This window comes from Adlercreutzia shanghongiae, assembly GCF_035830635.1.
GTDB classification, from domain to species: Bacteria; Actinomycetota; Coriobacteriia; order Coriobacteriales; family Eggerthellaceae; genus Adlercreutzia; species Adlercreutzia shanghongiae.
Window position 1 is genome coordinate 1 of record NZ_JAYMFI010000013.1, and the last position, 115,343, is coordinate 115,343.

54 protein-coding genes and 1 tRNA gene (1 of these 55 running past the window's edge) are annotated in these 115,343 nt (G+C 63.6%); 43 read left to right on the forward strand and 12 right to left on the reverse strand.

The features are described 5' to 3' along the window. The first annotated feature begins 248 nt into the window (after positions 1 to 248). The 11 genes from VJ923_RS07370 to VJ923_RS07420 all read left to right on the forward strand — a co-directional run bounded on the left by VJ923_RS07370 (position 249) and on the right by VJ923_RS07420 (position 10,675). The gene (locus VJ923_RS07370; protein ID WP_326440102.1) at positions 249 to 770 is read left to right on the forward strand and encodes an AHH domain-containing protein; all 522 of its coding nucleotides are present in this window, start codon (positions 249 to 251) and stop codon (positions 768 to 770) included. 19 nt (positions 771 to 789) lie between these two features. Then, positions 790 to 1,368 (forward strand): imm11 family protein, encoded by a 579-nt coding sequence (locus VJ923_RS07375; RefSeq protein ID WP_326440104.1) that lies wholly within the window; start codon positions 790 to 792, stop codon positions 1,366 to 1,368. A gap of 42 nt (positions 1,369 to 1,410) precedes the next feature. Then, positions 1,411 to 2,295, forward strand: a complete 885-nt coding sequence (locus VJ923_RS07380; RefSeq protein WP_326440106.1) for a YwqG family protein — start codon at positions 1,411 to 1,413, stop codon at positions 2,293 to 2,295. A gap of 324 nt (positions 2,296 to 2,619) precedes the next feature. Next, positions 2,620 to 3,069, forward strand: a complete 450-nt coding sequence (locus VJ923_RS07385; RefSeq protein WP_326440108.1) for a hypothetical protein — start codon at positions 2,620 to 2,622, stop codon at positions 3,067 to 3,069. 38 nt (positions 3,070 to 3,107) lie between these two features. Then, positions 3,108 to 3,614, forward strand: coding sequence for a hypothetical protein (locus tag VJ923_RS07390; RefSeq protein WP_326440110.1), 507 nt, complete (start codon positions 3,108 to 3,110; stop codon positions 3,612 to 3,614). Then, the gene (locus tag VJ923_RS07395; RefSeq protein ID WP_326440112.1) at positions 3,575 to 4,888 is read left to right on the forward strand and encodes an RHS repeat-associated core domain-containing protein; all 1,314 of its coding nucleotides are present in this window, start codon (positions 3,575 to 3,577) and stop codon (positions 4,886 to 4,888) included. Before VJ923_RS07390 ends, VJ923_RS07395 begins: the two co-directional genes overlap by 40 nt. A gap of 11 nt (positions 4,889 to 4,899) precedes the next feature. Then, entirely contained in the window at positions 4,900 to 5,550 is a 651-nt protein-coding gene (locus VJ923_RS07400) for a hypothetical protein (RefSeq protein WP_326440114.1), read from the forward strand. Positions 5,551 to 5,835: 285 nt separating this feature from the next. Continuing rightward, positions 5,836 to 7,560 carry a dGTP triphosphohydrolase gene (dgt, locus tag VJ923_RS07405; RefSeq protein WP_326440116.1) on the forward strand — a complete coding sequence of 575 codons (1,725 nt, stop codon included), beginning with the start codon at positions 5,836 to 5,838 and terminating at the stop codon, positions 7,558 to 7,560. Between the two features lie 185 nt (positions 7,561 to 7,745). Continuing rightward, entirely contained in the window at positions 7,746 to 9,122 is a 1,377-nt protein-coding gene (locus tag VJ923_RS07410; RefSeq protein WP_326440118.1) for a hypothetical protein, read from the forward strand. A gap of 220 nt (positions 9,123 to 9,342) precedes the next feature. Next, positions 9,343 to 9,576: a helix-turn-helix domain-containing protein gene (locus VJ923_RS07415; RefSeq protein WP_326440231.1), complete on the forward strand. Its 234-nt coding sequence runs from the start codon at positions 9,343 to 9,345 to the stop codon at positions 9,574 to 9,576. Positions 9,577 to 9,736: 160 nt separating this feature from the next. Further along, positions 9,737 to 10,675 (forward strand): Rpn family recombination-promoting nuclease/putative transposase, encoded by a 939-nt coding sequence (locus tag VJ923_RS07420; protein WP_326440120.1) that lies wholly within the window; start codon positions 9,737 to 9,739, stop codon positions 10,673 to 10,675. Positions 10,676 to 10,721: 46 nt separating this feature from the next. Here VJ923_RS07420 and VJ923_RS07425 read toward each other — a convergent pair whose 3' ends face one another. Then, positions 10,722 to 10,949: a helix-turn-helix domain-containing protein gene (locus tag VJ923_RS07425; RefSeq protein ID WP_326440122.1), complete on the reverse strand. Its 228-nt coding sequence runs from the start codon at positions 10,947 to 10,949 to the stop codon at positions 10,722 to 10,724. A gap of 220 nt (positions 10,950 to 11,169) precedes the next feature. On the opposite strand from VJ923_RS07425, the gene pyrH reads away from it, so the two are divergent. The 5 genes from pyrH (at position 11,170) to dxr (ending at position 15,871) form a co-directional block, all read left to right on the forward strand. Then, positions 11,170 to 11,886: a UMP kinase gene (gene pyrH, locus VJ923_RS07430; RefSeq protein WP_326440124.1), complete on the forward strand. Its 717-nt coding sequence runs from the start codon at positions 11,170 to 11,172 to the stop codon at positions 11,884 to 11,886. Positions 11,887 to 11,995: 109 nt separating this feature from the next. Next, positions 11,996 to 12,559: a ribosome recycling factor gene (gene frr, locus VJ923_RS07435; protein WP_326440126.1), complete on the forward strand. Its 564-nt coding sequence runs from the start codon at positions 11,996 to 11,998 to the stop codon at positions 12,557 to 12,559. A gap of 24 nt (positions 12,560 to 12,583) precedes the next feature. After that, positions 12,584 to 13,363: an isoprenyl transferase gene (locus VJ923_RS07440; protein ID WP_326440128.1), complete on the forward strand. Its 780-nt coding sequence runs from the start codon at positions 12,584 to 12,586 to the stop codon at positions 13,361 to 13,363. A 366-nt stretch (positions 13,364 to 13,729) separates the two neighbouring features. Next, positions 13,730 to 14,560, forward strand: a complete 831-nt coding sequence (locus VJ923_RS07445; RefSeq protein ID WP_394355968.1) for a phosphatidate cytidylyltransferase — start codon at positions 13,730 to 13,732, stop codon at positions 14,558 to 14,560. Between the two features lie 51 nt (positions 14,561 to 14,611). Beyond that, positions 14,612 to 15,871, forward strand: a complete 1,260-nt coding sequence (dxr, locus tag VJ923_RS07450; RefSeq protein ID WP_326440132.1) for a 1-deoxy-D-xylulose-5-phosphate reductoisomerase — start codon at positions 14,612 to 14,614, stop codon at positions 15,869 to 15,871. Positions 15,872 to 15,950: 79 nt separating this feature from the next. Here dxr and VJ923_RS07455 read toward each other — a convergent pair whose 3' ends face one another. After that, positions 15,951 to 19,754: a VaFE repeat-containing surface-anchored protein gene (locus tag VJ923_RS07455; protein WP_326440134.1), complete on the reverse strand. Its 3,804-nt coding sequence runs from the start codon at positions 19,752 to 19,754 to the stop codon at positions 15,951 to 15,953. Between the two features lie 442 nt (positions 19,755 to 20,196). Between VJ923_RS07455 and VJ923_RS07460 the strand changes: the two genes are divergently transcribed. The 9 genes from VJ923_RS07460 to VJ923_RS07500 all read left to right on the forward strand — a co-directional run bounded on the left by VJ923_RS07460 (position 20,197) and on the right by VJ923_RS07500 (position 29,527). Next, entirely contained in the window at positions 20,197 to 21,309 is a 1,113-nt protein-coding gene (locus tag VJ923_RS07460; protein ID WP_326440136.1) for a site-2 protease family protein, read from the forward strand. Positions 21,310 to 21,432: 123 nt separating this feature from the next. After that, positions 21,433 to 22,503 carry a flavodoxin-dependent (E)-4-hydroxy-3-methylbut-2-enyl-diphosphate synthase gene (gene ispG / locus VJ923_RS07465; RefSeq protein WP_326440137.1) on the forward strand — a complete coding sequence of 357 codons (1,071 nt, stop codon included), beginning with the start codon at positions 21,433 to 21,435 and terminating at the stop codon, positions 22,501 to 22,503. Next, positions 22,500 to 24,260, forward strand: coding sequence for a proline--tRNA ligase (locus tag VJ923_RS07470; protein ID WP_326440139.1), 1,761 nt, complete (start codon positions 22,500 to 22,502; stop codon positions 24,258 to 24,260). The genes ispG and VJ923_RS07470 overlap by 4 nt, the downstream gene beginning before the upstream one ends. Before the next feature lie 187 nt (positions 24,261 to 24,447). Beyond that, positions 24,448 to 24,906 (forward strand): hypothetical protein, encoded by a 459-nt coding sequence (locus VJ923_RS07475; RefSeq protein WP_326440141.1) that lies wholly within the window; start codon positions 24,448 to 24,450, stop codon positions 24,904 to 24,906. A 113-nt stretch (positions 24,907 to 25,019) separates the two neighbouring features. Beyond that, entirely contained in the window at positions 25,020 to 25,769 is a 750-nt protein-coding gene (gene rlmB, locus VJ923_RS07480; RefSeq protein WP_326440142.1) for a 23S rRNA (guanosine(2251)-2'-O)-methyltransferase RlmB, read from the forward strand. Positions 25,770 to 25,787: 18 nt separating this feature from the next. Then, positions 25,788 to 26,330: an NYN domain-containing protein gene (locus VJ923_RS07485; protein WP_326440144.1), complete on the forward strand. Its 543-nt coding sequence runs from the start codon at positions 25,788 to 25,790 to the stop codon at positions 26,328 to 26,330. Between the two features lie 136 nt (positions 26,331 to 26,466). Next, entirely contained in the window at positions 26,467 to 27,501 is a 1,035-nt protein-coding gene (locus VJ923_RS07490; RefSeq protein WP_326440146.1) for a helix-turn-helix domain-containing protein, read from the forward strand. A 263-nt stretch (positions 27,502 to 27,764) separates the two neighbouring features. Beyond that, the gene (locus VJ923_RS07495) at positions 27,765 to 28,577 is read left to right on the forward strand and encodes a helix-turn-helix domain-containing protein (protein ID WP_326440148.1); all 813 of its coding nucleotides are present in this window, start codon (positions 27,765 to 27,767) and stop codon (positions 28,575 to 28,577) included. Continuing rightward, a complete protein-coding gene (locus VJ923_RS07500; RefSeq protein ID WP_326440150.1) occupies positions 28,574 to 29,527 on the forward strand; it encodes a DUF4097 family beta strand repeat-containing protein in 954 nt (317 codons plus the stop codon). The genes VJ923_RS07495 and VJ923_RS07500 overlap by 4 nt, the downstream gene beginning before the upstream one ends. A 135-nt stretch (positions 29,528 to 29,662) precedes the next feature. Here the strand turns inward: VJ923_RS07500 and VJ923_RS07505 are convergent, their stop codons facing one another. The 3 genes from VJ923_RS07505 to VJ923_RS07515 form a co-directional block, all read right to left on the reverse strand. Further along, positions 29,663 to 31,078 (reverse strand): S1C family serine protease, encoded by a 1,416-nt coding sequence (locus VJ923_RS07505; protein ID WP_326440152.1) that lies wholly within the window; start codon positions 31,076 to 31,078, stop codon positions 29,663 to 29,665. A gap of 309 nt (positions 31,079 to 31,387) precedes the next feature. Beyond that, a complete protein-coding gene (locus VJ923_RS07510) occupies positions 31,388 to 32,911 on the reverse strand; it encodes an ATP-binding protein (protein ID WP_326440154.1) in 1,524 nt (507 codons plus the stop codon). Between the two features lie 59 nt (positions 32,912 to 32,970). After that, complete coding sequence (locus tag VJ923_RS07515; protein WP_326440155.1) at positions 32,971 to 34,524, reverse strand: vWA domain-containing protein; 1,554 nt, start codon at positions 34,522 to 34,524, stop codon at positions 32,971 to 32,973. 304 nt (positions 34,525 to 34,828) lie between these two features. Here VJ923_RS07515 and VJ923_RS07520 point away from each other — a divergent pair, with 304 nt between their 5' ends. Beyond that, positions 34,829 to 37,120: a hypothetical protein gene (locus VJ923_RS07520; RefSeq protein WP_326440156.1), complete on the forward strand. Its 2,292-nt coding sequence runs from the start codon at positions 34,829 to 34,831 to the stop codon at positions 37,118 to 37,120. Between the two features lie 233 nt (positions 37,121 to 37,353). Here the strand turns inward: VJ923_RS07520 and VJ923_RS07525 are convergent, their stop codons facing one another. Beyond that, complete coding sequence (locus VJ923_RS07525; RefSeq protein WP_326440157.1) at positions 37,354 to 39,171, reverse strand: helix-turn-helix domain-containing protein; 1,818 nt, start codon at positions 39,169 to 39,171, stop codon at positions 37,354 to 37,356. A 307-nt stretch (positions 39,172 to 39,478) separates the two neighbouring features. Here VJ923_RS07525 and VJ923_RS07530 point away from each other — a divergent pair, with 307 nt between their 5' ends. The 5 genes from VJ923_RS07530 (at position 39,479) to VJ923_RS07550 (ending at position 45,120) form a co-directional block, all read left to right on the forward strand. After that, positions 39,479 to 41,902, forward strand: a complete 2,424-nt coding sequence (locus tag VJ923_RS07530) for a DMSO/selenate family reductase complex A subunit (protein WP_326440159.1) — start codon at positions 39,479 to 39,481, stop codon at positions 41,900 to 41,902. 27 nt (positions 41,903 to 41,929) lie between these two features. Next, entirely contained in the window at positions 41,930 to 42,544 is a 615-nt protein-coding gene (locus VJ923_RS07535; protein WP_326440161.1) for a 4Fe-4S dicluster domain-containing protein, read from the forward strand. Between the two features lie 226 nt (positions 42,545 to 42,770). Next, on the forward strand, positions 42,771 to 43,394 hold the full coding sequence (locus tag VJ923_RS07540; RefSeq protein ID WP_326440163.1) for a DMSO/selenate family reductase complex B subunit: 624 nt from the start codon (positions 42,771 to 42,773) through the stop codon (positions 43,392 to 43,394). Positions 43,395 to 43,404: 10 nt separating this feature from the next. Continuing rightward, the gene (gene dmsD, locus VJ923_RS07545) at positions 43,405 to 44,079 is read left to right on the forward strand and encodes a Tat proofreading chaperone DmsD (RefSeq protein ID WP_326440165.1); all 675 of its coding nucleotides are present in this window, start codon (positions 43,405 to 43,407) and stop codon (positions 44,077 to 44,079) included. A gap of 9 nt (positions 44,080 to 44,088) precedes the next feature. Further along, positions 44,089 to 45,120 (forward strand): dimethyl sulfoxide reductase anchor subunit family protein, encoded by a 1,032-nt coding sequence (locus VJ923_RS07550; RefSeq protein ID WP_326440167.1) that lies wholly within the window; start codon positions 44,089 to 44,091, stop codon positions 45,118 to 45,120. A gap of 413 nt (positions 45,121 to 45,533) precedes the next feature. On the opposite strand, the gene VJ923_RS07555 is transcribed toward VJ923_RS07550, so the two are convergent. Continuing rightward, a complete protein-coding gene (locus VJ923_RS07555) occupies positions 45,534 to 46,052 on the reverse strand; it encodes a metallophosphoesterase family protein (RefSeq protein WP_326440169.1) in 519 nt (172 codons plus the stop codon). Between the two features lie 558 nt (positions 46,053 to 46,610). Between VJ923_RS07555 and VJ923_RS07560 the strand changes: the two genes are divergently transcribed. The 9 genes from VJ923_RS07560 (at position 46,611) to VJ923_RS07600 (ending at position 96,374) form a co-directional block, all read left to right on the forward strand. Beyond that, entirely contained in the window at positions 46,611 to 47,498 is an 888-nt protein-coding gene (locus tag VJ923_RS07560; protein ID WP_326440171.1) for a methylenetetrahydrofolate reductase, read from the forward strand. A 5-nt stretch (positions 47,499 to 47,503) separates the two neighbouring features. Then, positions 47,504 to 48,367 carry a hypothetical protein gene (locus VJ923_RS07565; RefSeq protein ID WP_326440173.1) on the forward strand — a complete coding sequence of 288 codons (864 nt, stop codon included), beginning with the start codon at positions 47,504 to 47,506 and terminating at the stop codon, positions 48,365 to 48,367. Continuing rightward, entirely contained in the window at positions 48,351 to 51,452 is a 3,102-nt protein-coding gene (locus VJ923_RS07570) for a homocysteine S-methyltransferase family protein (protein ID WP_326440176.1), read from the forward strand. The genes VJ923_RS07565 and VJ923_RS07570 overlap by 17 nt, the downstream gene beginning before the upstream one ends. A gap of 458 nt (positions 51,453 to 51,910) precedes the next feature. After that, positions 51,911 to 52,228, forward strand: a complete 318-nt coding sequence (locus tag VJ923_RS07575; protein ID WP_326440178.1) for a CDP-alcohol phosphatidyltransferase — start codon at positions 51,911 to 51,913, stop codon at positions 52,226 to 52,228. Positions 52,229 to 52,450: 222 nt separating this feature from the next. Continuing rightward, a complete protein-coding gene (locus tag VJ923_RS07580) occupies positions 52,451 to 53,299 on the forward strand; it encodes an Mrp/NBP35 family ATP-binding protein (protein WP_326440180.1) in 849 nt (282 codons plus the stop codon). A 66-nt stretch (positions 53,300 to 53,365) separates the two neighbouring features. Next, positions 53,366 to 53,441: transfer RNA gene (locus tag VJ923_RS07585), tRNA-Ala, on the forward strand. A gap of 323 nt (positions 53,442 to 53,764) precedes the next feature. Next, entirely contained in the window at positions 53,765 to 55,162 is a 1,398-nt protein-coding gene (locus VJ923_RS07590; protein WP_326440182.1) for a peptidylprolyl isomerase, read from the forward strand. A gap of 521 nt (positions 55,163 to 55,683) precedes the next feature. After that, a complete protein-coding gene (locus tag VJ923_RS07595; protein WP_326440184.1) occupies positions 55,684 to 94,941 on the forward strand; it encodes a PASTA domain-containing protein in 39,258 nt (13,085 codons plus the stop codon). A 116-nt stretch (positions 94,942 to 95,057) separates the two neighbouring features. Further along, positions 95,058 to 96,374: an amidohydrolase gene (locus tag VJ923_RS07600; protein ID WP_326440186.1), complete on the forward strand. Its 1,317-nt coding sequence runs from the start codon at positions 95,058 to 95,060 to the stop codon at positions 96,372 to 96,374. A gap of 871 nt (positions 96,375 to 97,245) precedes the next feature. Here the strand turns inward: VJ923_RS07600 and VJ923_RS07605 are convergent. Next, entirely contained in the window at positions 97,246 to 98,190 is a 945-nt protein-coding gene (locus VJ923_RS07605) for a DUF559 domain-containing protein (protein ID WP_326440188.1), read from the reverse strand. Between the two features lie 567 nt (positions 98,191 to 98,757). On the opposite strand from VJ923_RS07605, the gene fusA reads away from it, so the two are divergent. The 3 genes from fusA (at position 98,758) to VJ923_RS07620 (ending at position 109,873) form a co-directional block, all read left to right on the forward strand. Further along, positions 98,758 to 100,842: an elongation factor G gene (gene fusA, locus VJ923_RS07610; RefSeq protein WP_326440190.1), complete on the forward strand. Its 2,085-nt coding sequence runs from the start codon at positions 98,758 to 98,760 to the stop codon at positions 100,840 to 100,842. 1,071 nt (positions 100,843 to 101,913) lie between these two features. Then, the gene (gene rpoB / locus VJ923_RS07615; protein ID WP_326440192.1) at positions 101,914 to 105,447 is read left to right on the forward strand and encodes a DNA-directed RNA polymerase subunit beta; all 3,534 of its coding nucleotides are present in this window, start codon (positions 101,914 to 101,916) and stop codon (positions 105,445 to 105,447) included. Between the two features lie 4 nt (positions 105,448 to 105,451). Beyond that, complete coding sequence (locus VJ923_RS07620; RefSeq protein WP_326440194.1) at positions 105,452 to 109,873, forward strand: DNA-directed RNA polymerase subunit beta'; 4,422 nt, start codon at positions 105,452 to 105,454, stop codon at positions 109,871 to 109,873. Positions 109,874 to 110,400: 527 nt separating this feature from the next. On the opposite strand, the gene VJ923_RS07625 is transcribed toward VJ923_RS07620, so the two are convergent. The 4 genes from VJ923_RS07625 to VJ923_RS07640 all read right to left on the reverse strand — a co-directional run. Continuing rightward, on the reverse strand, positions 110,401 to 111,345 hold the full coding sequence (locus VJ923_RS07625; protein ID WP_326440196.1) for a LysR family transcriptional regulator: 945 nt from the start codon (positions 111,343 to 111,345) through the stop codon (positions 110,401 to 110,403). A 139-nt stretch (positions 111,346 to 111,484) separates the two neighbouring features. Next, the gene (locus tag VJ923_RS07630) at positions 111,485 to 113,131 is read right to left on the reverse strand and encodes a 4Fe-4S binding protein (RefSeq protein WP_326440198.1); all 1,647 of its coding nucleotides are present in this window, start codon (positions 113,129 to 113,131) and stop codon (positions 111,485 to 111,487) included. Beyond that, positions 113,124 to 115,007, reverse strand: a complete 1,884-nt coding sequence (locus VJ923_RS07635; RefSeq protein ID WP_326440200.1) for a UvrD-helicase domain-containing protein — start codon at positions 115,005 to 115,007, stop codon at positions 113,124 to 113,126. Before VJ923_RS07635 ends, VJ923_RS07630 begins: the two co-directional genes overlap by 8 nt. A gap of 17 nt (positions 115,008 to 115,024) precedes the next feature. Then, positions 115,025 to 115,343: the end of a TorD/DmsD family molecular chaperone gene (locus VJ923_RS07640; protein ID WP_326440202.1), read on the reverse strand. It continues 395 nt past the right edge of the window; the window shows 319 of its 714 coding nt (coding positions 396–714); its start codon lies off the right edge, out of view; the stop codon is at positions 115,025 to 115,027.

Here is a 115,343-nt window from a genome sequence, read left to right on the forward strand (position 1 = left end):
ACGGCCCAAACGGCCGTGCGCTCCTTGTTGCCGGCAGCGTCGAAGGGCGGGGGGTCGCGCGCCGCGGAGAGGCGCAGCGCCCTGTACAAGGAGGCGCGTCGGGCTCGCGAGCGCCGGATAGAGCTCTTCTGCACGACGGCCGAGTACTTCGGCGCTCCCAAGCAGAGGAGTCTGGGCTCCGACCCCCACACGACGCTGGACGTCATGGGCATTTTCGACCCCACCCCATATCCGACGGAGCCAATGCGGTGGCGTACGGCCTTGAGGGCGATTACACGAATATGGCGATATCCGCCGTTGCTGCGCTTTTGCCCTATGGGGGCGATCTTTTAAAGGGCGGAAGGCTCACGAAGAGCATCGCAAATGCTGCGCTTGATGCGTTCAAGGAATCTAGCGCGGCGTTGAGATTAGGCTTACCGGCGAGTTCGAAAGTACTCGGACGGAATATGAAAGAAATTGGCATATCTCCTCCTTCTTCGGGATATGCTGCGCATCATATTGTTGCTGGAGGCGCAGAGAAGGCTGAAGAAGCGCGAAGGATTCTTAAGAGATGGGGCATAGACATCAATAGTCCTGCGAACGGCGTTTTCCTGCCAGCTAAGAAGGAAATTGTGTCAGAGAGCATTTACCATCCAGGCTTGCATACAAATAAGTATTATTATGAAATTAATAGGCGTTTATCGGATGCTGCAGATTCAAAGGAAGGTGTGCTTCAGGAGCTCGCTGAAATACGGAACGAACTGCTTGCGGGCACTTTTGACTACAAATAAAAGGAAGGGGTGTGGTTCTGTGAAGATATGGAAAGTGCGGCATTCTGAGGAAAATGAAGACTGGGTCGAGGTAAAGGGCGGCACCTTCCAGTTCAACATCGATGTTCTCAACGACATGCCGCGCAAAAGCGAGTGGGATCGGCTGGAGCTGCAAGGGATAGACGGCACGCATGCGCCCCTGCATTTCGACTCGCCGGTATTTACGAGCCGTTCGCTGATTGTGACCGAGCGGGCTAAGGAGTGCCTAGAGGATTTGCTGGACGACAACATCGAGCTGCTGCCCGCGAGGTTGGAGGACGAGCCCTTGTGGCTTCTTCATGTGATGTCGACCGAAGGTTGCGTGAACCATGAAGAGTCGGTCGTAGCGCGGAGGAAAACCGGCAAGGTGAGGGGTTTTCGGGAATATCAGTTTAACGAGGAGGTCGTTGCCCCGCTGACGCTTTTCGGCATCCCCGAGGAGAGGGTGTACTGTCCGTTTTGCACGGAGGTTTTTAAAACCCGGGTGGAGGAGTGCGGTTTGAGGGGACTCGAATTCAAGCTCGTGTGGGATAGCGAGCTGCCCAAGGGTAGCATCGTGTTCCCGACGATATGCGTGTGAGGGCGGGTCGTAGCGCAGGAGCGGACAAGGGAGGAGGCGGTCGTGGGCATCGATCGAGAGCTGAGGGAGCTGACGCTCGCGCTGGCCGAGTTCGTGGCGAGGCCGTCGCTGCGCTTCGGGGTCGGCGAGCGCGTGGCGGACGAGTTTCCCGGTAGCAAAATAGGCGGCAGTCCCCTCCTGCCGTTCTGCTCTGAGTGGCCGTGCGACGGCGCTGGCCGGCCGCTCGCGCTGCTCGCCCAGGTCGATTGCTCCGACCTGGCCCCGCTGTCGGGGTTCCCCCGCTCGGGCCTCCTCCAGTTCTTCGTGAGGGGCGACGGCGCGGAATTCGGCTTGGACGAGACTGGTGCCTACGACGCTCAGGATGGGTTCCGTGTCCTGTACTGGGCCGAGGGGGCCGAGCCGCTCGTCCCCGTCGCTGCGCCCGCGGGGACCGAAGGGCGCCTGCCCTTCAAGCCTAGGGGCTGCTTTCGTCTCAGATTCGCTGAGTGCGCCTCCATGCAGCCGGCGACGGCCGACGACTGGCGATTCGACCAGCTGTTTACCGAAACGTGGGACCGCCTGATGCCCGACGCGCCGCTGCGATCGTTCTGTCGGGGCCCCTACGACTTGCCCGTCCTGTGGCGCGCGTTCGATTTTGCGGACGATTTGATGGTGCTTGACATCCTGGAGGTGTGCCCACCTCGGGGATCGCGCGAGCAGGTGGGAGGGTGGCCGACGTTTGAACAGGTCGACCCTCGGGCGTGGCCCGATGCCGAGGGACTGAAGCGCTACGACACCGTCTTGTTTCAGCTGGGGTCCAGCGTCGACGACCGGGCGGTCCCTCATATTAGTTGGGGAGACTGCGGGACTGGCGTGTTCCTCATCAACGGCGACGATTTGCGCCACCTCGACTTCTCGCGCGTTATGTACTATTGGGATTGCGGCTGAGATGGTCCTATCCGAATCGCCTGGGCTCCTCGGCGATTCTCTCACGCGGCCGGCGGGCGGCGACTCGGCGCTCGTCGCACCGGCAGAGCGCGTACGGCGCCTCGAGTGGCAGGGCGGCTGCCGTCAAACGGCAGTTCTGCGGCACCGCGGAGCGACAAAGAGACTACGGGATAACCCCCACGAAAGGCAGTGTGTCGGATGTCTTGCATGTGGCACTAGGTTTTGCCGGTCAGATTCCGGCGATCGGAGAGCCCTTCGACTTTGCAGATGGAATCGTTAGCTTTCTGAGGGCGACGTTCTAGGGGGCTGCTGTCCTTTGGTGCCATGGCGACGGGCCCTGGAGCTGTACCGGGAGCTGCGAAGACCGCAGGCAGGCTTAGCAGGCTCGGCAAAGCAGGAAAGACAGCGGAAGAGGCGGCCGATCTATCCAAAGCGGCGGGGAAGGTCGACCTTTCATCGGGCCTTGTCCGTCAAACCGTGGACATTGACGATATCGTCGACGGTCAAGCGATGACGACGAGCGAAGTGCCTGACCTCGCTTTAGGTTATCTGGGTCCAGGCTATAAGGACATGGGAAACGGACGCTACGTCTCCGCCGACGGCTTAAGACAGTTTCGAATGGGAATTAATGATATAGAGGGGCATCATTGGGGTGCTCCTCATGTCAATTTCGAAGTGTGTGTCGAAAACCCCAGAAAACCGGGCAGATTAACGATAGATGAATATAGAGTGAAGCATGTGAGATTGACCGATGTTGCGAGGAGTAAAAAATGATTAGAGGTAACTTGATAGAATCAATTAGGTGCCTATTTATGGGAGAAAGCTATCAAGCGGGCACGTTCGCTGACGGGGACGTGCTGGTGACAGTGCATGACGGCGAGGCGCTCTTCAAAGTCAACGGCGACGGGGCGGCCATGTTGACGGAAGCGTTTCTCGATTTGGCGGGCCCCGACGTCCTCTTGGCATCGTGCGCAGAGCTCCAGGAGTGGAGCGGCATGGCGCGGGGGTCGCTCGAGCTGTACATCCAGCGCGAGGACCCGGTCGTGCCCGAGTCCAAGGCGCGCATGCGTCGCCAGAATCGGCTCCGATGCGAGGACCTTGCGGTGAAACCGGTGCTGGAGGACGCGCTGCGGCCGAGGGGCATGCGAATCGCGGGCGAGCGTGGAGGGAGCGACGGGGCCTTCCTCATCGATGTCCGGTACTCGTCGTATGATGTCATCATCTATGCCGACGGTCCCGGCATGAGCCTGCTCGCCGACGCCTTCTCGGACGCGGTGACGTGCCCCGCGGGTCACAAGGAGGTCTTGCTCGCGCGCTGAGAGCGGGGAGACTACCTGTCGGCCTGCAGTACCTGCGCGCCCGCTGGTACGAAGCCTCCATGGGCGCCTTCGGCAGCCGCGACTCCTACCTGGGCGACGCCGCCGACCCCGCGAGCCTCAACCGCTACGCCTACGCCGGCGGCAACCCGGTGGCGTACGAAGACCCCACGGGGCACACCGAGGCCCGGAAAACCCGGCAGGCGAGGCAGCGCGCAACGAAGAAGCGCGTGCAGAAGGGCAGCGGCAGGAAAACGAAGGCCGCGAAGAGGCCCAGCATCGTCTCCGAGATGGCGAAAGCGGTCAAGAGGGCCTCCGGCTCTTTGGTGAAAACGCCCCCGCTCAGGAAAATGACCAAGGAGCTGGCCCTCGCGACGAACGAGGCCTTTAATCGGCTTCCGCCGTCGCCGGCGGACTCGGTGGTCGTGGTCGGCTCGTCTGGCGGGCTGCGGAGCGTCTATTACGGGGGCGGCAAGGGCGGGGGCAGCCCCGGCGGCCTCTCCTCGGGCGCCGCGCGGACGGTCGCCCTCACCGCCTCCGCGGTCCGCGCGCGCAACTGCGCCGCCGCCGCCAAGGCGGCGTTCTGCGGCACCGCCGCCCATATGGGCGAGTCTAGGACCCAGGGGGTGGACCTCGCCGCCATAGGCCACGGGGCCCTGGACCTGCTCGGGTTCATCCCCGGCATCGGCGCCGCCGCCGACGTCGCCAACGGCCTGTGGTACGCCGCCGAGGGCAACTGGGGCGAGGCGGCCGCCTCGTTCCTCTCGGCCATCCCCGGCGTGGGCGATGCCTTCGGGGGCGCCAACACGGCCCGCAAGGCCTTCAAGAGCGGCCTGAGCGCCTTCGAGGCCGCCGCCTCGCCGAAGGTGGTTGGAAACGTCATCAAGAGCAATAAGGCGGGCACCGTAAGGGCCGTCGAGCGCCCCGATAAGACGGTGGACCTCGTGCTGAAGAAGAAGGACATATGGGACGAGGTCCAGATATCCCAGGCGACGAGGAAAGCCCGGGATCTGTCGAGAGCAGACACAGCGAAGACGACCGTGGGGAAGAGGAATGGATCGGCAGCTGATGCCTTCAAGAAGGAATACGGGAAAGACTCGGTGCCTTTTGGCTACGATGTCGACCATGTAATAGATCTCCAGCTGGGAGGTGTCGACCATGTGAGCAACATGCGCCCCCTCGACGCTAGTGTCAACCGGAGCATGGGAGCCCAGATACACTATTTGATAAAGGACCTTCCAGAAGGCACTAAAATCGGCAACGTGATATTCGAGTGAAAGGAAGCGAGATGTTCGACTTGTTCAAGCGGAAGAAGGCCCAGCCGGCCCAGACGGAGGGCGATCCCTCGATGTTCGCGGGGTTCCTGGAGTACTTCGGGGAGGCCCCTGTCCTCGAGGACGGAGCGGCCGATCCCTACGACGCGTTCATCGACGGCCTGGGCGGCCGGTCGTTCGGCAACGGGGTGTTCAGGGTATTCGAGCGCGGCGACCTGGAGAGATGGCATCGGGTGGTGTCCGGATGTTTCACGAAGCTTCGCGGTGAGTTTGACCTGATCGGATACGATTGGATGGGGCGGTGCTTTGCGGTGGACCAGCGGGAAGGAGACGGGAAGGGGCTCGTGGTTCTCTTGGAAATCGCAACTCTCGATATGTACTATATCGAGAAAGACTTGGTGGCCTTCCTGAACGAGGTTATGCCTAATCAGAGCGAGGCGTGCCTTGAGGTCGGGAGGTATCGGGAGTGGCTGACGGGCCACGCACCCGTGGGGCCCATGGAGTGCGCCGGCTACAGAATCCCCCTCTTCCTCGGCGGGGGGGACTCCCTGGACAACATGGAGGTATCCGACATGGAAGTGTACTGGGATATGACCGACCAGCTGTGGGAGGCCGTGAAGGACCTGCCCGAGGGCACCAAGATAGGCAACATCAGCTTCGAATAGGGCCGGTTGCTCTTGGGCGGGACAGGGTTACTGCAATATTGCTTTTGGAGCGCCAGGAGGATGTTCTTTATACCAAGGGAGTTTACAAGGCAAGAAGTGTCTCATGTGGCGATAGCAAGACGGTGAAAACACGCGATTGCGGCTGGCAACTACGACTTTGTCGGTGGCGACGATGCCGCTGCACTTGGATTGCTTGAGTAGGTCGTTTGACTATTTCTTGGTTTGCCCTACAAGCAACGATGAGCATGCTTGTAAAAAGGATTGATTGGAAATAGAAGGAGAATCATGTATATGGTAAACGCTAAAATGCCGAATGCGAAAACTACGTCCTTTTGGAACTTCGATGAGGCGATGCTTGAGAGGCTCGTTGAGGAGCCGGAAGGTGCTGCGAATGGTCAGCTCTTACCGATGCAAAAGTACTATAAACATGGAGCCTCGGCGTGCGAGATTGACTATATGAGGGCGATGCTGTCGATGCCGTTGCGTGGGTTGCAGGGAAAAACTCAAGTGTTTCCTATGGATAGAGAGCATTTCGTGCGATCTCGTCTTACCCACACTTTGGAAGTTGCCGTAAATGCCGCGGAAATTTTCGACGAAATGCTAGCGAAGGCCGAGGAGCCCGACCCCAAAAGTGGTCAGACGATTCTTACCGAAAAGCAGATTCAGACGTTGCGATACGCTCTTATGACAGCGTGCTTGCTTCACGATGCCGGTAATCCCCCGTTCGGACATTTTGGGGAAGAGGCTATACGCGACTGGTTCAGCCAGAGGGGTGCGACGTCTGGTGAGACGTCCGACGGCTTAGATCTCCGCTACTTCGAAGGAAACGCTAACTCGCTGCGCATGGCCCTGCGCGGTACAGGTCTTTATGACGGCCGTCGCTTGAACCCTACGTTGTTGACGTTGTGCGCGATGGTTAAGTACCCATGGGGTGTCCGCGAGGCGGTTGCCCAGAACCCCAAAAAGGTTAAGTACAACTACTTCGTCTCCGATGCTGAGCGCGTAGAGAAGATGCAGAGCGCGAGCGAGAGGGCAGTTGGCCTGTCCGAGCGCGAACGGAGTAGGCTCTCCTTGGTTATGGAGGCTGCAGACGATGTCTCCTATGCTACGGGGGATTTCGAGGACGCGTTTAGAAAGGGCATGTTCACGGTTGATGAAGCTGTTTCGTTCATGACCGAAAAATGGCTTTCGTGGTTAGAAGAAAAGCGGTTCTCAAAAAAGTGTTGCCGGAATACGCTCACGCTCATCTACTTGCTCTCGTTTATTGCAGGTGATGAAGAGGATTACGAGTGGATGAATGATTTCATTACAAACAAAGTGTCGGACGAGGACAATTTAATCGCAAAAGATGGAAGTATTGGTACTCGCTATGCTAGCTATTTACTTGCTGGCGGCGGCGGGAACCCTCGAGGTAAGAATACTGTGCATACTTTTAGAAAGGCTCTTTCCGATTGCTCAGATAGCAAACTTGATGCTGCCCAAAAACGACAGATGCAGGAAACCTATGTAGGAAGATGGGTCGATGTTGTGAGAGGTTGGCTCCGGTATTCGGCGGCGTGCTCGCTTTCCAGACCAGACATCGACGGCGGAAAAGAGGCAGATCTTTTCGGTGACCATTATGCGACGATCAAACTCTTGAAAGACGTCCTCAAGCATTTCGTGTATACATCGCCCGAGAACGCGAAGTTGAACGCTCGTGCCGAAACCGTTCTTAAAGGCCTGCTCGATAAGCTTGTTCCTGCTGTCGAGGAATGTGTGGAGAAAGACAACACGAAGAAGGAAAAGAGTCCGATTAACCCAGAGGGCGTGTCTTCGATGGCCGCGGGCCTTATTGCGTTAATACCAATGCGCTATCGCCTCGATTACGAAAGTGCCTTCAGCGCCTCATCGCCTCGCTGGGATACTGAAAGGCAGAAATACGAGCTGGACATGATGGTGTTGGACTTCGTCTCGTCTTTGCCGGATGACTACGCTGTTCAGCTCTACAACGATCTTTACGAGGCGAAATAGACTATCGGAGCGTAATGGGACGAGTGTCAGTTACAAGTGCTCGTCCCCAGGTTTTGAAAAACACCAGGCCACTTTGCTGCAGCTTACGTGAGCTAAGTTAGTTGCATAAATAGGTGCGTAAGGACTATGATTGGACGATAAGCGTTCAGTGATGCCGCAGGATGCGGCAGTTGGGAGGGAGCAAGGTGGCTGGAATGGGTTTACTTGGGAAGCGTGTTGCCTTTGGCGCGTTGGCGGCGGTTTTGGCGTTAGGGCTGTGCGCGTGCAAGGGTGGCAGCGACCAGAATGGGGCGCCTGCGGAAGCGCCCGCAGCGTCTTCAGAGGATAAGGCGGCGCAGTTCGCGGATTTCCAGGAGTTGATGTCGTCGCAGGCCGACAATTATACCTACGACTATCGCGAGACCTACACGCTTGATAATGGCTCTTGGACCGAGGAGAGCGTGTCGTCTTTGACTGTGGCTTGTGATGACGCGGGCGATGTCAGCTACCAGCATGTGACGTATCTTCCTGAGGATTCCGTGCTTGCCGGCCTCGAGCAATACTTCGTGGGCGAAAAGGTGATTGAGGTCAACGGTGAAATAGTGACGGATGTGTCCATCGAGTACGCAGATGATTTGGTCGAGATGGACATGGCGGAATTCTGTCCGGCCGGAAAGGTGGAGTATTCGGCCGAAACGCTTTCCGATGTGGCGCAAAGCGATGACGGCGTCACCTATAGTTTTGCATTCGCGGGTCCCGAGCAGGTGCCCGACGATATGGGTATGGTGAGTGATGTTGAAAGCGCTCAGGTATCGGTGCGCTTCAACGGTGAAGGCGTTCTTGTGCAGCAGACGTTTGATGCCTCGGGAACGGCGAACGGCATCGACGAAGCGTTCAGCGTGACGACTTCGGGCACTATTGACTTCAGCAAGTGGGGTGAGACGGACGTGCCCGAGGCGCCCGAGCCCTCGTCGGTTATGACGAGCACGGATCTTGCGGCGACTCAGAAGGCGGCTGCGGAAAGCGTCGCTGCGCTGCCGGACAATCTGACGTGCGTCACAGAATCTGAGGTTGTCGTGAACGGTGAATCCCAGGCTCTTGTGCACGCGGAAGTTCTGCGCAACGGGCGCGATGCCGTGCTGTACGTGGAAACCGACGGGAACGAGGATGAGGCTTTGCTCACGTTCTTCCAGGGCGACGAGAACATGGTGTTCCAGGGCGATCAGTTCGTATCGAAAGGCGAGGGCGGTCTGCCGGAGGACTCCACCGGCACAGAGCAGGCTCTCGCGCTGATTGATTATGCCGATACGGGTTATACCTACGACGGTTATGGCCTGACCGAGTATGCGTTCATCGTGGACGGAAGCGCTTTGCCGGCTGATATGAGTTTCGATGGAGTTGAAAGCGTGGATAGCATCACGCTGGAATACTGGGTTAATCCCGATGGAAGCTTGTACGAGGTGTATATGGCGGTCAATGGGGTCACGCCGGACGCGCAGGGGGGCGAACCCGTTGTTATGTCTGTCACGGCATCCTATTCCGACCTGGGGACCACTGAGGTGCCCTCCATGCCCGAGGCGTGATGGAGCGCACGGGCGATGTGAGTGGCCTTAAAATTTACCGCTTAGCAATCTGTTTCACTCTTTCTTTAGAATAGAATTTATGTTTAAAGTTATGAGAAGTGATAATATGTCAAGAAGGTCATAGAAGGTTGTTGAGCACGCCGCGTAGGCAAAGGATTGGTGGCGCTATTGCGGGGTGAAGAGAGAGGAGATTAGGATGCCGATTGTCACGCGATTGAAGATGGTGATGAAGAGGCGCGGCGTCGGGGCCAGCGAGCTGGCCGAAAAGGTCGGCCGATCTCCGGTCAACATTTCACATTTGCGCTGCGGACATGCGCGGGGAATCCGCATTGACCTTCTAGAGAAACTTTGTCGCGAGCTGCACTGTCAGCCGGGCGACTTGCTCGTATACGAGTCAGCGGACTCTGCAGCTGACAGCCGGGATGTCGACTCGTCAAAGGGGGAGCTGGGGTAGGCCGCGGGCCGAAAGCGGCGCGGCTTGCGGGGGGTCGCAATGCGACTTTGTCGTGAGGCCGGGGCGTTTTGCGGGAGGTGCGCAACGAGACTTCCCGCCGTCGTTTCTGCGACTTTGAGGGCGTAGGCTGTCTTTCCAGACCAAGAGGAAGGATTGGCCCATGGACGAGCCGCGTAATCTGCGTTTTCACGAATGGCCCATGTTCAACCAAGTCATGACCGATGAGCACGATATATGTCGTCGCATTTTGGAGGTCGTGCTTGGTCAGCCCGTCGATCGGGTAGAGAGCGTTGAAACGGAGAAGGCGCTTGAGCCGAGGCTTGGCGCCAAGGGCGTTCGCCTTGATGCCTATGCGCGCACGACGGGCGCTGTTTACGATGTGGAGATTCAAGCTTACGCTATGCGGTCTCTTGGACGGCGCATGCGCTATTACCAATCCATCATGGATTCGTCTGAGCTCAAACGCGGGCAGCGCTATCAAGACCTCGTTGAAAGCTACATCGTGTTCATATGCACTGAGGATCAATTTGGGACGGGGCTTCCTGTCTATCATTTCGAGATGAAATGCTGCGAGGACGATGCACTTGATGTGCGCCACGGATTTCAGTGGCTTGTCTTGAACGCTTCTGCCTGGGAGTTGTTGCCCGAAGGACGCTTGCGCAGTCTGCTAAGATACGTGGTGACCGAGGAAAAAGACGGCGATTCGCTCGTGGACGATATCGCAGCGGCGGTTGCGCGGGCCAATGGCAGTGCTGTCTGGAGGCAGAAGGGTTTGGATATGCTGACCTATATCGAAGATGCCAGGATTCAAGCAGAGCTGATTGCCGAAGAGGGCTACCGGGACGGCATGAAACGGGGTCTGGAGGAGGGCCGCGAGGTGGGCCGCGAGGTGGGCCGCGCAGAGGGCCGCGAGGAGGGCCGCGAGGAGGGCCGCGAGGAGGGCCGTTCTGAGGGGCTTCGGGAGGGGGCGCAGCAGGCCGAGAAGCGCATGGGCGCGCTCATCGCCCGACTGATTGAAGAGAACCGAACCGAAGAAGTCGCGCTCGTCGCTGTTGACCCCGAAAGGCGCGAGGCTCTCTACAGGGAGTTTGGCCTCTGATGTCAATGGGCCGTAGCTCGAGTCGCCGATTCACGGAGCTCAAAGATTAAAACTTCACGAGGTGGTTGAATGGGACGTCGAGAGCATCGGCTATTTCGATATATTTGACGATGCCCGTGTTGTGCTTACCCGCCTCAATGCGTGCGATGACTGCCTGGTCAGTGTTCACCATGAGCGCTAGCTTCTTTTGCGAAAGCTTTTGAGCAATGCGCTGCATCCGAATCTGCTGACCCAGCTGATAAATGCGATCTTGTACGTCGTCTGTCTCGTCCATGACTCAAAGAGTATGGCGATGTTTAATCAGTCATATGTCGAATATGACATGACTACGTCCTTTTTGCAGAAAATTCGAGCATTTGCGTACAAGAATCAGAGGAATGCGATGTGCGGCTCCGCTATTTCTTTGCTCTTGGCGCGCTGACGTTATGTTGACGGAGCACTTCGGGTAATATGTATCCGTTTACAGTAATCCTGCCGACGAAGGGATGAACTCGATGGCGAACGAATACAAGTACGACCGCGTGCTGCTCAAGCTGTCCGGCGAGGCGCTTGCTGGCGATCAGGGCTATGGCATCGACCCGAAGGTGGTTGACGACTTGGCTGAAGAGATTGCTGAAATCATCCACGACGGCGTGCAGCTGGCCATTGTCGTCGGCGGCGGCAACATCTTCCGCGGCCTGGCCGGATCGGCTGAGGGCATGGACCGCTCCCAGGCCGACTACATCGGCATGCTCGCCACGGTGATGAACGCCCTGGCGCTGCAGGACGCCTTCGAGCGTCACGGCATTTTCTCTCGTGTGCAGAGCGCCATCAACATGCAAGAAGTGTCCGAGCCCTATATTCGTCGTCGCGCCATCCGCCATCTTGAGAAGGGCCGCGTGGTCATTTTGGCCGCGGGCACCGGCAACCCCTATTTCACGACCGATACGACGGCGGCCCTGCGCGCTTGCGAACTGGATGTCGATTGCGTCATGAAGGCCACCAAGGTGGACGGCGTTTACGATGCCGACCCGATGAAAAACCCCGACGCCCATCGCTTCGATCGCATCAGCTACATGGACGTGCTGAGCCAGGGGCTCCACGTTATGGACGCCACGGCCACGTCGCTTTGCATGGACAACGACGTGCCCATGATTGTCTTTGACCTCACCAAGCCCGGCAACATCAAGGCTGCCCTGCAGGGCGAGCCGGTGGGCACGGTCGTCGAGTAGCTGGCCGCGCCGACGCGGCCTAGGGTGCGCGGACGTCAGCAGGCCGGCATCCCTGTTTTGGAAGACTTTAGGGACAAGGTGTCCCTTGACGATTAGGGAGGAAACCCTCATGGCAGATATCGATGAGATCTTGATGGGCGCCGAGGAGCGCATGGAAAAGGCCCTCGCGGCCCTGAAGGAGAACTTCGGCGGCGTGCGCACCGGTCGCGCTAACGCCATGGTGCTTGATCGCATCAAGGTCGATTACTATGGTGTGCCCACGCCCATCAACCAGATGGCCGGCGTGAAGGTGCCCGAGGCCCACCTGCTGGTTATCGAGCCTTGGGACAAGGGCGTGCTGCGCGCCATCGAGCAGGCCATCTTGGAGAGCGACTTGGGCGTGACGCCGAACAACGACGGCTCGGTCATTCGCCTGCCGTTCCCGAGCCTTACCGAGGAGCGTCGTCGCGATTTGGTGAAGCAGTGCAAGACCTACGCGGAGGAAGCTCGCGTGGCCGTGCGCAACGCTCGTCGCGATGCCAACTCTGCCGTGGAAAAGGCCGTGAAGAACGACAACCTTCCCGAGGACGAGTCTAAGCGTGCCGAAGCTGAGATCCAGAAGATGACTGACAAGTACGTCGCCGAGGTGGACGAGGCCCTGAAAAAGAAGGAAGCCGAGGTCATGGAGATTTAATCTCTGCGACAGAGACGATGTGCTATGGCAAAGCCGCTGGACTACATATTCCCAAATCCGCCTGCGGGGCTCGACCCGCGGGCGCTTGATTTGGAGAGAATACCCGAATCAGTTGCCGTCATCATGGACGGCAACGGGCGTTGGGCGAAAAAGCGCGCGCTGAATCGCCTGAAGGGCCACAAAGCTGGCATCGAGGCGGTGCGCGAGACTATCCGGTGCGCGTCGGACCTAGGTGTCAAGTACCTGACGATCTACTCCTTTTCTACGGAGAATTGGAAGCGTCCGGAAGACGAGGTCGTGGGTCTTATGGACCTGTTCGCCAAGACCATGCTGGCCGAGGTTGATGGGCTTCATGAGGAAGGCGTGCGCGTGCGCACCATCGGCGATTTGTCCATGTTGCCCCAGGAAACGCGTGACGCCTTCGGCGAAGCATGGGAAAAGACGCGCGACAACGACGGCATGACGTTGGTGGTGGCTGTGAACTACGGCGGACGCCAAGAGATTCTTCGGGCCTGCGAGGCTTGCATGCGTCGTGCGGCGCTTGTTGCCGAGGCGGGCGGTGAGGTTGAGGCGCCGACAGAGGAAATGTTCGAGGAGGGCCTCTATACGTTCGGCATGCCTGATCCTGACGTGGTCATCCGCACATCGGGGGAGATGCGCGTCTCTAATTTCCTACTGTGGCAAATTGCTTACTCCGAGTTCGTGGTTACTGATGTGCTGTGGCCCGATTTCAACCGCTACACCTTTCTGGAGTGCTTGCTGGATTACCAGGGGCGCGATCGTCGTTTCGGGGGCGTGGCCTAAATGCGCGGCGGCATCTCCGAAGACGAGAAGAAAGATCGTGCGCGCCGTGCGCGGGAGCGCCTGCGCCAGGGCGACCACGGGCACCGCGTGCGCCGCGAAGAGCGCGCCGACGGCGCTCGCCCGGGCATAAAGGAGCCCGCGGGCGAGGGTCCCGAAGAGCGGACGCGTTTGCTCGACCGGCTGCAGCCTGACGAGAATCGCGAGCTGCCTCCTATTGTGTGGGATGCCGAGTCGGCCCCCGACGGGCCGCCCTGGCACTACGATTTGTCCGAGGAAGAGCGTGCGGCTCGCGAGGAAAAGCGCGAGACGCGCCAAGAGAAGCGCGATCGCCTAAAGCAAAAGGCGCTTGACAAGACGCCGGACAAGCTGAGAAACCCCTCCGATTTGCAAGTGCGCTTCCGCACGGGCGTCGTGTATACGGCCGTCACGGTAATCTGCGTGTTGGCGGGCAATATCCCCATGGTGGTCATGCTTATGGCCGTAGCCGGCATCTGCGCAGGGGAGTTTTTCTACATGCTGCGCTCCGACGCCAAGCTGCCCAACGAGATGCTCGGCATTATCGCGGCGGTGCTCTATCCGCTCAGTGTGTATGTGGCTGGACTCGTGGGCGCTATGCTTGTGAGCCTCGCCCTGCTGCTGGCCCTTTTGGTCTGGTACGTCTTCTGGCTGCGAGCGCGCATTCCCGATGTGGGCGTGAGCTTCTTCGGGGCGGCCTATACGGGTCTTCTGCTTTGCGGCCTTATTGTGATTCGCGTATCGCTGCCCGCTCCCTGGGGCGGTATATGTGTATTGCTGCTGTTCTTGTCGGTGTGGGCTAACGATGCCTTTGCCTATTTGGTGGGCAGCAAGATTGGCAAGCATAAGCTGGCGCCGCGTACGAGCCCGAAGAAGAGTTGGGAGGGCTTTATCGCGGGTCTTGTGGGCGCGGTGGTGTTCTGGTGCCTGATGACGCTGGTCCCCGGCGTTTCCATGAGCATTCCCCAGGCTATCGTGTTCGGCATCATCTCGGGATGCATGGGCGTTCTGGGCGATTTGGCCGAAAGCCGCATCAAGCGCAATTCGGGCTTCAAGGACTCGGGCACCATTATGCCGGGTCATGGCGGCCTGCTCGATCGCAGCGATTCGCTGTTCCTAACCTCTATTACCGCTGCCATCTTATTGGTGGTGGGCGGTTGCATTCCCTACGCTATTTTCTAGCGGGCCGCAAAACTGGCCCAAACGAGTTGCCGGTGTTGGAAAGGGGCTTTTATGGCCAAGCGCCGTATTGTCGTTCTCGGTTCGACCGGGTCTATCGGTACGCAGACGCTCGACGTCGTTCGTCAGCACAGCGATCGATTGGAAATTGTCGGTCTTGCCGTGCATGGCTCGATTGACCTGCTTGCCATCCAAGCTCGCGAGTTTGGCGTACGCCATGTGGCCATAGGTGATGCGTCCCTTAAGGACGATCCGCGCTGCGACGAGCTTGCGGCGCTCGTCGGTTCGCTGCCTGCTACGGCCGACGACGATGAGGTTTCGGGGGCGAGCTTTGGCGTGGGCCCTGCAGCCGTTGCGGCGCTGACCCAGCTTCCCGAGGCCGATGTTGTGGTAAACGCCCTAGTGGGAGCGGCCGGCCTGCAGGCAAGCTACGCGACGCTTGCGGCGGGCAAGGTGCTCGCCTTGGCCAACAAAGAGTCTCTCGTCGTAGGGGGCGACCTCATCATGCCCCTGGCCGCTCGCGTCGACGCGGCTCGTCGCGCAGCGGGCGTGGCGCCGGCGACGGGTCCTGCCGGTGCGCTCATGCCCATCGATTCCGAGCACGGCGCCATCTACCAGTGCCTGCTGGGGGAGAACCCGCGCGAGGTTTCGAAGCTGTGGGTTACTGCTTCGGGCGGTCCGTTTCGCGGCAAGAAGGCCGAGGAGCTGGAGCAGGTGACACCGGCTCAAGCGTTGGCCCATCCCACGTGGAACATGGGCGCCAAGATATCTATCGACTCATCGACGCTCATGAACAAGGGCCTCGAGGTTATAGAGGCGCACCATCTTTTCGCCATGCCCTACGAGAAGATCGAAGTGGTGGTGCAGCCCCAGAGTGCCATCCATTCCATGGTCGAGTTCACCGACGGTTCGGTGCTCGCCCACCTGGGCACGACGGATATGCGCATTCCCATTCAGTTCGCTTTGTCCTATCCCGAGCGCTGGGAGGCGCCCGTGAAGCCGCTCGATTTTAGAACACTAGGCTCTCTTGAATTCGCGGCCCCTGATACGGATACGTTCCGCTGTCTTGCTCTGGCTCGCCACGCGGGCGAGGTGGGAGGCACGTTGCCCGATGTCATGAACGCGGCCAACGAGGTGGCTGTGGCGGCGTTTCTCAAGGAGCAGATCGGATACCTCGACATCGCTCGCTGCGTCGAGGCGACCATGGACGCCCACGAGCGCGGGGGCGTCCAAGTGGTGGAAAGTCTCGAGCAGCTTGAGGCCGTCGATGCCTGGGCCCGCAGCGCGGCCCGTGTGTGGTGCGATCGTCGTTAGCTTGCGCGCAGCGCCCGAAGGCAGCCCTCGAAGGGCCGAGGGGCAGCCGAGTTAGCGGAGCCGCCCCTCGCGCAGAGAGCTAGCGGCGCTTGCGGTAGGCAACGAAGGCGGCGCCGGCGCCTGCGACGGCAAGCAGGGCGACCAGGCAGATAGCCACGAGGCCCTCATCGCCCGTTTGAGCAAGTCGCTGCACGAGCGTGGTGGGCTGGGAAGGCTCCGGCTCGAGGAACTCGGGCTCATCGCCGCCGGTGGGAGGAAGGGGAAGGTCCGGGTAGACATAGGTTACGGTCTGCCCCTCATCTTCAAGGTCGGCGTGCAGGGCCACTTCGATATCGTTGTGCAGCAGCGACTCGAAGACGACGAGGCTCACGCCGTCCAAATTCTGTCCGGGAATGGTTATTTCAACATCGGTGGTACCCGAGGGCTGTTCGGGGACGAACGTGTGGTTGACAAGCACCGCCTCGTTCTCGACGAGCCAAGGCGTGCCCTCCGCTTTGTTCATGAGCACGGCGGAAAGCTCGTATTCGGCGCCAGGGGTCAGTCCCTGGTAGCTGACGGTGTCGATAATGGTGACCTCGTCAGCCGGAACGCCCTCGTGGGTTCCGCTCGCGGCGTCAAGGGCCGTGGTGCCAATGGCGAGGGGGCTCACAGAGATCGTTTGCTTGCGGTCACTCAAATCGCGGTGCCAGGCGATTTCGCTCCCCTCTTGAAGCAGCGTTTCGAAGACGACCAAGTCGGTGGCATCAGAGATGCCCGATGCGTCGAACGCGAAGGTCACGTTAACGAAGCCGTTGTAATCTTCGGGAACGAATTCGACCTCTGCGGTGACGGGCTCTTCGTCGACGAGGAGCGGTTCTCCAGACGCCTTGTTCATGAGCGTGCCTTGCACCAGGTAGGTCTCGCCGGGCTCAAGGCCGGAGTAGGTGACGCGGTCGATGATGAGAGCTTCGGTGTCGGCGCTGATTTGAGAATCGTATAAGTCGTCGGCAAGGCCGTCGTAGGCGCTTGTGCGAATGGTGGGCTTGCCCGAGGCGGTGTTGTTGAGCGTTCCCAGGTCTATGGCAAGGCCCTCGTCGCTCTCATCCACGACAATCTCGTCGCGAATCATTTGGAAGAGCATGTTCGTCGGACAGCGCAGCTCCTCAAGCTCGTAGGTGTCGAAGGGAAGCGCGCCGAGGCGATTGTCTACGGGCACGGGCTCGTTTTCGGCGTTAAGGCCAAACCACGTTCCCGCCGAGGGATCAAGGGCGTCGACGTCCAAAACCAGCGGCATTTGGAAGCTGCCGTCAGGACCGATGAACTGCGCGTCGTTGCCGTTGGTGTTCCCGTCGTGGGGATGGGCGGGCGTCGAGGCCGTGGAAGCGAGGCCGTTCTTGTCGGTGACGATGATGTGCCACTCTCCCGTTGTCTTCGACGTGAGCTTGAAGGGAATGCCGGCGAGCTTCGCGGCCCCATCGGCGCGCTTCATGAAGCGCAGGTCGGTTCGGGCGATGCGGTCGGTGATGAGGTCTCCGTCTTGTTCGGCGTCGAAGGTCTCGATAATCTCGCCGTCAGTATCGGCATCGGTGATGTGGCGCACGTGGATGGCCGGATCGAGCAGATAGCCGCGAGGTGCCTTCACCTCTTGGATCGTGTAGGTGCCGATGGGCATGGCGATGCGCCCGTCTGAAAGCTTGTAGAAGGCGTCGCCGGCTACCTTGTAGGGCAGCTCCTCGGTGGTGCCATCGGCTTTGAGGTGGGTGAACGAGCGCTCGGCCTGGTCGAGCAAGAACGCGCCTTCATCGTTGGTGCGCACGGTCCAGCTTGCCTGCGGCGTTAGGCCCTCGATTGTCTCAAGCGAGGCTTTCTTAGCGGCATAGTAGTTGATGCGGAAGTGGGCGTCTCCCAGCGAGGCGGCACCCTGGGCGTGGCCTTGGGCGCTCTGGGCGTCCTTCTTCTGAATGAAGAGGGAGATGGGGCTCAGCTTGGCCTTGTCGGAAACAGCGCTGGTGTTGACACGGGTCACCGTCTTGTCGGATACGGTAATGGCATAGGTGCGCGAATCGAGCGCGTAGCCTTCCAGGGGACGCTTAATTTCACGGACCCAGTAAGAGCCGATGGGCACCTCGTCGATGCGCCCATAGCCGTCGGCGTCGGCATTGAGGCTTGTGCGAATCTCGCGGATGAGCTTCGTGCAGGCCGAATCGGTATAGACGCCGTAAACGGCACCTGCCAGCGTATAGCCAGGGTGCCCGAAGGTGACTTCGGGATAGCCCGACTGCTTGAGCAGGTCGATAGATCCTCGTTTGGGCTCGTCTGCGAACGCGATCTGGCAGACGACGCTTTCGTCGCTTGTGGCCTCCACAGTGACGCGCTTGATTTCTTCGTTCAGGCGGAAGCCTGCGGGAGCGAACAGCTCGCAAACGTAATAGTCGCCGCCCTCGACGTCCTCCACGATGGGGCTTTTGCCGTCCGCGCCAGTGGCGAGGGTAAACGAGGCGTTCGCCTGGGACCACGTGCGCGCATCCTGCCAGCTTTTCCAGGCGCCCTTGGCCGCCTGGGCCACAGCAGATTCTGCGGCCGCGCGGTTGTCGAAAGCGGCGAACACGGCGTTTGCCAGCGAGTAGTTGCCGTTAGCGCTGGAGATGGCGGCATCGGCAGAGGTCTTGACCAGCTGCGCGCGCCCGGTGTTGACCGGCGCAACGAGCAGGTATCCCACAACATCCTGGAATTCCTGATGTGTGGCCGCAGAGCGGGCATCAATCTTGAAGTAGAACTTGTACCAGCCGTGGTATTGGCTTTGGGGGCCGGTGTAGACGCCCTTGTAAGTGATGTAGTTATCGCCGTTGGGGTTGCTCGCTACGGCACCGTATCCGTTGGAAACGCCGGCCGTTCCGCAGGTGGCAAGAGCCATGGCGCGATTGCTGGGGGCTTTGCCCGAGCTGTAGCTGGCGTCTTTGTACTCGTTTCCCGTGGTCACGAGGCGGTCGCGATAATTGCTTGTCGAGCGCGAGGTGGCGAAGGGCGCATCGGCGCCGTTGCGGCCGGCGATGGTCTCGTAAAGAAAGGCGTCCACCACGGCATCGAAGCTGCTTGATGCGGTGTTGAGCACGTAGCTGTTGAAATCGGTGCCCTGAGAAACGCCGTTGACCCAGCGCTGCGACGTTCCGAAGAAGGCGCCAAAACCATAGGATCCCACCAAGTCGCTGGGGAAGCCGTAGGCTTCCTGCTTGCGCGGCATATCCACATCGAACGTTTCAAGGCGCGTGTAGGGGTTCAGTGCGTAGTGCTTCTCGGCTTCCCCGGGAAAGCCTGCCGCCAAAGGAGCGATGCCGCCTGCCTCGGCCAGAAGGTCGGGAATATCGGACGCGAGGGTCGTTGACTCATCTCCGAGGGCGAGCGTTTGGGGGCTCGTGTCCAAATCGGCAAGCACGTACTTCTCGTAGGCGGGGTGGGCCGGCGACAGCTCGAAGACGACGCCCAAGGTGGCGATGCTCTCAAGACAGCGAGCCGGAATACGCACGGTGCCCGCAGCGGCATCGAGGGAGCATTCCGCCGTGATATCGCGCTGGCGATCGCCGAACGTGGCGTACTCCTCGTAGACGGCAAAGCGCAAGGCCTCATCAAGGCCGAGGTCTCCGCCTTCGTCCACAACAGCGACCAGGTTGTCGTCCTCAAGCACGTAGGGAACGGTGAAGTTGGCGAAATCGACAGTTTCGCCTGCGGCATCCTTGAAGTGGAACATGACAGGAACGCCCTCGCTTTCCGTGGCGATTGCCGGGGTGCTCGGCGCGGTGATGAAGGGCAGAAGCCCAAAAAGGAGCGCGAAGGCCAACAGCATGTTGAACAGGGCGCGAGAGCGTCCTTGGGGCGGACGCGCGGGGGCGGGACGGGGTGAATCCACGGTAACTCCTCTCTGCGCGGTCCTGAATCCGCGCTTGTGTTGCTGGTGAGGTGTCGGGAGCGGAGCGCGTTCGTAACGTCGTTGTCTCGAAAGGATTCCATGAAGTTGGGTTGGCGTACGGCGCTCCGAAGCCCGACGCACTGCACTTTAGGAGCGCAAAACCGCAGAAATGACGGCGGGAAGTCTCGTATCGCGCCCCCCGCTTTTCGCAGTTTTGTCGCGGGAAAGTCTCATTTTGGCCTCCCGCATGACGCAGCGCCGTCATAGCCGAGCTTCTCGCTGGTCGTTTCCCGCCGCTTCCGTGGAGAGCTGGTAGGCACCTTGTAGTTATTTCACGGGGCGAAAGGGGGAGGCCGAGCAAGCGGCTGCGGGCTTTCTATAATGGGCAACGAAAACCAGCCCCGACCTGCGAGGCGGGGCCTCATGCAATAAGGAGATATCTGTGGACATTCTCATCATGATCGTCTGTGCGGTCATCAGCATCGGCTTCCTCGTGTTCATTCACGAAGGCGGCCACTATTTGGCGTCGCGGGCTTTCGGCGTGCGTGTGACCGAGTTCATGCTCGGCCTGCCCGGTCCCTCCATCGGCTTTACCAAAGGGGAGACCCGCTACGGCGTGACGGCGGTGCCCCTTGGCGGCTATGCCAAGGTCTGCGGTATGGAGGCGGGTCCCCTGCAGCCCCACCTGCAGGAGGTGCTCGCCGCACTGTATCGCCGCGGTACGGCGAACATGGAAGACGTGGCCCGCGATTGCGGCATAAGCGATGACGCGGCCTACGACGCTCTGGAAGAGCTCGTGGAATGGGGCAGTGTTGTGGGTCCCACCAAGCAAGACCAGTACAACACCTACCGTGCTCCCCGCGTGCAGCCCACCAAGCGCGCTCTGAAGAAAGCGGAGAAGGCGGGACTGCCGGCACCGGCGTCCTACGAGCTCGGCCAGGCCCGCGAAGTGGCCGACCCCCACGCGCTCTACGAATCTGAATACCGCCAGCAGTACCGCTCCCTTCCTTTCTGGAAGCGCTCGGTCATTCTGCTAGCGGGCATTTTCATGAACCTGCTGTTCGCTATGCTCGTGTTCATCATCGTGTTCTCGATTATCGGCTTCCAGGTGCAGCACCCCGAGACCGGTGAGATCGTCACCATTCACGCCTCGGTGCTTCAGGCGCTGCAGGCCGGCTTCATGTACATCGGCATGGTGGTACAGGCGGTCATCGGCCTGTTCAACCCGGCAACGGCGGCGCAGACGGTGTCCGATTCCACGTCCATCGTGGGAATCGCCGTCATGTCGAAGGACTACTTCCAGGCTGGGCTTGTGGAGGCTCTCGAGTTCATGGCCATGATTTCGGTTTCCCTTGGCATCATGAACCTGCTGCCCATCCCGCCGCTCGATGGCGGCCGCTTCGTGGTGGAAATCTTCCAGAAGGTATCGAGCAAAATGGTGTCGCAGAAGGCCATGAACTATATGTCGCTTGCCGGCATGGCCCTGTTCCTCGGCTTCTTCGCCATCATGCTGAACCAGGATATCCAGAGGTTCGTGTTTGGAAACTGGGGTTAGCGGGCCGAGACGGCCTGCGCGCCGCGAAGAGTCTGTAGCTTGAGAGGCGGCCCGCGGGTCGCCTCTTTCTTTGGAAGAAATCGCACTATAATGGCCCTATCGTTTCGCGAGGAAAGAAGACCTATGACGAACAACCAAAAGCCCCATGAGGTGACGCGCCAGATTATGGTGGGCGACGTGCCCGTGGGCGGCGGGGCGCCGGTGGCGGTGCAGTCGATGCTGAACGCGACAGCCGACGATGTGGCGGCGAATCTCGCTCAAATTGAGGCGCTGGCCGAAGCTGGCTGCGAAATCGTGCGCATGGCCATTCCGCGCCGCGACTGTTTGGACGCCTTCGAGGCCGTCTGCGCCGCATCGCCGTTGCCGGTGGTGGCCGACATCCACTTCGACGCCCGCATTGCCATCGAGGCAGCCCGACGCGGCGCGGCCAAGCTGCGCATCAACCCCGGCAACATCGGCGGCTTGGAAGCCACCCGCGAGGTAATCGCCGCAGCCCGCGAGGCGGGTATCCCCATCCGCATCGGGGTGAACGCCGGCTCGCTGGATGACGCCATCGCCGCGCGCCAGGACCTCACGCTGCCGGAAAAGCTCGTGGAATCGGCCCGCCAGTATGTGGAGTTCTTCGAAAGCGAATGCGCCTTCCACGACATTGCCGTTTCGGCCAAGGCCCACGACGTGCAGACCACCATCGACACCTACCGCCTTCTGGCCGCCGAGCTGCCGAGCGTGCCGCTGCACATCGGCGTCACCGAGGCGGGCACGGCGTTCCAGGGCATCATCAAAAGCGCTTGCGGCCTGGGTGTTCTTCTGGAAGAGGGCATCGGCGACACCATGCGCATCTCGCTCACTGACGATCCGGTGGTGGAGGTGCGCGCCTGCTGGACGCTGCTCGGCTCGCTGAATTTGCGCCGCCGCACGCCGGAGCTCATCAGCTGCCCCACGTGCGGTCGCTGCCAAGTGAACCTCATCGGACTCGCCCAGGAAGTGGAGGAGCGCCTTGCCAACGTGAGCAAGCCGGTAAAAGTGGCCGTTATGGGGTGCGTGGTGAACGGCCCCGGAGAAGCCGCCGATGCCGATATCGGGGTAGCTTGCGGCGCAGGCGCAGGCGTCGTTTTCTCCCATGGTAAAATCGTCCGAAAAGTAAGCGAGGCGGATATCGTTCCGGCTCTGATGGAGGAATTGGAGAACCTATGACCCAGATTCTGCGTATGAGCGCCCTGTATGCGCCCACCTTGAAGGAGGACCCCTCTGACGCCGACATCGACAGCGCGCGCCTGCTTCTGCGCGCTGGCATGCTGCGCAAGGCCGCTTCGGGCCTCTACACGTTTCTGCCCTTGGGCTTCCGCGTGCTGAAGAAGATCGAGAACATCGTGCGCGAGGAGATGGACGCCTCGGGCGCTCAGGAAATTCTCATGCCCGTGCTGCAGCCGGCGGAGCTGTGGGAGGAAAGCGGCCGTCTGAACGACTACGGCCCCGAGCTCATGCGCCTGGTGGACCGCCACGATCGCGAGATGTGCCTCGGTCCCACCCACGAGGAGATTATCGTGGCCCTTGTGCGCAACGAGCTGCGCTCTTACAAGGAGCTGCCCCAGAACCTCTATCAGATTCAGACGAAGTACCGCGACGAGATTCGCCCGCGGTTCGGCCTTCTGCGTTCCCGCGAGTTCGTGATGAAGGACGCCTACAGCTTCAATGCCACCCAGGAATCGCTGCAGGAGACCTACGACGCCATGGGCAAGGCCTACGGCACTATTTGCGACCGCTGCGGGCTGGATTACCGCGAGGTAGAAGCTGACGGCGGTCAGATCGGCGGTAAGGTGACTTGTGAGTTCATGGCCCTGGCCGATTCCGGCGAGGCCGATTTGGTGTACTGCTCCTGCGGCTATGCGGCCGACGCCGAGGCCGGCGCCTGCCTGGCGCGCCCCACGGTGCATGAGGTGGACGCCATGGAGAAGATCGCCACCCCCGGCGTGCACACCATCGCCGAGCTGGCGGCGTTCTTGAACATCCCCGAGTCTTCCACGGTGAAGGCCCTGTCCGGCAAGGACGCCGAGGGCAACCTCGTGTGCGTGTTCATTCCGGGCGACCACGAGCTGAACGAGCTGAAGATCGAGGGTGTCGTGCCCGGATTTACGCTGCTCACCGACGAAGAGATGATCAGCTTTGGGCTGTGCAAGGGCTCTATGGGCCCGGTGGGCCTGCCGGAGGGTGCCCGCGTTATTGCGTCGAAGAGCCTGAGCGCCATTCCGCAGTGGGTGGTGGGCGCCAACGAGGACGGCTACCACTATGTGGGCGCGCGTCTGGGCGAGGACTTCAGGGTTGACGAGTGGGCCGATTTGGCGGTTGTGAAGCCCGGCGACTGCTGCCCGAAGTGCGGTCTGCCGCTGGAGGGCGCCCGCGGCATCGAGGTGGCCCAGATCTTCCAGCTGGGCGACCGTTACTCCCGCGCCATGGGTGCCACGTTCATGGACGAGGACGGCGAGGAGAAGCCCTTCATCATGGGCTGCTACGGCGTGGGTATCAGCCGCACCCTGGCAGCTATCGTGGAACAGCACAACGACGAGCACGGCATCAAGTGGCCGCTGTCCGTGGCCCCGGCCCACATCTGCGTGGTGCCGCTCACTGTGGGCGACGAGGAGGTTCAGCCCATGGCCGAAAAGATTGCGAAGGACCTGTCCGAGCTCGGCTTCGAGGTGGTCATCGACGACCGCGACGAGCGTGCCGGCGTGAAGTTCAACGATGCCGACCTTATCGGCTGGCCCGTGCAGATCGTCGTGGGCAAGCGCGGCCTGAAAGAGGGCAAGGTGGAAGTGAAGCTGCGCCGCACCGGCGAGAAGAAGGAAGTGGCCTTGGATGCCCTGGCCGAGATGATGTCCTTCGCTCGCCGCGCCATGCGCGACAACACCCTCCACGGCGCCGGCACTGGTGCCTTCGCCGCCATCTTCGGGTAAGAGAACTGCGGGGAACGTACTTTCCCTGTGATAGCAAATTTGGGCTAGAGGCGTGGGCCGGAGTCTTTTCCTAACCGAATCAATCATCTTCTGACGGGGCAGTAACAGTGCTGCCCCGTCGTCGTTGGGGGTCGTGCGCGCCGCCTATGATGGGGGCGAGCACTCGAAGAGAATCGGAGGCACCAAAATGACGACGATTGCTGATGGATTGAAAGACGTGTTTTTGGCCGGCGTAGGCGCTATGGCGCTCGGGGCCGAGAAGACCCAGGAGCTGGTGAACGAGCTCATCGCCAAGGGCGAGCTTACGGTTGAGCAGGGCAAGGCCATTAATTCCGAAGTGCTGCAGCAGGCTCAGGCCACGGCCGAGCGCGTGGGCCAGCAAACCCAGACGGTGGCAAGCCAAATGAGCGAGCAGGCCGAGACGGCCGCCGAGCTTCTGAAGGAACAGGGCGAATCGGCCGTTTCCATGGCGCGTTCCCAGGCAGAGATGGCCGCTGATGCCGCCAAGAAGGACTCTGTCAGCTTCGCCGAGGCGCTCAAGCACGATATGCTGGAGGCCCAGATGGCCGTCATGACCCCGGAACAGCGCGCCGCGTTCGCCGCCAAAGCCGCCGAGATTGCGGCCCGCGACGCTAAGGCCGAGTAAGCGCTTCTAGCCATTTCTTGAGAAAATGGGGCAGTTTCACCTGCGATGCGGGTGGCTGCCCCTTTCTTTCAGTATCCTAGCACCACGCAAAAACGAACCTAGGAAGCGAACTCATGGCTGATTTCATTGAGGGCAAGCGCCCGGTTATCGAGGCACTGCGCACCCACGTGCCTCTGAAGTACATTCTCATGGCGGACAACCTGAGCCAGGGCGATGGCTTGGTGCGCGACATCCAACGCAAGGCGAAGAACCTGGATGTGCCTATCAAGAAGGTGTCGAAGAAGAAGCTCGACGAGATTTCCGAGCGCGGCAGCCACCAGGGCGTCATGGCCGAGGCGGCGCCGTTCAACTATGTGAACATGACGACCATTCTGGATGCGGCCAAGAAGTCGGCCGAGGAGCACGGCGGACGTGCGCTCGTGGTGGTGCTCGACCACATCACCGACGCCGGCAACCTGGGCGCTATCGCCCGCTCCGCCGAGTGCGTGGGTGCTTCCGGCATCGTCATCCCCAACAAGCGTGCGGCCCGTGTGACGGCGGCTACCTACAAAAGCTCCGCCGGTGCCATCTCGCATATTCCCGTTACCCAGGTGGCGAACATCGTGAGCGCTATCGAGCGCTTGAAGGAAGAGGACTTCTGGGTGGCCGCCGCCACCGAGCACGCCTCCGACATCATCTGGAAGTCGAACCTCAAGGGCAAGATTGCGCTCGTTATGGGCAATGAGGGCGAGGGCGTGTCGCGCCTGGTGCTGGAGAACTGCGACTTCGGCGTGAAGCTGCCCCAGGTGGGCGAGATTTCCTCGCTGAACGTGGCCCAGGCCTCCACCGCCTGCATGTACGAGTGGCTCCGCCAGAACTGGTAATAGCTCACAGGTCGCATTATGTCCAAGCAGCGGAAGAAGCTCCTTATCGTCGATGGGTACAACGTGCTGCGCAGCGGCAGCCGGTACAAGCGGCAGCCTCGCGCTGACGAGGACTACACCGACGACTTCTTCAACGCGGCGCGCGATCGGCTCATCAACGACGTGGTGAACTTCGCCGGGCGCGATATGGGCGCCATCATCGTGTTCGATGCGGGCGACAACGAGCTGTCCCAGGGCAGCCGCACGAAGGTGGGTGGCGTGTCGGTGATCTTCTCGCCGGCGGGGCAGTCGGCCGACAAGGTGATCGAGAAGCTGGCCTACGACGCCGGCAAGCGAGGCGTGGAGACCATGGTGGTCACGAGCGACGCCGCCATTCAGGACACCGTGTTCGGCGGCGGCGTGGACCGCATGAGTGCCGAGGGATTTTCGCACGAGATGGGCGAGTACTACGAGGACGCGCGGCTCGACGACACGCCGAAGGTGGCCCCCAAGCGCACCGTGGCCGACCGCATACCGGCCGAAACCTTGGCGAAGTTGAAGGCCCTGCGCGACGCGAAGTAGGGCATTTCCCCATTTCAAACGCTCCGCAACCAATAATTGCGGGAAATGACAACGCGAATTGGTCGCGCGGGCAGCGGCGTTTGGGTAGGCTCGATAGGGCAGACCGAAGGCAAACGCAGAGGATAAGGAGCACACCATGAACGTTGAGATCGCCGAGCGCTTGGCCGCGCGCCGAAAGCTTGCCGGACTGTCGCAGGAGGCCCTGGCCGAGAAGCTGGGTGTGTCGCGCCAGGCCGTTTCCAAGTGGGAGCGATCGGAATCGTCGCCCGATACCGACAACCTCATCGCCCTGGCGAAGTTGTACGGAGTGTCGCTGGACGAGCTTTTGTATGTGGACGACGCCATCGCCGACGATGTGGCTTTCGAGGCGGCCGACCGGGCCGAGAGCCAGCGCGGCGCGGCGGGCACGCCGGCTGCTGGCACGGATGCGGAAGGGGCTGCGGCGGCGGCTGCGGGTGCGAGCGCGGGCGCGGAGGGGGTGGCGGCTGTCGGAGCGAGTGCGGCCGACGCGGACGCGGCCGCCGCTGCGGCCGGCGAGGAGCGCGACGGCGTGTCCTTCGGCCCGGACGGCATCAACGTCACCAAGGAGGGTCGTGGCCATGTGCACGTGGGACCCGACGGCATCCACGTGAACGACGGCAAGGACCACGTGCTGGTGAGCTGGGCCGACGGCGTGCACGTGCTCGACCGCTACGGCCAGGAGGTGCACGTAGGCTGGGACGGCGTGCGGGTGAACACCACCGACGAGGACGTGGCCGACCACATCTTCACGCGCGGCTCGTTCGGCGATCTTGATTCCGATCTCGCCCGGCGATGGCTGAAGTTCCCCTTCTGGGCCATCGTGGTCGGCGTGTATCTGCTGATCGGCCTCATGAGCGGCGCCTGGTGGCCGGGGCTGTTCCTGCTGTTCCTCATCCCCATCTACTACGTCGTGGGCGCTGCTATCGTATCGCGCCGCGTGGCGCCGATGCTGTGCGGCCTGTATCCCCTCGGCGCCACGGCATGGTTCTTCTGGATGGCCTTCATTGTGGGCCAGTGGCATCCCGCCTGGGTCATCTTCCTCACCATCCCGCTCGTGGAGGTGCTCATCGTGAAGATATCCGAGGCGTGGCATCGCCGCCGAGGGGAAGAGGCGGCGGACGCGGAGGTCGTTGTGGAAGGCGAGCAATAGCATCTCCGAGAAGTTTGGTCGCTTGGCTGGTGTATCTTTTCGGCCCTGCGTTCGTCGAGCGCGGGGCTTATCTTTTTGGTATCCTGGTGCGCGTGAGAAGAAGGGCAGCGTATTCCCAGGTCGTTGGTGGGGCAACCGCTGGTTGTCGCGGCTGGTTTCCGCAGGATTTTCGAAATTGACCACAAAGGGTGCTGGTGCAACGGCAGGGGAAACCATAGGGTGAAAGGCGAGAAGTGACCACACGCAGGACACGAAAGGGAACCATGATGAACGTGGAAATCGCCCAGCGCCTCGCCGAGCTGCGCCGCGAGCGCGGCTTTTCCCAAGAGAGTCTGGCCGAGCAGCTGGGGCTGTCGCGTCAGGCTGTTTCCAAATGGGAGCGCGCCGAGTCGGCGCCCGATATGGGGAACCTCATCGCCTTGGCCGACCTATACGGTGTGACGCTTGACGAGTTGTTGCGCGTGAGCCCCGAAGTGGAAGAGGATGTGCGCTACGAGTCGCAGGAGCGCGCCACCTCGTCGGAGGCCCAGGCTGCGGAAGCGGCCGAGGAGGCCCGCGAGGCCGCCGAGCGCGCCGAGGCCGCCGCGGTGGCTGCGGCGGCCCAAGAAGCGCCGCCCCAGAAGGTGGTTGTGGAGGTGGGCGCAGCCGCGTCCGGGGCGCCGGCGTATGCGCCCGGATACCAGGCGCCTCCGATCCCGCAGCCCTTCCCGCCGGCCGCGGCCGTGCCCATCACGCCGCCGGCGCCGCCCGAGCCGAAGGATCCCCTGCGTAGCTTTCCCTATCCGCTGCTGTGCGCAGTGCTGTTCCTGCTAGGCGGCTTCTGCTTCGGCTGGTGGCATCCCGGCTGGGTGATTTTCCTTACCATTCCGTTCTACTACTGGGTGGTGAGCACGCTGGAGGCCGACCCGGCGTACCGCGCGTGGGTTGAGGAACGGCGGCAGGCCGCGACTGCGGTTCCTTCCGTTGGTGCTGCTGTCGAGGGCGGGACCCGCACGGCCCCTGCCGAAGGATGCGCTGCCGCCCCTTCCGAAGAGGCTTCCGCGGAAGCTTCGTCCGTTGAGGGAGGTGCCCGATGAAGTTGGCGACGAGCACCTATATTAAAGTAGCGCTCATTGTGGTTCTGTGCCTGGCCGTGTGCAGTTGGCTCGGCGGGTGCGGGCGCAGCATCTGGCCCGGCTCGCTGTTCGTGCCTGGCGGCGTGATAGGCTGCATGGGCGTCGATGCGGTGGGCGATGTCGCCGATGAAGTCCGCCAAGGCATTGCGGAGCGCGGCGCCGTGGCGACCACCGACGAGGGCAGCCATTTCGAGATTGCCGCCAGCGAGGTAAACGCTCTTGAGCTGAACTGGTTGGCGGGACGGGGCACGGTGCTGGTGGTGCCCGATGCCGAGACGGGCGGCAAGGTGCTCGTGGACGAGGTGGTGAACGGAGGTCGCGCGCCCGCCATGGTATGCGAGACGGGCGGCGGCGTGCTGTCCATCAGTTACATGGAAGGTGGCGGCGGGCTTTCGGGCTGCTCGAGCTTATCGATGGCGAGCAAGGACGTTACGGTGAAGGTGCCCGCATCGTTGGCCGAGCACTTGGCGCTGTTCGAGCTGGAGGCGGCCTCGGGCCACTACGAGGTGGAAGGCCTTACGTGCGACGACCTTGAGCTGGGTGTGGCCTCGGGCAAGGTGAATGCCACGGCCATGGCCGCCCAGCGTGCTTCGCTGAATGTGGCGAGCGGGAGCGTGTCGGTGCAGGGCTCGGTGGCCGAGCACCTTGAGGTGGAGATAGCCTCGGGCACGACCACGCTGTCATTGGGCGAGGGCGCGCCGGCGGAGGCATCGGGCAGCTTGGCCTCGGGGAAGTTGGTGTTGGAGGTGCCTGCGAACACGCGCCTTGCGACCAACATCGACAAGACGAGCGGCAGCTTCAACAACGAGCTTGCCAACGGAGGCGCCGGCAGCGCGGAAGACGATGCGCCCGCATGCTCCCTCGATTTCGATATCCTCAGCGGCAACTTCACCGTGAAGCCGGTGGCCTAAAGGCTTTGCCGCGCGAGGGCCGAGCGCGCTTTTCTTCCCAAAACAGCGGGGCGCCCCTTCGAAGGAGCGCCCCGCTTGCTGTGCTGAGACCGTCGCAGAATGCGGCCGGGCCGCCTCTGCGGTGCTCGCCGTTGCCTAGCGCTGGCCGAACAGGTCGTCCAGGTTCAGGCCGCGGCCGTCCTGGCCGTACGGGTCGCCGTAGCCGTAGTCGTTGCCGCCGTCCTGGCCGTAGCCGTAACCGTAACCGTTCTCGGGCAGTTGCTGCTCCTGCTGCTGCTTGGCCTCGGCCGCGGCCTTCTGGCTGGCGGCGTCATCGCCCAGGGTCACCTGCATCTCCTGCTCCTGGCCGTTGCGGTTCACCGTGAGCGTCACGGTGTCGCCCGGCTGCTCGCCGCGCACGGCCAGCATCAGGTCGGACGCGCTTTCCACCGCCTCGCCGTTCAGGGCCGTGATGATGTCGCCCTCCTGCAGGCCCGCCGCAGCCGCGCCCGAGCCCTCGGCCACGCCGGCCACGTAGGCGCCGCTCTCGGCGGCCAGGCCGAAGCTGCCGGCCATCTGGTCGTTCACGCTGGACAGGCTCACGCCGAGCTGGGCGTGGGTGGGCGTCTCGCCGGCGATGATCTGGTTCGCGAGGTTCACCGCGTAGTTCGCGGGAATGGCGAAGCCCACGCCGGAGTAGTTGCCCGAGTACGAGGTGATGAGCGTGTTGATGCCGATGAGCTTGCCGTCGGAATCAACGAGTGCGCCCCCCGAGTTGCCGGGATTGATGGCCGCGTCGGTCTGGATCATGTTCGGGTAGATGGTCGTCTCGCCCGAACCGCCCGACTGGGCCGACTCGCCCGCGTCCATGATCTGCGAGCGGCTCGTGGCGCTCACGATGCCCGTGGCCACCGACTGCTCCAGGCCGAACGGCGCGCCCAAGGTCATGACCCACTCGCCGACGCTCAGGTTATCCGAGTTTCCGATTTCCATGGGGGTGAGGCCGCTCGCGTCTTTGGCCTTCAGCACGGCCACGTCGGAAGAGGGGTCGGTGCCCACGAGCTCGGCGTCGTAGGTGGTGCCGGCGATGGTCACCTTAAAGGCCGACCCGCCGTCCACCACGTGGTTGTTCGTGATGAGGTATCCGTCCTGGGTCATCACCACGCCCGAGCCGGTGCCCAGAGCCTGCAGCTGGCCGCCCGCATCGGCGTAGGTTTCCACGAACACCACCGACGGCAGGCACTTGGCCGCCACGGTCTCGGCCAGGGTGGCGTCGCCGTTCGTGGCCAGGGCGGTCTGGGTGACGGGTGCCGGGTTGTCCACGGCCTCGGCGGTCGCAGGGTCGATAATCGCGCCGTTGATGCCCAAAGCCAGCATGCAGGCCATGGCGGCGCCGGCGAAGCCGGTGAGGAAGGTGCGGCTGCGCGCCTTCTTGGCGCCGGGCACCGCCTCGGCCATGGAAGATGCTACCGAGCCGTCGATGTCGAAGGGCTGCGCGGTTGCGAGGATGTCGTCGCGACGGGCGTGGCTGCCGCGGATGGAGGGAGCGTTGTTGCCGTTGAAGTTCGTCATGGGTGATCTCCTTGTTCGAGGGGGTCGTGTTTATGCTGGGGCGAACTCTAGCACGCGCAAACACGTCTTTTTCACGACGGCAACCCCTCGTCACGTCCCCGACACGCAGATACACCAGGTGGAGTAGTCCCTGGGTATGACGGGACGCCCTGTACTGCATTCGGGACAGCAAGGTGGGACACCTTGCCGGGCGGGCTGTCCCGCTTTCGCAAAAAAATGGGACGCCTTACCCGGCAAGGCGTCCCATTTCGCGAAGCAGGAGCGGGATGCTCTGCTTGATCGTTGTGCTCGTTCCCCTTCCGCGGTTCGCTATTCCTCGTCCAGGGTGACGCGGTCGATGCGGGCGGCCAGGTCGCTGCCGCGCTCGTAGAACTGCAAATTCTGGTTGTGGGCGAAGTAGCGCTCGCAGCCGTGGTCGTTGATGAAGGCCATGCCCGCGCGGCTCACCGACAGGTCGGTTACCAGCATGAGCATCTCCTGGCCCTCGCCGAAGGCGTCTTCCACGAACTTGAACACGTGGTCGAGCGCCGCAGAGGCCGCGTCCACCGAGGCGTCCAGCTCGTCCAAGCGCTCGTTGAAGCGCTCGCGCAGCAGGTCGAACGTGGCACCGTTGGGCAGCTCGGCCCCGGTGCGCAGCGCCTCGTCTAGAAGTCCGATGGCGCGCTCGAAGGAGCGGTAGCGCTCCTCGGAAAGCAGGCTCGAGGCCCGTTCCACATCGCGGGTATGGCCCAGCTCGGTGCTCGTGGCGCGAATGAGCGCGGCGGCATCGGCGGCGTCGGCCACGCCCTCGGCGGCCAGGCGCTCCTTCAGGTCGGCCAGCACGCCGTGGGTGAAGGCAGCGGCCTTTTCCTCCATCACCGCCTGGCGCAGCACGCCCACGGTGGCGTCCACCACAAGACCCATCACGGCCACGCGCTCGTCGAAGGGCGCCCGTCGCGCGCGCTCGGCCAGGCCCACCTCGGCGGTGCCGTCCAGGATGCGGTCGATCTGATAGTCGCTGCGGTACTTGGTGAACAGGTCGTAGTACATTGCGAACCGTTTCGCGATATCGGCGTTCTGCACGTACTGTTCCACCAGCAACTCGTCCACCGCAAGGCCCTGGGCCTCGTAGAGCTTGATCATGGCCGACAGGTCGTCCCAGCCGCGGGCCGTCACGAACGACGCCCCGTCGGGGGTGGCTTCCACGGCGTAGAAGTGCCCGCGCTCGATATCCAGGTAGGTGATGACGGCCGGGTGCACCTCGCTGGCCACGGCGAACTCGCGCCACACATCGTAGTCTGGCTCCACCTCGATGCGCTTCAGGCGGTCCCAGGTGGCAATGTCGAAGTCGCGGGCCGTGCGGTTGTACTCGGGCGGGTTGCCGGCCGTGACCACAATCCAGCCGGCGGGCACCGCGTGGCGCCCGAACACCTTGTACTGCAAGAACTGCAGCATGGCCGGCGTGAGCGTTTCGGACACGCAGTTGATTTCGTCCAGAAACAGGATGCCCTCGGTGCGCCCGGTGGTTTCCATGGCCTCGTACACCGACGCGATAATCTCGCTCATGGTGTACTCCGACACCTGGTAATCCTGACCGCCGTAGGTCTTCGTGGCGATGAAGGGCAGGCCCAGCGCGCTCTGGCGCGTGTGGTGGGTCATGGAGTAGGACACGAAACCCACTTCCAGTTCCTGGGCGATCTGCTCCATGATGGCTGTCTTGCCGATGCCCGGCGCGCCCAGCAGGAACACCGGGCGCTGCCGCTCGGCCGGCAGCAGGTAGCCTCCGAACTCGTCCTTGGTGAAGTAGGCCACCATGGCGTTTTTGATCTGCTGCTTCGCTTCACGGATGTTCATAGGGGCTCCTTAAGGGGTGCGGGGGCGGTGACTGGCATGCTAGAGTTGGACGGCGACTTTCACAACGGCTCCTCTTCCAATACGAAGGTGTCGTCCAGTACCACTTTCATGGCCCATGGGGGCACAGGCGCGCTCGCGGCGGCATCGTCGGAGTCGAGGAACACAAAGGCGCTCTCGAAGGGCGGCCGCCGCGCGGGGTAGGTCCCCTGGCCGTCGGTGAAGTAGATGAGGCCACCCAAATCGTTCAGCTCGCCGGCGGCCAGGGCGTCTTCCACGAAGCGGAACACGGGACGAAAATCGGTGCCACCGAGTCCCTTGATGACGGGATTGTCCAGATAGCGCTCCAGATCCTGCAGGCAGGTGATGCGCGCCACGTCGGTGACGGCCGCGTCGCACTGCACGATGAGCACGTTCATCTGCGTGAAGAAGCTGGCCTCGTCGGCCAGGATGGAGTAGGTGCGCTCGATGAACTTCCGCACGAGGCCGTCTTTGGTGGAGGCCGAGGTGTCGATGGCGATGACGAAGTCGCGGATGCGCTTCTCCTCGGCGAACTCCACCGGCTCCACGAGCGGCAGGTTGCCGTAGAGGGAGAGGCCGTAGGTGTAGAAGACGTAGTCGAACTCGTCGTCGTTCACGCGGATCTGCTCGCCCATGCGTGCGAACTTCCGCAGGAATGCGCGGTAGTCGTGCTTCTCGCGGGTGACCTTGCGCAGGTTCATGGCGAGGTTCGACCCCTCGATGCCCCACAGCTTCGCGTAGGCGTCCAGCTGGATGCCCATTTCCAGGGCGGCGTTCTCCCACTGCTCGCGGGAGCGGTCCAGCTGCACGGTGTCGGCGAAGCGCTCGCCGATGGCCCGGGCGGTGTGCTCGGGCGCCTCCTTCTGGGTGATGTCGGCGGAGTCCATGGCGCGATGGGCCTTGTGCGAGTAGGGCACGTCGGCCGCCTCGTCGGGAATGTCCATATCGGTGCCGGGGGTGTCGGCCGCGCCGGCGGCGGCGCTGCGCTGGCCCTCGCCCTCGGCCGCCTCGCCCTCGGGTGCTGCGTCGCTTGCGCCTTCGGCGATGACGACGGCGTGCCACGGGCGGTGATCGTCCACGTGGAAGCGGGCACCCAGGCGGGCGAGCTCGTCGTGCGAGGCGCCGACCTCGCGTCGGTCGCGCAGGGCGGCGTACACGCGCTCGGCGGTCATGAGGCCGGCCTCGGCGGCCATGCGCTCCAGCTCGGGGCGCGAGGCGGCAGCCTGGGGCGTGCGCGTGGCGGGCAGATCCAGCTGGTCGATTACCGATTCCACCACCATGTCGCAGGCGATGTCCCACAGGTCGGGCTCGACGTTCGCGCCCGGGTACAGATGCAGAAACACGTTGTGGAGCACCACGTGCAGGTAGGCGCGGCTGGCCTCGGCGGTATCGGCCGCGTAGGTGCGTGCCCAGCGAGCGGGATCGAAGCGCAGGTGCGCGCCATCGGTGGCCAGGGTGGCGCCGGGTTGGGGCAGGGGAGTCAGGCGGGCGAAGGCGGCGCTCATGAAGCGCAAGTTCACGAGCAGGCCGTTGCGCACGAGGTCGAGCGCTTCCAGCGCCAGCGTCTCCACGTCGCTGCTGCGGTTTTCGCGCACAGCTCCTCGCCTCCTCTCGCTGGTGGGCTCGTTTTGCGTTTGTGGCCCCAAATGTCCTCGAATGAACTCCCAGGACCGCAATTCGCCGATATAACTAACGAAATACGTTACCTATGTCGTCTCCAGAAGGGCATAGCTGCTCTCGAGGATGCGTTTTGCTGCTGATTGCAGTTCACTCGAGGGCATTTGGGGCCACGAAATGCAATCTGCCTTGTCGTTGTGCTCGCTTGCGGCGTAGTGTAGCATGGGGCGCACACGGGGTAAACAGCCCCGTCGCCCCCGAATTGGGAAGGTGCACAAAATTATGAACACGGGCACGCTGGTCTTTCGCGACAATGCTACTTCAATAGACGATCTTGTTGCGCGCGTGTGCGAAAACCCCCTGCATATGGGCCTGTCTGATGTGACGATAGAGGAGCCCGGCCACGCCATCAAGGGGGAGAACTGGCGTCCGCAGCTAGCTCCCTACGAGCCCTGGGTTCATGATGTGGCGCTTGACGAGATTGACGAGCTTGCTGGCACCGATGGCGATCTGCTTATCGTGGGGGCGTTGGGCATGGGCATTTCCGACGAGGAGCGTATGGCTCTCGTTAGAGATGCGGTGCACGGAGATTTGGGGACGCGAGATGCGGTGCCCGGAGGCGCAGGGCCGCAGGGCGAGCCTGCTCGTGCGCTGACGCCCCACGAGTTGTGGACGTTGGGCCAGACGCCGCGCTGGAAGCCGCCGGCAGAAGGCGAAGTGGATCAGCGCTGTGAAGCGTTTGAAAACCGTGAAACACCTGAATCAATCCGTGAAACAGTTGATATCAGCCGTGAAACACTTATCCAAATCCGTGAAACAATGAAGGATGTTGTAGTCCCCGACGAGTTGCGCCACTTCGCCACCAATGTGCCTCTGACGGTGCGGCGCGATGGCGGTGGCTTTGCGGTGTCGGCGGTGCACCTGGGCGTATTGGCCGAGCACGGGTTGCCCGCCGACAACCTGGTGGTCGTGGTTCCGTCGTCCATCGGCGGCGTGCCCGTCACGCGCATTGCCTCGGAGGCCTTCGCCCGGCGCTTCACGAGCGGCGCTCACGTGCGTCTTCTGGTGGTGCCCGATACGGTGGAGGTGGTGGGCGCCCAAGCATTCGGCTCGGTGTGCGCCGAGACGGTGTACCTGGGCGCGGGCGTGCGTACTTACGATCCGGCTCCGCTGGACCTGGCGCTGCCGAACCCGCGGCTGGAGGCGCGCCGCTACCTGGTAAGCGCCGCCAACGAGCGTCTTTCCGTGCAAGACGGCTGCTTGCTGGAGAAGATGGGCGACACGAATGTGGAAGGCAGGGGAGACTGCCATGCCGTAACAGAGGGCAGGCCAGGCGGCTCTGATGCCGGGGAGAACGCGGACGTTCCGTCCGATGAGTCCACACAATTTAGCGGCTCGTGGCGGCTGCTGTTCGCGGAAGCCCCTTACGAGGAGCGGCTCGCTCTTCCCGAAGGCGTGCGCGTGATGGGGCCGGCCGCCTTTGCGAAGAGCTGCCCACCCCCGCGCGTGCTGGACGCTCCCGACTCGCTGATGCGGGTCGACGGCGCGGTGCATCCCGAGACCATCTGGCGGGGCAGCGACCGGGGCGCCCTCGCGCGTATCGTCCAGCGCTGCGGCGGTCGCGTCACCGATTTCCAGGCGGTAGAGGAAGACCAGTGCTGGTACGACTTCGCCGATGGTGAGGCGCGGCTCGTGGCCGGCCCGCCCGCGCCCGACTCGGTGTCGCGGCGCTTCTCGTCGGCCGCCCATGCGCGGGTGCGGAAGGGGGCGGCGCTTTCTCCCCGTGAGATTGCCGCGGAAGCGGCGGCAGCCATGGTGGCGCCCGTGCCCGTAACTGACCGGTTGGCGCTGCCCCGCGTAGTTCAGGGCATGCCGCTCACGACTATCGCCAAGCGCGCCCTCATCACGGCGCCGGCCACGCTGGCATTGCCCGACACGGTGCGCGCAGTGCACGACGGAAACGCCTGCAAGGGCACGCGCAAGCTCATGTTGCCCGCGGGCTTGCAGTCCATCGGCGCCCACTGCTTCTGCTCGCGCAGCCTGGTGGGACCGGTGCTCATTCCCGCAAGCGTGGAAAGCATCGGCGAGGGCAGCTTCGAGTACGCTGTAGTGCGGCTGGAAGCTGCCGATGCGGTGGTGCACATCACGTCCGACCAGCTCATAAGCTGCTTTACGGAAGCGGCTGCGGGTGGCGTGCCCTTCGATTTCGCCCGCTACGACGACCAGCTGCTCGTCGGCCGCGGGCTGCCCGACCACCTGGGCGCCCTGCTGCATCGCGTGGCGGCCCCCTTCCGTCTCGCGCCCGAGATGCGCGCACGCATCGTGGATGCCCTGCGCGAACGCGCGGCCGATGCCGTGGCCTACGTGGCCCGCGAGGGCGACATCGCCATGGTGCGCGCCCTGGCCGAAGCGGGCTTCCTGGACGACGCGGCGCTGTTCGACCGCCAGATCGAGCGCCTGCGCGCCAGCAACCGCACCGATTGCGTGCTCTTCCTCATGAACTGGCAGCACGATCGCGCCGAGGCCGCCCGCGCCGCCACGCCCCAGCGCGCCCGCGACCGCTTCGCACTGTAGACGGCCAGGGCAACAGGGCGAGAGCCAACTATGTTGGAAAACGTACTTTTTTGGTCAGAAGTATTTGGAAAACGTGCTTTTTAATTTCCAGAAAACACCCAGTTTCACCTGGTGATATGCGAGAGATCCCAGCTCAGAAGCCTGGACAAAATATCACATTTTCCAAATCTTCGAGTCGTTAGGGGTACGCTCTGAGTCCAGAGCGGCCTTCAGGCTCGGGTGCGGACGAGCTTCTAGCGTCCTTCTGGTTCGAAGTGCTCTACGAGGTCGATAAGCTCCTGGCGCTTGTGGATGTCCAGCTTCACGTAGATATGTTTGGCGTGGGTGCGCACGGTGTTCTCTGAAACGAACAGCAGCTCGGCGATGTGGGCCATGGTGTTGCCGCGGGCGATGAGCTCGGCCACCTCGGTCTCGCGCGCCGACAGGCCGTAGAATTCCCGCACCGCCGCCATGCGCTTGGAAAGCCGATCGCGGTAGGCGCCCTCTGTGGGCGCGGGGCCGGGCTCAAAGGCCGATTCGCACGCGGTTGCCGATTCGGGCTCAGTTGCGTGCTCGAGCTGAGGTATCGCCCCGGGTCCGGTCGCCTCCTCGAGGCCAGTCGTCCCAGGTCCGGCCGCCTCGAGTCCGGCCGCCCCGGGTCCGGCCGCCTCAAGTCCAGTCGCCGCTTCGAGCCCGGCTGCCCCCTCAGCCGCACTCGTCGCCCCGGCTCCACCCGTCGTCCCACGTCCACCCGCCGTCCCAGGTCCAGCTGTCGCCCCGGCTCCGACCTCCGCCGCAGCCGCAGCCGCCGGGCCGCCCGCAGCGCCAATCGCGCGCGGCACACGGCGCGTGAGGGCCAGAAGCTCGATCTCCTCCGCCGCCCCCGATGCCAGCGCACGCCGGAAGCCGCCCTGTCCCACGAAGTACATGATGCCCAGCAGGTAAACGGCCCCGATGGTAATGAGCGCCAGCGGCGGCAGGCCGGCCACCCGCACCGTTTCCAGGAAGCGTCCGCCCAGGAACCCTACATCGTGCAGGGCGTACATGATGCCCCCGAACACGCCGTAAATGAACACCGGGTTAATGCCCCCGTCGCGCGACACCTGGGCGCACTGCACCATCATGAGCACGATGGCCACCGACCACAGCGCGTACAGGCCGGCCGCCAGCGCCTCGGCATAGCCGTGGCCCAAAAGCGGCAGCAGCAGGAAGGCCGTGGTCACCACAGGGAAGAATATCCGGTAGCCCACCGACACGTTGATGCGCAGATTCTTGGTGGCCCACACGGCCAGCAGCGCCACGGCAGCCACGAGCGTGGCGCCCATCGAGAGCGCGTTCACGAAGGTGCCCACCGAAGGATCGCCGATGGCCAGCGAGCGCATGATGCCGGTGCACAGCCCCAGGGTGCCCAGGGCCAGCGCCGGCCGCCAAATGGTGGACACCACGTGGCGGTAGGTGCGCACGTGCTCGCGCGGGGCGTCCTCGAACATGGGCTGGTCCAGGTTGATGGTGCGGCTCTCCAGCAGCACCGCCAGCCCGAACAGGGGCAAAAACACGCAGGGAATGAGGTAGGCCGTCACGGCCACGGGAATGAGGTACAGCGCGAAGTACAGCACGGCGGCCCAAGCGGTGCCGGCCACCAGGTTCACGATGCCGCACCGCGCGTCCTGGCTCGCGAACAGCCGCTGCCACAGCATGTAGAAGCCGGCCGAGCCCACGCCCAGCAGCGCACCGCCCGCGGCCGCCAGGGGCACGGCGCTCGCGTGCAAATACAGGGCTCCGATGAGCAAGCACCAGCCGGCCATGTAGGGCACGGCGACGGCCTTCACGAGGAAGCGGCGGGTCTCGGCGGGGAAGAAGTAGGTGCCCACGGCGCTCGCCAGGAACGTGAGCGCGAAGGCGAGCGACTCGGCTCCGAAGAACCACAGCATCACCGCCGACGTCTGAAAGCCTAGGGGCAGGAACGGGAACACGCCGCCCCACACGCTGGCCGCGTTGATGGCCAGAAACAGTCCGTAGCCAACCGAGGCCACGTTGGGCCGCAGCAGCTCCAGCACCGCGCGCAGGTTCACGCTCCCCTCCCTTCTCGTTGCGCCCAGTATACCGTGCCTGGCGGCCTTCTGTCGCCCCTCGAAGGGCGTGCCATCGGCCCCTGTTCGTGAGGCGGGCGCGGGTGATACCATAGGGAAGTGCGAAAGTGTGATAGGTCTGAACTGGGGAAATGTGAAAATCACACGGAGTGTGTGATACGGCCTCGGCGCGCCGCGTCCCATAATTCCAGCTATCGGCAGCGGTGAGGAGCCGCCGCCGGGAATCGCGGACCGCCCGACGGCGCGGCCCGCACGAGAGAAGAAATTTGCACAAGGAAAGGGAGGGACCATGACGACTCACGAGAAGACATCGGTGTCTCGTCGCACGTTCGTGAAGGGTACGGCGCTCGCCGGCCTGGGGGCCGCCGCGGGCTCCGCCACGTTGTTCGGCTGCGCGCCGGCGACCGAGGGCGGCGCCGATTTGGCCGCCACCGGCGATGCGCCCGAGGAGAAGGTCGTGTGGGGCCACTGCGCCGTGAACTGTGAGTGCCGCTGCGCCCTGCGCTTCCACGTGGTGGACGATGAGGTCGCCTGGGTGGAAACCGACAACACCGGCGACGACGAGTACGGCAACCACCAGCTGCGCGCCTGCCAGCGCGGCCGCTCCATCCGCCGTTGGATCAATCATCCCGATCGCCTCACCGTGCCGCTCAAGCGCGTGGGCAAGCGCGGCGAGGGCAAGTTCGAGGAGATTTCCTGGGACGAGGCTATCGACGCCATCGCCACGGCCTACAAGAAGGTGCTCGACGAGTACGGCCCCGAGGCGGTGCTCGTGCAGTACGCCACCGGCGTGCAGGACAGCAACATCCGCAACTTCGTGAAGCGCCTGGCCTGCATCAACGGCGGCTTCCTGAAGACCTACGGCTCCTACTCGTCCGCCCAGATCGGCCAGGCCCTGCCGTGGCTGTACGGCGGTCGCGAGGCCAACGGCACCTCGGATGTGGCCAACTCCAAGCTCGTGGTGCTGTTCGGCGACAACAGCTGCGAGACGAAGATGTCCGGCGGCGGCCCCACCTACCACTACATGATGGGCCTGGAGAAGTCGGGCGCGAAGGTCATCGTCGTCGATCCGCGCTACACCGACACCGCCGCGGTCCATGCCGACCAGTGGATTCCCATTCGCCCTGGCACCGACGCGGCGCTCGTGGACGCCTGCGCCTACGTGATGATCACCGAGGGCCTGGTGGACGCGGAGTTCCTCTCCACCTACTGCGTCGGCTACGACGACGCCACCATGCCCGAGCAGCTGCGCGGCCAGGGCAAGTCCTACGTCGACTACATCACCGGCAAGGGCGCCGACCAGACGCCGAAGACCCCGGAGTGGGCGAGCGCCATCACGCTCGTGCCGGCCGAGACCATCGCCGCGCTGGCCCGCGAAATCGCCACGACGAAGCCCTGCGCCATCTACCAGGGCAAGGGCCCGCAGCGCCGCGGCAACGGCGAGCAGACGGCCCGCGCCATCTGCATGCTGGCCATCCTGACCGGCAACGTGGGCATCAATGGTGGCAACACCGGCTCCGACCTGGACAGCTACTACATGCCGGCCGACTACGGCATCCCCATGCCCGACAACGGCGTGGAAACCTCCATCGGCGTGTTCACCTGGATCGACGCGGTTGACCGCGGCACGGCCATGACCGCCACCCGCGACGGCGTGCGCGGCCGCGACGCTCTGGCGGTGCCCGTGAAGTTCATTTTCAACTACGGCGGCAACTGCCTGACCAACCAGCACCACGACATCAACCGCACCCACGACATCCTGGCCGACGAGAGCAAGTGCGAGTTCATCGTAGTGTGGGACACCTTCCTCACCGACTCCGCGAAGTACGCCGACATCCTGCTGCCCGACCTCATGGCCGTGGAGCAGCCCAACATCGTGCAGAGCGAGTACGCGGGCAACATGGCCTACACCATCGCCGGCACGGCCATCACCTCGCCGAAGTTCGAGCGCCGCACGCTGTACTCCGTCCTGGCCGACATCGCCGATAAGCTGGGCCAGCGCGACGAGTTCACCGAGGGCCTGGATGAGATGGGCTGGCTTAAGCGCCTCTACGAGCAGGGCCGCGAGGGCGACCCCGACCAGCCAACCTTTGAGGCCATGCTCGAGCAGGGCGTCTACCGCAAGCTGTGCCCCGAAGGCGAGCACGTGGCCTTCAAGGACTTCCGCGACGATCCGGTGGCCAATCCGCTGGACACCCCCTCGGGCAAGATCGAGATCTACTCGGCCGCGCTTGAGGAGGCCACGGCCGACTGGGAGCTCGCCGACGACGAGTTCATCAGCCCGCTGCCGGTGTACTGCCCCGAGTCCGAGGGCTACGCCGACCCGCTGTCCGAGAAGTACCCGCTCCAGATGACCGGCTTCCACTACAAGGGCCGCTGCCACAGCTCCTACGGCAATATCGAGGTACTGAAGGCCGCCAACCCCCAGGAGCTGTGGATGAACCCGCTCGACGCCGAGGAGCGCGGCCTTGCCGACGGCGACACCGTGCACGTGTTCAACGACCGCGGCACCGTGGAAATTGTGGTGAAGGTGACGCCGCGCATCATCCCCGGCACCGTCGCCATGGGCCAGGGCGCCTGGCACGACGCCGACATGGCCGGCGACAAGGTGGACAAGGGGGCGTGCATCAACACGCTGACGGCCTACAAGCCTTCGCCCTATGCTAAGGCGAACCCGTCCCACACCAATCTCGTCGAAGTGGCCCGTGCCTAGCACGGCACTTGAACGGAGGAGCATACCATGACCTACGGATTCTATTTCAACGGCCAGCGCTGCACCGGCTGCAAGACCTGCGTGATGGCCTGCAAGGACAAGAATGACCTGGCCGAGAACATCAACTTCCGCAACGTGCTAGAGTATGGCGGCGGCACCTGGGAGAAGGGCGCCGACGGCTGCTGGGGCACCAACACGTTCGCCTACAACGTGTCCATTGCCTGCAACCACTGCGACATGCCGATGTGCATGGCCCAGTGCCCCCAGGGTGCCATCGAGAAGGACGCCGACACCGGCGAGGTGCGCAGCGACCCCGAGAAGTGCATCGGCTGCGGTACCTGCGCGACTACCTGCCCCTACGGCGCCCCGAAGGTCGACATGGAGCAGATGAAGTCGGTGAAGTGCAACATGTGCGCCGACCGCGTGGAGGCCGGGCAGAAGCCGGTCTGCGTGGAGGCCTGTCCCCTGCGCGCCCTGGACTTCGGCGACATCGACGAGTTGCGCGCGACCTACGGCGACGTGGCCGACCTGGCCCCGCTGCCCGATTCCGGCGAGACGAGCCCGAACCTGGTCATCACCGCCCCGGCCCAGGCCGCCGCGGCGCCGGCCGGCGAGCTGCTGAACGAGCGCGAGATTCTCTAAGTTTCGATCGTCCTGGCGGACGATCGAAAGGGCCGACGCTGCGGCTCCGACAGGCACCTGCCTCTGCGCCTCACCGCTTACCCTCACGTACGAAGTACGCTCGGCCGCGGTTCAGCACAGATCCAGGCACCTGTCGGAGCCTCGCTGGCTTCCTTGGGCGCACCGGGGTGCGGTAGAATGGCAGCGACGGTTTTAGGGGTTTTAGAGGGAGCGGAAGGGGACGGCGGTGCAGTACGGGTTCCATGTTGATGCGCGGCGGTGCACGGGGTGCAAGACCTGCGCTTTGGCCTGCACAGACCTCCACGACCTTTCGCCCGACATCGCCTTTCGCCAAGTGTACGAGTACGGCGGCGGCGCGTGGAGCCGCGGCGCTGACGGGCTGCTCGTCGGAGGCGCCTTTGCCTACTACCTGTCCGTGGCCTGCAACCACTGTGGCAACCCGGTCTGCGTGCGGGTGTGCCCCACTGGCGCCATGCACAAAGACGAGCGCGGGCTCGTTTCGGTGGACGTCGACCGCTGCATCGGCTGCGGGTACTGCGCCCTTTCGTGCCCCTACCGCGCCCCGAAGGTGGACCGCGCTGCCGGGCACTCAGCCAAATGCGACGGCTGCACTCGCCGCGTAGCCGAAGGCCTCGTGCCCGTGTGCGTGGAAGCCTGTCCCCGTCGCGCGCTGGACTTCCTTCCCGCCGACGAGCTGCGCGAACGCTATGGCGACGAGTCCGACCTGCCCCCGCTGCCGCCCGCCTCGGCCACCGCCCCGAACCTGGCCATTACGCTGCCGCCGGCGGCGTCCGACCTTCAGGCCGTGCGGGAGCACGGCTGCGTGCTGAACCCGAGAGAGATTGTCTAGGAGCCTGCTTATGACTGAGACCCAGACCTGCGCCGCCCCTGCGGCTGCCGATGCGCTCGAGACGCTGGAGGCTGCGGCCTTCGCGGCATCGGCTCTGGCGCCCTTCTTCATGAACGACCCGCGCACGGGGGAGGCGGCCGACGCATTCGCTGCCCTGGCCGAGCTGGATGCGGCCGCGGCCGCCGAGGAATGGCCCTTCGTGGACGCCGACGAGGCGGCCCGCGATCTGGGCGCCATGGTGGAGGGTCTGGCGGCCGGCGCCGACCACGACGATCTGGTGTGGGAGTACCGGCGCCTGTTCGTGGGCCCCGGACACTTGGACGCGCCGCCCTGGGGCTCGGTGTACACCGACCGCGAGTGCGTCGTTTTCGGCGAGGCCACCTTGGCGCTGCGGGCGTGGATGCGCTCTCGCGGCATCGAGCGCTTAAGCGACGAGCGCACGCCCGAGGACCACATCGGCCTCATGCTGGCGCTTCTGGCCTTCATCGCCGCCGAGCGTCCCGAGCTTCTGGACGAGTTTCTGCGCGATCACCTGCTTACCTGGGCTCCCCACTATTTAGATGAGCTGGAAGCGGCCGCCGAGCACCCGTTCTACCAGGGTCTCGCCCGCCTCACCCGGGCCACGCTCGCCGGCCTTCAGCAGGCTCGCGGCCTCACGGTGACGCTGCCGCGCTTCTACCGCTAGGCGCGTATCATGACCGGCTTCGCCACCGCCTTCGGCGAGATTACCCTGGTGCTGTTTACCACGCTCGCGCCCTCGGGAGCCGCGGCCTACCTTATCATGGGGCTGCCGGTGCTTACGGGCCGCGCGACGGGGGAGGACGCCCGGCGTCTGAACCGACTCACCTGCCTGCCGCTGCTCATCGCCATGGCGGGCCTCATTGCCTCTGCCACACACCTGGGAAATCCCGCGAACGCCCTGTACGTGTTCACGGGCGCGGGGCGCAGCCCGCTTTCCACCGAGGTGTGCTGCGCGGTGGCGTTTCTGGCTCTGGCCGGCATATTCTGGCTGTACTCCTTTGCCGAAGAGCCGCGCCGTTGGCTGCAGCGGGCGCTGCTTGGCGCCATTGACGTGGCCATCGTCGCCTTCGTGGCAGCTGTGGCCTATGCCTACGATGTGGACACCATCATCACCTGGAGCCTGCCGCTCGTGCCCGTGGCGCTGGTGCTGAACGCGCTGGTGGGAGGACCGCTCATTGCGCTTGTCGGCTTCGCGGCGGCCCGGTGGGCTGCGCCGTGGCGGCTGCTCGTGGCGCTATCTGCTGTGGCGGCGGTGGCGAATGCGGCGGTGTACGTCGTCCTCGGTGGAGACCTGGCGCCCCTCGCCAACGAGCTTGCGTCGGTGACTCGGCTCGTACCGTCTTACCTCGCGTGGGTGGCTGCCTTCGCCGTGCTGGTCTTTGCGGGAGTCGCCGTCGCCTGGCGCACGGGCCGCCACGCCGCAGGCGGGAAGGAGGGAGCGGGCCAGATGGGCGCTGCCGGTCCCGCATCGGCCGCCCCGGCCGACATCGGGACTAGCGCCCCGGCCACCGCCAAGGCCACCGCCGAAGTCGGCACCAAGGCCACCGTCGAAGCCACCGATAAAGTCGCCGTCTGCTTTTCTCGTCGCGCTGGCCGCCGTGTCGTTGCTGGGTACTCCACGGCTGCGTTGCTGGCCCTAGCCGGCGTTTTCATCATGCGCTTCGTCTTCTACATGACACATCTCACCCTGGGCTTGGGAGTGTAACGAACCGCGCTCGGGGACTAGGGTTTAGCGGTCGGTGGCCTGGCGGCCGCCGGATGTTGGGTCCTGGCAGCTGCCGGGCGCTTGAGCGCCCGGCAATCGCCGAACGCTTGGGGCTTGGTGGCCGTCACACGCCGGGGACAACTGTTGCTGCGAGGGCGGTCGGACGCGACGTCCCTGGGTTGTTGGGAAAAATTGGCCCCAAACACCCTCGAGTGAACCCTCCCACTTGCTCAAAACCCTAAATTCCACCTCTCTAGGCGGAAATCTGGCTGATTTGCTCCCGTTGTTGCGTATTTTTGCCCCAATATGCCCTGCGGAAGAGTTCACTCGAGGGCATTTCGGGCCACAAAAAGAAAGCGAGCTTCCCGAACAGGGCGATTTGCGCACCAACAGGGTTTGTCGAGTGCGTTTCCCTACGCCTCCAGCAGCACCTTGCCGTCGAGGTTCTCGATGGTGGTGTGCAGGATGCGGCCGTCTTCCACGTCCATTTTCGCGATAGTGCGGCCGAAGTCGCTGCGGGGGCGAAACACCGCGCCCGGGCACAGGTAGACGCTCGCGGGCCGCGCGTCAGGGCCGGTCTTCAGCTCAGGCACGTGGGTGTGACCGTGCACGATGACGTCGGGGATGGGGTCGCCCGGGGCCAGGGCGGCCGAGCCCGAGAAGCTTATGCGCACGTCGCCGGGCTTGTGGCCCACGAGGAAGCGAACGCCGTCGATGACGGGGTGCGCGAAATGGCTCACGGCGCTGCCGTACTCGTCGAAGTCGTTGTTGCCGAGCACCGCCGTGACCGGCGCCAGCGTTTCCAGCTCGCGCAGAATAGCCGGGCCACAAATGTCGCCGGCGTGGATGATGTGGTCGCAATCCGCGAGCGCCGCGTAGGCTCGAGGATCCAGTGATCCGTGCGTATCCGAGATGATGCCGATGCGCGTCATGGGCGCTCCTTCGGTTGGGGGCAAGTTTCCCCGCTCATTTTGACGAAAAAGCGCATTTGTTAGACATTGAAAAGGGGAAAGGAACGGAATAAACAGGAGGGGCTTAGCAAAATGTCCGTTCAGCGGCTTCGCGTTCAGTGCCATTTGCTTTCCGGGGTGCGGAAAGTGCAAACAATCGTACTTTCTTGCAAAATCTCAGGGAAAAACTTCGCCCGAAGAGCCGGGGCGGCGTGGGAAAGGGCGGACTGCTTTCTATAATAGGGTGAGAAGCGCGGGAGCGCGCAGCGCGAAACGACGCGGGGACGCGTGGGAACAAGCAGCGAAAGATGGCGCGAGAGCAAGTGGGGAAAGATAGCGCGAGATAACGCGAAAGCGAGCAGCGAGCAGCGCAAAATAGCGTGGGAGTGCGCGAAAGCGAGCAGCGAGCAGTGCAAAATAGCGCGAAATAACGTGGGAGCGCGCGAAAGCGAGCAGCGCGAAACGACGCGAGGGCTCGCGAAAAGGCACTAAGCGATAGTGCAAGAGCGCGCGAGAGAAAGCAACGAGAGGATGCGGCAGATGGTTCTAAAGTCGGCAGCGCAGGTGTTCGAGGAGCAGCGCCGGGAAAAGCGCACGCCCTTCTCGGTGGAGATGTTTCCGCCGAAAGGCCAGCTCACATTGGATGCGGCCCGAGAGGTTGTGGAAGGGTTGCGGGCTGCTTCGCCGGATTTCATCTCCGTCACGTGCTCTGCGGGCGGCAGCGGCAACGGCTCGGGCGGCCAGACCGTGACCATCGCCGAACTCATCCAGGACGAGGCGGCTATCCCCGCCGTGGCGCACTTCACCTGCGTCAGCGCTACCCGCGATTCCGTTAACCAGGCCATAAGCGATTTGCGCGCCGCCTGCGTGAGGACGGTGCTCGCCCTGCGCGGCGATCTTGTCGAAGGTCAGGAGCCGGCCGATTTCCCCTATGCGTGCGAGCTCATCCCGCTGTTGAAGGACGCGGGATTTTGCGTGGGCGCAGCGGCGTACCCCGAGGGCCACATCGACTGCCTGGACCCGCGCGAGAACCTTCGCCACCTGAAGGCGAAGCAGGAGGCGGGAGCCGACTTTTTCATTACCCAGCTATTCTTCAACAATGACGACTTCTACCGGTTCCGCGACGATGCCGCTGCCGTCGGCGTGACGGCGCCCATCACCTGCGGCATCATGCCCTTTTTGGGAAAGTCCCAGATCCAGCGCATGGTGTTCCTGTGCGGCAGCTCGCTTCCCGCGCCCATCATCAAGCTGCTGGCGAAATACGAGGACGACCCGGCCTCTTTGCGCCAGGCGGGCATCGAATATGCCTGCAATCAGCTGGTCGACCTGGGGCGCCAGGGCGTGGACGGCCTGCATGTTTACGCCATGAACCAGCCCGACATTGCGCACGCCGCCGCCGGGGCCATTGCCGCGGCGGGACTCAGGTAGGCTCGATGGAGCTGAAGGCGCACGTCAAGAGGGAAGAGGCCCTGGCGTTCCTCGGTCATCGCGGGCAGGAGCTGGGCGATTTGCGCGATCGGTTGAACCGGGCCGCGGCTCTTTGCGAGACGGAGCTCGTCCCGCGGGGCGTTTACCGCGTCGTGCCTGCCCGCGTGGCGCGGGAGATACTGCCTGGCGAAGATATTGCCCGCCATCTGGAAGGTTGCGACGAGGTGGCGCTGATGGCGGTGACGCTCGGCGCGCAGAGCGAGATGCTTTTGCGCCGCGAGCAGGCGCTGAGCGCGACGGACGGTCTGCTGGTGGACGCGTGCGCCTCGTCGCTCGTTGAGCAGGCGGCCGATGCCCTGAACGCGCTTATTGCCGAAGAGGCTGCAGCGCGCGGTCTTGCCGCCACGCCGCGGTTCAGTCCCGGCTATGGCGATTTGCCCCTGAGCTGCCAGCCGGCGTTTCTCGCCGCCTGTGGTGCCGATCGCGCTCTGGGTATGCGGGCCACTGCGGCCAACCTGCTCGTTCCTGCTAAATCCATCACCGCTGTCATCGGGCTTTATCCTCAAGCAAGCTCCGCTTGGGAGGGCGGACTAACGTCCACCCCTACGGAAGGAGCCTGGGACGCGGATGCCGTCGCCGGGGTCTCTGCCGGCATGGCAGCCGGAGCCTCCCCTGAGGTCATCGCTGGGACTCCCTCCTTTGCCGAGGTTTCCCCCTTAGGGGGCGATTTCAGCCGCCCCTCTGCCCCGCCCGCGGATGATGTTCGAAAGGGCGGCGCGTCCCTCGACGCGCGCTGCTCAACGTGCCCGCTCGCTGAGACGTGCGCCCTGCGCGCCCAAGGAAGGACCTGCTATGGCAACCCCGCGTAAGCTCACGGTGACTGACGCCCACCTGGCCGAGGCCCTGGCCGGCCGCGCCTATCTGCTCTTCGACGGCGGCATGGGCACGCTCGTTCAGGCGGCGGGTCTGCATACGGTGCACGAGGTGCCCGACCTGCTGAATCTCACCCACCCCGACGAGATTACCGCTATCCAGCGACGCTACGTGGAAGCGGGCGCCGACTGTCTTACCACCAACACGTTCAGTGCGAATCGGTTGAAGCTCGCGGGCACGGGCGCCACGGTGGCCGAGGTGTACGCTGCGGCTGCCGCCAACGCCCGCGCGGCCGGCGCGCGCCTGGTTGCGGGCGATGTTGGCCCCACAGGCGCGCTCCTCGAGCCGCTCGGCACGCTTGCGTTCGAAGAGGCCTACGACATCTTCGCAGAGCAGGCGCACGCCGCCGAGGCCGCGGGCTGCGACCTCATTGTTGTCGAAACTATGGCCGATTTGTTGGAAGCCAAAGCCGCCGTGCTCGCCGCCGCGGAAGCCACCGCGCTGCCCGTCTTCGCCACGATGACGTTTGGCGAGGACGGCCGCACGTTCCTTGGCACGACGCCGGCCATTGCCGCCACGACGCTCTCGTCGCTTGGCGCTTCGGCGGTGGGCCTCAACTGTTCGCTTGGCCCCACTGAGCTGGCGCCGCTTGTGAGAGAGATGGCGCCCCACAATCGGGCCCTTGTCATGGCCCAGCCCAATGCCGGTTTGCCCCGTATCGAGGCGGGTGAGACGGTCTTCGATGTGGGTCCTCGGGACTTTGCCCAGGCCATGGAGGCAGTTCTGGACGCCGGTGCCACAATTGTCGGCGGATGCTGCGGCACCACTCCCGACCATATCGCCGCGCTGCGTGCCGTTCTTGATCGGCGGATAAAGGTGTCCGCCGCGGAAGAAGCGAAAGAGCTTCGCGCAGGCACCTTCCGCGCTTCCCATGCGCGCTATCGCCCCGCTTTCACGGTGACCTCTGCCCAGCAGATGGCGGCATTGCCGAGCGGCGAGGCGCGCATCGCGGTCATTGGCGAGCGCATCAACCCTACGGGGAAGAAGAAGCTGAAGGCCGCTCTGCAGGCCGGCGACGTGGACTATCTCGTAGCCGAGGCAGCCGCCCAGCAGCGAGCTGGCGCCGATATTCTGGACGTGAACGTCGGCGTGCCTGGCCTTGATGAGCCAGCGCTGCTTTCCCAGGTCACGCGCACGCTGCAGAGCACGGTGCCCCTGCCCTTGCAGTTGGATTCTTCCGACCCCGCAGCCATCGAGGCCGCCGCCCGCGCCTATGCGGGCCGGCCCATGGTGAACTCCGTGAACGGCAAAGCCGACAATCTTGCCGCCGTGCTGCCCGTGGTGGCGCGCTATGGCTGCACGGTTGTCGGCCTTACCTTGGACGAGAGCGGCATTCCCCCCACGGCTGAGGAGCGCCTGGCCATCGCCGAGCGCATCGTGGATGCCGCCGAAGCGCACGGCATTCCCCGCGAAGACGTGGCCATCGACTGTCTCGTTATGGCTGCCGCCACCAATCAGCGCGAGGTGCGCGAGATTCTGCGCGCCGTCGCGCTGGTGAAGGAGCGCCTCGGCGTGCGCACGGTGCTCGGCGTGTCGAACGTGAGCTTCGGTCTGCCGGCGCGTCCGCTCGTGAACAGCACGTTTCTTGCCGCTGCCTTCGGCGCCGGTCTCGATATGCCCATTCTGAACCCGCTGAATGCCCGGTATCGCGACACGGTTGCCACCTTCCGCATCCTCAACGGCCAGGATGCGGGCTGCCGCGCCTTTTTGGAAGACTACGCCAATGCCCAGGACCCCTACGAGATCGCTGCTAGCGGAGCCTGTGTTGGCGGCGCTCCCGTGGGCGGAAACGCCGCCGTTCCCGGTTACATGGGCGGAAACGCCGCCGCTCCCGGACGAGCGAGTGGAAACATGGGCGCGAACGCCGCCGCTCCCGGACGAATGGGCGGAAACGCCGCCGTTCCCGGTTACATGGGCGGAAACGCCGCCGCTCCCGGACAGGCTAGTGGAAACATGGGCGCGAACGCCGCCGCTCCCGGACGAATGGGCGGAAACGCCGTCGTTCCCGGTTACATGGGCGGAAACGCCGTCGCTCCCGGACAAGCGAGTGGAAACATGGGCGCGAACGCCGCCGCTCCCGGACGAGCGAGTGGAAACATGGGCGCGAACGCCGCCGCTCCCGGACGAATGGGCGGAAACGCCGCCGTTCCCGCCCCGGTCGGCGCCGACCTCGTAGCGGCCGGCATTTGCCCCATCCCGATTAGCGACGCCTTCGCTGCTATCCCAGAGACGGTCGCCGCGCTGGCCGAATATGTGCTGGAAGGCCGCGGCGCGCCGGTGGCAGCTACGACCGAGGCGCTTCTGGCAACCTACGACGGGCTGGTCATCATCAACGACATCTTCGTCCCCATTCTCGATGTTGTCGGGCAGAAATACGACGACGGAACGTTCTTCTTGCCCCAGCTCATGGCCTCGGCCGAAGCGGTGAAAGCGGGCTTCGACCTCATTCGCGACCACAATGCCGCGGTCTCTGCGCCTTCCGCGACCTCTCCGGCAGGGTGCGACCTCAGTTGTCCCTCGGCTCCAGGCGAGGATGCTTCCCGGGAGGGCGGGCTGACGTCCTCCCCTGCGGAGGGAAGCGCCGTTTCAGCAGGCTCTTCCTCCGTAGGGGGCGGCCTTGGTCGCCCGCACTTCGGTGCAAGCGAGCGCTCCATCATCGTGGCGACGGTGCAGGGCGATATCCACGACATCGGCAAGAATATCGTGAAGATGCTCCTGGAAAACTACGGCTTTTCCGTCATTGACCTGGGGCGCGACGTCGCCCCCGAGACGGTCGTTGATGCCGCTCGCGAAAGTGGCGCGCGTCTCATTGGGCTCTCGGCGCTCATGACCACCACGGTCGGCGCCATGGAGCGCACGATCAAGCTCGTGCATGAGCAGCTGCCCGGCGTGGCCGTCATGGTGGGCGGCGCCGTCATCACCCAGGAGTTCGCCGACCAAATCAGCGCCGACTTCTATGCCAAGGACGCCGCCGCCTCCACCCGCATCGCCTCTGCCTTTTTCGAAGGCGACCCCTCCTGACGCAAGGGCGCCCTCGTCGCACGGTGCCGCCCGGCATCGCGCGGCATGTCGGGGAGAGTCCAAGCGCGAAGAGCCCGGGCGCGAGAAACTTGGCCAAATATGCGGGATATGGACACTCCGAGCAGCCCTCTTGGCTCGCAAGAGCCAAGAAAGCCCAGGTCAAATTTCTCGATTGGCCCAAAACGCGGAACAGAAGTGTCCATATCGGCCGTTTCTGGCCGATTTCCCCGGGCGCGTGTCCATGTCGGCCGTTTCTGGCCGATTTCCCCGGGCGCGTGTCCATGTCGGCCGTTTCTGGCCGATTTCCCCGGGCGCGTGTCCATATCGGCCAAATATGCCCAGTTTCGTCGCGCGTATGTCAAATATCGGGGCTTTGGGCACAACGGAGGAGCGAGACGCCCCGACGCGCTATCATGGAAGCATTCGCAACCCGCATTGATCGGAGAAAAGGAGCCTAAATGGGGAAGAAGGACGTTGAAGCCCTCGAGATCACCATCGACGAGCTGCCCACTTACCTGCACACGAACCACTCCATTTATATGGAAGTGGCCGACGGGCTGTACTACCTCACCGACGTGAACGACCGCTACTGGCGCGCCCAGGACACCAACCGGTTCAACGAGAAGGGCCACTATGTTGACGCAAGCCCGCTCGTCCCCACCATCGCTGAGTTCCTCGATTTGCCCTTCCACGAGGGCAAATCCGTGAACGACCTGTTTGCCGAAGCCACCTTCTACGCTTCCGGCGACGGCAAGGACATGCCCGAAAATTTCTAGCCCTCGCGATGCTCTTGCTGAAACGGGAAGGCGGTGTCGTGCCGCTCCGTCGTTTGCGGCAACGGGAAGGCGCCGACGTGCCGAGCCGTCGGCTGCGGCAAGGGGAAGGCGGTGCCGCGCCGAGCTATCGGTTGCGGCACTGTTGCGTTGTGCTATGATGCCCAGCGAACTATTCTCGAGCGGCCATAAAGCCGCTGACCAGTGACAAGAAAGAAGGAAATCATGGCAGAAGAATGTAGCCACGAGTGCTCCAGCTGCGGCGTGTCCGGCTGCGGCGACCGTACCGCCGAGGCGGGCCCCAGCACTCTTGAGCCCAACAAGCGCACCAACGTCAAGCACGTCATCGGCGTGGTGTCCGGCAAGGGCGGCGTGGGCAAGTCCCTCGTGACCAGCCTGCTTGCCTCCGAGATGAACAAGCGCGGCCACAAGGTGGCCATCCTAGACGCCGACATCACCGGCCCGTCTATCCCGAAGTCCTTCGGCGTGGATGCGCGCCTGACGGCCGACGCCGACGGCATCAACCCGGCCAAGTCCGCCAGCGGCATCGAGGTCATGTCCGTGAACCTCATGCTGCCCGAGGGCGATATGCCCGTGGCCTGGCGCGGCCCGGTGGTCACCGGCGCCATCAAGCAGTTCTGGCAGGAAGTGAACTGGGGCGATGTGGACTATATGTTCGTCGACATGCCTCCGGGAACTTCCGATGTGTTCCTCACCGTGTTCCAGTCGCTGCCGGTGGACGGTATCGTCACCGTGTCGGCCCCGCAGGAGCTGGTGGCCATGATCGTGGGCAAGGCTGTGAACCTGGCGAAGTCGCTGGAGGTGCCGGTGGTGGGCCTCGTGGAGAACATGGCCTACTTCAAGTGCGACGAGTGCGGCAAGGAGCATCACATCTTCGGCGAGCCCCAGGGCGCGGCCGTGGCCGAGAAGTACGGCATTCCCGCCGTGGCCACCCTGCCCATGGATCCCTCCTTCGCTCGTTTGGTGGACGAAGGCAAGGTGGAAGCCTACGAAGTGGAAGGCGCGCTGGACGGTATCATCGATCAGATTGTCGCCACCACCGAAGCCGCGTAGAAATTTTTTTTAAAAAAGTTCTTGCGCGATGCGAGCACTGTGTTAATATAGTCCTCGCACTTTTTCGGGGCCTTAGCTCAGCTGGGAGAGCGCATGGCTGGCAGCCATGAGGTCAGGGGTTCGATCCCCCTAGGCTCCACCAAACTTTCAAGCCCGCCTTATGGCGGGCTTTTTTTGTTGACGCTGCAGGTTTATAAAATGGCCCGCTACCTCGTCTTTTAAGATTCTTTCAGAAACTTTACAGGTATGTGCGGAAATTGTTGCAGGGGTGTGTGGCCTGGGTGATTTGCTTCACCTTTCGCGCGCGCATTGGAATAATGGCGCCCTAACCTGACGAAAAGGTTACAATATTTAGTTAGCGCTCATGAAGGAAGGGCGGGAACCCCGCGGAGGGAGCGGGAACGCGCTCGATGAGCCCTGCGTCGGCAATAGGGCCGACGCAACGTCATGAAAGGTTGAGGATAAATGAACTTTACCTCGTTCAAGAGCTCTGCTCTGAAGAGCGTCGGGGCGGTTTCGCTCTGCGTCGCTCTCGGCGCTGGCCTGGTGGGCTGCGGCGGCGGCGAAGGCGGTGCCGGTGGCGCTGTGGCTGCCACGGTCAACGGCCAGCAGATCATGGAGCAGACGATTACCGACTACATCGCCGATTTCCGCACCAACACGTCCCTTGAGACCGACGAGGCCTGGGGCGAGTGGATGGTGACCAACGGCTACACGCCCGAGTCCGTTCGCGACGAGGTCATCGACTACTACATCAACCAGAACCTCTACGACCAGGCTGCCCAGGAGTACGGTGTGGCGGTCGAGGATGCCGACATCACCGCTGCCATGGACGAGACCAAGGCCATGTTCGAGTCCGAGGAGGCCTTCCAGGAGGCGCTTCAGGCTTCCAACATGACGGAGGAGTCTTACATCGAGGACGTCATTCGCCCGAACCTGCTGCAGACCAAGCTCGCCGAGGCCGTTGCCGAGCAGGAGGGCGGCAACGCCGAGGGTGACGACGCCACGCTGGCCCAGGCTCAGGCCATGAGCGAGCAGTTCAACGGCGCCAAGCGCTCCAGCCACATTCTGCTGACGGGCGAGGAGGGCGAAGAGGACGAGGCTCTGGCCGCCCGCGCCCAGCAGCTGCTCGACCAGATCAACGCTGGCGAGATTACCTTCGAGGACGCTGCCGCCCAGTACTCCACCGACACCGGCTCCGCTGCTAACGGCGGCGATGTGGGTTGGGACGCGCTGACCACGTTCGTGACCGAGTACCAGGATGCCCTGAACGGTCTTGAGAAGGACCAGATTGTGGCTGCCCCCGTGAAGAGCGAGTACGGCTACCACATCATCAAGGTGACCGACGTCTTCGAGGTTCCCGAGGGCGGTATCACCTCTCTCGATCAGGTGCCGGCCGAGTTCCAGGAGTACTTGGCCTACATGCAGCAGTCCGATGACACCCAGAACTTCACCGCTTGGTTCGAGGAGTATCGCAACAACGCGACCATCGAGATCAACCCGATGCCCGAGGGTCTGCCCTACGACATCGATCTGACTCCCTACGAGGAGCAGGCCGCCGCTGACGCCGCCGCTGCCGAGGACGCTGCGAACGCCGACGCCACCGCCGAGCCGACCACCGACGACCAGGCTGCCGCTGATGCCGCCGCCGCTGACGCTGCTGCCGACGAGGCTGCCGCCGACCAGGCCGCTGCCGATGAGGCTGGCGCCGACGCTGCTGCCGACGATGCCGCGGGCGATCAGGCCGCCGCTGACCAGGCTGCCGACGACGCTGCCGCCGATCAGACCGCTGCTGACGAGGCCGGTGCCGACGCTGCCGCCGACGACCAGGCTGCCGGCGAGGGCGAGGCTGCCCAGCAGTAAGCTTGAGCCGAAATATCGTCTCAGCCAAGGGCCCGCGTGTAAACGCGGGCCCTTTTTGCATGCCGGGAGACGGAACGAACCTGGCCCCAACAAGTAAGAACCAATCTCTCCGCTGACGCTAATTGACCCGTGTAAGGGCCAATTAGCCCTTTTTGCCAGCCATTGGCCGCTCATATCCCTGTCAAAATGTGACGAAAATGTCGGCCGCATCACAGGCCGACGACAAATCAGCCATAGACTTTCGCTCGATTCAGCCCAACAACTCCCTGTTCAAGCCATTTAAGTAACGTGAAGGTAACGTCACCGTCAACCTGTTGTTACCTTCTGGACAACGGGAAGAAAAGTTTTAGAATTCTTTACTAAGTGTCAGTGTACGCAAATTGCGTCTTGATGAGGGAAAATGTCAGGGTTTTGCCTCATCCGTTGGGAGAGAAAGCCAACGCGACCTGCAACTTTGCGAGAGATAGAAAACTGAGCGAGGAACTAGCGAAGACATGGCGAATTTCAAACGGAGCAGCACAATGGCTAATACTACGCAAAATCATCAGAATTTGACGTCGCCAGATGCGCGGTCTGGGGCGTTCGATACCGACGCCCATTGGCATACGCGCGTGCGCGCAGATACCGTGCCGGTGAACAGCTTCACCACGAAGACGTGGGCGAAGGTGCTCTCGGTGTGCCTGTCGCTGCTGTTGGCCTTCACGATGTTCGATGCCACGGCGCTCACCTCTTACGCCGATGAGGTGTCCGACGAGGCCACCCCGCTCACGAACGGCGAGGAGGCGCCTGCCGATAGCGACGCCGACCCCGCGCCGGATACCTCTTGGGCCACGGCGCTGCAGAACGCCGACATCGATGCCGACAGCTTGTCGGCGCTGCTGCCCGGCGAGCTGGTAGGCGCCGAAGAGGTGCTGCCTCAGGTGACGGCTGCCACCGAAGGAGCTATCGTCGCCGATATCGCCGGTCGCGTCGCGCCGAACCTGGTGGCCTACGGCAAGCCGTTCTCGGCCTCCCAGGGCTTCTTTGTGAAGGACGGTGCTGTTAAGGCCGATTTCGAACTGGGCGATTTGGGCACGCTGCTCGAGGGCGGCTTTGTGGCCGGCTCCAAAGCGGGCGACCGCTTCGTGCTCACCATGGAGGCGCCCTTCCTGTACACCGACGCCGAGGGCAACGTGGCCTCCACCTACTCCGAGGAGGAGTGGCGCTACCGCACCATGCTCTCTGACGTAGCCGACGCCATCGTCTCCGGCGAGCAGGGCGCTCCCGCCGACGCCGATCAGGCCGTGCAGGCCGCCGCGGCCCGCGCTGCCGATCAGAACGTTCCCGCCGACGCCATGCGCGCCGCGGTGTTTGCCGAGGCGGTGCCCGAGGGCTGGTCTGTCTTCCAGGAACATGACGGCGCCTATCTCTCGGTGACCGACGATATGATGGCTGCCGGCGTTTCGGGCCGCCTGGTGTTCCGCTACGACGCCAACGACGGCAAGCTCGATGCGGCGGCGAATCTGCCCCAGCTGAGCCTTGGCCTGGTCGGCGGAGTACCTGAAGGTACTCCCGTATCCGTCTACTACGGATACGAATACCACTCCTTCACTGCCCAAGCCGTTGAAGGCGAACCGGCCCCCGAGCCCCAGTACGGCGACGTCAAGCGCGGCGCCGCGGGTGCTTACGGCCTTACCAACGAGATCAACGACTCCGCCGCCGCCATGGCGGCATCCGTCGTTTCGGCGAACATGCCCCGCACCGAGAATGGCACGGGCAAAAGCTACCTCGCGCACACCGTCACCTACGCCGTGCCGGAAAATGCCCCGAGCGCCTCTGCCATCGCGCTGGGCGCTCTGTACCCGGCCGACGCCCAGGGCCGCGGCGCCCTGGCCCTGGAGACGCTCATGGCCTATGCCGTCGACGAGGACGGCAACCCTGCCCCGAACAGCACCGATGGCGTTGTGGACACAAGCGACGAGGCCCGCAAGGACACGTCCTTTGTCGGCGTGCCCGGCAAGGGCGGCATTATCGTGCTGGATGTAACCGGCCTTACCGAGGAGCAGGTTGCCTCCATCGACCCGATGAAGGCCTCCAGCATCGAGGCGCTGGACCTTGAGCCCATCGCCTACTCAGTGGCTTCCGACGGCCGCATCCAGCTGGCCCGGGGCGGCAGCGAGGGTGCTATTGATCCCGGTCAGAGCCGCACCCTCTATATTGCCGCGCCTTACCGCGAGGCCGACGTGACCTTCGAGGGTGATGCCGCCGAGTCTCTCCCGGTGACGGCGGTCTTCGATGCCCAGATCTCGACGGTTGCCTCGGGCGACAACGTGGTGCTTGCCCAATGCTTCACCGACCACCCGGTGTTCTCCGCCGCCGAGCCCGGCAGCGCGTTTTTGACCGACGAGGAAGAAGAAGAGGCCAAGGCCAACCAGCCCGAGCTGCCCGGCCTGCCCACCATTGCGCCGAAGACCGACGATGAAGCCGACGACGAGGGCGAGCAGGCCGACAAGCCCGTGAAGACCCCCGAACCGGTGGAAATTCCCGAGCCCGCCCTTCCGGCCGATAACTACCGCAACCACCCCGAGTCCGCTCCGGTGATGCTGTTCACCGCCGCGACGGGGGCAAGCTATCTGGCGAGCACTTATGCCGCGGCTCCCGCCATCAAGCCCTTCGCTAACGAGAAGGTGGAGAAGCTCCCCGACACCTACCTGGACCCGAACCTGCACATCGGCAACGGCACCCCGGTCGACGGCGCCACCAACACGGTGATGATTAAGACGAGCGAGCAGGTGTTCATGTCCCTGCAGCCGAACCCCACCTACAAGTCCGGCTACCTGGGTAAATCCGACATCTTCGAGATGGACGATCGTCGCGAGGCGGCGGTTATCTTCCGCTTGGATATTCCGTACCTCTACTTCAACAACAAGGGCTCGGTGGAAACGCTGGATGCCGCCGAGTGGGAGAAGAAGAACACCGAGGCTCAGGCCCCCGACCTTAAGTTCAAGAACGACCACCAGCGCCTGGTTTACAAACCCGACACTGACGCAATCAACCGCTACGACTTCTCCCAGGATGGCAAGAACTGGTATACCGTGGAGGAGATGACCGACCCCAAGGACGGCTACATTCAGAAGGGCCTGTCGGGCACCTGGTACGTGCGCTACAAGGGCACGGGCGACAAGCTCTACCAGCTGCACCCCGACGCTCTTACCCTGTCAGGTCGGGTGTACTTCGAGGGTACCGTGCCTGACAACACGGGTGCGACCATCCTGCTCGGCTACGAGTATCAAACGTTCACCAACGCCGACCGCACCGAGAAGATTGGCTATCAGCCCACTACGGTGGAGCCCGGCCGCAAGCGTGCCGATGGTGCCCAGAACGTGCTGCGCGCCACCTTCATCCAGACAAACCTGAAGTGGGAGATCAACCACTCCTCCCTGAATACCCCGGTTCTGTGGGACCACTACAACTACGCCGTGTACAAGGTGGAAGTTGAGAACCAGTCCGACACCCGCGACTCGGAAATCGACTTCATTAACTACGTGCTCTTTTTCAACGCTGCTACCGGCTCCACCTCGGGCATTCGTGCCGAGGATTTGCTCACGTGGAAGAGCACCGACCAGGGCAATACCTTCAACAAGAACAACAATGTCAAGTACGAAGAAATCGGTGCTGTCTATATCGGCAAGCCCAAGCAGGGCGGCGCTCTTATTTACGATGTGTCGAAGCTGACCGATGAGGAGATTCGCCAGATTGACATGGTGGACTTCTCCAATGTGGCGGATTTCGACCTGAAGGAGCTGTCCTACGGCACCGGCGGCAAACCCGGCCAGATCACGGTGGATATTCGCGAGTCGGAGATGCCCTTCGGCAAGCATCTGTTCTCCCATACCGCTGCGGCGAACAAGTCGGCGGGCGACGACTTTGAGCCTCCGGAGGACGAGTCGAATCGTCATACGCTTCTGGTGGCCATGCCCTACACCACGAACTACGGCAACGGTTCGGGGGGTTACACCAGGGCGAAGCTGCAAACTAATGCCACGGTAAACTTCGGCAACCGCGGCTACGACAATGATGGCAACTCCAACGACTACCAGTGGATGAAGGACAAGATCCTCTATTCGAGCTTCCAGGCACCGAAGTTCGATGTGGCCCTGAAGAAATGGGCTCGCAACGTGGACAACCCGGCGAGCAAGTCCGAAAGCGAGTATGCCCCCCTCGGCGAGATGGTCACCTACACCATCGACTCCATGGCCAACAAGGGCAATACGCCGCTGTTCGGCCTTAAGGACTCAACCACCTACGGCCCCGAGCTGTCCGACAAGCTGCCCGAGGGCTTCCAGCTGTCCGGCGTCACGGTGCGTGTTGACGCGAGCGGCGAATCGAAGCTGGTCGGCGAGAAGGACCAGGCCCATCGCAGCGCGGATTTGTCCGACTGGTACGACACCAAGTCGGGCAGTGCCGTGCTGCAGTTCGAGGTACGCGACGCCGCGGGCAACGTCTCCTGGAAGAACCTTCCTGCGGGCTTAACGGAAATCGAACGCGCCGCGGATGATAGCTACGCCATCTACCGTATCGGCGAGGTGGACGATGTGAAGGGCGGCATTGCCGAGCAGCTGGAAGCGGCCCGCATCGCGGCCATTCCGGGCCACCATGCCCAAAGCGGGGCAAATCCGACCTTCACCCATGAGTTCACCGGCACGTTCCGCTTGCTGTTCAAGCACTCGCTGCCGGCCGATACGGCCATCGCCAGCTCCGTTGACGTGACGGGCCTCATGATGGAGCGCCGCTCCAACGGCCCCAACGGCCGCTACCAGAACGGTGCCGACATCACCTACGGCAAGCGCCTGTGGACGGTTAATCCCGATGGCTATGTCCAGGATAAAGTGACTACCCCGGGTGCCTTCGCCGACTTCAACCCGCGCGACCCCGAGCCCATCGATAACACTTACGCGTTCTCGATGTACGACGGCTCCGGTTCGGCGGACGTGAACATGGCCACCGAGGCGAAAAACCGCAATGCCCTGGTGGACACGGGCAACGCCGGCTATCGCTTCAAGTTCGGCAATAACTCCAAGTCGCGCATGGCGCCGGCCGTTATTGAAATCGGGCCGGTGCCCGATGGCCGCGACCCCATCACAAGTCCCGGCGGCGGGGTGACCATTCCGTCGGTGAAGACGCCCAAGTTCGTGGCGAATCAAATCCGCCTCGGCGCGGGCTTCTTCGGCACCGACCCCACCGCGGTGGTCGACACCATCACGCTCACCTATTACGCCACGATGGAACCCGCCGATGTGACCAAGCTCACGACCACCGTGAAGCTTTCCAGCTTCAAGCAGGAAATGAAGATGGTGGACGGGGTGGCCACGCCTACGGGCTACTATTATTACGACCTGCCCAAGAGCATCGGGTATTTGTCCGGCATCAAGATGGAGCTTGAGTCCTTCAAGAAGAACATGACCGTGGATGCCGCCAAGGCCACGGTGGAAATTAAGGGCATGCCGGTGGATGTGGGCGATATCACTGTGGGCTCTTCCATCCGCACCGACTATCTGAACCCGAATTCGAACATCACCAAGACCGATTCGGCCACGCTGCATTCCATGTACGTGCCCATCAAGCCCGAAGTGAACGCCTCCTACGGCTGGGTGGATAATACCGGCACCACGAGGGCCAACACCGCGGTGCCCTACCGCTGGGGCGACATGGACGATGAAATCGCCTACTTCCGCTACGACTTGTCCAACAACTCGAAGTACGAGATGAAGGACTTCGATATCGATGCGGTGGTGAACGGCACGGCCAAGCAGAACGACGGCACGCGCGACGCGTGGCGCGGCTTCATCACCCGCTCGGTGGTGATCCCCGGCTTCTCCTACGGCGAAACCAACATCTACGATGCCAACGACAACGTTTCCGGCACGGAGACGCGCTGGCACTACAACTATGGCTCGGTTACGTCGGTCGATGTCTTCGACGGGCACAACGCCACGGCGACCATCATGAAGGCCGAAGACGCCATCGACCCCAACGGCAGCTACGACATCGAGAATGTCATTAAAGCCATGCCCCAAGCGGGCGGCACCCATACCTTCGCCGACGGCACCACCCTTACCCTTGATGCCAGCGGCACGGTTACCCTGAAGGTGGCCACCGACGGCATTGTGAACGGAAAGCAGTCGGCCGACGCGGCAGAGAAGGCCCCGGTGAAGATGGTGCGCGTGCGCTTCGGCCGCGTGTACAAAGAGATCACGAACGCCAACTGCCCGAGGGTGTACCTGTACGGGCGCGCCGATACCCACAGCAACGTGCGCACCGATGTGCACGCCTTTGCCACCACGGCGGTATACGGCCCCGATATGCAACTGCCGAAGGGCGTGCGCAAAGAGGGCAACAGCCGCAACTATATGGAGCACAACGCCACCATGACCGTCGGCACCTTCGGCTCTTCCATCGCGTGGACGGTGACGAAGAACAAGGATGTGCGCCCGAACGTCGGCACCGAGAATACGGGTCAAAACGTTGAGGTGGCCAACTACTCCGATGGCAACTCCTATAACTTCACGTTGAAGAACACCGGGCTGAACCGCGCCGACAATGCGACGGTTTCGGTGAACATCGATGATTTGAGCCCCTATCTGACAGAGCCGGTCAACGACGTCCAGGGCTTCAAGACCCGCACCGTCACCTTCAACGAGGCTCTCTTCAACTTCGGCTCGACGGTGCGCGTAGATAACACGCCGGCGAAGCTGGGCAGCGCCCTGGAGAAGGCCACGTTCTACTTCCGCGATGTCATCGACGATGGCGCCGGCAACATGAGCGTCGTGGCCAAGGGGCAAACCGTCGAGCTGACCCTGGCCGAGCTGCAGGCGGCGTTCTCTGCCACCAAGGATGCCAACGGCAACTTCGCCCTGGATATGACTAAGGACAAGTTCGCCGCGATGGCCGACTTGTACCTGGAGCGCATCGAGCTGACCTATAGCGAAGTGGACCCGCACTTCGCCGCCAGCGACAAGCACGTAAATGCCGACAAGAACCGCGATATCGCCATCAAGCTTACGGGCAAGGTGAACCATTGGTACGGTCCGAAGGGCAACAAGTTCTCCGAGGGCACCATTTCCGGGCAGAACGCGCCCGTCGAGTACTCGAAGGTGCGTGCGACCCTCGATATTACCCAGACCGCGCCTTTGGACAACCCGAAGAACCGCAATTACGCCCAGGCCTTCTTCAAGGTGTACTTCCCCGCCATGGCGGTGCGCAGCTATGGCCAGTACGGTCCCGACGAGAAGCTGAAGGAGTACTACAACAGCCACACCTACGGAAGCGGTAGCTGCTCCGATGGCTCCTACACCTTAACGGCGGTGCCCTACGACCGCGACTTCAAGATGTGGGTGAACCTGTACAACGAGCGCAACGTGTCCACCTTGGACGATGTCGATGTGACGGTGAAGCCGCCCATGGCGTTCGATAACTCGCTCGATCTGGACAACAACGTCACCGGCGACTGGGTGGGCTTCCATACCACGAAGGTTACTATCAATAAGGAACTCTTCGAGGTGTTCAGCCACGGCACCGTGGGTACGATTCGCTTTGTCGGCAAGCCCGAGGGCATCGATACTCGCAACGCAAGCGATATCGTGTGGGAGCTTAAGCCGGACGCCGCCTACCTCGCCCAGGACCGCACCAAGGTGCCGGCTGCCGAGGCTCTGCCCGATTACTTCGAGGACGCAGACGGCCATCAGTTCACCTTCGATGCCGAGGGTGACTTGGTCGTCACCGAGAAGGACCTGCGCGACCATGGCATCATGAACCTCACCCAGGTCAAGCTCATCAGCTGGCAGGACATGGATGTAGATAATTCCAGCAATCGCAATGAGCAGAACATCGTGCTGGAGGGCTTCAGCGATCAGAACTTCGACAGCTTCCGTAATCTGAATGCGTCGTCTCAGAACTTCCTGCTGAAGCTGCGCGGTCCCAAGGCGAACCCGGCCGACACCACGGACTTGAGCACGCCTTTGGGCATTGCGGTGTCCAAGGGCATGACCGGCACGCCCGTGACGCGCACCGATATCTCCCAGATTTATATGTCGAAGATGTACTTCGATACCATCAACCGTGCGGGTCTCTACGATTCGAACAACGGCGGCAACACGAACCCTGTCAACAACGGCCATCGCTTCCAGCTGAACAACCTGGGCTCGTGGGACAGCTGCCACAGCCGCCACAATTCCAGCTATGCCTCCGATGCCGAGTACAACTATGCCCTGGATGTGGGCTACAAGTCCCAGGTTTCGCTGCTGGCCGACTTCCGCCAGGTGAACAATTACTACAACGAGGGCGCCCCCGAGCGCACCTGCCACTGGGAGCGCAACAACAACGGCATGTCCTACACCGGGCCGCAGACGTTCAACACCGGCATGGTGCTGCACATGACCCAGACCATGCCCAACGGGTATTTCGATTCCTACTATCTGAAGATTCACCGTACGGCAGCACCTTACTTCGATAAGATCACGGTCACCTACTCCGACGGCAAGACGCTGGAGGTGACGGGTGACGAGATCAAGGAGCTGCTCGCGGGCACAGATGCCGACTCCAAGGAAACCGACCGCTATGTCGATGGGGAGAAATACTTCCGCTTGAATCTTCTGGCCCGCGACGCTGCCGATGAGCCCGCGGCGTCGTTCGGTGCCGCCGCGCCGCTTTCCGACTCCTATCGCCATCCCTTCGACGACTACGAGAACGTGAATGTGACGGCGCCGGGCACGCCGAAGTTCACCGTGAAGAAGATCGATTACGTCATCCGCATCAACCAGCATCAGTTCGCCACGGGCGAGAACCGCTACATTTCCGGCGAGGGCGACTGGACCGATTCCAGCACGCCCGGCGCGGCACTGGGCATGCCCGATTTCGGCACCTGGCATCCCAACGTGGAAAATACCCGCGAGGCCATCATCGACCGCATGGCCATTGAGGTGAACGGTCGCATGTACACCGAGACCCCCACGGCCGGTGTGAACATGTATGTTGATACGGCCCTTGAGGTGGGCGGCACCAACTCCGGCAACAACCGTCCCGGCCACACGGCGCTGGTCCGTTCGGACACCAAGGACAAGCGTGCGGGCAACAACGTGAAGGACAGCAACGGCGCTGCGTCTCGCACCGATCTTGACGCCGACAAGGGTCGTTACGCTTCCGGCTGGTCCTTCCAGGATTTCCATCGCACCGGCGACTACCATCACCACTACGATGGCGTGGCCTACATGCGTCATCTGCGCAGCCGCACTAATGTGGTGGCCCGGGTCGATGGCAATTACACCATGGAAGGTATCACCTGGGACGGCAACGACCGAATACAGTTGGGCGACAGTGATAACTACTATCACGGCACGACCCATGCTCTGTTCGGCGGCGATGTGAATTTCAACACCTCGTTCTATCGCCATACGATTTATCGCGGGTTCTACACCGGCGATCAGTCCTACAGCAGCACCTGGGGTTACGACACCTACTGGCCCAACGACTGGGGCTGGAACTACACGGCCTTCAGCGACAAGGTGGTGCTCGGCGACACCATGCCCTGGTGCCAGCCCGACGAGGATCTGGGCTACTACGGCTTCCTTTCCACGGGCCTGTTTGTGAAGAACGGCGTGCTGAGCCACCTGAAGAGCTACGACCGCGCCTCCATCACCTTCGTAACGCGCAAGTGGGAGGCCACCGAGGACAAGAACGACGACGGCTTCGCTATCTTCGAGGAGCAGGTCGCCGATGCACGCACCTTCAAGCTTACCCACGACGGCTTGTATGTGAAGAACGGCACCGCATGGGACAAGCTCGATGGCTACGAGGGCTTGGATTTCCTTACGGCGACGGACACGACGGGCTCGGGCGGCTACATCCAGTTTGAGCGCCCTGATGAGGTGCCCCACAAGCGCATCGAGGAGTACAAGGCCGCCAACGGCGGCAAGATGGTGACCATCCCGCTGGATACCAACGAGTTCATCGCGTCCTATTCGATGGACTTGGGCCCCTATAACGGCAACGGCGATATCACCTCCGAATACACGGGCCTCAATGTTGACCGCGACGGCAACGAGACGGTTGTCGATATCCAGCTGCTCGGTCGGCCCTACATTTATAAGGGTCAGAAGCATCCGCCGTTCAAGAGCACCGCGAAGCACGATGGCTGCGACGCTGTCGGCGATGCGCGCAACCACGTGAGCGCCAAGGCCTATCATTTCAAGGACCTCGATCCGGCGACGGGCACCTACAAGATCAGCATCAACGATTACACGGCCACCAACCCGGCGGGCGGTTCGGGCGTGCATCAGGGCGCCAACGATTGGCGCAGCTCCTCTACGGCCAGCGTGACCCATCGCAACCGCGATACCGCCTGGTTCTTGGGCTACCTCATTCCGTTCGAGTACTACTCCTCGCTGACGGTGAATGAGAGCGGAAGCCAGTATCACGACAAGGGCCATCCCAACGTGGCCGACTACCAGGAAGACAACCTCACGCCCAATATCGTGCGTTACGAGGTGCGCTTCCGCAACAACAACGACAAGAGCGAGGGCGTCGACGACGAGAACCGCGCGGCCCATATCAGCCAGGTGCGTCTGAAGACGAGCTGGAACCCGGCGTTTACCTCCGCCAACGACGCCGACGCCATTCGCGTGCAGAAAATTTATGTGCCCAAGCAGTTCGTTCCCGTGGGCGGCCATGACCGCGTAGATACCTGGTTCCGTGCCCAGGACTTCCAGTTCACGGTGCGCACGGTGCGCGATGGCGTGAACGACACGACGGCCACGGTTAAGCTGTCCTGGGAAGATATGGTGCACCTCGGCATTCTGTCGGGTAAGGTGTCCGGCACAGGCATTTCCGACACCTTCACCGGCGACTGGAACCAGAGTGCGGAGTACCCGGATTGCTACGTCATCGATGTGGAGAAGTACCTCCGCCTGACCGAGATTAAGCGGGCCAACGCCGGCAAGAGCACCGATGACCTCTTCGGCCTGCTAGGCCTGAACCTCGCGGGCTTCAAGCCGGCCGACGGTCAGACCGAAGCCGATGCCAAGAAGGCCGTGCTGGACAAGATTCAAGCCGGCATCGTGGGCCACTACACGGCGGTCAGCAAGACGAACACCCTGGGTGGCGAATTCGCCAACGATGCCACGGTGAACCTCACCTACGCCGCGCCCTACGTGACGAGCGCCCAGTTCCTGTTCGTCTCGCCTCAGTCGAACCGCGAGAAGCCCGAGACCATGCTCGACTCCGGTCAGTGGCTCGGTGCCAACTGGAAGCGCGCGGCCGACGAGACCAAGGATAAGACCACCAAGTACAACGAGGACTGGCAGCACAACTTCGCCTTTGCCTACGACGGCGTCTATGCCGACCGCGAGGTGACCGACTTCCGCACGGCCACCAAAACGGGCAACGACCCGGCTAGTGGCAACTGGAACTACTGGTCTACGCCCACTTTCGATAAGCAGGGCAACGGGTTTGACGGCATGGCCATGTACGAGAACCTCACGGTTTCCGATGTGCAGACCCGCGACCCGAACAAGAACACCCTCGAGCGCCATGAAGATAACGAGCGCGGTTACGACTTGTCCCATCGCCTGGGTGCGCTGACCACCGATATGCAGCGCGGCAAGAAGGTGATGCTGAACGGCACTGAGAAAACCGTATTTGCCTACGACGCCGATAGCACCTCGGTCGGCTCGCCGTGGTCCTATGCGCCCGATGCCACCACCGGCACCAACGGCCACAACATCCCCAATGGCGACTTGTATGCGGGCGACTACGTGGAGTACCGTCTGTATGTGGGCTCTGGGGTGCCTGCGGGCCAGGGCACCGACGGCAAGGTGCTTACCGATCTTACCTATGACTCTCGCACAGGAGACTTCCTCGAGCTTGATCCCTTGCCGCTCGAGCACGTTGATGCCCGCTTCGAGGTGGGCGCCGGCCAGCGCATCGTTGGCTGGGAAGTGGAGAAGTACTTCGATACCGCGAAGAACCAGTGGGTCGAAAACAACACGGCGTCCCACGGCACGGGCGCGGTGCAGCCGGTGACGGCGCGGCTCACCAACGCCGACGGCACGGTGAGCAAGGCGGTGGACCCGCAGGTCGACCTCTCCCAGATTAATGGCGCTGAGCAGTACGACGACAATCGCAACCTCGTGTTCTCCATCGGCAAGTCCTACACAGCGACGAAGAACAACGCCGAAGCTACGAGCCAGATTGATCCGGGCCGTGGCGTGTGGATTCGCGTCATCACCCAGATGACCGACGAGCGCGAAACCGACGAGGACTACAACGATACGGCCAATCAGTCCGATCGTGCCGACAACCCCAGCTACCAGGGCCAGTCTGCTACAGCCAATTTCTATGCCGTGGCAGCGCCTCTGCATGGCTTTACCCAGTACCGCGTGTACAACAACACGGCCGGCAGCGAGGGCGGCAACAACAAGGCTACGACGGACTTCGCGTCCGATGCGAACGAACTCGGCACCATCGCCGGCGCCCATTCCACGGGTTCGGGCGTCTCGGACAACTGCGTTGCCAATGCCGCTACCAAGCTGTGGTACAGCTTCATCACTAAGGCCGACGAGCGCACGGTACGCTTCGATAATCGCAATCAGCTGGCGGCCCACGACCACTCCGATGTGGTGTTCCACAACCACGTGAAGGAGAAGTCGGGCACCGACCCCGATGTGAATCGCATCGCCATCACACCCGAGTACTACGACTGGGAGACGGGCAAGCTTGAGCCCAAGTCGGCCTCTGGCCAGCCGGCCAACGCTGACGGCAACCGTATGCGCCTGCGGGTGACCAACATCCGCAATACCACCTGGCATGAGTCCACCGTGACGGTGACCGTGTCCTTCATGCGCTCCGTGCGCGGTCTGGGGGTTGTGCAGGGCGCCTACAACGATGGCACCCAGGGCTTCGACGCCGACGGCAATCCGGCGGGCGAGCGCTACTTCGAACTGACCCGCAAGCCCACCTACACGGCCAATGAGGCACTTGACGAGCTCGGCTACCCGAGCGCCGATATCACCAAGCTTGCTGGGTGGAACGACACCACTCCGGCGGCGCGCTTGGGCCTGACCAACGCCTCGTCTGAGGCCGACCGCAGCCATGCGCTGCTGCCGGCTTCGGTCAACCTGACCGGCGACGGTGTGGACACCGCGGCGGCCGACCGCCGTCCGGCGGTGAAGATCGAGTACTACGTGCCCGATTGGAACAAGTCCTCCGTGCCGGCTACCACCACCCTTGAAGAGCGCGAGACGGTAACGCCCGACGATGGCACGACGCCGTCGACGCCTACGGCCACCGGCGCCTGGGTGAGCTACGAAGAGCTTAAGGCCCGCTACACCGTGAACGACCCCACTGTCCCGGGCAGCGGCGCGGCGCTCACGCCCGAGAAGCACACCGCCAACGGCAATGTGTTCCGCGACGTGACGGGCGTGCGCTGGACCTACTACGATGTGCCGGCCGTGGCCACAGGAGACGTGGCCTTCCCCCTCGATGACGTATCGCTGCTCGGCGTGGCCCGTTATGAGGACACCCGTCTCGATTCCACGGCGGTGAACCACCTCGCCGGCGAGCAGGAGAACCTCTGGTCTCCCTACAGCCAGGTGGACGTGGCCTTCACCCATACCGATCAGCAGAAGACGACCCTCGATTTCGTGGATGTGGCGAAGAGCACCACGGCCACCCCGGTGCTGAAGGACAACGCGCCGGTGACCCACGGCACGCTGCTCACCAAGCAGGACGAGGGCAAGCGCAAGGTCACCACGGTGTGGCGCCGTACGCCTGTCATGCGGTTCCAGAACCAGGTGTTCCAGTCCCAGAGCGAGGCTGAGGCCAAGTACAACGCCGACGCCAACCAGAAGACCGGCTACGTGGCCGGCGAGCAGCTCTGGTACAAGAACACGCTGATCAACGTCCCCAAGACCACCAACGATGGCATCACCACCCTGGAAGGCGAGCTGTACAACCCCGTCTTCTACGAGATGATTCCCACCGAGTACCTGAAGGCCGACGGCGACGCCAAAATCACCGCCCAGTGGCTGGCCAACCATGTGAAAGTGAGCTGGTACGAGAACTTCTACAACGTGGGCACTGGAAAAGTGGAACACCCCGACAAGGACGTGTACGCCCAGCGCACCAACGGTATGAAGCTTATCGTGGTGCCCGTGGCCGACTACACGCTGCCCGATTACGGCGGCGCCATGATCTACAACAACTATACTGCCACCCGCGGCAATGGCCAGAACACGAGCAACGTGACGACGCGCGGCGGCCACGGCAACTACTTCTCCCCGCTGAACCCCACGGCGGCCGGCACGAGCCAGACCACGTCCTTCACGCTGTTCAAGATCGCCTGGATTCCCCTGGATGAGGCGCTGCCCAAGGACGCGGCCGAGCCTGCCGACGGGCGCTATCGCACGCTGGTGGCCGACGGCACCCGGGGCGGCTCGGTGGTGGATGCGCCGCTGCAGTACGACCGTCCTGTGGATACGGTCATGCCGAACGCCACCCGCATGGAGGTGGGCGACCGCATTGAGCTGAGCTTCGACATCTACGCGTCGGTGGACAACCTGCCCCAGGTGTACCAGCGCCACGGCATCACGGGCGACCGCCTGAACGCCGAAGGCACCACGACCGGCCTTGAACCGGCCTACTTCCCCCGCGTGGGAGAGTACTACTACGCCGATTACGCAAGCTGGTACGACAACTGGTCGGGCCGTATCAACCCGCTCAACGGGACTCAGGGACCCATGGATACCTGGGAAGGCTACTACTTCAACACATCCAACATCCTCATGGACATGGACTTCCTCATGCTGGACTCGGCCTTCTCGGGCGACAAGCCGGAGCAGACCGACACCTGGGAGATGTTCGATGGCTCCTGGACCTACATCCCCGGCGAGCAGATCTCCTACGGCCATTACGGCTCGGGCTGGGATGTGAACAACTGGGGCAACAACGGCATGGGTTGCTACGCCTATCCCTACGACGACCATTCCGGCGGTGTGAACTATCACTCGAACATCCAAAGCTCGGTGGGCTCCGATGCCACGTCCATCGGGTACTTCCTCGACAGCGACATAAAGACCTCCAACAACAAGCAGCCCATCCGCTACACGCCGCGCCCGCAGGCGGGCACGAAGGAGTCGGTGGAGTTCCAGCTGCCCGGCGACACCCACTATGTATGGTGGTACGACGGCGACGACACGGCCAACGTGGGCGCCGGCAACCGTGCGTGGGAGAACAGCTACTACGGCAACGGAGCTCCGTCGCTGACCAACCGCAACCGCTATGTGCGCGACTGGTACGCCTACGTGGTGAAGCCGCGTGTGAACGCCACGCCGGATGACGCCCGTTGGGAATCGAAAACGCCGCTTGTGTGGTCCGAGACCCGCCTGCATATGCAGAAGGCGTGGCTGGCCACCTCGAGCCGCTTCATCTCGGCGGCGACGGCTACCGAGGGTTCCGGTGTTTCCAACTACGAGGCCCAGCGCTTCTACAACAGCGAGGACAGCCATGCCGGTTGGAAGGTGGGCTCCTACGACTATTCCGGCCAGCACTACCGCGACCATCGCGGTGTCATGGTCGGCCAGTACACCACCGCGCTGGAGTACAACCAAGACTTCATCAGCGAGCTTGTGGCCTACAACTACGGCGACCGCAACCTCGATGGCGTGGAGTTCACCTACGTGATGCCCCGTGGCGTGGAGCCCAAGATCGGCGGCGTGGTGAAGCCGGCCGATGATGACGATGATCTGGACGACAACGTGGTGAACTACTACGGCAAGGTGGTCATGCAGGTGAACGCCGAGGGCTTGGAGGCCCCCATCATCGTTGACGTGGTCAGTGTCACCGGCGATGTCGTTCTTGAGAACTTTGCCCTTACCCCCAACACGCCGGTGGTGCTCGGCGGTATGCAGAAGGCCACCGAGGAAGGTGGCGAAGACACTCCCTACACCTTCCCCGAGGGCGACTACTGGATCGTTATCAAAGAGGTGGGCGAGACTCCCGAGGGCCTTCCCTTCGCGAAGGGCGACTACAGCTACACCGTTCTTCTGACCGATGAGGACGGCAAACGCGTCAGCGAGAGCCGCCCGACGCCCTACAAGCCCCTGGCCTTCCACGTCACCTCCCACGATGGCATGGTGGCGGCCAACCCGAGCGAGACCGGCGAGGGCGACAACAAGGTGTCCACGGGCATTTCGGCTTCGGTAGACGACGCGCTTCTCCCCGAGAAGAAGAAGATTTACGCCGAGGATGACGGCACGAGCACCGGCACGCTTGTGCCAGTGAAGCTCACTCGCTACAACGGACTGGTCATTAACGGCGAGACCCCCGATGGCGATACGGTCATCACCATCAACGGCAAGAACTACCTGAAAGACGCCAACGGCAAGTACGTCAAGTGCGAGGACACCGGCCGTTTCGTGGAAATCGCCGTGTACGATGCCACCGTTCCCTCGCAGGTGAACGCCGAGCTTTCACTTGACCGCATCGAGCTTACGAGCGATGTTACCGTGCAGATCAACGCCGAGGGCGCCAGCCCCGATGCGCCGGCCACGATGCAGATCGTTGCCATGGTGCCGCGCGAGGTTGAGCGCGAGGTTGAGAAGCAGAAGCTCGATGCTAAGGGCGAGCCGATGGTCGATGCTGCGGGCAAGCCGATCATGGAGACCACGACGGTGACCGAGACTGTCTACGACGAGGGTGCGCCTGTCGAGGGCTTCGATAACATCTCGGTGGTGGCCAACGAGCCGGTGAAAATCGCCTCGTTGCCCCGCGGCCACTACGGCGTGAAGATTATCGCCTCTCCCCAGATGCCCAGCGAGCTGGGCGGCGGCCTGAGCTACTCCTATCCCATCGAGGCGACCCACTTCTACGTGGTCGGCCTGGGTGCCGATATCGAGATTCCCGCCTATGAGCTGGAGCATATCTGGGATGTGAGCACGCTGTCGCTGACCGTGGAGGCCTACGGTGCCGATACGCCGGCTGAGGTTATCATCCGCAACGAGAACGGCGACATCGTTGACCCGAAAACGGGTGCGGCCGTGCTGCCCGGCGAGGACGGCAAGCCGGTTGATGACGCGCCCTATCGCATCGCGGTGAACAAGGACGTCAGGACCGATCTTGCGAAGCTCGCGAAGGGCATCTACTACGTCACCATGGTCAAGGCGCCCACTATGGGCTACGACTACACAGTGAAGGAAGCGGAAGTCGTCGACGGTGTGCCCACGGGCAATGAGATTGATGTGCTCAAGCACGGCAAGTGGGATTTCATCGCCCCGACTGGCTCGGTGACGGTGGAGGCTGACGGCCACGGGAGCGCCATGGACATCACCATGACCTGCACCTTGGGCGATGCCCCGGCGGTTACGGCCGGTCAGTCCGCCGTGCGCCTCGATATCAAGGCGCCCGGAGCCCCGGAGAAGGCCATCTTCAAGTACAACCTCTGCCAGGTTGTCACCACCGGCGAGGGCGAGGCTGCGACAGAGACCGAGGTGGAAATCGACCAGCGCCTGGAGGTGTTCGCCAACCGCCCGGTCTTCCTGAAGAGCCTGGCTCCCGGCACCTATCGCCTGACGCTTGTGGAGTCGCCCAAGCTGGCCGATGGCACCACCTTCGCCTTGCCGGAGCGGCCCGTCGATTTCGTGGTTGAAGCCGGCGGTGCCCATGTTGATTTGGCGGTGCCGGTGGAAGTGGGCAAGAACCCCAGCCGGGTCACGGTGCGCGTGAAGGCCAACGACCTTGTTATCCCCGCTGGAGGCACCTTTACGTTCCGCCTGGTGGACGAGGCGGGCGATCCGGTTCAGATTACCGATGAGAACAACGAGCTAGTTGACAGCCGTACCGTGTCGGCCACGGCCGATACGACCCTCGGCACGCTTCCCGCCGGTGGTTACAAGCTTATTGTTATGAGCCAGAGCTGGGCAGAGAAGCCCTATCTGCACGATGCCAGCTTCACCGTTGACGGTACGGGCGGCCCGGCCATTGCCGAGGTGTCGGCCAGTGTGACGGAGCCCGAGCGCACCGAGGCGGTGGCAGCGGCCGCCTTCTCGCTGCTCGCCACCGAGCTGTTCGCCGAGGCGGAGCACACGATTGCCCAGGCCACGGGCCTGCCGGTGAACCTGACCGCCGCCAAAGACGAGGCGCCGACGGCTACGACGGCGCAGCCCGCGACGGTGACGGGAGCGGGGGCCGAGCAGCTGCTCGCCAGCGCCCAGGGCACCGTCAGCGAGGAGAGCGCGCTGACCGATCCGTTCACCGAGACCACCCTGGCCAACGCTGCCGTTGAGGCTCAGGTGGCCGCGGGCGAGGTGACGGTTGCCCCCACGGCGCTGTCGCTGTCGGATTACACGGCAAAGCTCGCGACCACCTCCACGGCGCCGACGGCAACCACGCCGGTGCCCGTGCCGGTGCCGACCTCGACTCCGACGGCCAACGGCGAGTACTTCAGCGACGAGGAGCAGGCCGCCATCGAGACGGCGCTCTCCGGCATGACAGTGCAGACGGCCGCCGTAACGCCGACGGTCTCTGCAGACGAGCCCGCCTCCGACGGGCCCGCTGACAACGGCATCGCCTTCTTCAGCGCTGAAGGTGCAGAGGGCGTTGACCCTTCCGAGGGCGCCATTAACACCAACGATTTGGCCGACCTCTCGGGACGCATCAAGGCTCAGGTGTACCTGCTGAAGGACAGGAATGATCCCAACAATAAGGATAAGGCGAACTTCGCCACGACTATCGGCGGCAACTACTCCCAAGATCCTTACACCAATGCCCAGTGGGTCGACATCTCCGATCTCATGGAAATTGAGGTCGTGCAGACTCCCACGAGCGAGTTTGCGGGCTACTACGCTCCCAGCTCTATTCAGGACCCGTATCTGGCCAACGGCAGCAACCCCGCGGCCGGTATCGCGGCCACGGCCGACGCCTCGAACAGCACGTACACGGCCGTGCGCGCCGAGGGCACCACGAACCAGTCCATCAGCTATCGCGACAGCTCCCAGCCTTGGGTGCTGAAGGTGAAGGTGAAGCAGGATCTGGCCAAGTGGTTCGGCCGCACCATTGATATGCACAGCTACGACGCGGCCGATCCCGATTACATCCGCAACTGGGGTGAATACGCCAAATATGCCGAGGGTCTTAAGGCCATCCTTGAGGGCAAGGCCGGCGGCTATCAGATTAAGGTGAACATTCCCTCCCATGTGTTCGGCAACAACGAGAGCGAGCGCTGGTACGACCGCGTGCTCACCCGCCCGTGGGACGACCCGACCAAGGTCGTGGGTCAGAACAAGGCCGAGGGCGAGGAGCCGAGCCGCTCAAGTGCCTACTACCAGGTGTACGACTACGACCACTTCGAGGGCACCGCTCGCGATCGCCGTACCCATATCCAGCCCTTCGGCATGGATTACAAGTACACCATCCGTCGCTGGTACCGTAATCAGGACAGCGGCGGCGGCAACGAGGACGAGCTGGCCGGCTCTCCCAACATGCCCGCGGTTAACGGCTGGACGATTCAGAACAATACGGTGCGCACCACCACCGTCGACGACACCAACACGATCGCCGACCCCATGGGCGTGCTCGCTGCCAACGAATTGCCCGCATCGGCGACGACCGAGAACGGCGTGGATGAGAGGCAGTACTTCTGGAAGAAGGCCTACAAGGGCGAGGGCTCTACCGGACCGGTGCTCTACGCCCAGACCGGCACGAGCGCCGTCATGCGCAAGCCGGTGGTCCGCGTGTGGAACTCCATCAGCCTGCCCGATGTTCTGTCCGGCACCCAAGAGACGGGCACCGTTACCGATGGCGTGGGCGCCACCTCGGCCAACTACTATATGGAGGCCGAGACCGACACCCGTCAGGTGAACGTGCATGTAGAGAACCGCTTCTGGTGGGATTCGCTGTGCCGCAACTATGGCTACATCAACAGCGGCGGCGGCGTGAACGACTGGTCCATCAACGAGAACCGTTGGCACACCTATTCCCGCGAGGGCGGCCAGATGGGCGACTTGGTGCTGCCGGTGGTGACTGTCGTGCTGCCCTTCGGCATCACCCCGGTGCATCGCGAGACCCGCAAGCCCTACGGCCAGTGGCCCGGCGTCACCCAGCCGTTCCTCTACGAGGACTGGGACATCGCCCAGTCGGCCAACGCGAACTGGAACTACCAAGACCCGGTGAACCAGAACGAGAGCGCCCAGTGGCTCAAGGACAACTTCGTCGCGACGGTTACCTACGAGAAGGTGGAGGCCGATGCCACCCAGTACCCGGCCGACGATATCAACGACGATAACTACCGCTTCGTGGTGCGCTTCCTGCCCAAGGGCGACGATTTGAACCACGATCCTTCCACCGAGCAGCGCATCCGCTCGCATGAGATGGATACCTTCAAGTTCTCCATCGCCATGAACGAGGAGCCGGAATGGGAGGAGCTGCCGGCTCACAAGGAGGCCTCGCGCACCACCGAATCCATTCGCACCTACGTGACGAGTGCCATGACGGGCTACAAGGGCCTGGTAGACAACGACATCGCCGGCAATCCCTATACGGTGGGGGCGCCGTCCCAGTTCCGCGCCTCCGGTGACGCCATCGGTCGCGATACGCGCCTCGATGCCGTCTCAGCGTCCTACTTCACCCGTTGGGGCGATTACGGCGACTACAACACCAACAGCTCGAACCATCGCTACAACACCACCAACGCCCTGGGCACGGCGCTCTACACCGATGCTCACGGCTGGGATGCCTACCGCTATCAGTGGGAGTACGACAACGTCTTCGACGGTTCCTACACTTATTCCCACAACTGCTATATCGATGGCTACGGCAACTGGGTTCATAGAACCCATTACTGGAATGCGGTTACCATGGTCCGCCGTTTGCCGCACAACTACTACAACGCTGGCACCCAGACCAACGACCAGGTGCAGTACAGCCACCTGACAGGCTACTTCGGCACCTATACCGAGAAGGACGGCTCCCAGCGTCCGGGCGGTCCGCTCATTGCGCTGACCGGCAACGCCGGCAATGAGGGCATGAACGTCTCGGAGTACAACTTCCGCACCCAGTACGGTCTTTCCAAGGCGACCACCAACAACCTGAACAACAACTACGTCGACGCTGACGGCACCCTGACGGACGACAGCACGAACTCCAGTGCCACCCGCACTGAGGCCTTTGCTACGCGCAAGGACGACAAGTATGCCGAGCACGTGGACCGCGGCGCCTTCGCTGCCAGCAAGATTCGCCTGAAGACCCCGACGCTCGGTTCCGCCTACAAGATTGAGAACATACCGACGACTAAGCCGGTGGACGATGAGAACCTCACCGAGGAGCAGCAGGCCATTGCTGCCGGCGACCTGGGCAAGGACGAGACGCTTCCTCTGCCCGGTGCGGCCAACGGCGCGCTTCTCACCAGCAACCAGGCCAAGTCGAAGGCCGGCACCTACGAATACGATGACGAGATGTGGTTCTCGGCCACCTTCAGCAATTCCGTCATCGCCAACAAGAACGCCTCGGGCCAGCAGGGTAAGGAGGGCGCGCTGCAGCATGCCAAGCTCGTGTTCTCCGTGTACCTGCCCGAGCAGGTGACCTTCTACGACCAGAAGAAGCTCATGAATTTGGGCGAGGTGGTCACCCCGGCCGACTTCGAGAAGCTGTTCTGCGATTACACCGACAACGATTACTCCTTCTATGTGGAGCACACCTACCGCGATCGCCACTCCGATACGGGCGTGGTGAAGGACCCGGTCACGGGCTCGTCGGTGTATCCCAAGCGCGAGAACCAGCAGAAGAAGTACGAGCGCTTGACGCCCAAGCAGCTCATCGAGCAGGGCTGGACCGTGCGCGTGCGCGTGCAGCCCGACTACGACAAGGACTCCTATGGCGCGCTGGCCTCCGGTGCCGCCAACAAGCACAGCGAGTACGGCAAGCCCGATGTGGACGATCTTGACGACGGCGTAGATGCCGCCGACGTGAAGAGCCGCATCCGCGGCGGCGAGACCATCGTCTTCGAGCTCACCCCGCCTGATGACGCCAACGACGCCGAGTTCGAGAAGCACGCGAGCTTGCTGTCGGCCTTCTGGGACAACGTTCGTGCCGACGGCTATCTGGGCGCCGGCGATGCCGTCACCCTGAAGGTGCGCACCCGCATCGATAACGTGGGCGACGAGGAGTCGGCCCTGGAGGGACTCACCGACGAGAACGGCGAGCCTCTGCCCTACAACCAGCAGAAGGAGCTGGTCCGCAAGTGGTCGACCCAGGCGACGAAGGCCTACTTCACCACCGAGGACCGCGACGTGGTCTGGTTGCCCAAGGAGACCGGCTGGTCGCACCGCTGGATGGGCGAGGACAAGGACATCACCGTTTCCAAGGACACGAAGCTGTTCAAGGCCAAGACTGATGCCGCGGGCAACGTGCTCTACGGCGAGGACGGCTTCCCGCTCTACGAGCCTCTCGTGGCGGCCGATGGCGCCGCTGAGCAGACGGTGAGGCTGGAGCAGGGCACGCTGTACCTGCGCCCGACGGTTGAGCAGGACTCTGCCAATGTGTACGGCGTGGGCGGCTTCAACAACCAGTGCCCCGAGTACTTCCAGTGGGCTGATGAGTCGTCGCTGGTCTACGACTCGCCCGAGCACGAGGACCCGGATACCAAGGACATCATCGCTGCCGTCGACTACGACAAGGACGGCGTGTACACGAGCGGCGACAAGGTGACGGGCAAAAAGGATGTTCGCTCCAAGCTGCCCGAGCGCCATATGTCCTCCACCTCCGGTGTGTTCACCATCCGCAAGCCCTCCGCTAGCGTGCGCGTGGACACCGGCATGGTGCGCGTCCCCACCAACGACAGCAGCTCTACCGACTCCACCCAGTCGGGCAACAACAACCTGTGGGTTACCCAGGCCATCAACACCGGTGCAGCGGTGAACAGCTTCATCGTTGACTGGCAGGTGCCGCTGTGGGCTTTGGGCTCCCAGAGCAACGACAACGCGCCTTTGGGCAGCGCGACGGTGCCGGTGGGCAAGGTCACGCCCGATATCGAGTACGTGAAGAGCGGCGTGTGGGAGATTCCCGGAACCTACGAGTTCGAGCTGAAAAACCCCGTGACCGGCGAGGTTACCAAGGCCGCCGAGGGTGACCACTACTTCACCGTCGAGGGTAAGGAAATCGGTGCCTGGCGCATCGACTTCCAGCGTGCCCGCTCCCGCGAGGTCACCATTCCTGACCCCGAGACCAAAGAGCCCGTCACGACCAACCGCACCGTGTGGCCCTACTACGGCAACGACGACAACGACTACGTGCCCGCCAAAGGCACCGAGCTTATCAAGAACGAGGAATACGACCTGAAGAGGGACGAGTGCGACTTTGTCTTCAAGGCGACGACGAAGCGCGTTCCGGTAGACACGCCGGAGGCGGCGGCCAACCGCGAAATCGAGGACAAGCTGTGGGTGCTCGTCTACGTGCGTCGCGCTCATACGAACACGAAGCTCTCCAACAGCGGCTATGTGGAGCAGAACGGCAACAGCCCCGTCAAGCAGGATCGCGAGAACTTCTCCATGCCCGGCACCGATGCCGACCGCGACTACTTCTTCGGCGAGGACGATGCGAAGGACTACAACACCGCCGGTTCGGCCAACACCTACAAGTGGGAGCTGGTGGGCTGGACGAAGGTGTCCGCCAAGCAGAACATGACGTTCACCCAGGGCGTGGCCAAGGCCGGCACGCAGATTCGCCAGGTCCGCTGGGTCATTCGCGCCTGCGATGAAGACACTTCGGGCAAGCCTATCGTGGATGACGAGACGCTGTCCCATGAGGTGCCGGTGCCCTCGGGCTTCCGCCTGGCCACCGATGCCGACGCCGATACCGCCGCTGTGGAGGAGCCCGACGAGGTGGATCCGCTGCGCAACAACACTGGCTGGCTGAAGCAGAAGGATTACAACGACCAGGTCGTCTACAAGTACATCGACCGCAACTTGGGCAATGTGAACGAGCTGGCCGATGCCAACGGCAACCTTACCGGCGTGTACAAGATTGCCCCGCACAAGCTGTACTATTTCGGCGAGGTCATCACTACCAAGGGCGGCGAGGGAGGCCGCGAGCTGTCGGAGGCCGAGATGGAGGCCGCCCTTAAGGGCACGGCCCCCAATCCCGTCGTGGGCGGTGACGATTGCTGGGATCGCACCATGCAGGGCGACCTCATCGTTCAGGCCCATGAGGCCCAGTGGGTCATAGGCACCTCCATGCCCTCCACCATCACGGCCAATGCTGCCGGCGTCCTGGGCCATGCCTTCATCAGCGAGCTGCCGAAGATTCAGACGAACCTGCCCTTGGTCGGCACCCAGTCTTTGGGCGAGGCTGAAGCGGGCCAGGAAGTGCGCCTGCTGGCCGAGACCGATGTGCCCGACGAGATATCGGAGGCGGTGGCCTCGGCCTTTGCCGACAATGGCGTGACGGCCCAGGTGATGGATGTGCCGAGCCCCCGGGCCAGCGACGCCGACAACGCCAAGGCCTTCGATGAGATGGTGGCCGCCATCGGCACCGTGACCCTTGACAGCAAGCCGGCCATTGTCGCTGCCCGCGCCTTCTACGACAAGTTGTCCGAGGGCGCCAAGGCCCTGGTGCAGAATCTCTCGCTGCTCAGCGACGCGGAGCAGGCCCTCTATATGCTGGAGAACCAGGACCAAAACGTCGTGAAGTCCGACTCGGTGCACGTGAACCACTTCGCTACGGTGGTGCCGCGCTACGACGACACGAAGTACGCCCAGTACGAGCGCTCCCGCGCCGGCTTCTTCCGTTCCGATGAGAAGCCGACCATCAAGATTGACGCCAAGCAGTGGTACTTCTCCGGCACCACCAACAGCGGCTACGGCTGGAACAGCGAGTCCATCATGCTCGACCCCGAGGACTCCCTCTTCCTGCGCTACGAAGTGACTCTCTACAACATCTCCGAGGGCCAGCTGCGCCTGCTCGGCTACGACCCGGAGGACGAGAGCACCCCCTACAGCATCGACACCTGCACCAACCCATCGGTGTCCACGCTGCTGCCCCGCATTCAGAATTTCGGCCCGACGCCGGAGTCGATGTTCAACGTGCTGCCCGATCTGACGCCCAAGCAGAAGACGCGCCTGACCCAGGCCGATGCCGTGCGCGCCATTGGCACGAAGCTGCAGCAGATTGCCAGCGATGACGACCGCGCGGCCTTCGAGGCGCAGCTGCGCTCTCTGGCCTCCGAGCTTCAGGCGCTGTGCGGCCGCGAGCTGACGGAGACGACGCCCGAGCTGAAGGCCTCCATCCTCCACGGTGACGATGTGCCCGATTCATCGAAGGCCGAGGTTGAGGCTACGATTAACGCCCTGCGCGCGCAGGTGAAGGTGCTTTTGGGCTACCACCCGCGCATCGTTCACGAGGACGGCACCGAGACGCCCGAGGGCTACGACATCAGCGAGGTGGCGCTTTCCGACGCCAAGGTGGCCGGCAAGAACATCTTCGCTCAGGGCAACGCCCTGCAGAAGCGCGTCGAGAAGGAGCGCCCCTACAGCCGCGTCTTCCAGTACGTGCCCTCCAGCGACCTGTTTGCCACGGCCACATCCGACGGTCAGCTCGACTGGTCGGGCAACCGCATGGCCAACGACGGCTTCGATTACAAAAACGATGCGATGCAATCCACCCAGCGCGCCGTGAAGCAGGGCGAGTACCTGAGCCCTCTGGCTGAGGGCTATCGCCGCCAGCCCACGAGCGCCTCGGCCGGCGACGCGAGTCACATGAACTCCCAGGTGCCGCTGTGGACCTACCGCGTGGTGAAGTTCAAGCAGTACGAGCGCGACGAGTTCAACTACCTGTGGACGCAAAACGACGATGGCACCTGGAACTTCGTCGGCACCATGGACGACGAGGGCAAGGTCAGCCGCGAGCTGCCCGAGGGCACGACGGCGCCGGAGAAGCCCGAGGGCACTACCAAGCCCTTCACGAGCCTCACCGATTTCGAAGAGCTGACGCCGGGCACCTCCACGGCGGCCATCCGCCCCGAGGAGGGCATGACCAAGCTCGGTCAGGGTGTGCTGGCCAACGGCGGCACCGAGATTTCCGCCAAGGACGAGTATGCCTACCTCTACGACGTCGACGGCAAGGTAGAAACCTCGACGGGCACCTCCCAGAACCTGACGATGAACACCCGCCGTTCGTTCACCTGGAACTTCCTGGGCCAGAACGGCAGCCGCGGCGTGCTCAACCCCGGCGAGGCCATCATCCTCGACTTCATGATGCAGTTCTCGCCGAACTCCTCGGCTTCCACCGATGTGGGCAACGCGCTGATCTTGTCCTCGTACGCGGACAAGGCCGGCTCCTACGACTTCTACGACTACCCGCTGTTCCGCTCGGAGACCATCGAGGATAAGAAGGTGACGAAGATCGTCACCAAGGCCACCATCAACGACCCGGAGAGCTCGATCATCAAGGACTCGTCCTACCGTTCCGACATCAACGACGGCAACGGCAACGGCGACCGCTCCGAGACGCTTCTGCGCAAGGACACGCCCTCCATCGGATGGTCCAACAACGAGCAGGTCATCCAAGAGAAGATGGTGCAGCCCAAATACACCGACGAGAAGTTCTCGAAGCGCTCCCAGACGGCGGCTGTCCCCGAGGGCACAAGCTATACCTACGAGAATATCCAGCAGTACACGGGCATCAACGATTCCACGGCGCTCATTTACAAGCACTCCACGTTTGCCGACACCCTGCCCTATTCGAACTACAAGGACCCGGAGCGCCAGGGCGACAAGGAGACGTCGGAATTCGACGTGACCACCAAGACCTTCACCCTGCGTCAGTCCCAGTGGAGCGGCTGGCTGCAAGACCTTGACTCCGTCAAGATGGAGTACACCGATACCACCCCCACCGAAGAGGGCGATATCGTGGGCAGGTACGAGTTGCGCATCGCGGATGCCAAAGACCCGGTGACGGGCGAGACGCTGACGGCCCAGGCCTCGGTGTGGGTCGGCCCCATTGCGGTGACGGGCACCGGCGACAAGGTGAAGTACGCGCCGCTGACGACCGATGACATCTACGAGCCCATCGATGTGGCCAGAAAGGCCGAGGCCGAGGCCATAGCCAAGGGCGGCGAGAGCTGGGCCGGAGACGAGAACGACGCGTTCATCACCCGCTGGGTGGCGCAGAAGACCACGGGCATCACCTTGGGCGAGGACGGCAAGACCGTGACCGAGGAGGTGCCGGTCTCGCAGTCCATGGCCTCTATCAACATGGTGAACATCAACGACCTGAAGGCCTATGTGAAGAAGCATCCGGACGAGGAAGAGGCGCTTACCCGCTGCATCGGCGCTATCTGGTGCCGCGTGCTGGACGACAATCTCGTGCTGATGGCCCGCAACGGCGATGTGCGCCTGAAGTACGACCTGAAGGCCCCGCTGAACCTTCCCAAGTACCTGGGCAACGCCGGCAAGGCCTACAAGTCCGTCGACGGTCTGCCGGAGGACGCGACGCCTCTGCAGGAGCGTCTGTGGGAGACCAGCCAGTGGAACACGTTCATGTCCATGGTGGACTACCGCCAGGGCACCTACCGCAAGCTGGAGAACAAGCCGGCCGGCGTGTATGTGGACGCCCCCGAGGGCTTCGGCTACATCGGCAGCTACGTGTGGATGGACACCAACTGGGATACGCTGCAAAACGACACCAAGGGCGAGGTGGTTACCGATACGCTCGGCAACGAGACCACCTATCACAAGGGCGAGAACGGCCGCTACATTCTCTCTACGGAGAAGAACATCGCGGGCGGCAAGTACACCTATACCTACGATGGCGGCAAGGACACCTCCAAGCTGCTCACCGACCTGGATTACGACGGCGTGCCGGACGATCCGGGCGTCAACGGTGTGAAGGTTGAGCTTTTGAACGAGTGGGGCGTGCCGGTGAACCGCAACGGCGACGCGGTGGTGCAGGTGAAGATGGACGCCAATTCCAGCAAGCTCACCTGGGTGAAGGCCGACCCGAAGACCGGCGCGGCCGTGAAGGGCCTCTACGGCTACGAGCCCATTACCACCGACGAGAGCGTTAGCTTGGGCGCCTATGTGTACACCACCGAGTCCGACTACTACAACAACCGCGGCTACTACATGTTCTCCATGCTGAAGCCCGGCACCTATCGTCTGCGCTTCACCTTCCCGCAGAAGTACGCCAACTACGCGCTCACCACCAAGCGCATCGGTGCCTCTCATGCCCCGGTCATCGAGGTTGACGAGAAGACGGGCAAGGTGAGCTACCCAGGCGCGACCGAGGACATCTCTGCTTACATGATGGTGTCCCGCACCAACAGGCAGATGGTGGCCGTGTCCGATCCCATCGAGGTGGAGCCGGTCGTCTTCGATGCGGCCGCCTACGCCGCGGGTAACGACCCCGACCACGAGATCTACGATGCGAAGATGACGAGCTACAACGTCGGCATTGCCTTGCCGGTGGTCTACGAGGGCGTGGCCTATCGCGACGACAAGCTGGCCGGCTACGAGGAGATGGAGGAAGACCCCGACGAGGGCGGTACCGGCGAGGGCGGCGGCGATGTGGGCGGCGGCGATGACGACGACGATCCCTTCGCCCCCAAGAGCGCCCAGGCCTTAAGCGCTGCGGCTTCCCCGAAGGCGGCGGCCCCCGCGGTAAGCCAGGGCACCCCCGAGCTGCCGGGCATCTCCACCCTGTCGCTGACGCCGGACAACGCCCCGGCCTACGACGCCTCCCAAGGCGAGCTGCCTCCGTTCATCATGGTGAACGGCAAGCCCACGCTGAACCTGAACAAGTACGTCGAGCTCGATGGCTCGGTCGACCCCGAGCTCATCGACGGCGTGCTTGACTGGGTGAACGTGAACTTGGACGAGTCGAACCCCTACGAGTACGCCGTGCGCGTGGATGAGCTGCGCCTGAAGAATATGGAAGTTCGCGTCATGGTGCAAAACGCCAAGACGAAGAAGTGGGAGCAGGCCTACGACACCAACGGCAACATGGCCGTGGCTCAGACGGACTGCTACCTGGAAGTGTCGCTGGACGGCGGCGCCACCTACCAGCGCGCCTTCGACAACGACGGCAACAACCTCGTAAGCGCTGAGGTGCTGCGCGAGGTTATGAATGGCGAGAACCCCCAGGGTCTGTATCGCTGGACGCCTCGTACCGCTGGCAATACCGATGCCACGGGCTTCTTCCACTTCAGCCTGGAGCCCTTCCACAACTACAAGGTGGTGTGCAAGGACACCCGTGCCCGTATTCTGAAGCCTTCGGTTATGACCTGGGAGAACGACCCGCTCGCTCGCCCGACCAAGAATGCCGAGGACCAGGATAAGGTGACCGTGGGCACCGGAGAGGCCCAGGAGGCGCGCCCCAAGGACGAAGTGGCCGCCATGTGGGACAACGACCTGTGGCTGAAGAGCGGCTCGGCCGAGACCAACAGCTTCTACGCCGAGGTACCGGTCGATGAGAAGGGCCGCGCCGTTTACGAGGACGCGAAGAACCCTTGGAAGGGCTACAAGATTTACGACAAGCTGGCCTTGGGCTGGATTGACGGCACCAAGGGCTTCTTGGGCAACTACGTCTGGTCCGACAAGTCCGGCTATATGGAAGACGGCGTCATGCAGCACTACGACGGTCTGCAAGGCGACGTGCCCAACATTGGCGTGGGCCGCGTGAAGGTGATCCTCGAGCAGTACTACTGGCTGCCCTCCGATGCCTCGTCCGCCGAGGGCGCCTACAATCCGGGCACCACCAACGGCACTTACGGCAAGGGCCGCTGGGTGTTGAACGACCTGGAGTACAAGACCACCATGTCGTCCAGCTCCGGCAGCTACATCTTCAAGGGCGTTTCCACCTACGTGGTTGATCCGAATGCGCCCAAGACCGTGGCCGAGGAAGACAAGACGAAGTATCTGGCCGGTTACCGCATTCGCATCGACCGCAACGATTTGAAGCTCGTGGCGCGCGACTATGGCCTGACGTTCCGCAATACGCAGGATTTGGTGGCCAAGGTCTTCGACGAGGAGATCGACTCCGATGCGGCCATGGGCGCCCAGCTGGTGCTCGATGGCGAGGGCAACCCGTACTACAAGGACGGCAAGCCGGTTTGGGCCTACTATCTGAACGAGATCGGCTCGGGCGATCCTGCGGTGGGCGGCATTGGGCCGAACACGAACCGCCCCTCGGCGGCTCACGACACCGATGTGTCCTACCAGCAGATGATCGTGGTGGCGGGCAACACCGACACCATGGCCCGCGAGAACCTCGTGGCCTACCTCGTTGAGCTGGGCCGCGTAAATGAGGACGATGCCGCCAAGGTTGTGGCCAGCCAGACGGTGGACATGCTGATTGAGCAGTTCTCCACCGACGAGCTGCGCAACTACCTGCTGGCCAACAAGGTCATCGAGGAGAGCGATTCGGTGACCGTGGACCGCATGAAGGAGCTGGCTGCCAGCTTCAGCGGCACGACGGTGGGCAACGACCGCGCCGTGCAGGGCGGTCTGGCCACGAACGCCTCTCGCGCGGTGTACGATCTGGGTGCTGCCCAGCGTATCGAGCACTGGGACGTGGGCCTGGTTGAGGTGCCGCGCTCGTCCATCACCGGCAAGGTGTGGCACGACGAGGACTACGACGGTGTCATGGAAACGGGCGAGGAAGGCCTGGCTGGCGAGTCGGTGGCCCTTGAGCAGTACTACTGGGACGGCACGGCCTGGGTGCGCAACGACCGTTTCGGTGCCGATGTGCGCACCTCGGTTGAGGATAGCTGGCGCACCGAGACCCGCCAGGACTTCATGGGCGTGGACTACACGGTGTGGCTGCGCGACTACACCGATGCCGCGGGTGCGAAGGTGACCTCTGAGGTGACCAAGGCCGAGGACAAGCTGCCCATGGCCAGCACCCAGAAGGACGGCTTCATCTTCGTCGCCACCGACAAGAACGGCGTCTACACCTTCCAGAATCTGCCCACGGCCTACACCAACGACGAGGGCGAGCACTTCCTGGCCGCCTATCGCGTGGTGCTCAACGGCCTGCACAAGGACGTGGCGAAGGACGACGACGGCAACGTGCTGTACAGCACGCCGTGGATGATGACCAACTATCACCAGGGCGACGATGTCGCGGCCGACTCCGATGTGGCCGACGACCAGAGCCCGGTGGCCGCTACCTACCGCGTGGTCGGTCGCGAGACGGCGGGCGAGGACAACCTCGTGCGCGCCCACGACGGCCAGATCATCCTGGCTGCCGAGGTGAGCGCCGATCGCGTGAACAGCCTGCAGCCCTCTCAGGTGGACATCTCGTATGCCGATGTGTACGAGGGCGTCTCGGGCACCGTGCGCTACGACTACCTCACCAAGCGCGCCCATACCGTGAACGGCGGAGACGTGGGCGAGCTGCCGGTGCCGCGTCGCGAGGTGGCCGGCCGCGTGTGGCACGATGCCAACTACGACGGCAAGCAGGCCATCGTGGAGACCGAGGAGCTCGTGCTGGACGAGAACGGCCAGCCCATTCCGGTGCTTGACGAGAAGGGCAATCCGGTGCTGGACGAGAACGACCAGCCGAAGATGCTCACCCGCAAGGTGCGCTCCTACGGCGCCGACGAGCCGGGCATCGAAAACGAGACCGTGACCCTCACCCAGTGGTACTGGACGGGCACGGAATGGCAGCAGAACACCGCTTTCGGCACCGACGACTTCAACGCCTTGGCGGCTATCGCCACCGACGAGTGGGCGGCGGGCGAGCCTTACGAGGGCACGCTGGCCGATGGCGCCGTGACGCTTCTCACCAACGAGGATGGCGAGTACTGCTTCAAGAACCTGCCCACGGCCTATGTGAACGAGAAGGGCGAGCTGTTCTTGGCGTCCTATCGTCTGACGCTGGGCGGCCTGGAACAGCAGGAAGTGGTGAAAGACGGCAAGGTTGTCTCCCGCGTGCCGTGGCTCATGACCCGCTACCACGAGGGCGCTGCCGTGGGCATCGACTCGGATATCGACGATAAGCTCGAGGGCACGCTGCCCTCCTACAACCTGCTCGGTCGCGAGAGCGCGTTTGAGGATTCCGCCCCGGCTGGCGTGCGCGCCCGTGACGGCCAGATCATCCTGGCCGCGCCCAAGGCCGATGACGTAAGCGTTGTGGACGGCAAGACCACCATCGTGAATCTGCCGCTTTCCGAGGCCATCGACCAGGCTGAGGGCAACGCCCTGTACGACATCATGCGCGCCCGCAAGCAGGCCGACGAGGTCTACGACGGCGGCGACGCCGGCCAGCTGCCGGTGCCCACCCGCTCTATCGAGGGCCTCGTGTGGCGCGACGCCGACTACGACGGCGTTCAGGACGAGGGGTATGAGACCATCACCGTGACGGCGGCCGACGGCACCACCTCCTCTCTGAAGAAGCTCAAGGAAGAGGGCCTGGTGGGCCAGACCATCACCCTTGAGCAGTGGTACTACGACCCGGCCAACGTGAACACCGACACGGCGGCGTTTGTGGCCGAAGGGAAGTACGTCGACCTGTCCGGCAAGATCGGCTCGGGCGCCTATGAGAGCCACTGGTTCCAGAACAAGAACTTCGGCGCCGACATTTACACGACCTACAACGATGCGAACCATCCGCTGACCTCCGGCGATTGGGACAGCAACGACAACCCGGCCCAGGTGGCCGATGGCGTCATCACGGTTAAGACCAACGAGGAAGGCCTCTATCGCTTCGATAACCTGCCCACGGCCTACACCGACGATGCCGGCAAGCAGTACCTGGCCGGCTATCGCTTGAAGCTCGCGACGCTGACCGAGGACTACGACCACGAGCACTACGGCCTGCCCCAGGAAGGCTCCTGGATGATGACGCGCTTCCACGCGGGCGAGGCCGCCGAGGTGCTGCCGAAGGATTCCGATCTGCCGGACAACCTGGGCATCGTGAGCAACTATCCGCTCATCGGACGCGAGGCCTTTGTGGCCGACGTGGTGCTGGACGAGGACGGCGAGCCCGAAACCGTCACGCCCAAGCGCTATTTGGGCGAGCGCCAGGAGCTGCTGGAGGGCCAGATCATCCTGGCCGGCCAGAACGCCTTGGGCCGCGGGGCCTATGCGGAAAACACCCTGGCCGCCTCTGATTATCAGAACGACTTGACCGGCGAGCTCATCTTCGACTTCATGGCTGCTCGTGCCTATGACGAGGGCGCCGATGCCGTAGAGGGCGGCGACGCCGGCGAGCTGCCGCCGCCGACCCAGGACATCGTGGGTATCTTCTGGAACGACGCCGACAACGACGGCGTGCAGTCCGCCGACGAGCTGGGCAACCCGGTGCTTCTCACCGAGGACGGCCAGCGCGTTATCGCCGACTATGCCGAGGACGGTACCATCGAGGTGTTCGAGGCCATCGTGACCGTCACGCCCGATCCGGACGACCCGGAGGCGGCACCGACCACGACGGTGAAGAAGGGCGAGCGCATTCAGTACTCTGCGTGGGAGGCCGATGGCACGCTTGCCCTGTACCAGTCCGATGGCAACGGCACCTTCGCGGTGCAGAAGACCTATGCCGCCAACGAGGTGGGCCTGGCCTACCGCGACGGCACCGTCTACGACGAGAAGGCCAGCGAGGACGGCATCAACAACGCCCGCGTCACGCTGGAGCGCTACGTGCCCAACGGCACGGGCGGCTGGGCGCGCGATCCCCAGTGGGCCGATAGCAACCGCTACGATTTGAACGGCGATGATTGGGGCGCTTACGAGGCGAGCCCGGCCACGGTGTGGGGCGATGACGCCCAGCACGTGCAGCGCACCAAGGTTCAGGAAGCCTCCGACGGTGTTGTGCGTGCCGGCGTGTACCGCTTCGAGGACCTGCCGACCCAGCGTGCGGCGACGGCCGACGATGTGGCTGCCGGCTATGCCGAGAATGTGGGCGAGAAGATCGTCTACGGCTACAAGGTTCGCTATACCGACGCCGGCTACCAGCAGCGCGCCTGGATGATCGCGAAGTACCAGCAGAAGGACAACTTCACTCAGGACTCCGACCTCATTAACGTGAACGCCAACCTCATGCAGGACGCCGAGTACGACGTGCTGCTGAATCGCAGGGATGAGAGCTCGGTTCTGGGCAACCTCATCGATGGCAATGCTTCGAACAACGACAACCAGGATCTGGGCCTGCTCTCCCATGAAGAGGCCCTGGCCCAGTCGAAGGGCACGGCGACCCAGGTCCAGGCTGCCGACCCGGCGCGTCCGGCGGTGGCCTTCGCCTCGTTGCTGGCCTCGACGGCCGCCACGGTTGCCGCAGCCGCGGGCGCCGAGGGCGCAACGCCGGGTGTGGATGTGTACGACCTGGGCGCTGGCTCCGACCGCGCCTACAACGACGGCGCCCTGCTGAAGCGCAAGACCGGCCGCATTTCCGGCGTCCTGTTCCAGGACGACAACTACGACGGCATTGCCAACGAGGGCGAGCCGGGCATTGCGGGCAAGCGCGTGTACCTGCGCGCCTGGGGCCTGCGCCTGGTGGCCGACGCCGACTGCGGCGGGCACTGCGCCACGCCGGCCGAGGCGGGCGAGGGCCAGTGGCCGGCGGCCGGCGGTCCCATCACCGCGGCCCAGCGCGATGGCAGCGTCAAGGCGGGCTACCATTACGAGTGGGTCGAGGAGGCAGGCGATCCCCTGTCGGTGCTCACCGACGAGAAGGGCCGCTACGCCTTCGCCGACCTGCCCGCGGCTACCCGCAACATTCGCAATACCGCCGATGGCTCTCTTGGCTGGCAAGGCGACGAGGGCGGCGATGACGAGGTGCTCGTGACCGACAACTGGGACGAGTGGTACCTGCTCGGCTACACCATCGAGGTGGAGGGCGACAACCGCGAGGCTTTGGGCAGTGCCGCTTCTGAGACCGTGGTGGGCCTGCCGGTTACCCGCCTGCTTGACGACAACGGCGAGGAGCTGCAGGACCTCAACGCCAGCAAGGTGCATCGCGCCGCCGATTCCGGCGAGATGAACGGGCGCCTGTCCAACGACGCCCACTACGGCGCCACGCGCTTCGCCATCACCATGAACCAGGTGAATGAGCAGGATAACCGCGAGGGCGGACGCACGGTGCTGGATGGCCGTCTGGTGCTGGCCGATCGCGCCACCACCGACGACGAGGCTGTGGGCGCCACCGACGAGACCTATTATGTGAACGCCAACGGCATGGAGTTCGACCTGTCCACTATCCGCGATGCGGACCATATGAACGGCGGCTTCGGTCCCTTCGGCACGGCGACTATCTCCGGCGTGGCGTGGGATGACGAGAACTACGACGGCATTCGCAACTTCCGCACGGTTATCGATCCTCTGCCCGAGGAAGGCGAAGAAGACGAGTTCGAGCAGCCCTCGCTCATTTCCGAGCTGGAAAAACCGCTTGCGGGCGAGACCGTCTACATCACCCAGGAGTACCTGGAGAACGGCAAGTGGGTGTTCAATCCCGCCTTCGGCGGCCAGGTCGACCCTGAGGTGGGCGACTTGACGGCCCGTCGCGACGCGGTGTTCGTGAAGTACGCGAAGTCGATGCCCAATACGCAGTATCGCATCGCCGTGCGCGATGAGAACGGCAACTTGGTTGACCTGTTCCGCGACGCTGAGGGCAACCTGCCGGTGCTACGCGATGAGAACGGCGATGCGGTGCTTGACGCCGACGGCAACGAGCTGCCGGCGAGCCTGTGGTTCACCTCGCCGGACAACGTGAAGGTCGATGGCCAGACGGTGTTCGGCTGGCCCGAAGATGCCGAGGCGGGCACCTTCTCCAATGGCCTGACGGTGACGATCGGCGGCGTTGATTACACGCTGTCCATCAAGCCCAATACCGAATACGTTGTGGTGTGCCGCCAGCTGAATGCCAGCGGCGACTATGTGGAGAGCAAGACGCCGATGGCCGTGGCCACGCCGGGCGAGTCGGCCCTGACCGACGTCATCTTCGCCGAGGGCCCGGTAACCGCTTCGGCCGGCACCATTATGTTCGCCGAGAAGCCGGCCTGGTGGAAGCTGTCTGCCGATGCGGGCGTCGCCTCCGCCGACGAGGCGGCGGGCGATGAGTGGAACGGCTGGGAGTACGCGGCCGTGCCTGCCGGCCAAGATGCGGCCGACCTTGATGACGAGGCGTGGCGTCCTGCCGACGAGCGCGGCTTCGTGCAGTTAAGCGGCCTTTCCCAGCGCACCGATTACACGCTGGTGGCCCGGGTTCGCCCCTACGGCGAGTTCCTGCTGCCGGATATGGCCAACTACCGTGCCGAGGACGCTGCGGCGGCCCTCGAGGAGTTGGGCCTGGTGGTGGATGCCGAGCAGGGCCATGAGTTCAGTGATACCGTGCCCGGTGGCGCGGTGGTGCGCACCGAGCCGGCCGTGGGCGCCAAGATGAAGCCCGGCATGACGGTGAAGCTCGTCGTGTCCTCGGGCGCGGCGCAGCCGGTGGAAGTGGAAGACGTGACGGGCGCTGAGCCCAACGAGGCCGCCGAGCGTCTCGCGGCGGCGGGCTTCCGCGTGCAGATTTCCAGCGATGAAGAGTACAGCGATGCGGCCGCGGGCACCGTGGCCCGCACGAAGCCGGGCGCGCTGTCGGTGGCGCTGCAGGACAGTGTGGTGACCATCTACGTCTCCAAGGGTCCCAAGCCCGAGGAGCCGGTCGAGCCGGTTGAGCCCGGTGAGCCCGGGGAGCCTGGGGAGCCCGGGGAGTCTGGCGGTTCCACGGAGCCGACCGAGCCTGGCGAGTCCACGGAGCCGACCGAGCCTGGCGATTCCGGCGACCCGACCGAGCCTGGCGATGCAGGCGACTCTGGCGACTCTGGCGACCCGACCGAGCCCGGTGAGTCTGGCGACCCGACCGAGCCTGGTGATTCGACTGGCTCCGGTGAGTCCGGCGAGCCTGGCGAGTCCGGCGACTCGACCGCGTCCGGCAGCTCCAGCGACCTGGAGAATCCGGTCGTTGCGACCCGGAGCATTGCCGCCCTGTTCGCCATGGTGACCGATGCCCTGCTCGGCGAGAATGCGGAGTCGGGCGACGGCACGGGCGACGGCGACGAGACGCCGGTGATTACGCCGGTGGGCGAGGGCTTTGTCTACGACGGCTCGGCCGATGGCGCGGGCTACGTTCTCAAGACCCTTCCCGATGTGGTGGGCGATTCCACGAATTACCTGCCTGCGGGCCTGCCTGACACCGAGGAGAATCGCCAGCGTCCCAAGAAGCCCGCTCCGGCCGGTTCCAAGGCGGCGGTCACGAACAGCCAGGGTATTTACACCTTCGACGGTTTGCAGGTGTACGTTCAGAAGAACGCCAAGGGCCAGCTGGTCGATTACAACACGCCCGGTGCGCTAGACGAGGTGTACCAGACGCGTTACACGGTGCGGATGGCCGAGCTGGGCAACGGCTACATCATGAGTCGCTACAACGTGCCCGGCGCACCGTCCGGCATCGACTCCGACCTGACGCGCGACGAGCTTGGCGCCCTGACGCTGCGCCAGGCGATCACCTTCCAAAACGGCATGACCATCATGGATGGCAAGGTGTACCTGAACCATGAGTCCTCCAACGTGCGCGGATCGGTCTTCGGTTCGCAGTACGACGAGGAGGCGACGTGGACCCACGGCGATGCTCTTGACGTGTGGGCCGACGGCACCAATGCGGCCGACGCTGACGTGGCCATCTACGACGTGCCCGCGCCCTTCAACAGCAAGCTGGATGCGGGTGCCAAGGCGCCTAACAAGAACGTCATCGCCGGTACGGTGTGGAACGATGCCAACAACAATGGCTATTTCGAGACCGGTGAAGCGGGCGTCGTCGGCGCCACGGTGCAGTTGACGCGCTACTGGTACGACGAAGAGTCCGCCACGTGGGTCTTCGACGAGTCCTTCAATCGCGTGCTGAACGCCGATGGTACGGTGAAGCACGCGGGCGAGGCGCTGGTCTACGTGCCCGGCGAGAACGGCGCCGAGCAGACGCGCAGCAACGAGGTTGTGACCACGACGGAGTTCAGCCGCATGACCCGCAACAGCATCGGCGAGGAGGTGCGCAAGACCTATCCCCAGGGCTACTGGGAGTTCGAGGATTTGCCCTCCACCGAGGAGCGCTCCGACCTTGGCAATGTGACGCGCGACGTCGTCTACGGCTACCGCGTGAATGTGGTTGATGTGCCGAGCGGCTACGCCGTGGCGAAGCTGAACCGCGGCGAGGACATTGAGGTGGACTCCGATTTGGACGAGGCCACCACGCGTCTGATTGCCGAGGGCGATGTTGAGGTGAACGGACTTATCGTGCTGGCCGAGCCGGCCGAGGAGGCCGATGCGCCCGAGTCGAAGGTCGTCGGGCCTTTGGCTATCGATTGGTCGACGCTGGGCTCTCAGTCGAGCTACCACAACGATGCGGGCCTGGTGCCCTTCAACACGGTGAGCGTGGGCGGACATGTGTGGCTGGATGCCGACAAGGACGGCCTGCAGGCTGAAACCGACGAGCTGGCCGTGGGCAAGGAAGTGGTGCTGGAGCGCCAGCGGACGACCTTCGCTGCCGCAAAGGCCGTGGGTTGGATGAGTCGGGTGACTGACGGCATTGCCGGCAGCGACCTGTCCGAAGAGGGCGAGCCGCTTGAGGTTGCCGAGCGCTACGACGACATCCAGTGGGTACTCGACGACTTGGCTGGCAAGGAGCCCGATGTGCCTGTGGTGGATCCCGATGAGGGCGACGAGCCTGGCGGGGATGACGAGTCCGGCGAGCCCGGCGAGGGCGACGAGCCTGGCGGAGACGACGAGTCCGGCGAGCCTGGCGAGGGCAATGAGTCCGGCGAGCCTGGCGAGGGCGAGAGCACTGGCGAGGGTGAGAACGCTGGCGACGCTGAGCAGGGCGCGGAGTCTGGCGATGGTTCTGCCGACGATAGCGCTGGCGACGAGATTGCCGCTCGGGCGCTGCGGGCTGGTGTGTTCGCGCTGGGCGAGGGCGGCTCGACGGATGCCGATGATGCACCCGCCACGGATGCCCCCAGCACTGGCGAGTCTGGCACCGATGCCCCCGACACCGACGAGCCCGACACCGATGCTCCCGATGCCGACGAGCCGACGACCGACGAGCCCCTCGACGAGGCTGCAGCTCGCTGGGAGGCGCTGCTCGCCTACGACGTGGCCGACCCCTCGGCCGACCTCGAGCGCTTCGAGGACGACGGTGTGCTTTCCGAAGGCGTCTGGGAGAGCGTGGCGACGACCAAGACGGACATGGAGGGTAAGTACCTGTTCGCCGGTCAGCCCATCGTGGACGAGTACGGCAAGCCCTACGTGTATCGCGTGCGCTTCGTGAAGCCTGCCGAGGCCGAGTGGGTTCCGCTGAATGCGGGTCGCGACGATAACCTCGACAACGATGTGGCCCACCTGAACCTGCGCGGTCGCGAGGCCGATGCCAACACTGGCGTCACCGAGGTGCTTGGCGTGCTGAGCCCGCGCAACGCCGCCAACGCCTACGGCCTGGCCTACCAGGTGCTCGCGGCCCAGCAGTGGACCCGCGAGGCGGGACACGCGGTGGATCCGGGCTACTACGTGCCGCCGACGCCGCTGGCTGGAACCGACGGCTGGCTGACGAGGATCTTCGACAAGGAGTGGCTGACGAAGATCATCAAGGCGCTGCTCCCGCAGACGGGCGACACCACCTCGCTTCTGCGTCTGATTCTGGCGGCCATCGCCGGCTTTGCGGCCATCATGCTCGTGCTTTCGCTGCTCTCCCGCCGCAAGGACGAGGAGGACGAGCCCGGCTGGGTGAACATCACGGTGTAAGCCGCAGGTACCGCACCGCTTCGGTATTAGTCTGAAAGGGCAGCTTCGGCTGCCCTTTCTGCTGATAAATGCGCTATGCTTTCAAAAACTCATTCTCAATGCGAAAGGTTTTCTCCATGCTCTTTGCCGATATCGATATCCTTGACGAGAATTTCGAAATTAAGCACCACCAGTGGGTGGGCACCAAGGAGGGGCGCATTGCCTATATCGGCTCGGTGCCGCCTATGCCCGATCAGCTTGCCGCCTTTGGCGATACGTTTGCCGGAGAGGGTCGCCTGCTCATGCCGGCGCTCTACAACGCCCATGCTCACGCGCCCATGACGCTTCTGCGCGGTTTCGCCGAGAACTTGCCGTTGCAGCGCTGGCTCAACGAGAAGTGCTTCCCCTTCGAGGCCAGGATGACGGGGGAGGACTGCTACTGGGGCACGATGCTGGCCTGCGCCGAGATGGCGCGTTTCGGCGTGGTCAGCTTCACGGACATGTACTACGCCACCGAAGAGCGCAACCAGGTAGTGCGCGATGCCGGCATGAAAGCCAACATGTGCGAGGGTCTCGTCGCCTTCGAGGACAAGCCCTATGCCGAGTATCCCACCTGCGCCCAGATGGAGGCACTTGTGCGCGACTGGCACGGCGCGGCTGACGGGCGCATCCGCATCGACTACAACATCCATTCCGAGTACCTGTCCACCGAGAGGGTCTGCCGCGACATTCTTGACATCGTGCGCGACACCGACCTGCGTCTGCACATCCACCTGTCTGAGACGAAAAAGGAAGTGGAGGAGTGCCGCGAGCGCCATGGCGGCCTGAGCCCTGTGCAGTACTTCGAGAGCATCGGCCTGTTCGAGGTACCGGTGACGGCGGCCCACTGCGTGTGGGTGGACGAGGCCGATCTGGATATCCTTCAGGCCCACGGGGTGTTCGTGGCCAACAACCCGGCCTCGAACATGAAGCTCGGCAGCGGATTCGCGCCTATCCCTGAGATGATGCGTCGCGGCATTCCCGTGTGCCTTGGATCCGATGGCATGGCCTCGAACAACAATCACAACCTGTTCCACGACATGTATCTGCAGGCGCTCATCTACAAGGGCACCACGCTGGACCCCACGGCGGTCACGCCCCAGCAGGCGCTGGCTTCGGCGACGCGCACAGGCGCGCTGTCCCAGGGTCGCGAGGACTGCGGCATTCTGGCCGAGGGCGCCCGCGCCGATGTGTGCGTGTTGGATATCACGGGCCCCTCGTGGAGTCCCGCGCCCGATCCGGTGTACAACCTGGTGTACGCTGGCGACGGCGCCGACGTGGTGCTGACGATGTGCGATGGTGAGGTCATCTACCGTCGCGCTGCTACCGGCGAGGGCGAGTGGCTCACCATCGACCTGGAGCGCGCCAAAGCCGAGTGCGCCGCCCGGACCGCCCGCATCATAAGCGAGCTGTAAGGCCGGTTCCGCTCGCCGCTCGCATATTCAGCGGGCCATGCCCCGGCCCTGCCTGCGCCCCGCATGTCCAGCGAGCTGCAGCGCCGACCCTGCCTACGCCTGCGCGTTCGGCGAGCAGTAATATCGACTTCGCTCGCCGCCCGCATGCTCAGCAGGCTATACCCGGTTCTACCTGCTCCCCACATATTCAGCGAGCTGCAGCGCCGACCCTGCATGTGTGCCGGATGCTCAGCGAGCTGCTGCGCCGGCCCTGCCTGCCTACGCCCCGCGTGTCCGTATCCCGCTAATTCGGCATTAGGGCGGATTCGGCTTGTCCATATCCCGCTTATTTGGCGCAGGGAAGGGTTTGGCCTGTCCGCATTCCTTCTGTTTGGCGAAAGAGGCGATTCGGCTTGTCCATATCCCCTCTATTTGGCAAAGAGCGAACTTTTCGTGCCAAATAAGTGGGATATGGACACTTTCCGCCGCGCGCATCGGTCCTCAGGGAAATTCAGCATTGCGTTTCACCAGGTCATCGCTCATCTGGCGTAAAGCCGCGCGCGCAAGAAGCAGCGTGTGTTGTCCATATTGGCGATATTTGCCCTGTTTTCTGCATCTCTTGCCAAAAACGGTCGATATGGACAAAAGGCTAAGAAGTTGCCTAGGGTGTTATGGTGGCGAAGCTCGTGCCGACAAAGCTCCGAGGCGCGACCGGGTCGCGGCGGGGTCCGCGTCGACAAAGCTCGTGCCGGCAAAGCCTCGCGGCGGGGCTGAGTCGCGGCTGGTTCCGCCGCTAGAGACTTGCGGCTCGACGGATCTCGCGTTGCTAGAGACGTGCGGCTCGACGGATCTCGCGTTGCTAGAGACGTGCGACGCGACGGAGCTCGCGTTGCTAGAGACCTACGGCGCGGCGGAGCTCGCGTTGCCTCTTCGGGAAGTTCTTTACGCGAAACCGAACAGGTATCGAAAGGTGACGGGCGACTGTCATGGCAACCCGGTTCATCTCTTCGGTCGAGTTCATCTGCAGGCGCGTAACGGTGATGACGCGGTAACCCAGCGATTCCAGGACCATTCTCTTGACGGCGTCGTCGTGCAATTGCTGCGAAACAAGGTGGTGCTCATCGCTGTCGTATTCGAGCACAAGCTTGTTTTTCGCCCAGCACAAATCGGCAACGTAGTAGGACTTCTCCGTCATGCGCAAACCGCGTACGCCCAGCTCCAGGGTCTGGTTAAGGACCGGGCGGGCCAGAGCATAGCCGCCGAGGAAGTGCGGAAGGCTCATAAGCAACCCCAAGGCAATCTCGCGCGGCGATGCGGCGCCCTCCATAATCCAGGGAAGCGCACGGCTTACCGCAACTCTCCCTGGCACGTCGCCGTGAATGCTGCAGGCGCTTTTCAGGGCGGCAATCGACGAGAGGGCCGGCCTTCTTTTGGCTGCACCTGTATCCGGGTCGCACGAGAAGGAGCCGCACAGCTTGGTTCCCTCGGCGACAATCTCGGGCAATGACCGGCCGCGAGCAAACTGGAGCAGGGCGATTTCTGGCTGGGGAAGATAGATTCCCGGAGCAATGCGGGAGAAGCGTCCTGCCTGCAATGAGGGTGGAGCAACGTGGCTGCGAACATTCTCACGGTTGCGCCGGGCTTCGTGAGAGACGACCATAACGTGGAGGGGGCTGCTGAGCCCCGGCAGCGCATCGAAGGCGTAGCGCGTCGAAGCTGCTGTCGGAATGCACCGCTTGAAGTCTTCGTCGGAGAAATCCTGCGCGAAGTTGCCCCGGCTTGCTTGGTAGTCCCAGGCTTCCAAGGCGCTTGACCCCCATAGCACGACTCTCGCCATCGCCTTATTCCTTCCGATATACCCGCCCGGACGTTTATTCCGGGAAGCAATTGACCCTCTGATCTCGCAGGACCGCAGCACATTACTCAGTGTGCATTCGCAGAGTCGCGAAAATGACGGCGGGAAGTCTCGTTGAGCACCTCCCGCACTTCGCATTCGGGGTACTTCAAAGTCGCCTTTGCGCCTCCCGCCTTTCGCGCCGCCGCAGACGGGCCGTAAGCGCGGGCGTGCAAAGCGGTCGGGGTCCGGCTGGCACGTTGTCCGGGTGCTGCTCGGGCGGGTCGCAAGCGCTGATGCGCGAAGCGGTGGGCACGCGGGCCTTCCAAAAACTCATGCGAGAAATTCTCCGCTGCCATAAGTGGGATGGTTGGGCTCTGCTAAGATGAACGCATGATCTAAACGCCGTTCGCCGGCTGGAAGCGACCGCTCGCTGTCACTGCGTCAGTAAGCCTGTCGCCGCCCACGCAACGGCGCCGCTTCGTCGCGCGAGCCGATACGGCCGCGCGATCAGGGAAAGCCCGCGCAAGGGGCGCGGGCGCCCTCGAACAGGAAGGCAGGTGGTCGCCCATGGCAGCTCCGGCTCCCGAACACGTCAGAAACATCGTCCTAGTGGGACAGGACGGCGCCGGTAAGACCTCGCTGGCCGAGGCCATGCTCTTCGTCTCCGGCAAGACGCCGCGCATGGGCACGACCCACGACGGGAAGTCGTACCTCGACTACGACCCCGAGGAGATCAAGCGCAAGTTCACCATCTCCACGTCCATCGCGCCCATTCCCTACAAGGACTACAAGATCAACGTGCTGGACACCTCGGGCCACCCCGACTTCATCGGCGACACCTTGGCCACCATGCAGGCCGCCGAAATGGCCCTGTTCGTGGTGGACGCCGCCGACGGCCCGGGCGTGATGACCACGAAGCTGTGGCGCGAGGCCGAGGACATGCGCCTGTCGCGCGCCGTGTACATCAACCACATCGACCGCGAGGGCGCGAACTTCGACGCGGCCATGGCGCTTCTGCATGCCCGCTTCGGCGGCCGTTTGGGCGCGGTGACCATTCCCATCGGCCAGGGCGCCGACTTCGCGGGCGTTATCGACATCATCCGCATGAAGGCTCGCTACTTCGAGCCCGACGGCACCGCCGAGCGTGTGGAGGACGTGGACACGCTGCCCGAGAAGTACCAGGAGGAGGCCCGCATCGCCCGCGACAAGCTGTGCGATCTGGTGGCCGAGGCCGACGACGAGCTCATGATGAAGTACCTCGATGGCGAAGAGCAGCTCACCCAAGAGGAGCTGGAGGGTCTGCTGGATAAGGCCATCGCCCAGGAGCTCGTCATCCCCGTGTTCGTGGGAAGCACCATCATCATGCAGGGCGTCCAGGGTCTCATGGAGGACATCTGCACCTACTTCCCGCACCCGAAGAGCCACGGCCGCTTCCGCATGGCCGACGACGTGACCGTGCGCATCGACGAGACGAAGCCCCCCTGCGCCTTCGCCTTCAAGACGGTGTCCGACCCGTTCGTGGGACGTCTCACCTTCCTGAAGGTCATCTCCGGCTATCTGGAGCCGGGCCTGGAGCTGGTGTGCGGGCGCACCGGCAAGAAGGAGCGTCTGGGTAAGATTCAGGTGATGATGGGCAAGGAGGCCGTGGACGTGAAGAGCGCCAAGGCCGGCGACATCGTGGTGGTGCCGAAGCTGTCCGACGTGCGCGCCGGCGACACGCTCTCCTGCGAGGGCACCATCGCCATCGAGCCGCTGCCTTTGCCCGAGCCCTTGTACCCCGTGGCCATCGAGGCCGTGTCGAAGAAGGAGGAGGACAAGCTCGGCACCTTCCTCGCCCGCGCAGCCGAGGCCGATCCCACCATCCGCATCACCCGCGACGAGGACACGCACCAGACCATCATCCACGCCATGGGCGAGGCCCAGGTGGAGATGCTGCTCTCGCGCCTGCGCGAGCAGTCGGGCGTGGAGGCGAAGCTTGTGCCCGTGCGCATTCCCTACCGCGAGACCATCACCAAGCAGGCCGAGGCCCAAGGGCGCCACAAGAAGCAGACCGGCGGCGCCGGCCAGTTCGGCGACTGCTGGCTGAGGATCGCCCCCATCCCCGGTGAGGGCTACGAGTTCGTGGACGAGGTCAAGGGCGGCGCCATCCCCAACGGCCTCATTCCCGCCGTGGACAAGGGCGTGCGCGAGGCCATGGAAGAGGGCTTCCTCGCCGGATACCCCATGGTGGACGTGAAATGCACGGTGTTCGACGGGTCGTACCACTCCGTGGACTCCAACGAGATGGCCTTCAAGACCGCGGCCCGCATCGGCTTCCGCGCCTGCTGCGAGCAGGCCGGCCCCATCATCCTGGAGCCCTGGGCCACCATGGAGGTGACGGTGGGGGAGGAGTACGCCGGCACCATCATGGGCGACATCTCCACGCGCCGCGGCCGCATCGTGGGCACCGACGCGGGCTTCGCCGCCGGCGAGACCGTCATCAAGATGCGTGCGCCCTACGCCGAGGTGATCAACTACACGAAGGACCTGCGGTCCATGACCCGCGGCTCCGGCTCCTACACGCTTACGCTGGAAGGCTACGAGGCCGCACCGGCCGACGTGACGAAGAGGCTCGTGGAAGCCTACGAGGCCTCCCGCGCTGCGGGGAACTAACAGGGCGCTATAGAGCTACCGCCTTGGCGACCTCATCTTGACCTGCGTGGCAAGCTTTTTGCTTGATGGGAAAGCGAAAAGGGCACTATCCATGGCCCGTCCGACCGGCCGAACGTCGAGCTGGTCAGACGGGCCCCTTTGTTATGCGGACTGAGGCAGATGGCGCCGCCTCTGCGATATAGACTGAGGCATGCAGATTTGCCTTAGCGACATACGGAGCGATGCCCACGGTATAGCGGTACTTTGTCACGGCATACCGATGGAGCCGCCTTCGCGCTCCATGGAAAGACGCCTCTCGCTTCAAGATGCTTAGCGCGGGATACGGAAAACGTGGCAAATATTGGCGATATGGACAGCGTGCGGCGCCTCTTGCCTGCGCGGCTTCGTTGTCGCTGGGCGCTGACCTGGTGAAACGCGAGATTGGTTTTTGCTGAGGACCGGCGCGGGCGGCGGAAAGTGTCCATATCCCTCTTATTTGGCATAAATAATTCGCGCTCTGCCAAATAAAAGGGATATGGACGAAATGGAGGCTTCTCTTGCGCCAGATAGGAGGGATATGGACGAAACGGGGCCTTCTCTTGTGCCAGATAGGAGGGATATGGACAGCCCCGCCTCTTCTCTACGCCAAATAGAAGGGATATGGACAAGCTCAATCCGCCCTCTAGCCAAAATAGCGGGGTATGGACACATGGGGGCCTCTCGCGCCCGGCTATTAGACCCCTGAATGCCCTCGTGCTTTACCGTGCGGACGGCCCAGCTCGCCCCGAGCTTTTCCGTGCGGGCGGCTCCGGAATACCCTCGTGCTTTACCGTGCGGGCGGCTCAGCTCGCCCCCGGGCTTTACCGTGCGGGCGGCCTCAACTTGCTCTCGGGCTCCGATGCATCAACTCTTTGCGGGCAGAGGCTCGCAGGGCAGATATTCACACGCTCAATGACCTGTTCAAAGGCGCAATTTCCAAAAAATTTCCATAGCTTGTAAAAATTTTTCTTGACTCGTGGACCTTCTAATAGTAGGTTAGCGGATTGCAACTTTTTTGCAGATTTGCGATGGACGTGAAGGAGGAACAGCCTCGTGGCTCAAGGAAAAAAATCCGCTCCCACCAGCCTTTACAGGGATCGCCGAAGCTTCGCGAAGATTCCGGACGTAATGGACGTCCCGAACCTGATCGCTATCCAGACGGAAAGCTTCGACTGGTTCAAGAACGAAGGCTTGGCCCAGGCCTTCGCCGATGTGTGCCCCATTGAGAACAACACCGGCGACATGTGCGTCGAGTTCGGCAAGCACGAGTTCGGCGAGCCCAAGTACACGGTGGATGAATGCAAGGAGAAGGACGTCTCCTACCAGGCTCCGCTCTTCGTGGAGATTCGCTTCATCAACCGCGAGACCGGCGAGATCAAGGAGCAGGAGGTGTTCATGGGCGACTTCCCGCTCATGACTCCTCGCGGCACCTTCATTATTAACGGTACCGAGCGCGTCGTGGTGTCCCAGCTCGTTCGCTCCCCGGGCGTGTACTTCGCCTCCGAGCGCGACAAGACCTCCGACAAGACCATCTACAACGCGAAGGTCATCCCTTCCCGCGGCGCCTGGCTCGAGTTCGAGACCGACAAGCGCGACCTGCTGTCTGTGCGCATCGACCGCAAGCGCAAGCAGCCGGCAACCCTGCTCGTGCGCGCCCTCGGCCTGGCCGAGACCCGCGAGGAGATCATCGAGCTGCTCGGCTCTTCCGAGATGGTGCTGCGCACGCTCGACCGCGACCCCGCCACCACCAAGGAGGAGTCGCTCATCGAGCTGTACAAGCGCTTCCGTCCCGGTGAGCCGCCGACCATCGACTCGGCCCGCACGCTGCTCGACGGCCTGTTCTTCAACCCGCAGCGCTACGACCTGGCGAAGGTCGGCCGCTACAAGATGGACAAGAAGCTCGGATTTACGCCCGAGGAGAACGACTCCTCCACGCTGACCGATGAGGACATCGTGCGTACCATGCGCTACATCATCGGCCTGCACAACGGCGACGAGGGCTTCGCTACCGACGACATCGACCACTTCGGCAACCGCCGCATCCGCTCGGTGGGCGAGCTGATCCAGAACCAGTTCCGCATCGGCCTGTCGCGCATGGAGCGCGTGGTGCGCGAGCGCATGTCCATGCAGGAGCCCGACGAGATCACGCCGCAGTCGCTCGTGAACATCCGCCCCATCGTGGCCGCCATCAAGGAGTTCTTCGGAAGCTCCCAGCTCTCGCAGTTCATGGATCAGACCAACCCCGCCGCGGGCATCACCCACAAGCGCCGCCTGTCGGCTCTGGGCCCGGGCGGTCTGTCCCGCGAGCGCGCCGGCTTCGAGGTGCGCGACGTTCACACCTCCCACTACGGCCGCATGTGCCCCATCGAGACGCCTGAAGGCCCGAACATCGGCCTTATCGGTTCGCTGGCTACCTACGGCCGCATCAACCCCTACGGTTTCATCGAGACACCCTACCGTCGCGTGGTCGACGGCAAGGTGACCGACGATATCGACTACCTCACCGCCGACGAGGAGGAGAACTTCACCATCGCCCAGGCCAACGACCTGTTCGACCTGGAAACCCGCGAGTTCGGCTACACCGACGAGGACGGCGTGTTCCACAAGTCCACCCGCGTGCTCGCCCGCACTACCGACACCAATGGCGTGTTCGGCGAGGCCATGGACGTGCCGCCCGAGCAGGTGAACTACATGGACGTCTCGCCGCGCCAGATGACCAGCGTGGCCACCTCGCTCATTCCCTTCCTCGAGCACGACGACGCCAACCGCGCCCTCATGGGCTCGAACATGCAGCGTCAGGCTGTGCCCCTGCTTCGCCCGAGCGCCCCGCTTGTGGGTACCGGCATCGAGCACCGCATCGCCGTTGACTCCGGCGAGATTCTCGTGGCCCAGCGCCCCGGCGTGGTCGATTACGTCGACGGCCAGACCATCATTATCCTGAACGACGAGGGCGAGTACGACGAGTACCTCATCCCGAAGTTCCAGCGCTCCAACCAGTCCGGCTGCATCAACCACCGTCCCATCGTCCGCAAGGGCGACGAGGTCCAGGCCGGCGACGTGCTGGCCGACGGCCCCTCCTGCGACGGCGGCGAGCTGGCGCTCGGCCAGAACCTCATGATCGCCTACATGCCCTGGGAAGGCTACAACTACGAGGACGCTATCATCGTGTCCGAGCGCGTGGTGTCCGAGGACCTGCTGACCTCCATCCACATCTCCGAGTACGAGGTGGATGCCCGCGATACCAAGCTCGGCCCCGAGGAGATCACCCGCGAGATCCCGAACATCTCCGAGGACATGATCTCCGACCTGGACGCCGACGGCATCATCCGCGTGGGCGCCGAGGTGTTCCCGGGCGATGTGCTCGTGGGCAAGGTCACCCCGAAGGGCGAGACCGAGCTGACCGCCGAGGAGCGCCTGCTGCGCGCCATCTTCGGTGAGAAGGCCCGCGAGGTGCGCGACACCTCGCTGAAGGTGCCCCATGGCTCCGGCGGTCGCGTGATCGGCATCTACCGCACCTCTCGCGAGGCCGGCGACGATCTGGCTCCCGGCGTGAACGAGCTCGTGCGCATCTACGTGGCTCAGAAGCGTAAGGTGCAGCAGGGCGACAAGCTCTCGGGCCGCCACGGCAACAAGGGCGTTATCTCCCGCGTGCTGCCCGTGGAGGACATGCCCTACCTCGCCGACGGTACCCCCATCGACGTCATCCTGAACCCGCTGGGCGTTCCCTCTCGTATGAACGTCGGCCAGCTGCTCGAGAACCATCTCGGCTGGGCCGCCAAGTGGGGCTGGTCCGATGCCGAGGAGACCACCGAAGTGGTGGAGGGCCCCATCCACGTGGCCACGCCCGTCTTCGACGGCGCTACTGAGGAAGAGATCTCCGACGCCATCGAGAAGGCCAACCGCAACCTCATCAACATGAACCATGAGAAGTACGGCGACATGGCCCGCGACGAGCTGGTCCCCCAGCTCACCCGCACCGGCAAGACGTGGCTGTACGACGGCCGCACCGGCGAAAAGTTCCGCGAGCCCATCACCGTCGGCCAGACCTACATCCTGAAGCTCGGCCACATGGTGGACGACAAGATTCATGCCCGCTCCACCGGCCCCTACAGCCTCATCACCCAGCAGCCGCTCGGCGGCAAGGCCCAGTTCGGCGGCCAGCGCTTCGGCGAGATGGAGGTGTGGGCGCTGTATGCCTACGGCGCCTCCAACGTGCTGCAGGAGATCCTCACGGTGAAGTCCGACGACACGTCGGGCCGCGTGAAGAGCTACGAGGCCATCGTGAAGGGCGAGAACATCCCGGCGCCCGAGGTGCCCGAGTCCTTCAAGGTGCTCGTGAAGGAAATGAAGTCCCTGTGCCTGAACATCGAGCTTGAGGGCCACGACATGCAACCCATCAGCGAGGACGAGTCCGACGACTACAGCGCCGATTCGGCTCTGTACGCCGCCCTTGCCGCTGATGCCAAGAAGACCGAAGACGAAGAGGCCAACGCCATCGACGCCCTGGCCGCCGAGCTGGGCGATTTGATGAGCGGTCTTGAGTCCGACCTGAACACCGACCTCATCGGTGGCGGAGAGGAGGCCTAAACCCATGACGGAATTCGACGTCAACAACTTCGACGCCCTGCGCATCTCGCTCGCTTCCGCCGAGGATGTGCGCAGCTGGTCCCGTGGCGAGGTTAAGAAGCCCGAGACCATCAACTACCGTACCTTGAAGCCCGAGAAGGACGGCCTGTACTGCGAGAAGATCTTCGGTCCCACCAAGGACTGGGAGTGCGCCTGCGGCAAGTACAAGCGCGTTCGCTTCAAGGGCATCGTCTGCGAGCGCTGCGGCGTTGAGGTCACGCGCTCCAAGGTGCGCCGCGAGCGCATGGGCCACATCGAGTTGGCCGCGCCTGTGAGCCACATCTGGTACTTCAAGGGCAGCCCGAGCCGTCTGGGCTACCTGCTTGACATCCCGCCGAAGGAGCTTGAGAAGGTTCTGTACTTCGCCAGCTCCATCATCACCTCGGTGGACAAGGAGGCCCGCGAGGAGGATATCGACGACCTGCGCGACGAGCTGGCCGCCGATTTGGAAGAGCTGGACGCCGAGCGCGACCGCCTCATCGAGGCCACCCGCAAGCTCTCCACCGACTACGTGCCCGAGGAGGACGACTTCATCGACGACCTCGACGATGACGAGCGCCTCACCCCCGAAGAGGTGGAAGAGGAGATCGCCGACATCTACGAGGAGTTCAACGAGCGCAAGGCGCTGCGTCAGGACGCCTTCGACGCCTTCCTGAAGATCGAGCCGAAGCAGCTGGTGGCCGACGAGGCCCTCTACCGCGAGATGCGCGCTTGCTACCGCGACTACTTCACCGGCGGCATGGGTGCCGAGTCGGTGCGCGACCTTCTGGACGCCATCGATCTGGAGGCTACCTCTGAGGAGCTGCGCGAGGTCATCGCCACGGGCAAGGGCCAGAAGCGCGCCAAGGCCGTGAAGCGCCTGAAGGTCGTGGACGCGTTCCTGAAGTCCGACAACAAGCCCTCCGGCATGATCTTGGACGTTATCCCGGTCATTCCGCCCGATTTGCGCCCCATGGTGCAGCTCGACGGCGGCCGTTTCGCCACGTCGGATTTGAACGATTTGTATCGTCGCGTCATCAACCGCAACAACCGCCTGAAGCGCCTGCTCGATCTTGGCGCCCCCGAGATCATCATCAACAACGAGAAGCGCATGCTGCAGGAGGCCGTGGACTCGCTCTTTGACAACGGCCGTCGCGGCCGTCCCGTCACGGGCCCGGGCAACCGTCCGCTGAAGTCCATCTCCGACATGCTCAAGGGCAAGCAGGGCCGCTTCCGTCAGAACCTGCTCGGCAAGCGCGTGGACTACTCCGGCCGTTCGGTTATCGTTGTGGGCCCGCAGCTGAAGCTGCACCAGTGCGGCCTGCCGAGCCAGATGGCCTTGGAGCTGTTCAAGCCCTTCGTGATGAAGCGTCTGGTCGAGCTGGAGTACGCTGCCAATATCAAGGCCGCCAAGCGCGCCGTGGACCGTGGCGCCAGCTACGTGTGGGACGTGCTCGAAGAGGTCATCGCCGAGCATCCCGTGCTGCTCAACCGCGCACCAACCCTGCACCGTCTGGGCATCCAGGCCTTCGAGCCGGTGCTCGTCGAGGGCAAGGCCATCAAGCTGCACCCGCTCGTATGTACCGCCTTCAACGCCGACTTCGACGGCGACCAGATGGCTGTGCATGTGCCGCTGGGCGCTGAGGCTCAGGCCGAGGCCCGCGTGCTCATGCTCTCCTCCAATAACATCAAGTCCCCGGCCCATGGTCACCCGCTGACCGTGCCCACCCAGGACATGATCATCGGTCTGTACTACCTGACTGCCGTGCGCGATGGCTTCCCGGGCGAGGGTCGTGTGTTCATCGACCTCGACGACGCCCTGAACGCCTACGACGCCCGTGCCGATCTGGACCTTCAGGCCAAGATTCAGGTGCGTCTGCCCTACAACATGAAGGTGGCCACCTCCTTCGGCGTGTTCGAGGACCACAAGGAAGGCGAGCGCATCGAGACGTCGGTCGGCCGCATCATCTTCAACGATGTGCTGCCGCCGGACTACCCCTTCTTGAACTACGAGATGAACAAGAAGGAGATCAGCCGCCTGGTGGAGGACGTCACCAACACCTACGACCTGTCCGAGGTGCCGCCGATTCTGGACGGCCTGAAGGACGCGGGCTTCCACTACGCCACCCGTGCCGGCGTGACCGTGTCGGTGTACGACGCCACCATCCCGCCCTCCAAGCCGGCGATTCTCGCCCAGGCCGACGAGCGCGTGGCCGCCATCGATGAGGACTACGAGATGGGCCTCATGTCCAACGAGGAGCGCCACAAGCAGGTCGTCGACATCTGGAACGACGCCAACGAGGAAGTCGGCGAGGCCATGGCGGAGAACTTCGACAAGTTCAACCCCATCTACATGATGGCCTTCTCCGGCGCCCGTGGTAACATCAAGCAGATTCGTCAGCTCGCCGGTATGCGCGGCCTTATGTCCGACCCGAAGGGCGAGATTATCGACCGTCCGATTAAGGCGAACTTCCGCGAGGGTCTGTCCGTACTGGAATACTTCATTTCCACCCACGGCGCCCGTAAGGGTCTGGCCGACACGGCGCTTCGTACCGCCGACTCGGGTTATCTGACCCGTCGTCTGGTGGACGTGGCCCAGGACGTCATCATCCGCGAGATCGATTGCGGCACCACCGAGGGCGTGCCCTACCGCGTGCGCAACGAGAAGAACGAGGTGGACGAGAACCTCATCGGCCGCTGCCTGCTGGAAGATGTGGTGGCGCCCGAGACCGGCGAGATTCTCGCCGAGGCCGGCAGCTACCTGCACTCCATGGCCCAGCTGCGCGAGCTTGACGCCGCGGGCATTGAAGAGGTCGTCATCCGCACGATCATGACCTGCCATGCCGAGCACGGCGTCTGCCAGAAGTGCTACGGCTGGGATCTGGCCACGGCCCGTCCGGTGAACATCGGCACCGCGGTCGGTATCATCGCCGCTCAGTCCATTGGCGAGCCCGGCACCCAGCTGACCATGCGTACGTTCCATACCGGCGGCGTTGCCGGCGAGGACATTACCCACGGTCTGCCCCGTGTTCAGGAGCTTTTCGAGGCTCGCAAGCCCAAGGGCCAGGCGGTCCTCGCCGAGATCTCCGGCACCATGCAGGTCACCGGCGACAAGATGTCGAAGACCATCACCATCCACGACCAGGAGGGCAACTACCGCGAGTACGTGGTGAGTGCCCGCGCCCAGCTGTTGCCGGGCGTGTTTGACGGGTGCGAGGTGCGCGTGGGCCAGCAGCTGACCAAGGGTTCGGTGAACCCCCACGACTTGCTGCGCCTGACCGACCCGAACACCACGCTGCGCTACATCGTGGGCCAGGTCCAGGACGTGTACGTGTCCCAGGGTGTGGATATCAACGACAAGCACATCGAGGTCATCGCGCGCCAGATGCTGCGCAAGGTGGCCGTGCTGGATGCCGGCGACTCCGACTTTTTGCCGGGCCGTCAGGTCAACCGCTTCGAGTTCGAGAAGATGGCCAACGAGCTTATCGCCGAGGGCAAGGAGCCCCCGGTGGGTCAGCCGCTGCTGCTGGGTATCACCAAGGCGTCGCTCGCCACGGATTCCTGGCTGTCCGCCGCCTCGTTCCAGGAGACCACCAAGGTGCTCACCGATGCTGCCATCGAGGGCAAGACCGACTACCTGGCCGGCCTCAAGGAGAACGTCATCATCGGCAAGCCCATTCCCGCCGGTACGGGTCTGCGCCGCTACCGCGACGTGGGGCTCACCTACAAGGGCCGCCCGGTGGAGAAGGTCACCGGCGACACGCTGCCCGACTTCGCGCCGGATGCGCTGCGTGAGATTGAGGACCTGCTGCCCCAGCCCCAGGATTGGTCGCTCGACAACGACGGCTACTTCAACTCCACGGGCACCTTCGGCGGCTACTACAGCGCCCTGTCGGGTCACCGCGGCCACAACCTGTCCGACGAGGACGCTCGCCTGTACATCTACGACGACCTGGGCGTGTCCCAGCGTTGGGCGAACAAGTTCTCCGAGGCGGGCATCGAGACTGTGGCCGACCTTCTGGGCCACACCGAAGAGGACCTGCTGCGCATCGAGGGCATCGGCGTGAAGGCCATCGAGGAGCTGAAGGAGGGCCTGGCGGCCCGCGACCTCATGCACGTCATCGAGGACGACCTTTCGGCCTCTTCCGACGACATGAGCCAGCTGCTCGACATGGTGTTCTCGCCCGACGACACCATCCTCATCGGTGGCGACGAGCCCCCGACGTTCAACACCGACGGCGAGGAAATGCTCGGCGAGGCCCTGCCCCCGCGTTCCTACCAGCGCAACCTGGAGGAGCTTGACGCTCTGCTGGGTTCCGTGGGCGGCCTGGGTTCCTTCGGCTTCGGCGTGACGAGCGCTGAGGACGAGGCGGCCAGCAACCGCGCCATGGAAGACGGCGAGGAGTAACTGCTCGCGACGGGTTTCGAAACCCAGGAGTTTTCTATCAGGGGCGACCTTCGGGCCGCCCCTTTTTTGCGCCGTCCCCCCCCCTCGCGGGCGTCTCGTCGGGGGCGGGAACGCGCCCGTTCCCGCCCACGGGCCGCCCTCACGCCGCGTCCGGGGCGGAAGCGCGTCCGTTCCCGCCCGCGGGCCGCCCACGCGCCTCGTCCGGGGCGGAAGCGCGCCCGTTCCCGCTCACGGGCCGCCCTCGCGCCTCGTCGGGGGCGGAAACGAGCCCGCTTCCGCCCTTGAACCGCCCCCATGCCTCGTCATGGGCGGAAGCGCGTCCGTTCCCGCCCTTGAGCCGCCCTCGCGTCTTGTTGCGGGCGGAAGCGCGTCCGTTCCCGCCCTGGAGGGCGTCGGGTATGGGCTGAGGGGCGGGAGCGCGTCCGCTTCCGCCCGCGGGCTATCCTTATACGCCTTTCAAGCCCGAAAGCGCACTCGCTTTCGGGCTTGGGACGCTTGCGGCATCGGGATGGTGTGGTTGCGGTTGGCTATTCGCTCTCGACGAGGGCGCCGCCCTTGCCGTGGTTGAGGATGATCTTGCGGGCGCGGGTGTAGGCGTCAAGAGCCGGGCGCACGCGCTCGTAGTTGTCCTTCTTGTAAATGGCGTACAGGCGGAAGGCCGCGTCATCGTCGGTGACGGGCAGCACCGTCATGCGCGAGAAGTCGGACAGGTAGCGCAGCTGCGGCATGGAGGCCTGGAGAATCATGACGTCCTCCACGCCGAGCGGGATGGCGCAGTAGTTCATGTAGGTGCGCCCGAGCACCGCGCGGGTGCGGGGCGTATAGCCGTGCTCCTGGCAGATGCGCTCGATGTTGGCCCAGCCCGACAGGGCGTAGCCGTCGGCGAACTTCACGAAGCGGTAGCTGCGCAGATCGTCCATGGAGACATCCTTCAGCGAGGCTAAGGGGCTGTCCATGGACACCATGGCCACGAAGGGCGAGCGGATGAGCGGGATGTAGGCGAGCCCCATGTCGTCCAGCTTGTCCAGCTCGGCGTAGGCCAGAAGGATGTCGGCCTCGCCTTCGACCAGCTGGCCGAGGTAGTTGGTGTCGTTCAGGCTGTTGTAGATGATGGGCGCCTCGCCCTCGGTGTCGAGGAACGTGGCGGCGATGGAGGTGATAGAGGCGATGGCGCTGTCGGACATGATGCCGTTCACCTTGAGCGGCGTGTGGGTTTGAATCTCGTGGATGCGCTCGCGGGCATCGTCGTAGGTGTCCACCATCTGCAGTGCCGCGGCGGCGAATACGTTGCCCGACTCGGTCAGTTCCACCCGACGGCGGTCGCGCTCCAGAAGCGAGCAACCGAGTTCCTTCTCCATGGCCACGATGTGCTTGGAAAGCGTCGGCTGGGTGAGATGCAGCATCTCGGCCGCCTTGGTGTAGTTGAGCGTTTGGGACAGCACGATGAACTCGCGCAGCAGACTCAGTTCCACGATAATTCCCCCTTGTACGTCCTTCTTGCGCCCTCCTTATACCACAATATACCGAAACAAGCGAAGAGGGAGCGATTTCTCGCCCCCTCCCTCAAATGGAATAACGCTATTCCGAACAAGCGTCGTGCTTGCAAGAGGCTCATTCGCCGCGAATCTCCCTGCGGCGGGCATCGCGGGCCTGAGCGTAGGCGCGACGCTCGGCCGTGTCGTTCGACTTCACCTTGGCCTGCGGCTCCTGGACGTTGTCCACCTTGATGAAGCGCGCCATGCGGCTGGCGATGGAGTCCTCCGCGCCGGGGTTCCAGCCGATGGGCTGCATGGCGAAGCGGAACTTCGCGCCGGAAAGGAACTCCTCGGTGGACACGGTGTCGGACACGGTGATGGCCTGCTCGGGGCAGATGGTCTCGCACAGGCGGCATTGCATGCACAGGGCGCTGCGGTGCTCCACGCCGAAGGCCCCGTCGCCCGCATCGAAGCGCGAGACGGCGCCCGTGGGACAGAACACCGTGCACATGCGGCAGGAGCGGCAGAGCTCGGTGTTAATGTCCACCTGGCCCCACAGGTGCGTGGCGACTGAGGGCTGTTCCGGCGTGCCGAGGGCCTTCAGGCTGTTGAAGAGGCGCAGGCGGCGGGGCGGTACGAAGTGGGGAAGGGTGCCGTCTGATTGCACGTGGGTGAACTCGGGAACGAAGTCTTTGTTGGCGCCGGGGATGAGGGCGGTGCGGGCGGCGGGATTTACTCGCTTGCGTTGTGCCTGTGGCTCGTCGGGGGTCGGGGACGCAGGGTACTCCGATTCGCTCAGACAGTCCTCGCTCGACGGCTCGTCGGGGGCGGCCTCCCGGGCAGTGCTCAGTCGCTCAGACAGTCCTCGCTCGGCGCGACAGCCCACTGGGCTGATCGCGTTCGCTGCGGAACTCGCTTGGTGAGCACCACCCGGGAGCCCGCTGCACTCAGCCTCGGTTGAGGCTGCGGAACTCGCTCGGTCAGAACACCCTGCGTCCCCTCTACGCTCGGCCTCAGTTGCGACTGCGGAACTCGCTTGGTGAGCATCGCCCGTAAGCCCGCTGCGCCCAGCCTCGGTTGGGATACCTGCTGTGTCATCCTGAGCGGAGGCCGGAGGCCGGAGTCGAAGGATCTTCGAAGCGTCTTCGGTATTCTCGAACTGGATGCGCTCGAGAGGCGAGGGGACTCCCATGGCGGTGAGGAGGTTGGTGGCGGAGGAGGCGATCTCGTCGCAGAGGGCGCCGCCGCAGTGGTGGGCGCAGGTTTCGCAGCGGCCGCTGATGAGCTGGATGGACTGGGCGTGCCGGGCGGTGGCCTCTATGAGGAGCGACTCGTCCACGCGTCCCAGGCACACGACGCCGATGACCTCGCGGTCGTCTTCGGTGGTGCCGACGGGTTTGCCGGGGGCGAAGGTGTCTTCGCCGTCCGCATCGCGCTGCGCCAGGGCGCAGGCGGTCTCGCAGGCGATGGCGACCTGCCCGTCGTGGCGGGCAAGGGCGCCTTCCACGGCGGCGAACAGCTCTTCGTCGGTGGGATTGGCGGCCGCAAGGCAGCCGGTGGGGCAGGCCGAGGCGCAGGTTCCGCAGCCGATGCAGAGGTCGGGGCTTACCACGATGCCCTCCTCGGCCAGAGAGATGGCGCCGGTGGTACACACCGCGGCGCAGCGTAGGCACTCGCCGTTGCGGTTGCGCACGAGCACGCAGCGGTCGGGCTGCACGGCGAGCAGCGGAGAGTCGAGCCCGTCGATGAGGTGGATCATCTGGCCGTGGCGGTAGTTAGTCATGGTAGGACACCCCCGTAATGGCGCGAATGGTCTCGCTGGGACGAACTTCGCACAAACGCTCGCCCTCGCGCAGGCGAACGCGGTGGATCTTCAGCTTCAGGGATTCCGCCGTGGCAAGCGGTGCCTCCGAGAAGTAGGTGAGGAGCAGGGCCGATGCGGCCTTGCCCGCGCAGGCGTAGGTTTTGGCCATCTCGGCCGCCAGCAGGGCCGGGCGCTTGTCCCGCTCCACCTGGGCCGGGTCGAAATAGCGGCGGGGGAGCGTGAGCCCGTTGACAAGGCCGGCCATCACCACGGCACTCGCCGTGAGCCCCGCGAAGTCCTCGGGCAGGCCCACGCGCACGCCCTGGCCGGCGAACTGGGGCGCGAGGACGGCGTGCTCCACGGCATGGCAGAGCTCGGCGGCCGAGGCGCTTGGGGAAGCTTGGGCCGCGATTGCCTTCAGGGCGGCGACCTCCGCTCCCTCGCTGGCTCCGACGGCCTCAAGGGCCGCCTCCATGAGCGCGCTGCCGCTGAGGCCATCGAGGGCGCCGAGAAGCTGCCGACCCTCGGCGAGGGCCGCGTCAGCACGCTCGGCCCCCTGCTTGAGGAGGGCGCTCGGCGCCGGGGCGGCGAAGGAGACGCCGTCTTCGAGGCTCAAGGAGGCCTCTCCTGCGACGACGGCGGTCATGAGGGCGCTGTTGGCCAGGTAGTCGCCGAAGCCGCACCAGCTGCGCAGGGCCAAGGGATCGCGCCCGTCGGCGGCGAGCCGCAGCAGGGTGAGCGCCCGGGCCGCGCGGCAGGTGTCCGCATCGCGCGTGTCGCCGCTGATGGATACGCGGCTGAGGGCGCTCACGGGAATGCCCTCAGCCGCGAGGGCGCGGGCGGCGTTGGCGGCCCAGAGGCGGTTGGCGGCCGCCACCGCGATGTCCGCTGCGGCTACGCCGCGGCTCTGCTGGTACGCGACGAGCGCGACGATGCCCTGAAGCTCGTCCTCGGGCCGCGCGTAGGCCACGGCCTCGCAGATTCCCTGCTCGCTCGAGGCACTTGCCACGGGCGAGGTGTCGCCGATGGCCTCGTCTTCAGCGAAGCGGTTCACAGCGTCGGTCACCACGCAGCTGAGGCGGCTGAGTGCGAGCTTCTCGGCCTCGGCGGCGGGGTTGGCCTCAAGCAGGCGCGCGGCGCCTTCGAAGGCGGGATAGTCCTCGGAGCCGTGAACGCGGGCGAGCGGGTCGTGGGCCACCGTCAGGCTTGTGCGCGCGATGGCGCCGGCCAGGCACTGGGAGGCGTAGCTCGCCATCTGGTAGTCGTCGACGAAGACGTGGTCGTAGGCCGCCTCCTCCCGCGCATCGCTATGCTGGCCGAGATAGTCCCATGCCGCGCGGGGCAGCTCGCAGGCAAGATAGGCCTCGCGGAAGGCCAGCTGGTCGCAGAGCATCTTGAAGACGCGTGCCTCCTGCTCGTCGTAGAACCAGTCGCCGCACAGAGGCTCCAGGTCGGTCATGCTGCGATAGAGGAACTTGAGCATATCGCCTAAGCGGCGCGGCGCCACGCCGGAGGTCTTCATGTCCTCCATCAGCAGGTTCTCCTCGAAGCGCATAAGCACGCGCCCGCGCCGGCCGGTGCGGCGGACGGCTTCGGGGCTTGCCAGCAGCTCCAGCGCGAAGAGGGGCAGCGTGGATACCCGGGGGCACTCGCTGGCGTCGGCCGCTTTCGCCAGGCGCTCCTCAAGAGCGCGCGCAGCGGCGGGCGTGGCGGCGAACAGGATGATGTCCCGAGGGCTCACTTCCTGATGCAGCAGGTCGATAACCTGGTCGATGATCTGCTGGGTCTTGCCCGTGCCGACACGGCCTTCGATGCAGCGCACGTCGGCGGAGGTGGCGTAGGGCGAGCGAGTCATGGCCGCACCTTCCTTCGTTAGTCGCGGTCGGACACGAGGTCGGCCAGAAGCGCCGCATCCTCTTCGAGAAATCCCTCGGTGATGTCGGCCACGCCCAGGTAGAAGCCTGTTTCCGCGAACCGGTGCACCTCGGCGAGGAACACCGGTACCCACGTGGACAGGTGATCGTCCATGAAGTTGCGCTGGGTGTTGATGAGCGAGTAGGCCCGTTCCTCGTCGCCGGCGCGCAGGGCGGCCGCCGTGCGGTGGGCCAGCACGCGCATGAACTCAAGCTCCACGGCCACATGGTCCTCGCCCACGGTCCACGACTCGGACTTCTCCAGGCCGCAGGAACGG

Bases quoted from the DNA above. Each gene is read 5' to 3' on its own strand.
- VJ923_RS07385 (WP_326440108.1), top strand. From the start codon at position 2,620: ATGGCGACGGGCCCTGGAGCTGTACCGGGAGCTGCGAAGACCGCAGGC.
- VJ923_RS07390 (WP_326440110.1), top strand. From the start codon at position 3,108: ATGGGAGAAAGCTATCAAGCGGGCACGTTCGCTGACGGGGACGTGCTG.
- VJ923_RS07400 (WP_326440114.1), top strand. From the start codon at position 4,900: ATGTTCGACTTGTTCAAGCGGAAGAAGGCCCAGCCGGCCCAGACGGAG.
- dgt (WP_326440116.1), top strand. From the start codon at position 5,836: ATGTATATGGTAAACGCTAAAATGCCGAATGCGAAAACTACGTCCTTT.
- VJ923_RS07415 (WP_326440231.1), top strand. From the start codon at position 9,343: ATGGTGATGAAGAGGCGCGGCGTCGGGGCCAGCGAGCTGGCCGAAAAG.
- VJ923_RS07420 (WP_326440120.1), top strand. From the start codon at position 9,737: ATGGACGAGCCGCGTAATCTGCGTTTTCACGAATGGCCCATGTTCAAC.
- VJ923_RS07425 (WP_326440122.1), bottom strand. From the start codon at position 10,949: ATGGACGAGACAGACGACGTACAAGATCGCATTTATCAGCTGGGTCAG.
- pyrH (WP_326440124.1), top strand. From the start codon at position 11,170: ATGGCGAACGAATACAAGTACGACCGCGTGCTGCTCAAGCTGTCCGGC.
- frr (WP_326440126.1), top strand. From the start codon at position 11,996: ATGGCAGATATCGATGAGATCTTGATGGGCGCCGAGGAGCGCATGGAA.
- VJ923_RS07440 (WP_326440128.1), top strand. From the start codon at position 12,584: ATGGCAAAGCCGCTGGACTACATATTCCCAAATCCGCCTGCGGGGCTC.
- dxr (WP_326440132.1), top strand. From the start codon at position 14,612: ATGGCCAAGCGCCGTATTGTCGTTCTCGGTTCGACCGGGTCTATCGGT.
- ispG (WP_326440137.1), top strand. From the start codon at position 21,433: ATGACGAACAACCAAAAGCCCCATGAGGTGACGCGCCAGATTATGGTG.
- VJ923_RS07470 (WP_326440139.1), top strand. From the start codon at position 22,500: ATGACCCAGATTCTGCGTATGAGCGCCCTGTATGCGCCCACCTTGAAG.
- VJ923_RS07475 (WP_326440141.1), top strand. From the start codon at position 24,448: ATGACGACGATTGCTGATGGATTGAAAGACGTGTTTTTGGCCGGCGTA.
- rlmB (WP_326440142.1), top strand. From the start codon at position 25,020: ATGGCTGATTTCATTGAGGGCAAGCGCCCGGTTATCGAGGCACTGCGC.
- VJ923_RS07485 (WP_326440144.1), top strand. From the start codon at position 25,788: ATGTCCAAGCAGCGGAAGAAGCTCCTTATCGTCGATGGGTACAACGTG.
- VJ923_RS07490 (WP_326440146.1), top strand. From the start codon at position 26,467: ATGAACGTTGAGATCGCCGAGCGCTTGGCCGCGCGCCGAAAGCTTGCC.
- VJ923_RS07495 (WP_326440148.1), top strand. From the start codon at position 27,765: ATGATGAACGTGGAAATCGCCCAGCGCCTCGCCGAGCTGCGCCGCGAG.
- VJ923_RS07500 (WP_326440150.1), top strand. From the start codon at position 28,574: ATGAAGTTGGCGACGAGCACCTATATTAAAGTAGCGCTCATTGTGGTT.
- VJ923_RS07505 (WP_326440152.1), bottom strand. From the start codon at position 31,078: ATGACGAACTTCAACGGCAACAACGCTCCCTCCATCCGCGGCAGCCAC.
- VJ923_RS07510 (WP_326440154.1), bottom strand. From the start codon at position 32,911: ATGAACATCCGTGAAGCGAAGCAGCAGATCAAAAACGCCATGGTGGCC.
- VJ923_RS07520 (WP_326440156.1), top strand. From the start codon at position 34,829: ATGAACACGGGCACGCTGGTCTTTCGCGACAATGCTACTTCAATAGAC.
- VJ923_RS07530 (WP_326440159.1), top strand. From the start codon at position 39,479: ATGACGACTCACGAGAAGACATCGGTGTCTCGTCGCACGTTCGTGAAG.
- VJ923_RS07535 (WP_326440161.1), top strand. From the start codon at position 41,930: ATGACCTACGGATTCTATTTCAACGGCCAGCGCTGCACCGGCTGCAAG.
- dmsD (WP_326440165.1), top strand. From the start codon at position 43,405: ATGACTGAGACCCAGACCTGCGCCGCCCCTGCGGCTGCCGATGCGCTC.
- VJ923_RS07550 (WP_326440167.1), top strand. From the start codon at position 44,089: ATGACCGGCTTCGCCACCGCCTTCGGCGAGATTACCCTGGTGCTGTTT.
- VJ923_RS07555 (WP_326440169.1), bottom strand. From the start codon at position 46,052: ATGACGCGCATCGGCATCATCTCGGATACGCACGGATCACTGGATCCT.
- VJ923_RS07560 (WP_326440171.1), top strand. From the start codon at position 46,611: ATGGTTCTAAAGTCGGCAGCGCAGGTGTTCGAGGAGCAGCGCCGGGAA.
- VJ923_RS07565 (WP_326440173.1), top strand. From the start codon at position 47,504: ATGGAGCTGAAGGCGCACGTCAAGAGGGAAGAGGCCCTGGCGTTCCTC.
- VJ923_RS07570 (WP_326440176.1), top strand. From the start codon at position 48,351: ATGGCAACCCCGCGTAAGCTCACGGTGACTGACGCCCACCTGGCCGAG.
- VJ923_RS07575 (WP_326440178.1), top strand. From the start codon at position 51,911: ATGGGGAAGAAGGACGTTGAAGCCCTCGAGATCACCATCGACGAGCTG.
- VJ923_RS07580 (WP_326440180.1), top strand. From the start codon at position 52,451: ATGGCAGAAGAATGTAGCCACGAGTGCTCCAGCTGCGGCGTGTCCGGC.
- VJ923_RS07590 (WP_326440182.1), top strand. From the start codon at position 53,765: ATGAACTTTACCTCGTTCAAGAGCTCTGCTCTGAAGAGCGTCGGGGCG.
- VJ923_RS07595 (WP_326440184.1), top strand. From the start codon at position 55,684: ATGGCTAATACTACGCAAAATCATCAGAATTTGACGTCGCCAGATGCG.
- VJ923_RS07600 (WP_326440186.1), top strand. From the start codon at position 95,058: ATGCTCTTTGCCGATATCGATATCCTTGACGAGAATTTCGAAATTAAG.
- VJ923_RS07605 (WP_326440188.1), bottom strand. From the start codon at position 98,190: ATGGCGAGAGTCGTGCTATGGGGGTCAAGCGCCTTGGAAGCCTGGGAC.
- fusA (WP_326440190.1), top strand. From the start codon at position 98,758: ATGGCAGCTCCGGCTCCCGAACACGTCAGAAACATCGTCCTAGTGGGA.
- VJ923_RS07620 (WP_326440194.1), top strand. From the start codon at position 105,452: ATGACGGAATTCGACGTCAACAACTTCGACGCCCTGCGCATCTCGCTC.
- VJ923_RS07630 (WP_326440198.1), bottom strand. From the start codon at position 113,131: ATGACTAACTACCGCCACGGCCAGATGATCCACCTCATCGACGGGCTC.
- VJ923_RS07635 (WP_326440200.1), bottom strand. From the start codon at position 115,007: ATGACTCGCTCGCCCTACGCCACCTCCGCCGACGTGCGCTGCATCGAA.